Raw genomic sequence first — 115,343 nt, 5'->3', positions numbered from 1 at the left:
GACGTGCGCGGCATCATCAACCTCTCCACCGACGCCGGCCGCGCCATGGCCGACCGGATGGTCAGCGTGCAGGCGCAGATCATCGCCTTCGCCCACGACTACATGCTGGTGATGATCTTCGTCCTCTGCACCATCCCGCTGGCGCTGATGATCGGCTCGACCAAGGCCACCCTGCGCAAGCAGGCGGCGGGGCCGGAACATGCGGTGATGGAGTAATTGTTGTCGTCCCCTTCGCCGTCGTCCTGGACAAGCGCAGCGCAGATCCAGGACCCATTACCCCAGGGAGGAGTTTGACGACGGCTCGTGGTTGCTAGCTCGGCGCCACAACTACACCCTGGGGTAATGGGTCCTGGCTTTCGCCAGGACGACACCGAATACTTGGCGCCCCGCTACCCCAACAACTCCTCACACCCCAGATCCTCGACCGCCATCATCACGCGCTCCAGATTGTTCCACCAGATCAGCGGCGGGATGTTGACGCTCCACATCCAGACCGGCCTGGTGATGTGCCAGAGCACCGACCAGCGGTAGTCGCGATCGAGCGCACCACGCGTGTAGCCCGTGATGCCGCTTTCTATCAGCGTCTCGTGGTAGAGGTTGAGCAGTGGGCGTTCGAGCGCCTGCCGTCGTTCCGGGTACCATTGCATCGCCATCATGTAGGCGAGGTCGCCGGTCGGAACGTTGATGCTCCAAAGATCGAAATCGAAGATGCGCGCGGTATCGGCGACGCCTGCGCGCGGCAGCAGGAAATTCCAGGTATGGGCATCGCCGTGGGTGATGCTGAGATGACGGCGTGAATGGTAACGCTGGGACAGCCGTTCCGACTGATCGATGAGGCGACGGTAGAGGATGCGCCGCTCCTCGCTGAGGCGATCCCCGAGCAGGTCGGCAAAGCGGTCATAATGGCCCGCAAACGTCTCCATGCGCTGCGCGCTGTCCTCAGGGCTCGCCCAAGTGCCGACGGTGTCGCCAAGATCGGGATGGTCCCACCAGGCCGCATGCCAGCGTGCGAGTGTCGTGACGATTGCGATCGCCTGCTCGCGTGACGGCGGCAGCGGCCATTGCGTCGCGACCTCGTGGCTGTCGGTGAGATCCTCGAGCAGCAGATGCCAGGCGAGGCTCTCCTCGTCGAAATGCGCATGGAAGCAGCGCGGCACGAGTCCCAGCGGCATTTTTGGCGCGGGCTGCGTGTAGTAAGCCACCTCGCTCCGGCCGCCATTGACAAGCTTCTGCGCAAACGCGGCATTCGCGGTCTTCAGGATCAGCGATTGCGGGGCACCGCCGGGGTCTCCGACATAGCGCAGGCCAAGGCGGATGATGTGCGACACGAGGGTATCGCGCTGATGCAGCACCTTCACTTCGCGGACCGCGCCAGCGTCCAGCACGCCGCCCCGGCGCAGCGCAGCCGTCAGCCGGGCCGGCTCAACAACATCCGGCAGTTGCGGAGGTGTCATGAAATCACGATGCCCCTGTCCCGCGCCATACTGCATGATCACACCCGCACGCACCAGCGTCAGATCCGACGAGGGGCCTTACGCCGCCGCGGTCGAGTCCCGCACGGTCCGGACCACGACCGATCGCAGCGTTTCCAGATTGGCCGCCATCCCTGCGATCGCCTGCCTCACCTCCGCAGCACGCTCGTTCACGGACGCCGCGTCGCGGCTGACATTGCCGATCTTGGCCGAAACGTCCTTTGCGGCGGAAGCCGATTCGGAGATCGACCGCGCGATCTCCCGCGTCGCCGCGTCCTGTTCTTCCATTGCGGCGGCAACCGAGGTCGCAACGCCGTCGATCTCGACGATGTGGCCTCCCATGGCCTCGACCGCGTCCACTGCCGCCTGTGTCGAGGCCTGGATCTCGGCGATCAGACGCGCGATCTCCTCGGTCGATTTGGCGGTCTGGTCGGACAGGGATTTCACCTCGGCCGCGACCACCGCGAAGCCGCGGCCGGCCTCGCCGGCGCGCGCCGCCTCGATGGTGGCATTGAGCGCCAGAAGGTTGGTCTGACCGGCAATGCCGCCGATGAGGTCGGAGACTTCCGCGATCTTCTTCACCGATCCGGCCAGCGCCTGGATGGTCGAGCGCGCCTGCTCGCGGCCTGCCACTGCCGATCTCGTGACCGTCGAGGTGCGTGCGACCTGGGTCGCGATCTCCCGGATCGAGGCGCTCAGCTGCTCGGCAGCGGCCGAAACGGTCTGCGAGCTGCCCAGCGCCTGCGTCGAGGCCGCCGCCACAGCCTGTGATTCCGTGGACAGCGAGCGGGCGATCTCGGACAGGCTGGAGGCCACCCGTTCCACGCCCTGGCTCGCCGCGCTCGCGGTATCGACCGAACGGCCGGTTTCGCGCTCGACCGTCTCGGCCATCTGATGCAGGGCGGAGCGCTTGGCGCGTGCGGCCTCCTGCTCGTTCTGCAATTGCTCCTCGCGCAGGCGGGAATTCTCGATCGCCCCCTGCTTGAACACCTCGAGGGCGCCCGCCATCGAGCCGATCTCGTCCTGCCGATGCGCGAAGGGAATGTCGGCGGCGAGATCGCCGGTCGCAAGGTTCTGCATCGTGCCGGTCATGCGTACGATCGGACGCACCACGCCAAGGGCAACGCCGAGCAGGCCGGCGGCGATGAAGGCCAGGACCGCGGCGGAAACGCCGAGCAGGATATAGAGAATCGAGCTGTCGCGGTCCGCGGCCAGCTTCTCCATGTCGGCATTCTGCTTGTTGGCGCTCTCGACGATGCTGTCGATGACGGCGCGATGCGCAGTGTAGGCGTCCTTGAGCTGCGCATAGGTGCGCTCGGCGGCGGCCATGTCCTTGGCCTTGAGGGCCGGCAGGAGCTGGTCGGACGCCTTCCAGAATTTCTGGACCTCGGCATCGGATTTCGACACCAGGGCAGACTTCAGGTCGGCCGAGAGGCTGGAGGCGACCCAGTAAGCCTTGCGCTCGTCGTAGTCCTTGCGGAGCTGGACCAGGCGCTCGCCATGGGCCGCCAGCTGGTCCGGCTCGCGCATCGCGAGGGTGGCTTCGAGATAGGCCTCGATGACGTATTCCGGCGGCGGCAGGATATCCGCGATGAGGTCGTTGCCGAGCTTGATCTCGGAATAGAGGGGACCGCCGACCTTGAGCTCTTTCAACGCATACAAGCTGGTCGAGACCACGGCGGTGAAGCCGATGGCAAGGACGATGCCGAACGCAATGATCGCGGAAGACAACGACAGGCGAATTTTCATGAAGCAATCCGGGCGCGAATCAAATCTGCACCGAGCCTAGACCGCTACGGTAAATACGGGCTTTCTTCGCGGACAGGTTGCAGAAGGAAAAGCTCCGCAGAACTACGGAATGGGATGTCGGTCAATCGGTTTTGGGTCAGTGAGACTGACGCTCAAACGTGCAGCACCGGCTGCGATTGCGCTGAATGAGAAGCGCGTAGCGGCGACCAGGCGCCGCCGCTACGCATTGCTCAGACGTCGAAGAACACCGTCTCGTCGTCGCCCTGGAGCCGCAGGTCGAGCCGATAGACCGGCTTGCCGGCCTCGCGCACCGCGGTCAGCGTGGCGCGGCGCTCAGCAGGCACCAGCGCCAGTACGGGATCGGCCGCGTTGCCGGCCTCGTCGCTGAAATAGATCCGGGTATAGAGATGTCGCAGCATGCCGCGCCCGAAGACGGCAAGCAGGATGTGCGGCGCCTGCGGCTTGCCATCGGGATCGGGCACCACGCCCGGCTTGATGGTGTCGAATGAATAGTTGCCGTCCTTGTCGGTACCGCAGCGGGCGAAGCCGCGGAAACTGGCATTGGGCAGCGCGCGCTTGTCCTGCGGGTCGGCGAAACGCCCTTGAGCATCCGCCTGCCAGATCTCCAGCATGCAATCAGGCACGACAACGCCGTCGCCGTCGAAAACGCGGCCCTCGATGCGAACGCGATCGCCGGTGACATCGGGCGTCAGCGTCGAGTTGGTGAACGCGTCGTTCCAGGCGTATTCGCCGGTCGGCGTCAGTCCGTATTTGAAGAACGGACCAACGGTCTGCGATGGGGTGATCCCGTTAGGCTTCACAGAATCCTGCACGTTAGTGGTTCTCCATGGGCGTGGCATTCTTGCCGCGCAGCACGATGTCAAAGCGGTAGCACAGCGCCCATTCGGGCTGGGTGTTCTCGAGGTCGAACGAGGAAACCATCCGCGCCCGCGCCTTCTCGTCCGGCACCGAGTTGAAGATCGGGTCGAACGGAAACAACGGGTCGGCCGGGAAATACATCTGCGTCACCAGCCGCGTGACGAAGGAATGGCCGAACACCGACAGATGGATATGCGCGGGACGCCAGGCGTTGTGGTGATTGCCCCAGGGATAGGCGCCGGGCTTGATGGTGACGAAGCGGTAGTAGCCGGCGGCATCGCTCACGGTGCGGCCCGCGCCGGTGAAATTCGGATCGAGCGGCGCCGGATGCTGGTCGCGGACATGAACATAGCGGCCGCAGGAATTGGCCTGCCAGATCTCGACCAGCGAGTTCGGCACGCCGCGGCCGTCCTCGTCGCGCACATGGCCGTGCACGATGATGCGCTCGCCGATCGGCTCGCCGGTGTGTTGGGTGGTGAGATCGTTGTCGCCCTCGCGCACGGTCTCGTGGCCGTAGACCGGGCCGGTCAATTCCGACAGCGTATGGCGCATCGGGATCAAGGGCTTGTTCGGCGCGCGCTTGATCGAGCTCTTGTAGTCGGGCGACAGCGGCAGCGGATGCGCCTTGTTGCTGTCCACGGGATAGATGAATGTCATTGGCGAACTCCTCCCCGGCCATTTTAGGTCCAGCCGGTCAACGCTTCCGCCAATCATTATAGGATATAACTAATTTGGGGAAGCGGGTTTGGCAGCCTTCCTGCGCCGGCCAGGCGCGCTATTTGATCGGCGGACGCGGCAGCACGGCCTCGCCGGGCTCGAGCCGGTAGGTGTGATCGAGCGAGTACCAGGGCGTCGCAACGTCGGGCGCGGTCGGATGCGGCGCATCGTGGCGCTGGAACTTGCCGATCAGCGCCTGCGTCACCCCGAACTGCACATCGCTGTCGATATGCGGGTCGGCGGGATCGTAGACCTGCGAGATCAGCACCTTGAATCCGGGCTTGAAGATCAGGGCGTGCAGATGCGCGGGTCGATAGGGGTGCCGGCCCTGCGTCTCGAGCAGGCGGCCGACCACGCCATCCGTCGGAATGGGATAGCCGACCATCATCACCGAACGGAAGGCGAAGCGTCCGTCCTGGTCGGTCGTGAACTTGCCGCGCAGGTTCATGTCGGCCTGCTCGGGGTCCTGGTTCTCGTAGAGGCCGACCGGCGAAGCGTGCCAGACATCGACCTCGGCACCGGCGACGGGACGGCCGTCGCTGTCGACGACGCGGCCGCTGACGAACAGCGGCGCACCCGGCGTCTCCGAGCGCACGATCGATCCGCCATTCTCGACCCGCGGCGAGTTCAGCCGCCAGAACGGCCCGAGCAGCGACTGATCAGTTTCGGTATTGCCCTGATCGCCATTGTTCAGCAGGCACACCAGCGGGGACACGCCCAGCGATCCCGCCATCAGCACGACTTCGTTGTGCGTGTCGGTGGTCAGCTTGCCGAGTTCGGCGATGACAGCGGTGGCATCGCGAAACTCCTTCTCGGTCAGGCGAACGTCGCGCACGAAGGCGTGGAGGTGCTTGACCAGGGAAACCATGATCTGGCGGAGGCGCGGATCGGATGTCCGCTCCATCACCGCCAGTGCCGCGGCCGTGACGTCCTGCTCGCGTTCGATGATCATGGGACGGTCCTTGAAGCGACCCGCACAACTCCAACACTGTCATTCCGGGATGGTCCGAAGGACCAGACCCGGAATCTCGAGATCCCGGGTTCGGTGCAAGTGCACCGCCCCGGGATGACGGTCCACTACGTGGACCGTCAATTCACCTTCTCGATCGCGACGGCGACACCCTGGCCGACGCCGACACACATGGTGGCCAGCGCCAGCTTGCCGCCGCGCTTCTCCATGCCGTGCACGGCCGTGAGTGCGAGGCGCGCGCCGCTCATGCCGAGGGGATGGCCGAGCGCGATGGCGCCGCCATGGGGATTGACGAAATCGGCGTCATCGGCGACGCCGAGCTGGCGCATGCAGGCGATGCCCTGCGAGGCGAAGGCCTCGTTGAGCTCGATCAGATCGAAATCGCTGATCTTCTTGCCCAGACGCTCCATCAGCTTGCGGGTCGCCGGCACCGGGCCGATACCCATGATGCGCGGCGGCACGCCGGCGGAAGCGAGGCCGAGGATGCGCGCGCGCGGCGTCAGGCCGTGCTTCTTCACCGCGGCTTCCGAGGCGAGGATCATCGCGGCGGCGCCGTCATTGACGCCGGAGGCATTGCCGGCGGTGACGGTGCCGGGATTGCGCACGATCGGCTTCAGTTTTGCCAAACCTTCCAGCGTGGTCTCGGGGCGCGGATGCTCGTCCTTGTCGACCGTGATCGGGCCGGCCTTGCCGCCGGGAATGGTGATCGGGGTGATTTCTTCCGCGAAATAGCCGGCGGCGATCGCCTTACCGGCGCGCTGCTGCGAGCGGATCGCGAAGGCGTCCTGGTCGGCGCGCGAGACCTGGAATTCCTCGGCGACGTTCTCGCCGGTCTCCGGCATCGCATCGACGCCATACTGCGCCTTGAGCAGCGGATTGATGAAGCGCCAGCCGATGGTGGTGTCGAAGATCTCGGCCGAGCGCGAGAAGGCTTCCTGTGCCTTGCCCATCACGAAGGGCGCGCGGGTCATGGATTCGACGCCGCCGGCAATGGCGAGTTCGATCTCGCCGGAGCGGATGGCCCGGCCTGCGGCGCCGACGGCGTCGAGACCGGAGGCACAGAGCCGGTTCAGGGTCTGGCCGGGAACTGAATCCGGGAGCCCTGCCAGCAACAGCGCCATGCGTGCGACGTTGCGGTTGTCCTCGCCGGCCTGGTTGGCGCAGCCGAAGAACACTTCGTCCACCTGCGCCCAGTCGAGATTGGGATGCTTGGCCATCAGCGCCTTGATCGGGGCTGCGGCGAGATCGTCGGCGCGCACCTTGGCGAGCGAGCCACCGAAGCGGCCGATCGGGGTCCGCACGGCATCGCAGATAAAGACGTCACGCATCGTTGTTCTCCCTGAATGCCGCGATCCGGCCAAATTCTTCAATGTCGGCGGAGTTTTAGGAGGGCGCCCGCGGCAGGTCAATTGACGGTTTCGCGCGCGATTTGCAGGGGCCTGCCGTCCGCAGCGCATGCCGCGGTGCGGACAACGTGGAAAACCTCCGCTGTCCGGCCAAAGCGATAGGAGCAGGAGGCGAAATTTTGTAGGTTGCGCCGCCCATGACCATGCAACAGCCGATACCTGTCCCGCCGCCCGACGAAGCCCCCGCCCCACCCGCGGAAGTCGCGGCGCGCGTCACGCCGATGATGGAACAGTATCTCGAGATCAAGGCTGCCCATCAGGGCCTGCTGCTGTTCTACCGGATGGGCGACTTCTACGAGCTGTTCTTCGAGGACGCCGAGATCGCCTCCAGGACGCTCGGCATCGTCCTGACCAAGCGCGGCAAGCATCAGGGCGCCGACATCCCGATGTGCGGCGTTCCGGTCGAGCGCTCCGAGGATTATTTGCACCGCCTGATCTCGGCCGGCCACCGGGTCGCGGTCTGCGAGCAGACCGAGGATCCTGCGGCAGCGAAAGCGCGCGGCAACAAGAGCGTCGTGCGCCGCGGCGTGGTGCGGCTGGTCACGCCGGGCACGCTGACCGAGGACACGCTGCTCGACGCGCGCGCCAACAACTACCTGCTGGCGATCGCACGCGCGCGCTCCTCCGCCGGCGGCGACCGCTTCGGCCTCGCCTGGATCGACATCTCGACTGCCGAATTCATGGTGACCGAAGTTTCGGGCGGCGAGCTCGCCGCAACGCTGGCGCGCATCAACCCGAACGAGGCCATCGTCACCGACGCGCTCTATAACGACGGCGAGCTCGGCCAGACCCTGCGCGAGCTGCCGGCGGTGACGCCGCTGACCCGCGACGTCTTCGACGGCGCCACGGCCGAGAAGCGCCTGTGTGACTACTTTGCCGTCGCGACGATGGATGGGCTGGCGCAGCTGACGCGTCTGGAAGCGACGGCGGCGGCCGCTGCCGTCACCTATGTCGACCGCACGCAGGTCGGTAAGCACCCGCCGCTGTCGCCGCCCGCGCGCGAAGCTTCCGGCGCGACCATGGCGATCGATCCGGCCACGCGCGCCAATCTCGAATTGACGCGCACGCTGGCAGGCGAGCGCCGCGGCTCGCTGCTCGACGCCATCGACTGCACGGTGACCTCGGCCGGCTCGCGCCTGCTGGCACAGCGGCTGGCGGCACCACTGACCGATGCGCCGGCCATCGCGCGGCGGCTCGATGCGGTCAGCACCTTCGTCGCCGATTCCGCCGCGCGCGAGGACATCCGCAGCATCCTGCGCGGCGCGCCCGACATGTCGCGAGCGCTGGCCCGTCTCTCGGTCGGCCGCGGCGGACCGCGCGATCTCGCGGGTTTGCGCGACGGCATCATCGCTGCTGACCAGGTGCTGACGCGGCTTGGCGAACTCGACCAGCCGCCGCAGGAGATCGCGGCGGTGATGGCGGCGCTGAAGCGGCCGTCGCGCGAGCTCGCTGCCGAGTTTGCGACGGCGCTCGACGAGCAGCTGCCGCTGATCAAGCGCGATGGCGGCTTCGTGCGTCAGGGCTATGAGCCCGCGCTCGACGAGGCGCGAAACCTGCGCGATGCCTCGCGCCTGGTGGTCGCCTCGATGCAGGCGCGCTACGCCGACGACACCGGCGTGAAGGGTCTCAAGATCCGGCACAACAACGTGCTCGGCTATTTCGTCGAGGTCACCGCACAGCACGGCGACAAGCTGATGTCGGCGCCGCTGAATGCGACCTTCATCCACCGCCAGACGCTGGCAGGCCAGGTGCGTTTCACGACCTCCGAGCTTGGCGAGATCGAGGCCAAGATCGCCAATGCCGGCGACCGCGCGCTGGGCCTCGAGCTCGAGATCTTCGAGAAGCTCTGCGCCAAGGCGCTCGAGATCAGCGACGATCTGCGCGCCGCGGCGCAAGGTTTTGCGCTGCTCGACGTCGCGACCTCGCTGGCCAAGCTCGCGATCGACGAGAACTATGTGCGGCCTGAGGTGGACTCGTCTCTTGCCTTCGCAATCGAAGCCGGCCGTCATCCCGTGGTCGAGCAGGCGCTCAAGCGCAATGGCGAGCCGTTCATCGCCAACGCCTGCGACCTCTCGCCTTCACCCGCACAAAAATCCGGCCAGCTCTGGCTGCTGACCGGTCCCAACATGGCGGGTAAATCGACCTTCCTGCGCCAGAACGCGCTGATTGCGCTGCTGGCGCAGATCGGCAGCTTCGTGCCGGCGACGCGCGCGCGGATCGGCATCATCGATCGCTTGTTCTCGCGCGTCGGCGCCGCCGACGATCTCGCCCGCGGCCGCTCCACCTTCATGGTCGAGATGGTCGAAACCGCAGCGATCCTGAACCAGGCCGGCGAGCGCTCGCTCGTGATCCTGGATGAGATCGGCCGCGGCACAGCGACCTTCGACGGCCTCTCGATTGCCTGGGCCGCAATCGAGCATCTGCACGAGAGCAACCGCTGCCGCACATTGTTCGCGACGCACTATCACGAGCTGACCGCGCTCTCGGCAAAGCTGCCGCGGATGTTCAACGCCACCGTGCGCGTGAAAGAATGGCAGGGCAATGTCGTGTTCCTGCACGAGGTGCTGCCGGGCTCGGCCGACCGCTCCTACGGCATCCAGGTCGCAAAGCTCGCAGGCCTGCCGCCCGCGGTGATCACGCGCGCCAAATCCGTGCTCTCCAAGCTGGAGGCACAGGACCGCGGCCAGACCGCGCGCGCGCTGGTGGACGATCTGCCGCTGTTCGCCGTCCCCTCCCGCGCCGCCGCGGAAGCCGCGCCGCCGAGCGAAGCCGAGCTGTTGATGGAAGCGGTGAAGGCGCTGCACCCCGACGAGATGTCCCCGCGCGAAGCGCTCGATGCGCTCTATGCGTTGAAGGCCAAGCTGCCGAAGCAGTGAATGGTGCCGTAGGGTGGGCAAAGCGAAAGCGTGCCCACCATGCAATGCGAATTCGCGGAAGGATGGTGGGCACGGCGCGAAGTGCGCGCCTTTGCCCACCCTACGAATCCCGAGCTCTTGGCTTACGCCCTTGCCGCGATCGCCGCGGCTTCCGCGGCTGCGCGCTGCATGCTGGTCGACATCTCGTTCGTGACAGTGCTCTGCTCCTCGACCGCGGCGGCGGTCGAGGTCACGTATTCGCTGACATTGTTGATCGCCTGCTTGATCGAGCCGAGCGCGCTGACGACGTCGCCGGAAATGCCGTTGAGGCTGCCGATCTCCTGGCCGATCTTGTCGGTCGCCTGCTTGGCCTGGTTGGCGAGGCTCTTCACTTCGGAGGCGACCACCGCGAAGCCGCGGCCGGCCTCGCCGGCGCGGGCGGATTCGATCGTGGCGTTGAGCGCGAGCAGGTTGATCTGACCGGTGATGTTGTTGATCATCTCGACGATGCCGCTCATCGCCTGCGCGGCCTCGGTGAGGCGCTGCGCCTGGGCGTCGGCGGCGGCGACCTGATCGACCGCGCTCATCGCGGTCTCGCGCGATTTGGTCATCGCCTCGGAAATCTCCCGCACCGAAGCGTTCAGCTCCTCGGAGCCGGCGGCGACCGATTCCATCATGCCGCGCACTCGCTCGTTGCCCATGCGGACCAGCACCTGCCGCGTGGTATCGGTGGCATATTTCACGACCTTGAACGGCTTGCCGTTGAGATCGAGGATCGGATTATAGGAGGCCTGGATGTAGACCTCCTTGCCGCCCTTGCCGATGCGCTTGTACTCGGCCGCCTGGTACTGGCCGCGGTTGAGCGCGGCCCAGAACTCGCGATAGCCGGCGCCGTCGCGCTCGGCGGCCTCGACGAACATGCTGTGATGCCTGCCCTTGATCTCGGCCAGCGAATAGCCGAGCGCGCCGAGAAAGTTGGCGTTGGCGGTGATGATCGTGCCGTCCATGTTGAACTCGATCACGGCCTGGGCCTTGTCGATCGCCGCGATCTGGCCGGCGAGGTCGGCGTTCTTCAGCTTCTCTGCGGTGATGTCGGTCGCGAACTTGACGACGCCGAACGGCTTGCCCTTCTCATCGAGCAGCGGATTGTAGGAGGCGAGGATCCAGACCTCGCGGCCACCCTTGCCGATGCGCTTGAACTCGCCGGCCTGGTATTCGCCGCGGTTGAGCGCGGCCCAGAATTGACGATAGCCGGCGCCGTTGCGCTCGGCGGCCTCGATGAACATGCTGTGATGCTTGCCCTCGATGTCGGCCAGCGAATAGCCGAGCGCCTTGCAGAAATTCTCGTTGGCGGTGACGACGGTGCCGTCGAGCTTGAACTCGATGACCGCCTGGGCGCGGCTGATGGCGGATACTTTGGAGGCCTCCGTCATGCTCCGGATTTTCTTCGCGGTGATGTCGGTCGCGATCTTCACAACCTTGACGGGCTTGCCGGCATCATCGAGCACCGGATTGTAGGACGCCTCGATCCAGACCTCGCGATCGCCCTTGCCAATTCGCTTGAATTCGTCGGCCTGCGGTTCGCCGCGGCCCAGCTGCGCCCAGAACGCCCTGTATTCGGCGTTGTCACGCTGATCGGCCGGCACGAACATGGCGTGCTTCTTTCCCTTGATCTCGTCGAGGGAATAGCCGAGCACCCTCAGGAAGTTCTGGTTGGCGTTGAGGATCGTACCATCCATCGCGAACTCGATCACGGCCTGCGAGCGGCCGATGGCGGCGAGTTGCGCGTCCGAATCACTGCGGGACTTGCGACCAAACATCAAAGAATCTCCGTCTCGAAATACCACCGATGGGGACGCGCCCGTCGGAACCAGGATGTGACCGCGCGGCAGCGTCGCCGTATCTCAGTCTGCGGCTCCCGCGGGCCGTTCGCTTGAAAAAGAGAGCCGCGCCAATTTGCGCGGACGGGATCGGAATCGGATCTGCGATCCGATTCGTACGTGAAAAGCTCGAACAAAGTTCTAATAGAAATATCGGATTTCGGCGGCCGACGGATTAGCCTGTCCGCGCGATCGACAGCGACGCTCAAGCCGGGAAAAAACGGAAAGACCTGAAATGATGTTTCTCATTCAACGGCTTGAGGAGATGCCGCATCATCCCATCGACGCGAATTGAGTTTGGCATAACGTATTCGCGCGACGCCGTGTCGTGTTTGTCCGTAGTCTCACGGCTCCTGTCGCGCCTTGCGCATCGCGCGCCGACCAATCCCCCACAGCGTCAAATTCCAGGTGACGCAGGTGCCGAGTGCGAGAGTCAAACCGACAGCGGAGCCGAACTGCACCACCGCGACGTGCATCACGGCAATCGCCATGCCGAATCCGAGCAGGCCCCACGCGGAGTTGGCGAGGACGGCGGCCGTCGGCGGACCGCCGATGCGCGGATGCAGGATCACCATGATGCTGGAGAACACTACCGGATATAGCGCGATGATGCCGCTGATGCGGGGACCGACCCAGCCGGAGGTCGAGACCACGATGGCGACGAGCGTCGCGACCAGCGCAGCCCGCATGGGGACGTCGTACCAGCGGCGTGTCACCAGCGGCATCTTCGCATGGCGATAGCCTGCGAGCAGCGGAATGCAGATGCCGAATGCGATCAAATTTGCGGCGAGCCCGGCGGTGAGCGACCACTCGAACTGGCGGATGATCGAGGCCATCGCGATCCACACCGCGAAAGCGCTTCCGCAGCTCGCCACGAGACTGTGCCGCTGCGACAGCACGACATAGGTGAGGCACATGAAGATCGTCGCTGCATTGACCGGCAGGCTCGCCAGCGCACCCTGCGCGATGAAGGCGGCGTCATGATCGATCGCAAGAAAGACGTAAGATGGACCGGCCGACACCGGCAGGGTCGCGATCAGCGCGCCGATCACCGGCCCCGAGCGTTCGGTGATGATCGACGCCGTCACCACGAACGCCGCCGCGATCGCCATGCGCAGAAGGAGAAAGAGGATGAAGTGGAGGTCGAGGGACATTTTTTCTTCGTCGTCCTGGACCAGCGAACGAAGTGAGCGCCGATCCAGGACCCATAACCACAGGCTTCGCTGTGTTAAACGGTCGTAGTTGCCGGTACCGCAAGACAATTGGTATTGGGGGTAATGGGTCCTGGCTTTCGCCAGGACGACACCGATTGTCAGGCTGCGGTCTTCGCCTTACATCCGCTGCATCGACACCGAGACTTTCGGGCCGTTCTTGATGGTCTGGTAGACCACGCAATAGCGCTCGGTGAGCTTGAGCAGCAGATCGAGCTTGTCCTGCGGCGCCGGCGTGTCGACCTCGAAGCGGAGGCGGATTTCGGCGAAACCGACCGGCGTCTCCTTGTCGACGCCGAGCGTGCCGCGAAAATCGAGATCGCCCTCGGCATAGACGTTGCCGCTTCTGAGCGGCACCTCGATCGCGGTCGCGACCGATTTCAGCGTGACGCCGGCGCAGGCCACCAGCGCTTCAAGCAGCATGTCGCCGGAGCAGAGCTCGAGGCCGGAGCCGCCGGTGGCGGGATGCAGGCCAGCCATCGCGATGGCGCGGCCGGTCTCGACCTTGCACGCGATCCCTTCGCTGTCGGTGGAACCCTTGGCCTTCAACGTGATCAGCGCGGCCTTGGGATCCGTCTTGTAGCGCTCCTTGATCGGGGCCTGCATCTGGCGCAGTTCAGCGGCGTCCATTGTTCTCTCCCGGAAAAATCGCCTCTCGATGTACCGGCTTACCGGGGCATTGTCACCACCACATGGCCTGACCGGGACCCTGGGTTGCGTCCCGGTCGGGCACGCTGCGGTCGAGCGAACGGTCGAGTGATGTCAGCACACTTCGCTTGAAAGTCTCGAACAGCTGCGAATTGCGGTCGCGCGGCCGGCCGAGATTGATCTCGATCCGGTCGAACAGCCGGCCCGGCCGCGGCCGCATCACCAGCACGCGATCGGCCAGCACCACGGCCTCGTCAACGTCATGTGTGACGAGGATCAAGGTCGGCCGCGTGTCGGCCCACAGATCCAGCAGGTGATCCTGGAGATCGCGACGAGTGAAGGCATCGAGCGCGGAGAACGGCTCGTCGAGCAGCAGCACCTCGGGCTGCGGCACCAGCGCGCGGGCGATCGCGACGCGCTGCGCCTGCCCACCGGAGAGCTCGCGCGGCCAAGCCTGTGCCTTATCCGCAAGCCCGACGCGTTCGAGCGCGCGTGCCACCTTCGCGCGCCGTTCGGTGGCGGGCAGATCGGCGAGGCCGAAGCCGATATTGTCGGCGACGCTGAGCCAGGGCAGCAGCCGCGGCTCCTGGAAGATGATGCCGATCTTTGCGTGCGGCGAGGCGATCGCCTCGTCATCGAGCGTCACCGTGCCCGAGCTGGCACGATCGAGGCCGGCGATGGCACGGAGCAGCGTGGACTTGCCGCAGCCGGAGCCACCGATGATGGCGATGATCTCGCCTTGCCTGATCTCGGCGGAGAAACGCGCCAACGCCTCGACGCCGTTGGGATAGGTCTTGCTGATCCGGTCGAGTGCCAGCATCGCCTCAAGCTCCCTTCGCGCGACCGAAAGCGTCCTGCCAGCGCAGGAATGGCGCGGCCGCAACCTCGATCAGCCAATCGGTGAGCTTGCCGAGGATGGCAAAGATCACGATGGCGGCCAGGATCTGCGCGGGCTTGCCGAGCTGCTGGCCGTCGAGCAGGAGATAGCCGAGACCTTCGGAGGCACCGATCAGCTCGGCCGCGACCACGAACATCCAGCCGAGACCAAGACCGACGCGCAGCGACACGACATAGGCCGGCAGCACCGCGGGCAGCAGGATGCGGCGGATCATCGCGAATCCGGAGAGGCGGAAGGTGCGGCCGACCTCGACGATCTTGCGATCGACCGAGAGGATCGCGCCCATCACGCCCAGATACACCGGAAAGAACACGCCGACCGCGATCAGCGCGATCTTCGAGGTCTCGAAAATGCCGAGCCACAGGATGAACAGCGGCACCCAGGCCAGCGACGGGATCGCGCGTAGCGCCTGCACGGTCGGATCGAGCAGCCGCCGCGCCAGCGACCAATAGCCGGAGATCGCGCCGAGCAAGGTGCCCGCGATCACGCCGAAGGCGAAGCCGAGCGAGACACGCCACAGCGTCGCGGCGACATGGCGAACCAGCTCGCCGGAGCGGGCAAGCTCGGTGATGGTGGTGAAGATGCGCGAGGGCGGCGGCACCAGGCGCCCGTTGGACCAGCCGGACCAGACTACGAGCTCCCAGCCGAGCGCGAGCGTCACCGGCAGCAGCAGCCCCAGCACCGGCCGCGCATAGCGCGACAGCCGCGACGGCGCGGCGGCACTCTCAGCTGGTTCCGATGATTGTTGCAGCACTGGCGCGTCGGAGATCATGGCCGGTAGGAAGCTCGTCTGGTGAGGGAATGCAAGGGAGCGCGGCAATCTCAGCCGTCGTCCCGGACAAGCGCGCCACAAGCGCGCGCCGATCCGGGGACCCATACCCACAGGAAGGTGTGGTTACCGGGACTCGGAGTGACCGCCTCGCACAACAATCACTCCCTGTGGTTATGGGTCCCGGGTCTGCGCTTACGCTTGCCCGGGACGACGGCGGAGTTTGTTGCGCGCACCTGCCTCTCCTCTGCGAACTAGTTCGTCGGCAGCGGGACCTGGTCGTCGATCAGGGCATCGAGCGTGGCCTTCACGTCGACCTTGACATCGACCACGCCGGCCTGTTGCAGCGCGAGGCCGGCGGCGAGGATCGACTCCCGCTGCGGCGCGCCGATGCGATTGTGGGTGAGCTCGGTACGTTCCTTGAGCTGCTTGTCGACGACCGCCTCGGGGAGCTTGGTCACCGCGATGAAGGTCTTCTTCAGCTCGTCGTAATTCGCCAGCGAATATTTGCGCGCCTCCTCATACACCGCGAGCACGCGGCGGGCCGCGTCCGGATAGTCCTTCAGGAACTGCTCGCGCACATTGAGGATGCCCCAGGTGTTGGCGTCGGCCTTGCGATAGAACAGTTTTGCGCCTTCCTCGACTTCGGCCTGCGCCATCATGGGGTCGAGACCGGCCCAGGCGTCGACATCGCCGCGGATCAGCGCGGTCTTGCCGTCAGCGTGCTGCAGCAGCACGGGCGTGATGTCCTTTTCAGTCAGGCCCGCGCCCAGCAGTGCGCGCACCAGGAAGATGTGCGGATCGGTGCCGCGCGTCACCGCGACGCGCTTGCCCTTGAGGTCAGCCACATCAGCGATTTTGGAGTCCTTGCCCGTTACCAGCGCGGTCCATTCGGGACGCGAATAGACGTAGATCGACTTAATCGGGTTGCCGTTGATCTTTGCCACGAGCGCCGCCGAGCCCGCGGTCGAGCCGAAATCGATCGAGCCGGCGTTGAGGAATTCGAGCGCCTTGTTGGAGCCGGCCGACTGCACCCAGGTGATGGTGATGCCGTCCTTGGCGAACTCCTTCTCCAGCAGCCCCTTCTGCTTCAGCACCATCGACACCGGGTTGTAAGTCGCCCAGTCGATGCGGATTTCCTTGAGCGGATCGGCGGCTTGAGCCGCAGGGGCTATCGCGAGCGCCACAGCTCCCGCCAGCAGAATGCGTCGTGTAATCCCGGCCATACCCAACCTCCTCCAAAACTTCATTGTTTTTCAATGAGTTATATCTAGAGGTCAACGAGAAAATCCGACCCTTGAAAGGGTGCCGGCCGAGAACAGATTTGCCCGAAGCCGGCCTTTTCCAGCACGGAACGACTATTGCTCGCGAATGACGGGTGACAGCGCCTGTCACCTCTTATATCCGGTGAGACATGGACAGCGTCGCAACTGAGCAGAAGCCACAGGTGGACGATCGCTTCGACACCGCGCGGATCACCGCCGCGGTCGATGCGCTTGCCGAGAAGCACGAGGGACGCGAGGACGCGTTCCGCACCGCCATGGCGCAATTGCTCAAGGCCGAGCTGATCGCGGCGCGCGCCGCGGCGCAGGCGATCCTGCTCAAGGATCGCCACGGCCGCCGCTGCGCCGAGCGGCTGTGCCATGTCCAGGACGAGATCATCCGCATCCTCTATTCGGCCGCGACCCGTCATCTCTACCGCTCACCGATCCCGAGCGGGGCCGAGCGCATGGCCGTGGTCGCGACCGGTGGCTATGGCCGCGGCCTGATGGCGCCGGAGTCCGACATCGATCTCTTGTTCATCCTGCCCTACAAGCAGACCGCCTGGGGTGAGCAGGTCGCCGAGGCCATCCTCTATTGCCTCTGGGACATGGGGCTGAAGGTCGGTCACGCCACGCGCTCGGTCGATGAATCGATCCGGCAGGCGCGCGGCGACATGACCATCCGCACCGCGATCCTGGAGACGCGCTTCCTCACCGGCGACCAACCGCTCTATGACGAGCTGGTCGAGCGCTTCGACAAGGAAGTGGTGCAGGGCACCGCGTCCGAATTCGTCACGGCCAAGCTCGCCGAGCGCGAGGAGCGGCATCGCCGCGGCGGCCAGTCGCGCTATCTGGTCGAGCCCAACGTCAAGGACGGCAAGGGCGCGCTGCGCGACCTGCACACGCTGTTCTGGATCGCCAAATACGTCTATCGCGTCCGCGACACCGACGAACTGGTCGAGCGCGGCGTGTTCGACGCGCAGGAATATCGCAGCTTCCGCCGCTGCGCCGACTTCCTCTGGTCGGTGCGCTGCAATCTGCACTTCTACTCTGGCCGCGCCGAAGAGCGCCTGTCCTTCGATCTTCAGCGCGAGATCGCGATCCGGCTCGGCTACACCTCGCATCCCGGCATGCAGGACGTCGAGCGCTTCATGAAGCACTACTTCCTGGTCGCCAAGGAAGTCGGCAACCTCACCGCCATCCTCTGCGCCAAGCTGGAAGACCAGCAGGCCAAGCCCGCGCCGGTGTTGAGCCGGGTGATGGCGCGGCTGCGGCCGACCCAGGTGAAGCGACGCGTGCCTGACAGCGACGACTTCATCGTCGACAACAACCGCATCAACGTCGCCGCGCCCGACGTGTTCAAGCACGATCCGGTCAATCTGATCCGCATCTTCCGCCTGGCGCAGAAGAACAACCTCGCCTTCCATCCGGATGCGATGCGCGACGTGACACGGTCGCTCGGCCTGATCAACGCGCAACTGCGCGAGAATCCCGAAGCCAACCGGCTGTTCATGGAGATCCTGACCTCCGATAACGCCGAGATCGTGCTGCGGCGCATGAACGAGACCGGCGTGCTCGGCCACTTCATCCGCGCCTTCGGCAAGATCGTCTCGATGATGCAGTTCAACATGTATCATCACTACACCGTCGACGAGCATCTGATCCGCTGCATCGGCTTCCTGCAGGACATCGAGCGCGGCGGCATCGAGGAGTTTGCGATGGCCAGCGATTTGATGCGCAAAACGAGACCCGAGCACCGCGCGGTGATCTACATCGCCACGCTCCTGCACGACGTCGCCAAGGGCCGGCCGGAGGACCACTCCATCGCCGGCGCCAAGGTGGCGCGGCGGCTCTGCCCGCGGCTCGGCTTCAGCCCGGCCGACACCGAGCTGGTGGCCTGGCTGATCGAGGAGCATCTGACGATGTCCACGGTCGCGCAGTCGCGCGACCTCTCCGATCGCAAGACCATCGAGAACTTTGCCGCCGTGGTGCAGTCGGTCGAGCAGATGAAGCTGCTCACGATCCTCACCACCGCCGACATCCGCGGCGTCGGCCCCGGCGTGTGGAACGGCTGGAAGGCGCAGCTGCTGCGCTCGCTGTACTACGAGACCGAGCCGGTGCTCACAGGCGGCTTCTCGGAAGTCGACCGGGGAAAACGCCTCGCCGCCGCGCATGCCGAATTCCGCATGGCCTTCGCCGAATGGCCGAAGGACGAGCTCGATGCCTATATCGGCCGGCACTATCCGGCCTACTGGCTCAAGGTCGAGCTGCCACGGAAAATCCGCCACGCCCGCTTCGTGCGCTCCAGCGAGCAGGCCGGCCACAAGCTCGCGATCAATGTCGGATTCGACGAGGTGCGCGGCGTCACCGAGCTCACGATCTTCGCCGCCGACCATCCCTGGCTGCTGTCGATCATCGCCGGCGCCTGCGCCTCGGCCGGCGCCAACATCGTCGACGCGCAGATCTACACCACGACCGATGGCCGCGCCCTCGATACCATCTCGATCTCGCGCGAATACGACCGCGACGAGGACGAGGGAAGGCGCGCGACGCGCATCGGCGAGATGATCGAGGACGTGCTGGAAGGCAAGCTGCGCCTGCCCGAGGTGGTGGCGCGGCGCACCGTGCGCAGCAAGGCGCGGCCTTTCGTGATCGAGCCAGAAGTGACCATCAACAACCAATGGTCGGACCGCTACACCGTGATCGAGGTCTCCGGCCTCGACCGCCCCGGCCTGCTCTACGAGCTGACCACCGCGATCTCGAAGCTCAATCTCAACATCGCCTCGGCCCATGTCGCGACCTTCGGCGAACGCGCCCGCGACGTATTCTACGTCACCGACCTCCTGGGCGCGCAGATCAACGCGCCGACCCGGCAGTCCGCGATCAAGAGCGCGCTGACCCATGTGATGGCCGGCGACAAGGCGGTGCAACCGGCGGCGTGACTCTCGCCGTCATTCCGGGGCGATGCGCAGCATCGAACTATGGTGCGCAATTGCGCACCTGAGAATCTCGAGATTCCGGGTTCGCCCTTCGGGCGCCCCGGAATGACCAGTGGTGAGGTTCGCGCTCTACGCCTTCAAACCTCCACTCCCTCGTGCCGCAGCAGCCAGCGCTTGCGCTCGAGGCCGCCGCCGTATTTCACCAGCGAGCCATCCGCGCCGATCAGGCGATGGCAGGGCAGCACCACGCTGATCGGGTTGGAGCCATTGGCATGACCGACGGCACGAATGGCTCTGGGCATGTCGATCTTTGCGGCGAGCGCGCCGTAGCTCATCGTAGTGCCGGCAGGGATGTGAGCCAGCGCGCTCCAGACCTTCTGCTGGAACGGCGTGCCGGCAATGCGCCACGCGATCCCAGAGAGCTGATCGAGATCGCCTTCGAAATAGCCCGACAGCGCAGTCCGCATCCCAGTCGGCGCTGGCTGATCGCTGAGGTCCACCGCGCCGTAATGCAGGCGCAACAGCTCGCGCATGCGGTGCTCATAGTCTTCCCAGTCGAGCGCCCGCAGATTGCCCTCGGCATCGGTGACCAGCAGCGCGATGCCGATCGGCGTCGTCAGGCGATCGAGGCCGAAGCGTTCAGGCGTCTTGGTTAACCGAGCGGGCATTGCGGCACCAGGCAATCGAAACACACCCATCGCACTTGCCATGGCGGCCATGCTAACGTCCACCCGAAAGCTGACGCTTTTGGGGGAGCTCAACTTGAACCTGATCGCCAATGTCCTGGTGGCGCTGGTCGCCGCACTGCACGCATATTTCCTGATCCTGGAAATGTTCCTCTGGGACAAGCCGCAAGGCTTGAAGGTGTTTCGCAATACGCCGGAGAAGGCCGCGATCACAAAAGTGCTGGCCGCCAATCAGGGGCTCTATAACGGCTTCCTGGTCGCCGGCCTGGTCTGGGGCCTACTCCACGGCAATCCGGCCTTCGCGTTCCAGATCAAGGTGTTCTTCCTGCTCTGCGTGATCGTGGCCGGCGCCTATGGCGCGGCGACCGTCAGCACGCGGATCCTGATCGTGCAGGCGCTGCCCGCGGCGGTCGCGCTGGTCGCATTGTTTCTCGCCTGAGACGCTTCGGCGCAGCGCCGCGATCCTTGCGCGGCGGCTGCCCTTCCTCCACAATCTCAGGCAGCGATGGCGACCGTTGCAATAACGGAAAAGACCATCAGTCGAAAATTCCGTCAGGAGGAACAACCCAACATGACCAATCGCAGAGCCTTCCTAACTGCCACGGCGGCGCTCGCCTTCGCGTTCTCCGCCAGCCAAGCCCTCGCCCAGAAGAAATACGACACCGGCGCGAGCGACACCGAGATCAAGATCGGGCAGACCGTGCCGTTCTCCGGCGCCTACTCGGTCTATGCCAATATCGGCAAGACCCAGGCCGCCTATTTCAAGATGATCAACGACCAGGGCGGCATCAACGGCCGCAAGATCAATTTGATCCAGTATGACGACGCCTATTCGCCGCCGAAGACGGTGGAGCAGGTGCGCAAGCTGGTCGAAGGCGACGAGGTGCTGTTCACCTTCCAGCTGATCGGCACCGCGGCCAATGCCGCCGTGCAGAAATATCTCAACGGCAAGAAGGTGCCGCAGCTTCTGGCCTCCACCGGCGCGGCGCGCTTCAACGATCCACAAAACTATCCCTGGACCATCGCCTATAATCCGAACTACGTGTCCGAGGGACGGATCTACGCCAAATACATTCTCAAGGAGCATCCCAACGCCAAGATCGGCGTGCTCTATCAGAACGACGACATGGGCCGCGACTATCTCGCGGGCCTCAAGAGCGGCCTCGGCGCCAAGGCCGCCAGCATGATCGTCGGCGAAGTGTCCTACGAGGTCACGGACCCGACAGTGGATTCGCAGGTGGTCAAGCTGAAGTCGATGGGCGTCGACGTTTTCTTCGATGCCTCGACGCCGAAGTTTGCGGCACAGGCGATCAAGAAGCTCGCCGACCTCGGCTGGACGCCGGTGCACATCCTCGACATCAATGCGAGCCCGATCTCGGCCACGCTGAAGCCGGCCGGCCTCGACATCTCCAAGGGCATCATCTCGACCCAGTATGGCAAGGAGCCCAGCGATCCGCAGTGGAAGGACGATCCCGGCGTGAAGGCCTTCTTCGCCTTCATGGACAAGTATTTCCCGGAGGGCGACAAGCTCAACACTGTCAACACCTATGCCTATTCGGTCGCGGAGCTGCTGGTCCAGGTCCTGAAACAATGCGGCGACGACCTGACGCGTGAGAACATCATGAGGCAGGTCGCCAACATCAAGGACTTCACTCCGAGCTTCGCCCTGCCCGGCATCAAGATCAACACCGGGCCGAACGACTTCCGCGTCAACAAGCAGATGCAGATGATGAGGTTCAACGGCGAACGCTGGGAGCTGTTCGGACCGATCATCGAGGACACGGGCCCGTCGGGCTAGCGATCGCGAACGGATCGTAGGACGGGTTAGCGTAGCAGATTGCGCGAAGCGCAAGACTGCTGGGCGTAACCCACCACTGGCCATCTCCGCGGAAACAAAAGTGGTGGGTTACGCCAGCGCCTGCGCTACGCGCAGACGCCGTCTAACCCACCCTACGAATGCCGACCTTGCGTCGCAGCAACGCCTCCTCCACACTCGCCCTCAGCGATGGCGTCGGACGCGCAGTGCGCCCGCCAGATCATCGGCAATAACAAACTGAGGGAATTGCGAATGAGGAATGGAATGCTGCATCTGGCCACGGCAACGGCGCTGACCCTGGCGCTGTCGATCTCAGCGGCCAATGCCCAGAAAAAATATGATCCGGGCGCCAGCGACACCGAGATCAAGGTCGGCCAGACCGTGCCGTTCTCGGGACCGGCGTCGGCCTATGCGTCGATCGGCAAGACCCAGGCCGCCTATTTCAAGATGATCAACGATCAGGGCGGCATCAACGGCCGCAAGATCAACCTGATCCAGTATGACGACGCCTATTCGCCGCCGAAAGCGGTGGAGCAGGTGCGCAAGCTCGTCGAGAGCGACGAGGTGCTGCTGACCTTCCAGATCATCGGCACGCCCTCGAACGCGGCCGTGCAGAAATATCTCAACTCCAAGAAGGTGCCGCAGCTGTTCGCGGCCACCGGCGCCTCGAAGTTCACGGACCCCAAGAACTTCCCCTGGACCATGGGTTACAACCCGAACTATTTCGTCGAGGGCCGCATCTACGGCCAGTACATTCTGAAGGAGCATCCGAACGCCAAGATCGGCGTGCTCTATCAGAATGACGATCTCGGCAAGGACTATCTGAACGGGCTCAAGGCCGGTCTCGGCGACAAGGCCGCCAAGATGGTCGTGACCGAAGCGTCCTACGAAGTCTCCGATCCGACCATCGATTCGCAGATCCTCAAGATCAAGGATGCCGGCACTGATCTGTTCTTCAGCGCGACCACGCCGAAGCAGGCGGCACAGGCGATCAAGAAGATCGCCGAGATCGGCTGGCACCCGGTGCAGATCGTCGACATCAACGCCACCTCGGTCGGCGCCGTGATGAAGCCGGCGGGGCTCGACGCTGCCAAGGGCGTCATCAGCGTCAACTACGGCAAGGATCCGCTCGATCCGACCTGGAAGGACGACGCCGGCATGAAGAAATATTTCGACTTCATGGCGAAGTACTATCCCGACGGCGACAAGGATTCGAACTTCAACGTCTATGGCTATGGCACCGCCCAACTCCTCGCCCATGTGCTGCAGCAGTGCGGCGACAACCTGACGCGCGAGAACGTCATGAAGCAGGCCGCCTCGCTGAAGGACGTGGTCGGCGACACCGCCTTGCCCGGCATCAAGGCCAACACGTCGCCGACCGACTATCGCGTCAACAAGCAGCTTCAGATGATGAAGTTCAACGGCGAGCGCTGGGAGCTGTTCGGCCCGATCCTGGAGGATGCGGGCCCGGCGGGTTAGTTTCTCTCGCTGTCATTCCGGGACGATGCGACAGCATCGAACTATGGTGCGCAATTGCGCACCTGAGAATCTCGAGATTCCGGGTTCGGCTCTTCGAGCCGCCCCGGAATGACCGAGCAAGAGACCGTGGATGGCCGGGTCAAGCCCGGCCATGACGATGAGGCGAGATTCCCTCGACGACAATCACGTCGGTATCTCTCCAAAGTTCTTGCCCACCGGCAGCACCGCGTGCCGGATCAGCCGTGAATCCTCCACCGCGGCCTGGCGATGCTTCACCGCCTCGCGGTAAACGGGATCGCGGATCATCTCGACGAAAGCTCCAACGCTCGGATATTCGGCGATGAAGCAATGGTCCCAGCGTTCATCCTGCGGGCCGATCAGCATCAGCTCGAATTTGCCCTGCCAGACGATGCGGCCGCCGAGGCGTTCGAACACCGGGCCGCTCTCGCGGCCATAGGCCGCATAGGCCTCCGCGCCGCTGGCCTTGCGGCCGTCGGGGTAGGCCGCTTCTTTCCGCAAGCGCACCAGGTTGAGCATGTGGATCGGGCCCAGGCGATCGTTCTCCCGGAATTGCGCAAATATCTCCTTGGTCGGATCGATGTGGCCCATGCGTGCTCCCTTCGTGAGTTCCCTTTGTTTTATGCCGCCGATCCTAGCGCCGGCGCTCTGGAAGCGAAACTGCGGCGGGCGGATGCCGCACCTCCTAATCGCGCGTTAACGCCGGGGTAACCCGGCCTTAAACAGCGACCGCTAGCGTGCGGCGGGGCGGGCTGACCGGGCGTATTGCGTATGGCGTGGGGAAAGAAAAAGGGTGGGCGGAAGGAGCCGCTGTTCGGCTTGCCCGCGGCGCTCGCCGATCTGCGCCTCACGGCTGCGGACCGCATCCCCGGCGGCGAGGACAAGCCGAAGAAATCAGCGAAATCATCCGCCAAGCGCAAAGCTGAGGATGCCGTCGAGGAGCCGCCGCGCGAGCGCAAGGCACCGGCCGGCCGCAGCGGCGCCAAGCGGCGATCGAAGTCGCGCTTCGGTGCCGGCCTCGGCCGCCTGGTCTATTGGGGCGCGGTGCTGAGCCTGTGGGGCGTCATCGCGGTGATCGGTGTCGTGATCTATGTCGGCGCCCATTTGCCGCCGATCCAGTCGCTGGAAATTCCCAAGCGCCCGCCGACGATCCAGATCGTCGGCATCGACGGCAGCATGCTGGCACAGCGCGGCGAGATGGCCGGCGCCAATGTCGCGCTGAAGGACTTGCCGCCGTATCTGCCGAAGGCCTTTATCGCCATCGAGGACCGCCGCTTCTACTCGCATTTCGGCATCGACCCGATCGGTATCCTGCGCGCACTCGTGACCAACGTGCTCCATCGCGGCGTGTCGCAGGGCGGCTCGACCTTGACGCAGCAGCTCGCGAAAAACCTGTTCCTGACCCAGGAGCGCACCATGCAGCGCAAGCTGCAGGAAGCGGAGCTCGCGATCTGGCTGGAGCGCAAGCATTCCAAGAACGAGATCCTGGAGCTCTATCTCAACCGCGTCTATTTCGGCTCCGGCGCCTACGGCGTCGAGGCTGCCGCGCAGAAATATTTCGGCAAGTCGGCGAGGAACGTCACGGTTCCCGAGGCCGCGATGCTGGCCGGCCTCGTCAAGTCGCCCTCGCGCCTTGCGCCCAACCGCAACCCCGAAGGCGCCGAAGCGCGCGCGCAGATCGTGCTCACGGCGATGGCGGACGCAAAATTCATAACCGAGGCGCAGGCGCAGGCCTCGATCGGCCATCCCTCCTACAACGTGAAGCCGGCCGGCGCCGGCACGGTCAATTACGTTGCCGACTGGATCGGCGAGGTGCTGGACGATCTGGTCGGCCAGATCGACGAGAGCATCAAGGTCGAGACCACGATCGATCCGAAGCTGCAGAGCGTGGCGGAAGCCGCCATCATCGACGAGCTCGCGGCCAAGAGCGTGAAGTTCAATGTCAGCCAGGGCGCGCTGGTGGCGATGACGCCCGACGGCGCCGTGCGCGCCATGGTCGGCGGGCGGAACTATTCCGACAGCCAGTACAACCGCGCGGTCACGGCCAAGCGCCAGCCGGGCTCCTCGTTCAAGCCATTCGTGTACCTGACCGCGCTCGAGCAGGGCCTGACGCCGGATACCGTCCGCCAGGACGCGCCGATCGAGGTCAAGGGCTGGAGACCTGAGAACTACACCCACGAATATTTCGGCGCGGTGACGCTGACGCAGGCGCTGGCGATGTCGCTCAACACGGTCGCCATCCGCCTCGGCCTCGAGGTCGGGCCGAAGAACGTGGTGCGCACCGCGCACCGGCTCGGCATCTCCTCCAAGCTCGAGCCCAACGCCTCGATCGCGCTCGGCACCTCCGAGGTCACGGCGGTCGAGCTGGTCGGCGCCTATGCGCCTTTCGCCAATGGCGGCTTCGCGGTGACGCCGCATGTCGTCACGCGGATCAGGACGCTGAGCGGCAAGCTGCTCTACATGCGCCAGCCCGACGAGCGCAACCAGGTCATCGATCCCCGCTATGTCGGGATGATGAACACGATGATGCGGGAGACGCTGATATCAGGCACCGCCAAGAAGGCGGAGATCCCGGGCTGGCCGGCGGCCGGCAAGACCGGCACCAGCCAGGATTACCGCGACGCCTGGTTCATCGGCTACACCGCCAACCTCGTCACCGGCGTCTGGCTCGGCAATGACGACAACTCGCCGACCAAGAAGGCCACCGGCGGCGGCCTGCCGGTCGAAGTCTGGTCGCGCTTCATGAAGACGGCGCACGAGGGTGTGCCGGTCGCGAACTTGCCGAACTCACAAGCGACCTGGGGCCTCTCGAACCTCGCGCAGGCGGCCTCGCAAGTGTCGCCGCCGACAGCAGCACCGGGACCGGCACCGGCGAGTGCCGGCGGCTATCGCCCGCCACAGCCCACGCGCGCCAATGTGCGGCCAGAGGCGGCGGCCGGGCTCGATGGCTGGCTGATGGACCGGCTGTTTGGCGGCAATCGCTAGCTGCGAATTGCGATCCTTGTGACCTCGAAACAAAAACTGCGAAAACAACCCCATGCACAGTAGAACGCGACATCAGGCGTGACGCCGGGTGGATCGTTCGAAGGGTTTGATGTGGCGGGGCTAATCGGGCGACCGGCGCAATCGTCGCGGCGTCGGACAAGAACCGCGCGAAATGCGCTGGATGCTGCCTCGCGGCATCGATGTCGTCCCGGGAGAGCGGAGAGTTGGCAGGCCCTCGCCTACCACGGTGTCGTCCCGGCGAAGGCCGGGACCCATACCGCGTGATCCATCGATCGCGGAAGGTCGAAGTACCGAACAACTGGTCTTCGCCAAACTTCTCCCTGTGGTTATGGGTCCCGGCCTTCGCCGGGACGACACCGAGTGTGTGGTCAGAAGCGAGGCCCTAATCCTCGACCCCATACCGGTGCAGGTCATTGCCGTGCGTATCGAGCCACTTCTTGGCGCGCTCCATCGACGGGCAGACCTTGCCGCAGACGCGCCAGAAGCGGGCGGAGTGGTTCATCTCGACGAGATGGGCGACCTCGTGGGCGGCGAGATAGTCGAGCACGAAGGGTGGCGCGAGGATCAGGCGCCAGGAGAACGACAGCGAGCCCGCCGAGGTGCAGGAGCCCCAGCGGCTGGACTGGTCGCGGATCGACAGGCGCTTGACCCTGACGCCGAGCTCGGCGGCATAGGCTTCCGCCGAGCGCTGCAGGTCGCGGCGGGCCTCGCGCTTGAGGAAGTCATGCACACGACGGTCGGCATGTTCGACCCCGCCGGCAACGCAGAGAATGCGTTCACCGCTGTCGCGCGTCTCGGTCCACACCGTGCCACGGGTGCCTGCGCGATGGACGATGCGATGAGGCGTGCCGCGAAGCGGTATCACCGTGCCAGGCTGGAACGGCGCAGCCTTCGGCAGACGGCCGAGACGTGCCGCGATCCACGCGCCGTGACGCGTCGCGAAGTCTTTTGCCTCGGCCAGCGTGCCGCGCGGCGGCATGGTGAGGATGGCTTCGCGATCACTCGGATGAATTCGGAGCGTGTAGCGGCGCGCGCGTCTGTGCCGGCGCAGCCGGATCGCGAAAAACTGCGATCCGTGGGTGATGACGAGGGTCTTTGGTTCGTGGGGCCGACGATAAAGGAGTGCGCGAGTGGCCATGTCTGTCAGTCCGGGGGGCAGGAGTTCGCCCGGATTCTGCCATAACCACCGCCAGGGAAAGCGCTCGGCGCAAAAACAAATCATTTGCCCAATATACAGGGGTTCTTCAGTCCGGGAGACCCTACAGACTGGGGTTGGAACCGGCTTTTTTCGCCCCCGCTGGACGCATGCGACACCCCCAAGGGGTGAGGGCTGACTCACTCCTATAACGCTACCTAAATACCGCGAATCTGGAGGGAACTCACCCCTCCCGGAGGCTCCGGCAGGGGCGGAAATTTCGACGGGAAAGCCGAAATTCAGGATTATTCAGCCGCGAGAGCCTGCAAACTCTTTGGATTCGCGGCCGAGACCATGAAGTCATGAATCCGCGGCACGATCTCCGACTTGAAACGCGAGCCGTTGAACACGCCGTAATGTCCGACGCCCTTCTGGACATAATGAACGCGGCGATGATCGGGGATCGAGCTGCATAGACCGTGCGTCGCTTCGGTCTGACCGAGCCCGGAGATGTCGTCGTTCTCGCCTTCGACCGTCATCAACGCAACGCGCGTGACCTTGGAAGGATCCACAAGGGTTCCGCGATGGGTCATCTCGCCCTTCGGCAGCGAATGCTTCACGAACACGGTGTCGACGGTCTGCAGGTAATACTCTGCCGAGAGATCCATCACCGCAAGATATTCGTCGTAGAAGTCGCGGTGCTTGTCGACGAGGTCGCCGTCGCCCTTCACCAGATTGGCGAACAGCTGCTTGTGCGCGTCCATGTGCCGGTCGAGATTCATGCTGATGAAGCCGTTGAGCTGCAGGAACCCCGGATAGACGTCGCGCATCATGCCCGGATGCGGGAACGGCACCTTGGTGATGACGTGGTTGCGGAACCAGTCGATGCCGCGCTGCTGGGCGAGGTCGTTCACCCCGGTCGGATTACGGCGGGTATCGATCGGACCGCCCATCAGCGTCATCGAGGTCGGCACGAACGGATCGCGCCGCGCTTCCATGATCGAGACGGCGGCGACGACGGGAACGGAAGGCTGGCACACCGCCATGACATGGGTGTTGCCACCGAGGACGTGCAGCATCTCGATGATGTAGTCGATGTAGTCGTCGAGATCGAAGCGCCCTTCGCTGAGCGGCACCATGCGGGCGTCGGCCCAGTCGGTGATGTAGACCTCATGCGCCGGCAGGAAGGCCTCGACCGTGCCGCGCAGCAGCGTCGCATAGTGGCCGGACATCGGCGCCACGATCAACACGCGCGGCTGCGGGCTGCGCAGCGGACGGGTGAACTTGCGATCGAAGTAGAGCAGCCGGCAGAACGGCTTTTCCCAGACCGAACGGATCTCGACGGGGACGCGGAGGCCGTTGACCTCGGTGTCGTCGAGGCCCCACTCCGGCTTGCCGTAGCGGCGCGTGGTGCGCTCGAACAATTCGCAGGCCGCGGCGACCGACTTGCCGACCTCGGTACGGGCCCAGGGATTGAGGGGATTCTGAAACAGCAGCTTCGTCGCGTCGGTGACTGCACGGGCCGGATTGAGAGAGGCGTGGGCCATCTCGTACATCCAGTACATCGGCGTCGTCAGGACCGGACTGCCTTCTGCAGCCAGGGGCGGGGCGCCGCCAAACTCACCAATAGGCATCGCTATATTCCTCTTCGCATCGCAGCATACTGCCGAATGCGTAATATTGCGTCAATGCACGGTTCCGTACATCTACGTGGCGGGAACGGTTAAATCGGCCTGAATCCACGAGAAAGTGACGTTATTCACCGCCCGACAGCAGCGAGCCGTGCTTTTTGGCGCTGCGCAAAAGGGCAAGGAATGCCCAAAAAGATGCAACCAGAAGCACAGCATTGATGGCTAACGCATCCAGCATCAGATCGATCCTGAAGGTGTTCTCGCTCAGCAGCGCGCGCATTCCCTCGAACACATAGGTCGGCGGCAGCGCCCAGGCGACATGTTGCAGCCAGACCGGCAGCACGCTGACGGGATAGTAGATGCAGGCGAGCGGCATGATCGCGAACATCAAGGTCCAGACGATGCTCTCGGCGCCCAGACCGTGCCGCAGCACCAGCCCCGAGACGAAGATGCCGACCGACCAGCTGGTGAAGATCAGATTGCAGAAGAAGGCGATCAGCGGCAGGCCGAGCGCATAAACGTTGAAGTGAAACAGGAACAGCGCCAGCAGCGTCATCGGGACGATACCGATGGCGAGCCGGATCAGGCTCATGACCGTCAGCGACAGCAGAAACTCGATGGGCCTGAGCGGGCTCATCATGAGATTGCCGAGGTTGCGCGCCCACATCTCCTCCAGGAACGAGATGGAGAAGCCGAGTTGTCCGCGGAACAGGATGTCCCAGAGGATGACGGCGCCGATCAGCGTGCCGCCGGCCCGCGCGAAAAAGCTGGCGTTTTCCGCGATGTAATACTGGATGAAGCCCCAAGTGATGACCTGCAGCGCCGGCCAGTACAAGAGCTCGAGCAGCCGCGGCCAGGACGACAGCAGCAGGTACCAGTAGCGCAGGATCATCGCGCCGATGCGGTGCGCGGAGATGCCGCGGTGGAGGGAGAGCTCGGTCATGGCGGTGCCTCGTAGCCCGGATGGAGCGAAGCGTAATCCGGGAATCGCGCCGCAAGCGACAGGGGTCCCGGATTGCGCTGCGCTCCATCCGGGCTACGGCCGAAACATCCGGGCTCCCTCATCTTGCCGCCTCCTTGGCGCCGTTCACCCGGCCGCGGGCGACGTCCAGAAACACCTCCTCCAGCGTGGCGCGGTTGTAGCGGGCCATGATCGCCTCGGGCGTGTCGTCGTCCTCGATGCGGCCACGCTTCATGATGATGACGCGGTCGCAGAGCCGCTCGACCTCGAGCATGTTGTGCGAGGCCAGGAGGATGGTGGCGTCGTTGTCGCGGCGGTAGCGCTCCAGATGGCCGCGCACCCAATCGGCAGTGTCAGGGTCGAGCGAGGCGGTCGGCTCGTCCAGCAAGAGCAGCTCGGGCTGGTTGATCAGCGCTTTCGCCAGCGCAACGCGGGTCTTCTGGCCGGCCGAGAGCTTGCCGTTGGCGCGGTCGATGAAATCGGTGAGGTCGAGATCGTCAGCGAGTTCGGCGATGCGGTCGGACAGGTCCTTGACCGCATAGAGCTTGCCGAAGATGGTGAGGTTCTGCCGCACCGTGAGCCGCATCGGCATGTCGACATAGGGGCTCTCGAAATTCATCCGCCCCAGCACCGCAGCGCTCTCCTCGGGCATGCGATGCCCGAGCACCTGCACGCGGCCGGAGGTCGGCAGCACCAGGCCCATGATCATCGCGATGGTCGTGGTCTTGCCGGCGCCGTTGCCGCCCAAGAGGCCGGTGATGCTGCCGCGCGGCAGCGAAAAGGAGATATCGTCGACGGCGCGGGTCTGCTTGTAGACCTTGACGAGGTGATCGACCGCGATCGCCACGGAGGCGCCGCGATCCGCGACAGTCGGCCGACTTGAAGCCTTGTCATTCTCGGTCATGCTGGGTCGTTCTTCTGCTATTGCAGCTGATAGCGCAAGGCTTGTAATCGGGGTGGTTCCGCGAGCCCAGCGTTTGTGATCCAGAAGGCACCGCCACATTGGCCGATATGACCGAAATTGCCGCTTCCGACTTCCGCCACGCGCAGCGGCATATCCGCCTCGACACCATCCTGCGGCTGCGCTGGCTCGCGGTGCTGGGCCAGCTCGCGGCGATCTTCATTGTGGCGCAGGGGCTGGAGTTCAACGTCGAGATCGTTCCCTGCGTCAGCATCATCGCGCTGTCGGCCGCGCTCAATCTGGGCCTGCAGACCGTTGCCAATCCGATGCAGCGGCTGGAGCCGATGCAGGCCGCCGGCCTGCTGGCGCTGAACATCGTGGAGCTGGCGGGGCTGTTGTTCTTCACCGGCGGACTGCAGAACCCGTTCTCGTTCCTGTTTCTCGCGCCGGTGCTGATCTCGGCGACGGCGCTGCCGGCCCGCTTCACTTTCGGCCTCGGCCTGCTCGCTGTCGCCTGCGCTTCGGTGCTGTTCTTCTTCCACCTGCCGCTGCCCTGGGATTCCGACGATCCGCTGGTGCTGCCGCCGATCTATCTCGTCGGCGTCTGGCTCTCGATCGTGCTCGCCATCGGCGTCACCAGCCTCTACTCGTTCCAGGTGACCGAGGAGGCGCGCAAGCTGGCGGACGCGCTGGCTGCCACCGAACTGGTGCTGACGCGCGAGCAGCATCTGACCCAGCTCGACGGCCTCGCCGCCGCGGCCGCGCACGAGCTCGGCACGCCGCTCGCGACCATTTTTTTGATCTCGCGCGAATTGGAAAAGACGGTGAAGGATCCGAGCTTTGCCGCGGACCTGAAGACGCTGCGCGAGCAGACCCAGCGCTGCCGCGACATCCTCAGCAAGATCACCCAGCTCTCCTCCACCGGCGCGCCGTTCGACCGCATGAAGCTGTCGGAGCTGATCGAGGAAGTCGTGGCCCCGCACCGCGATTTCGGCGTCGACATCAAGGTGCGGATCGCGGTGGCCGCGGTCGCCGAGCCGGTCGGCTCGCGCAACCCGGCGATCCTGTACGGATTCGGCAACATCGTCGAGAATGCCGTCGATTTCGCCCACACCACCGTCGAGGTGAACGCCTGGTGGAACAAGGACACGATCGAGCTGTTGATCTCCGACGACGGCCCGGGCATTCCGCCTGATATCCTCAACCGGATCGGCGAGCCGTATCTGTCGCGACGGCGCACCCAGGACGACGGCAGCGGCGAACAGCGAGGCCTCGGCCTCGGCGTGTTCATCGCACGTACCTTGCTCGAACGGACCGGCGCCAAGGTCTCGTTTACCAACCGGATCTTCCCGGAACACGGCGCGGTGGTCCACATCACATGGCCCAGGCAGCGTTTTGAGGCTATCGAGACGCTCGAAGAAACAATAGGATAGACCGCGACCTTGCGTCGCACAAAAGGGCCGATCGACCATTGGTGGTCTTGGCACCGCGCGGTTGCGAGGCCATATGTCAACGCGCTGGAGAGAGGACATCACCTTGAACGCCATCGCCGAACTGAATGAACAGGCCGACCGCTCGCTTCTCATCGTGGAGGACGACAAGCCGTTTCTGGAGCGCTTGTCGCGCGCGATGGAGACCCGCGGCTTTTCGGTGACGTCGTGCGACACCGTCTCGGACGGTCTCGCGCAAATCGGCAAGGCGGCTCCCGCATTCGCGGTTGTCGACTTGCGGCTCGGTGACGGCAACGGCCTCGACGTGGTCTCGGCGCTGAAGAAGAAGCGCCCGGACGCACGCGCGATCGTGCTGACCGGCTATGGCAACATCGCCACCGCCGTGACCGCGGTGAAGATGGGCGCGATCGATTATCTCTCGAAGCCCGCGGATGCCGACGACGTCGTCGCCGCGCTGCTGTCGACCAGCGCGGAGAAATCCGAGCTGCCGACCAACCCGATGTCCGCCGACCGCGTGCGCTGGGAGCACATCCAGCGCATCTACGAGATGTGCAATCGCAACGTCTCGGAAACGGCGCGGCGGCTCAACATGCACCGGCGGACCTTGCAGCGCATTTTGGCGAAGCGCGCGCCGAGGTAACGGTGTCGTAGGGTGGGTAGAGCGAAGCGAAACCCACCTTCTTCGCGCCTCGCACCGAAATTGATGGGTTTCGCTTCGCTCTACCCATCCTACGGACTCATTCCCAAAAATCCGCGTGTCCCTGCGGATCGACCAGGCGGTTGATCCGCAGGCCCGCCGCCATCGCGAAACGCACCGTCATCTGCTTGCGCGTGGCGGCAGCGAGCTTGTGCTCGGGCGCCTCGCAATGCATGTGCGCGCCGTAGGCGTCCGCGATGATCAGGCCGGTGTCTTCAGGAAAGATCTCGCAGGGCAGATCCTGCGTGAAGGCGAAGAACAGCCGGTCACAATGGGCGCGGTATTCGTGCCATTTCTGATCGGCGCGCAAATCCTCGACCGACGATTTGATCTCGACGATCCAGATCTCGCCACGCTCGTTCAGCGCCACGAGATCAGCGCGCCGGCCCGAGGGCAGCGGCAATTCGCTGATGCAGGAAAAGCCGAGCGAACGGAGCAGCCGCGCGGTCCCACGCGCGATGGCGAGCGCCGTCTCGGACTGGCGGCGATCCGGTGGCGGCACGAGGGTGATGCGGGCGGTGTTGTCCATGGTGAGAGGATAGCCGATTCCTCCATCGTCGTCCTGGCGAAAGCCAGGACCCATTACCCCAAGAGGCCGTTGGCGCGCGAGCTGATAGCCACCGGCCTTCGTCAAATTGCGCACTGTGGTAATGGATCCTGGATCTGCGCTTCGCTTGTCCAGGACGACGGCGGAGGATGACGCGGTCGCCACATTCTCCAGCGTCGTCCCGGCCCCGGGACGACACGCGGGGAACCTCCCCTTCCCCACGCGCTTATCACGCAGCCGCCGCACCTCGGCGGAACCACCGGCCGCGCGCGCATGATCGACGATCTCTGGTACAAGAACGGCGTGATCTACTGCCTCTCCGTCGGCTCCTATATGGACGCCGACGGCGACGGTGTCGGCGACTTCAAGGGCCTCTTGCGCCGGCTCGATTATCTGCACGGGCTCGGCATCACCACGATCTGGCTGATGCCGTTCCAGACCTCGCCCGGCCGCGACGACGGCTACGACATCGCCGATTATTACAGCGTCGATTCCAGCTACGGCACGCTCGGCGATTTCGTCGAGTTCGCCCATGGCTGCAAGCAGCGCGGCATCCGAATCATCATCGACCTCGTCGTCAACCACACCTCGGACCAGCACCACTGGTTCAAGGAAGCGCGGCGCGACAAGAGCTCGCCCTATCGCGACTGGTATGTGTGGTCCGACAAGAAGCCGGCCGGCGCCAACAAGGGCATGGTGTTTCCCGGCGTGCAGAAGTCGACCTGGACCCGCGACAAGGAAGCCGGCGCGTATTACTTCCATCGCTTCTACGATTTCCAGCCCGACCTCAACACCTCGAACCCGCATGTGCAGGCCGAGATCCTCAAGATCATGGGCTTCTGGATCCAGCTCGGCGTCTCCGGCTTCCGCATGGACGCCGTTCCCTTCATCATCGCCACCAAAGGCGCGAAGGTTAAGAAGCCGGTCGAGCAGTACGACATGCTGCGCGCCTTCCGCGAATTCCTGCAATGGCGACAGGGCGACGCCATCATCCTCGCCGAGGCCAATGTGCTGCCGAAGACGGACATGGAATATTTCGGACGCGACGGCGACCGCATGCACATGATGTTCAACTTCCACGTCAACCAGCATCTGTTCTACGCGCTGGCGTCCGCGGATTCCCGTCCGCTCGCCAAGGCGCTGAAAGCAACAAAGCCGCGGCCGGCGACGGCGCAATGGGGCCTGTTCCTGCGCAATCACGATGAGCTCGATCTCGGACGATTGACCAAGGCGCAGCGCGATACGGTGTTCAAATGCTTCGGCCCCGACGAGGACATGCAGCTCTACGACCGCGGCATCCGCCGGCGCCTTGCGCCGATGCTGGGCGGCGACCGCCGACGGCTCGAGCTTGCCTACAGCCTGATGTGCACGCTGCCGGGAACGCCTGTCATCCGCTACGGCGACGAGATCGCGATGGGCGATGATCTCTCGCAGCCCGAGCGCGATTGTGCGCGCACGCCGATGCAATGGTCGACCGAGCCGCATGGCGGCTTCACCAAGAGCGACAAGCCGGCCTGCCCCGTCATCGACGGGGGACCTTACGGCTTTCCGCACGTCAATGTCGCAAAACAGCGGCGCGATCCCAACTCCATGCTGAACTGGACCGAGCGCATCGTCCGCATGCGGAAAGAAGTGCCGGAGGTCGGCTGGGGCGATTTCACGATCATTCCTGTGCGCGACCCCGCCGTGTTCATCATGCGCTACGACTGGCGCAACAATTCGGTGCTGTTCGTGCACAATCTCGACGAGAAGCCGCGCGAGATCGCGTTCTCGGCCGGGCTATCAGGCGAGGCCGGCGCGCATCTGATCAACCTGCTCGCGGAAGACCACAGCCACGCCGACAAGCGCGGCCAGCACCGCGTCGTGCTGGAGCCGTATGGCTATCGCTGGTACCGCGTCGGCGGGCTGGATTATCTGCTGAAGCGGAGCGACATCGACGACACGACGGTGCGGGGGAAGAAGCATCCGGGGTGATGTGGCCGCCGCTGTGGCCTCACGTTCCGCTGTCGTCCCGGACAAGCGAAGCGCAGATCCGGGACCCATAACCCCAGGGAATAGTTTGGGGCACAAAGGTCACTCCGAGTCTTCGCCAAACTACTCCCTGTGGTTATGGGTCCTCAGATGCGCAATTGCGCATCATAGCTCGCGACTGCGTCGCGCCCCGGGACGACGGCTAGGTTGGCGACCGCACGATCACGCCCTCATTCCCCCGCAGATCCAGCACGCCCTCCAGCTTCTCCCCCTCGCGATCCAGAAACGTCGACAGCAAGATCTCGCTGCCGAAGCGGATCGCGCTGGTGGTCACAGCAATCGGGTCAGGGCCGAGATTGAGCACCACGATTATCGACTTGCCGCCGGCCACGCGGCGATAGATCAGCAAGTCGCCTTGCGCCGCGATCGGATGATAGTCGCCGGCGATCAGCGGCGGGCAATCCCTCCGCAACGCGATCAGGCGCTTGTAGAGGCTGAGGATCGAGCACGGATCGGCTTCGAGATTGGCGACGTTTTCGCGGATATGATCCTCGGGCAGCGGTAGCCATGGCCTCACCTCCGAGAAGCCGGCGAAGTTGGACGAATCCCACTGCATCGGCGTGCGGCAGCCGTCGCGGCCGACGCCGATGCCGGGCACGTTCTTCTCGAAGGGATCGCGCACATCCTCCGGCGCGATCGCGAGCTGATGCATGCCGATCTCGTCGCCGTAATAAAGCGTCGGCGTGCCGCGCAAGGTCAGCAGCAGCATGGCGGCGACGCGAGCCTGCTCGGGACCGACGCGGCTCGCCACGCGCGGGCGATCGTGATTGCCGAGCACCCAGTTCGGCCAGGCGCCGCGTGGCAGCGCCTTCTCGTAATCCTCGATGATCGTCTCGATCGAGCGCGCGCTCCAGAAGGTCGAGAGCAGCGCGAAGTTGAACGGCATCTGCGCGCCGGTCAGGTCGTTGCCGTAATAGGCCATCAGGCGATGCAGCGGCAGATAGATCTCGCCGATCAGCACGCGGGCAGAATAGGCATCGGTGACGCGCCGCATCTCGGCGATCACGTCATGCACCTCGTCCTGGTCGGTGGAATATTGCGTGAGGATCCTCTCGTGCGGCGGCCGGCCGTCGACGTAATGCGGGTTCGGCGGATTGTCGCGGAATTCGGCGTCCTTGATCAGGTGCCAGATCACGTCGACGCGAAAGCCGTCGACGCCCTTTTCCAGCCAGAACCGCATCACGTCGTAGATCGCGGCGCGGACATCGGGATTGCGCCAGTTGAGGTCCGGCTGCTGGGTGAGGAAGGCGTGGTAGTAGTACTGACCCGTGGTCTCGTCGAAAGCCCAGGCGCTGCCACCGAACTCGGAGACCCAATTGTTCGGCGCGCTGCCATCCGGCTTCGGATCGCGCCAGATGTACCAGTCGCGCTTGGGATTGTCGCGCGAGGCGCGGCTCTCGACGAACCAGGGATGCTGGCTTGATGTGTGGTTGGGCACGAGATCGAGGATCAGCTTCAGGCCGTTGTCATGGGCGGCCGCGAGCAGCGCGTCGAAATCCGCCATCGTGCCGAACAGCGGCTCGATGCCGGTATAGTCGGCGATGTCGTAGCCGAAATCGGCCATCGGCGAGGGGAAGATCGGCGACAGCCAGATCGCATCGACGCCGAGCGATTTGACATAAGGCAGCCGCTTCAGGATGCCGGCGAGGTCACCGACGCCGTCACCGTCGCTGTCCTGAAAGGAGCGCGGATAGATCTGATAGAAGATGCCGTCGCGCCACCAGTTCTCGCCCTGAGCCATGTCGCAATACCATCCAAAGACCACCTCTCGCGCAGGAGAACGCGGAAGCAACGCCCCGGTTCAGATTGGCGAGCCAATTGGGACGGCCGTGTGACCTGTTCCCCGGGCTCGCGCACGAATCTTTTGCTTGGCGGCATGGCAAAAATCGGCATTGTGGCGCCATGACCGAGCACAATGACACCCAAGAATCCTCGCAAGCCAAGGCCGGCGCGATCATCGTTCCCGTGACGCTGTTCGAGCAGAACTGCACCATCATCTGGGACGAGCCCGGCAAGAAGGCCGTGGTGATCGATCCCGGCGGCGACGTGCCGAAGATCCTGGATGCGATCAAGCAGACCGGCGTCACCGTGGAGAAGATCTGGCTGACCCACGGCCATATCGACCATGTCGGCGGTGCCGCGGATTTGCGCGATGCGCTGAAAGTGCCGATCGAGGGCCCGCATCAGGCCGACAAGTTCCTGCTCGACAACGTGGTCGAGAGCGGCGCGCGCTTCGGCATGACCGGCGTGCGCAATTTTGCGCCGGACCGCTGGCTCGACGAAGGCGACAGCGTATCGATCGGCGGACTATCGTTCGACATTTTACATTGTCCCGGCCACTCGCCGGGCAGCGTGGTGTTCTTCAATAAGGACCTGCGTTTTGCCCATGTCGGCGACGTCTTGTTCGCGGGCTCAGTGGGTCGCACGGACCTCCCCGGCGGCAGTCACGCGACGCTGATCAACTCGATTCTGACGAAGTTGTTGCCGCTCGGCGACGACGTCGGCTTCATCTGCGGCCACGGCGCCGGCTCGAGCATCGGCCAGGAGCGGATGACCAACCCGTTCATCACGGGCGAGATGTGAGTTTTATTCGGCAGCCACGGTGAGCACGGACTCGCCGAGGTTACGCTCGCCCCATTCGCGGATCGCCGCGACGACGGGCACAAAGCTCTTGCCCTTGCGTGTCAGGCGATACTCCACCTTCGGCGGCACCTCGCCAAAGTCCTTGCGGTCGATCAGGCCGCTCATCGTCAGCGCCTTCAATTCGCGGCTGAGTACACGCGGGGTGATCTCGGCGCTTCCTTCAGTGCCGCGCAGCAGACCGCTCCTGATCTCGCCGTAGCGGCGCGGGCCGTCCTTGAGATCCCAGACGATGCGCAGCTTGTACTTGCCGCTGATCATCTTTTGAAACGCCGCGACCGGACAGGTGCGCGGCGGGATCGCTCTTGCCTTCGCCATGTCGTCTCCTCCATGCGTTAGCCAGGCATTCTTTTTTACGCGTTTTCTTTACGCGAACCGGTATCCACTTCGCTCGAAAACGCTATGCGACAAGAATAGGAGCGACGGCGAAAAAGTCCATACTATCAATTTTGTCCGTACTTGCAGGATCGTATCCAGCGCGCAGATGATGACGCACATGACGAACAGGGAGCGTCACATGAAGCACTTCATGATCAGATACCAGTTCAGGAACGGCACGACGGAAGAGTGGCACCGGGAGATCGGCCGCTTCATCAAGGCGATCGACGGCGACCCGGAACTGAAGGGGCGGATCGGCTATCGCGTCCTGAAGGCCCGCGACGACGGCAGCTACTTCCACCTCGCCAGCGCCAGCGACGATGCCGCGCAGAAAACGCTGCAATCGCGCGACTTCTTCAGGGCCTATCAGGAGATGACGCGGAAGGTCGCCGGCGGCGAGGTGACGGTGACGCCGATCGAGGTGATCGATCAGACGGCGTAGTCGCGCTTCCGCCGTCGTCCCGGACAAGCGTCAGCGCAGATCCGGGACCCATAGCCACAGGGAGACGTGGTTACGGGGACTCGGAGTTGCGCTTTCGCGCCTCACTCGATCCTGGGAGTATGGGTCCCGGATCGGCGCGCGCTTGAGGCGCGCTTGTCCGGGACGACGGCGGAGTTTGTGTCGCTTACGGGACGACGGGGGCTACTTCATCAATCCCGCAGCCGTCAGGGCGCGCGTGATGATCTGGCCGAGATCGAAGCCGTGAGACTTTTCACGCTTCGGCTCGGGCGGCTGTTCGGCGACCGCAGAGCGGATCGAACGGGCGAGATGCGGGGCGGGCGTCAGCGCCGGCTTTGCGGGCTTTGCCTCCGCCTTCTTCTTCGCCTCGGCGATCCAGGCGGTCAGGCCGAAGAACTTTGCGATGTGGTAGGACGAGGAAATGCCGGCCTCGATCAGGAACGCGCCTTCCATGCCGTAGCGCTGGTCGTTGTCGGCAAGGCCAAGCGGCGTGCCGTGCGCCATGTCGGTGATGGCGTAGGACTCGACCAACGTCTCGCCATCCTTGTTCCACCAGGCCTGGCGCGTATAGCCGTCGACATTGGTCTCGGCCATCGGCACGTCAGGCAGATCGTGCAAATCGAGCCACTGCTTGACGATCTCGTTGGCGTTGCCGGGATTGACAGTGCGGTCGGCGCTGCCGTGCCACACCGACATCTTCGGCCAGGGACCACGATGATCGGAGGCGTTGCGCACGAGATCGCCGAGCTCGCGGGCGGGACGCGCCGGCGAATGAAACATGCCGTCCAGCGCCTCGCGCAAATTCGAGGCGATGCCGTAGGGCAGGCCGGCGATCACAGCGCCGGCGGCGAAGACTTCCGGATAGGTCGCGAGCATCACCGACGTCATGCCGCCGCCGGCGGAGAGGCCGGTGATGAAGATGCGCCGGGGATCGATCCGATGCGTCTCGACCATATGCGCGATCATCTCGCGGATCGAGCGCGCCTCGCCGCTGTCCCGCGCGGTGTCTTCCGGATTGAACCAGTTGAAGCAGGTGTTGCCGTTGTTGACGCGCTGCTGCTCGGGCATCAGCAGCGCGAAGCCGTAATGCCGCGCGAGCGTCGACCAGCCGGCGCCGAGATCGTAACCCGCCGCGGTCTGTCCGCAGCCATGAAGCACGACGACCAGCGCGCGCGGCTTCTGCAGCTGCGCCGGCACGAACGCGAACATGCGCAAGGCTCCGGGATTGTCGCCGAAGCCCGTGACCTCTTGCAGCGGGCTGGATGAATCAGGGCTCCGGCCGAACTCGGCAAAGCGCAGACCGTCCAGCTTTGGCAGACGTCTCAACAAATCGACATTTCTGGCTAACGACACGGCACTTTCCTGGTGGCGGCTTTCAACGTTCAGCCCAACCAGATAGTTGCTGCATTGCAAAATAAAAAGACCGTGCGCTGTCGATCTCGCGAAAATCACTGGAAATTCAGCAGGAATCCGCACGTATTAACCGCAATGCCTCAACTTGATGCAGATGCGCGGCGCATCCACGTCAGAAATGCGGTGCAGACCATGATTAACGTCACAAACAGCGCGAGCGAGACGAAAAATCCTGCGCGCGCTGATTGCAATGATTCGATCGCGAAGAACACCGCGCCGATTGCGGCCACTCCGGCCGCATTTCCGATCTGCGCTGTCGTGCCGTACATGCCGGAGGCCGAGCCTGCGGCGACAGGTTTTACCGTCGAGAGCACCGCGCCGGACAGCGGCGCCATCACCAGCCCCTGACCGTAACCGAAGATGCTCATGGTGAGCGCGAGTGCGAGCGGCGGTGGCGTGTCAACATAGAGCACAAGAAGCGCGAGCGCCGCGAGGCCCGCGACCTGCAACGCGCAGCCTTCGATCAGCACCTTGGTGCCGCGATGCCGCGCCCTCGCGCCGCTATGACGCGAGGCCACGACGAAAGCGATGGCGAGCGGAATGCAAACCATGCCGGCCGCGAGCGGCGGAATCTTCAGGCCGCGCTGCATGAACAGCGTCATCACAAGATAGAAGGAGAGATTGGCGAGGAAGAAAAAGAACGCAGCGCCGAGCCCGCGCAGAAAAGCCGCGTCCGCCAGCAACGTCAGATCGATCAGCGGCATGCCGCCGGCTCGCGCGACCGCATGTTCGAGCTTCAGGAACGCCGCGAGGATCACGCCGCCGAACGCCATCACCGGCCACAGCCATGGCGCCCAGCCGACATCGTGGCCGAGCAGCAGCGGCCCGATCAGGCACAGCAATCCCGCGAACAGAACCATGCTGCCCTTGATGTCGAGCCTGGTCCCGAGCCGCCGCGGCACCGACGGCATGATGCGCCAGGCGGCCGCAGCGATCGCGAGGCCACTGGGAACGTTGACGAAGAACACCGAACGCCAGCCGGTGCCGGCGAGATCGAGCGTAACGAGGAGGCCGCCGAGCAAAAAACCCGCGGCACCCGCAAGCCCGAGCACGATGCCGTAGACGGCGAAGGCGCGGTTGCGCGTCTCGTCGGTGAACAGAAGATGCAGCGTCGCCAGCACCTGCGGCACCATCAGCGCCGCGGTCGCGCCCTGCGCCAGCCGCGCGATGATCAGCTCGACGCCGGATTGCGCGAGGCCGCACCACAGCGAGGTCGCCGTGAAGCCCAGCACGCCGGCCAGGAAGATAGTCTTGGTGCCGTGGATGTCGCCAAGCCTTCCGCCGGTGACGACCAGCGTGGCATAGGCGATCAGATAGATCGCAATGACGGATTCGATCTGCGCCGGCGATGCCTTCAGATCCACCGCGATGGTGGGAATTGCGACGTTCACGATGAAGGCGTCGACGCCGAACATGAACTGGGCGGCGACGACGATGGCGAGCACCCACCAGCGGCGGGTCGAATCGATCGGCTTTGTGACGGTTTGATGCATTTTCGCGCGAACCTTCAGGCATTTATTTGCGCACAAAGCTCGCAAATCGCAGTCGTCTGCGCGATTACCTCCGAGGTAGGCTTGCTGCTCTGGCCCGATTGCTGCATGTCGGTTCCCGCTGAATTTGCAGGGGCTCGGAAGCAAATCCGATGTACGACTACGACATGGTGGTGATCGGCTCGGGCCCGTCGGGGCGCCGGGCCGCAGTGCAATGTGCCAAGCTCGGCAAGGCCGTGCTGGTGGTGGAGAAAGGCCGACGGGTCGGCGGCGTCTCCGTCCACACCGGCACCATCCCCTCCAAGACGCTGCGCGAGACCGTGCTCAACCTGTCCGGCTGGCGCGAGCGCGGCTTCTACGGCCGCTCCTATCGGGTGAAGCAGGACATCGCGGCCAGCGACCTGATGATCCGGCTGCAGAAGACGCTCGATCACGAGGTCGAGGTTTTGGAGCATCAGTTCAGCCGCAACCTCGTGCGCACCGCCAATGGCGAGGCGCGTTTCGTCTCGCCGCACGAAGTGGAGATCACGAGCTCAATCGGCGAGACCAAGGTGGTGTCGGCCGCCTTCATCCTGATCGCCTGCGGCACACGCCCGTTCCGTCCCGACTATGTGCCGTTCGACGGCACCAGCGTGCTCGACAGCGACGAGATCATCGAGCTGCCAAAACTGCCGCGCAGCCTGGCGGTGATCGGCGCCGGCGTGATCGGCGTCGAATATGCCACCATCTTCAGCGCGCTCGACGTGCCTGTCACCCTGATCGAACCGCGGCCGACCTTTCTCGATTTCATCGACAAGGAATTGATCGACGAGTTCATGCACGAGCTGCGCGACCGCAATGTCGCCCTGCGGCTCGGCTCCAAGGTCAACTCGATCGAGAAGACGGCGCAAGGCGGCATCGTCACGCATTTGTCGGACGGGCGCCACGTCACCACGGAAATGCTGCTGTTCGCCGCAGGCCGCGTCGGCGCCACCGACCGGCTCAATCTCGAATCCGCCGGCATCGCGGTCGACCATCGCGGCCGCATCTCGGTCGATCCCGTGACCTTGCAGACCAGCGTGCCGCACATCTACGCCGCCGGCGACGTGATCGGCTTTCCGAGCCTTGCCTCGACGTCGATGGAGCAGGGCCGGGTCGCCGCCTGCCATGCGCTCGGCATGGAGCCCTTGGCGCCGCCGGAGTTCTTTCCCTACGGCATCTATTCGGTGCCGGAGATCTCCACCGCCGGCCTCACGGAAGAAGAGGTCCGCACGCGCGGCATTCCCTACGAGGTCGGCATCGCCCGCTTCCGCGAGACCTCGCGCGGCCATATCATGGGGCTGAACAGCGGCATGATGAAGATGATCTTTTCGACCAAGACGCGCCGCCTGCTCGGCGTCCACATCCTCGGCGAGGGCGCCACCGAGCTGATCCATATCGGCCAGGCCGTGCTGAACCTCAAAGGCGGAATCGACTATTTCATCCAGAACACGTTCAACTATCCGACACTGGCCGAGGCGTACAAGATCGCCGGCCTCGATGCGTGGAACAGGATGACGCGGTGATCCTTCACCTCTCCCCGCCTGCAGGGAGAGGTCGGATCGCTCTTGCGATCTGGGTGAGGGGGTACAGGTCCCACTGCTATCTCATCTGCGGAAAGAGGCCCCTCACCCCAACCCTCTCCCCGTAAGAACGGGGAGAGGGAGAAGAGGCACCGTCAGCACATAGCTGCATTCCGCCGCGCGGGACATCGCGCGATTGCGTTCGTCGTCTCTGGCACGTAGCCTCACGCCTACCCAACAAACAGAAAATTCAGCCGGAGAGAACGCCATGGCGCGCCTGAAATTCGGAGCCTTTCTTGCCCCGCATCACCCGATCGGCGAGCATCCGATGCTCCAGTTCCGGCGCGATCTCGACCTGGTCGAGCAGCTCGACGCGCTCGGCTATGACGAGTTCTGGTGCGGCGAGCATCATTCGTCCGGCTGGGAGATGATCGCTTCGCCCGAGATGTTTCTGGCCGCGGCCGGCGAGCGCACCAAGCGGATCAAGCTCGGCACCGGCGTCATCTCGCTGCCCTATCACCATCCCTTCAATGTTGCCCAGCGCATGGTGCAGCTCGACCACATGACCGGCGGCCGCGCCATCTTCGGCTCCGGTCCCGGCGCGCTGGCCTCCGACGCGCATACGCTCGGCATCGACCCGATGACGCAGCGCGACCGCCAGGACGAGGCGATCTCAGTGATCCGCCGCCTGTTCAACGGCGAGCGGGTCACGGCGAGGAGCGACTGGTTCACGATGAACGACGCCGCGCTGCAGATCCTCCCCTTGCAGGAGGAGATGCCGTTCGTGGTGGCGTCGCAGATCTCGCCCTCCGGCATGACGCTCGCCGGCAAGTACGGCATCGGCATCATCTCGCTGGGCTCGATGACGACGCAGGGCCTGATGTCGCTGCAGCAGCAATGGCAGTTCGCCGAGGATGCCGCCAAGAAGCACGGCACCACGGTGAACCGCGCCGACTGGCGCGTGCTGCTGACCTTCCATATCGCCGAGAGCCGCGAGCAGGCCCGCCGCGAAGCCGGCGCCGGGCTGATGCGCTGGCACAACGAATATAATGTCGGCACGCTGCAACGGCCGGGCTTGAGCGCGTTCTCCTCGCCGGATGAAGCCGTGGACAAGACCGCCTTCGTCGAGGGCGCCGCGTCCACCATCGGCACGCCCGACGATCTCGTCAAAACCATCAAGAACGTGATGGAGGTGTCCGGCGGCGTCGGCGCCATCATCGGCTTCGTGCACGACTGGGCCAATCCGGAAAATACACGCCGGAGCTGGGACATGGTGGCGCGCTATGTCGTGCCGGAGATCAACGGCTATATCGACTCCTTGCGCAAGTCGCAAAAATTCGTGATCGAGAACCGCGCGATTTTCGAGCGTGCGGGCCAGGCCGTGATGGCCAAGATCATGGAGAACGAGAAGGCCGCCGAGGCGCTGAAAGTGACCGGCCCCGGCCGCGTCGCCATTCCCGCCGTCAACGCGCCGGATCTGCAGAAGGAAGCGGCGAAGCGGTAGGACGCACTCGTCGTCCCGGCCTAGTGCGCAATTGCGCACGGGGGCCGGGACCCATAACCCCAGGGAGGAATTTGTTGCGAGCTGACAATCGCGAGTCGTCGCCAAACACAATTCGGTGGTTATGGGTCCCGGCCTTCGCCGGGACGACAACCGTGTGTGTGACGATTTTGTGCGCAAGACGACCGCAGCGTCATCGCGCGCGGATGTGCTATGTTGTTCGGGTCTGCCAACGGAGCAATCGTCATGTCGATGCAGGGCGGGTCCTCTCCCAAGGTTCCCCTTCGCGCCGCCCAGGCGTAACGAGCTGACGCACATTCCCGGCGACGAAGGCTTGCCGATCATCGGCAAGACGTTCCAACTACTGGCCGACCCCAAGGGTTTCATCGAGGCGTACGCCACGAAACACGGGCCCGTCTTTCGGACCCATTCCTTCGGCCAGACCAACGTCGTGCTGCTCGGGCCCGAGGCCAACGAGCTCGTGCTGTTCGACCAGCAAAAACTATTCTCGTCGACCCATGGCTGGAACCATGTGCTCGAATTGCTATTCCCGCGCGGCCTGATGCTGCTCGATTTCGACGAGCACCGCCTGCATCGCAAGGCGCTGTCTGTCGCGTTCAAGTCTGGACCGATGAAGTCTTATCTCGACAAGCTCGACAAGGGCATCGCAGAGCGGATCGCGCAGTGGAAGGCGAAGCCCGGCTTGATTCAGCTCTATCCGGCGATGAAGCAGTTAACGCTCGACCTCGCAGCAACATCGTTTCTCGGCGCCGATATCGGTCCCGAGGTCCAGGGGATCAACCGCGCCTTTGCTGACATGGTCGCGGCCTCTATCGCTCCGATCCGCCGCCCGTTGCCGGGCACGCAGATGGCGCGCGGTGTGGCTGGCCGCAAGCGCATCGTCGCCTATTTTCGCGAGCAGATTCCGCGTCGTCGCGCCAGGAGCGGCGGAGAGGATCTGTTCTCACAGCTCTGCCACGCGACCCACGAGGATGGCGCGCTGCTGTCCGAGCAGGACGTCATCGACCACATGAGTTTCCTGATGATGGCCGCACACGACACGCTGACCTCGTCGCTGACCTCCTTCATCGGCGAGCTCGCCGCCAACCCGGACTGGCAGGACAGGCTGCGCGCGGAGGTTCTGGCGCTCGGACTTGCTCCTGGTGTCCCCAGCAGCTTCGACGATCTCGAAAAAATGCCTCTGTCGGAAATGGCATTTAAGGAGTCGCTAAGGATCAGGCCACCGGTGCCCTCGTTACCGCGCTATGCCATGCGTGATTTCACCTTCATGGGATACCCCGTTCCTGCCGGGACCCGGATCGGCGTCAACCCGCTGTACACGCATCACATGAAGGACATCTGGCCCGAGCCGGACCGCTTCGATCCCCTGCGTTTCACCGAGGAAGCCCAGCGTGGCCGCCACCGCTTCGCCTTCGTGCCGTTCGGCGGCGGCGCGCATATGTGCCTTGGCCTGCACTTCGCCTATATGCAGGCGAAATGCTTCGCGCGGCACTTTTTGCAGAACATCGAGGTGTCGCTGGAAGAGGGCTACAAGCCCGACTGGCAGATGTGGCCGATCCCGAAGCCGCGGGATGGGTTGCGGGTGACGGTGAGGGCGGTGTGAACTAGCACGCCGTCATTCCGGGGCCCACGAAGTGCGAACCCGGAATCTCGAGGTTCCGGGTTCGATGCTTCGCATCGCCCCGGAACGACGACAGATAATCCGCTCCTACGCCCCCGGATCGAACGCCTTGCGCAGCGCCGACAAGCCCTGCTGCTGCTGGCTCCAGTTGCGGCCGCCGGTGACGGCGCCGTCGACGACGAGATCGTGGCCGTTGACGAAGCTGGATTCGTCGCTCGCCAGGAACACCGCGGCCTGCGCGATGTCGTCAGGAAGGCCGGCGCGCGGGATCGGCTGGGCGGTCTTGAAGACCTCGCGCATCACCGCCGGCGTCGCCTCCGCGGCGTCGGTCGAGAGCCCCAGCGCCTTGCCGAAAATGCCGGTCGCGATCGCGCCGGGCGAGATCGAGTTGACGCGCACATTGGACTCGCCGAGCTCCATCGCCACGCATTTGGTGAGATGAATCACCGCAGCCTTGGCCGCGCCATAGACGATCGACGAGGAGAAGCCGGCAAGACGGCCTGCGATGCTGCCATTGTTGATGATGCTGCCAAAACCCTGCTTCTTCATGTAGGGCGCGGCGTGCTTCATGCCGAGCATGACGCTGCGCACCAGCGTCGCCATCGCCGCGTCGAAGCGCTCGACTTCGAGACCCTCGATGCCACCGGTCTGCGCCGGGCCGCCGGCATTGTTGAACAGGCAATCGATGCGGCCGAACTTCTCCACCGCGAGCGCGATCAGCGCCTGCATCTGCGCTTCGACCGTCACGTCGGTCTGGAGGAAGACGCAGTTGGCCCCGAGCTGCCGCGCCAGTGCCTCGCCCTCCGGCATGCGCCGCCCGGCGATCACAATTTTGGCACCTTCGGCAACGAAGACTTCCGCAGTCCGCAATCCGATCCCGCTCGTCGCGCCCGTGATCACCGCCACCTTGCCGTCCAGCCTGCCCATGGAATGTCCCTGCTCTCGAACCCCTTGACGCCAAACGGCGAACACCGATCGACGACGGCACCGCGACAGTCGGCGCCGCGACGATCACTATTCCTGCCGGCTTGCGACAAGGCAAGCTTTGCTTGCGCGCCCGACATGCGTAACATTCGAGGCGAACGCACGTCGCAACCGGGCTGCGCATGGAGAAGCTGATCGAGGAGTTCCGCAAGGGCTGGCAGGGCGTGGCACCGCCGTCGCTCGGCCTCAGCATTGCCTTTGCGATCGCCTGCCTGCTGATTGCGACGCTGGCGCGCTGGGGCCTCGCGCAGGTCCGGCCCGACGTCTATTTCACCCCGTATTTTCCGGCCGTGTTCTTTGCCACCGCTTTCGGAGGTTTTCGGATCGGCATCGTGACGGCGATCATCGGCGGCGTGCTCGGCGTGGTCCTGAATTTCAGCGATGCCATTGCCGACAACGCCCGCTTTGCCCTGCTGGCGCTGTACTGGGCGGTCTGCGCGCTCACGATCTGGGGCGTCGAGCATTATCGGACGCTGCTGGTCGAGCAGCGCCGGATCTCCAAGCGCCTGATTGAAGAAGAAGAGTATCGCAAACTCCTGGTCGACGAGCTCCAGCATCGGCTGAAGAACAAGCTCTCGACCGTGCACGCGGTGATTCATCAGGTGCTGCACGACCAGCCGCAGGTCTGGGCCCGGATCGATCCGCGGCTGCGCTCGCTGGCCGCGACCGACGATCTGATCTCGCGGATCGACAAGGGGGGCTGCGATATCCGCGACCTCTTGATCGCCGAGCTTGGGCCTTACGGCCATGTCCGCTTCACCCTCAACGGCGACCGGCTATTCCTGCCGCCGAAGCTCGCGGTCACGCTGTCATTGATGTTTCACGAGCTCGCCACCAATGCAGGCAAGTATGGCGCGTTCTCCGCGCCGCGCGGTCTGTTGCAGGTGTCATGGACTGTCAGCGAGGACCGCCTGACCGTCACCTGGGACGAAACCGAAGGGCCGAGCGTGGACAAGGTGTCCGAGCCCGGCTTCGGCACCAAGCTGCTGAAATCGGCACTGTCGGCCTTCGATGGCAGGACCGAGCTCTCCTATCTCAAGTCCGGGCTACATTGCATCATGCAATGCCGCATCCCCAAGAGCGGCTAGACTCGAAGACAAGCGAAAGCGATCCGCGCACTCCGCTCGCAGCTTCGCATGTGCCGTTGACCCTCTGTTAATGACGATTTTCTGCGCGCGTCGCATCGCCGCAAAACACCCCCGTATTTCTCCGTACCCCTTAACCAAACTTAAGAGGGAACTGCGCATGATTGCGTGCATTGCAAAGGCGCGCCGAAACAACAAGATTCATGACTTCTATGAACGACAACCAATATTCCGGCGCGAATGAAGCCGAACTCGGATTTCTCAAGGAAATCGTTAGAATGCTGCCGGCCGGCCTGACCGTGCAGGACGCCCATGGCGAGCTTCTGCTGGTTAACGATGCTGCAGCCGCCCAGCTCGGCATGGACGGCAGCCGTCCCTCGCCTGATCTGGCGCCGCGCCGCGAAGCCTGCCGCAAGGCGCTGAGCGCCGGCCAGCCCGTCGTCACCGAGGAAGCACTTCACGACGGCGCCGCGCGCCAGGTGCTGCTCACGACCCATCGTCCCGTTCGCCTCGCCGGACGCGAGCTCTTGATCTCGGCCTCCTCCGACATCACCGAGCAGAAGAATTTCGAGGACCAGCTGTTCCGTTCGGCCTATTTCGACGAGCTGACCGGCCTGCCCTCGCGACGCGTGATCGAGCATCGCGCCAACAGCCTGCTCGCGCGCGATCGCAGCAGTGAACGCTTCGCGCTCGCCTTTCTCGACGTCGACAATTTCAAGCACATCAACGACTATTACGGCCACGCCGTGGGCGATGCGCTGCTGGTCGAGCTGTCCAAGCGGCTCGGGCGGGACCTGCGCGATTCCGACATGCTGTCGCGCATCTCCGGCGACGAATTCCTGCTGCTGCTCTCTCCGATCCAGAGCCAGGAGGAAGTCGCCGAGTTCATGCAATCGACGCTGGAGCGGCTGACCGCGCCGTTCTTCATCGACCATTCGGAGGTCTTCGCCTCGACCTCGGTCGGCATCAGCCTCTATCCCGACCACGGGCGCAGCTTCGAGACGCTGCGGCAGAACGCCGACATCGCGATGTACCGCATCAAGAACAACGGCAAGGGACTGGCCGCGTTCTTCGACGCCAGCATGGAGCGCGAGGCGCTGGCGCGGAGCAAGATCGAGCAGTCGCTGCGGCTCGCCATCCTGGAAAAGCGCTTCTGTTGCGCCTTCCAGTCCAAGGTCGACATCCGCACGCAGGCCGTGAAGGGCATCGAGGCCCTGGTGCGCCTGCGCGACGACGAAGGCGTGATCCAGGCTCCGGGCTCGTTCATCAACCTCGCCGGCGAGCTCGGGCTGATCGACGAGCTGACCCATCTCGTGCTCGCCGAGATCGTCAAGTCGATCGACCTGATCAACGACACCTTCGGCGCGGAAGCGACCATCAGCATCAACGTCGCCGCCAAGCAAGCCGGCAATCCCGAGTTCATGCGCAGCTTCGCGCGGGCGCTGGAGGGGACCGGCTTTCCCCAGCGCTTCATGATCGAGGTGACGGAAGACGCTTTCGTCGCCAAGAATCACTTCCAGGCCGAGATCCTGCCGATGTTCCGCAAGCTCGGCGTCGGCATCTCCATCGACGATTTCGGCACCGGCTATTCCTCGCTCTCGGCGCTCGCCGACATCACGGCGGACGAGATCAAGATCGACCGCTCCTTCATCACGGACATCCACAAGCGCCCGCGCAGCCAGGGCATCTTGCGCGCGATCGAATCCTTGAGCGAAGCGCTCGGCATCACCGTGATCGCCGAGGGCCTCGAATCCTACGAGGAGCTGGCCTATCTGCAGGCGGCGACCAAGATCCGCTACGCGCAGGGCTATTACTTCTCTCGCCCGATCTTCCTGGAGGAGCTGAAGCTCGCAACCCCCGCCTCCAGCGAAGCCCGCGGCAGCGTCGCCAGCCGCCCCCTGCAGCAGAACCGCCAGGGCTATTCGCGCGCGAGCGGGTATCGAAGGTAGGCCGACGGCGGCGCAACAATCTCCGTGTCGTCCTGGCGAAAGCCAGGACCCATTACCCCGGTCGAATGTCGTGGCGCGCGATGGCAACCGCGAGTCTTCGTCAAACTGCTTCCTGGGGTAATGGGTCCTGGATCGGCGCTGCGCTTGTCCAGGACGACGGCTGAGAACGAGTCGCGAAGCAAGCCCTCAATTCCCCCTTTGAAATTGCTGGTCTTTTGGTAATACACAGGCGGGCTTCCCGCGAGGCACGCCATGTCCGTCCCCACTTCTGCCGTCAGCGATCCCGTCTATCTCCGTGCGCGCGCGATGGTGACGCTGTTCGAGCGGCTGGAGAACCTCTGCGAAGGCGCGATTGCGATCGATCGCGGCGGGCGCGTCGTCTACGTCAACGAGAAATATCTGGCCTCGCTCGGCCTCAGGCATACGGCGGAAGCGATCGGCCGGCCGATCGAGGAGATCATTCCGAACAGCCTGATGCGGAAGGTGGCCGAGACCGGCGAGCCGATCCTGCTCGACATCATGGAGCTCGGCGGCGAGCAGCTCGTGGTGACGCGCATGCCGATCGAGGACGAGAACCGGAAAGTCATCGGCGCGATCGGCTTCGTGCTCTATGACCATCTGGAAAGCCTCAAGCCGCTGCTCGCCCGCGTCGCGCAGCTGGAGAGCGATTTGCGGCTGGCGCGACGGCAATTGTCCAACGCCCGCGCGGCACGCTTCACCTTCGCCGACTTCGTCGGCACGACGCCGGGAATCGCGCAGGCCAAGGAGCTCGCAGGCCGCGCCGCGCGGCAGAGCGTCACGGTGCTGCTCACCGGCGAGACCGGAACGGGTAAGGAAATGCTGGCGCAGGCGATCCACAACGCCTCCGCCCGCGCCGACAAGCCGTTCGTCAGCGTCAATGTCGCCGCGATCCCGGAAACGCTGATCGAGTCCGAATTCTTCGGCACCGCGCCCGGCGCCTATACCGGCGCCGACCGCAAAGGGCGCGAGGGCAAATTCCGGATCGCCGACGGCGGCACGCTATTCCTCGACGAGATCGGCGAGATGCCGCTGCAGCTCCAGGCCAAGCTCCTGCGCGTGCTGCAGGAGCGCGAGATCGAGCCGCTCGGCTCGGACAAGATCAGCAAGGTCGACGTCCGCGTCATCGCGGCGACCAATGTGGACCTGCGCAAGCGCGTCAGCGACGGCGCATTTCGCGCCGATCTCTACTATCGCCTCAACGTGCTCTCGGTGGACCTGCCGCCGCTGCGTCAGTGCCTCGACGATCTCCCCGACATCTGCGCCCGGCTGCTCGACGACATCAGCGTGTCCGGCGACTACGTCAAGGCCAAGATCACGCCGAGCGCGCTTGCCGCACTCGCCCGCTATGATTGGCCGGGCAATGTCCGCGAGCTCCGCAACATCCTCGAGCGCGCGCTGATCCTCAGCGATTCCGGGCGGCTGACCGGCGACGACTTCGTCCGCATTCTTCCTGTTGGCGCCGAGGTCAGGCTTGCACCGCCCGAGCGCCCGGCCGGTCTCGTCGTGCCCTATGCCGAGGCCGAGGCCGAATTCGAGAAGCACACGCTCGAGCAGGCGCTCGCCGCCAGCAACGGCCAGATCTCGGAAGCCGCAAAGATGCTGCGGATCTCGCGTGCGACCTTCTACAAGAAGCTCGCCAAGTTCGGCCTCGCTTCAGGACCGGCCTCCGTCTGAGTTTCGAGACTCGCTTTGTCCAGAGTCTCGGAATCCTGACACGCGACCTGGCCGCTCTTTCCGGAAGCATTCGCTGAATCTGCTGGGTTTTCAGCCAATTTGCGCAAAGCTGTGGCATCTGGCGCGGAGCTTGCTCTTCGCTTTTGCACAATGACGCATGCTGCACATGCGCATTCGCAACCAGGGAGGACGCAAGATGAGTGAAGCGATCTCGGTCCATCAGCTTCAGACGAGACAGCCCTCGCACGTCACGGTCGCCACCGCGAGCCTGATCGGCACGGCGATCGAGTGGTACGACTTCTTCCTCTACGGCACCGCCGCGGCGCTGATCTTCAACAAGCTGTTCTTTCCGACCTTCGACCCCATGATGGGAACGCTGCTGGCTTTCGCCACCTATGCGCTCGGATTCATCGCGCGGCCGCTCGGCGGCGTCGTGTTCGGGCATTACGGCGACAAGATCGGCCGCAAGACCATGCTCTATCTGACGCTGCTGATCATGGGCGCGGCGACGGCGGCGATCGGCTTCCTGCCGACCTACGAGACCGCCGGCATCTGGGCCGCGATCCTGCTCGTCACCTGCCGGCTGATCCAGGGCTTTGGCCTCGGCGGCGAATGGGGCGGCGCGGTGCTGATGGCGGTCGAGCATGCGCCTGCGGACAAGAAGGGCTTCTATGGAAGCTGGCCGCAACTCGGCGCGCCGCTCGGCCTCGTGCTCGGCACGCTGGTATTCTCGGTGGTGTCCGCGATGCTGACCGACGCGCAGCTCTATGCCTGGGGCTGGCGCATCCCGTTCCTGTTCTCGATCGCGCTGGTGCTGGTCGGCCTGTGGATCCGCTTCACCATCGCGGAATCGCCGGAGTTCCAGAAGGTCAAGGACACCAAGCAGGAAGTGAAGATGCCGATCCTCGAGGCGATCCGCATGTATCCCAAGAACATCCTGCTCGCGATGGGCGCGCGCTTCGCCGAAAACGGCTTCTTCTACATCTACGCGACCTTCGTGCTCGCCTATGCCACGCAATCGCTCGGCATGAACAAGCAGGACATGCTCAACGGCGTGCTGATCGGCGCGGCGATCGAGACCTTCACCATCCCCGCCTTCGGCGCGCTCTCCGACCGCCTCGGGCGGCGGCCGATCTACATCTTCGGCGCGGTGTTCTCGGCGCTGATGTCGTTCCCGCTGTTCATGCTGCTTTCGACCAAGAACCCGCAATATGCCTGGATCGCGATCGTGCTGGGCCTCGCCGTCGGCCATGCCGCGATGTACGGGCCGCAGGCGAGCTTCCTGTCGGAGCTGTTCGGCACCAAGGTGCGCTATAGCGGCGTCTCCCTCGGCTACAACCTCGCCTCGATCTTCGCCGGTGCACTGTCGCCGCTGATCGCGACGGGATTGATGACGGCCTATGCCCCGGCGACCTGGCCGATCTCGCTCTACATGATCGCGCTGGCGCTGATCACCGTCGTCTCGGTCTATTTCGCCACCGAGACCCGCAAGGTCGCCCAGCCCTGAACGGGCTGAGCGCGGCCCCCCGCGACGCCGGAGCGGCTGGTCGCCAGCCGCTCCACGCGATAGGAATAGAGGCAAGCGAGAAGAACGGGCATGCGGTCCGCAACAGACATGGGAGGGAATGCCATGAGCCAGCATCCTGCCTTGCCCTATTTGCGCAACGCCGAGAAGGGCAAAGTCGTCACCGCGGCGGAAGCTGTCATGCTGATCCGTGACGGCGACACGGTGGCCACCGGCGGTTTCGTCGGCATCGGCTTTGCCGAGGAGATCGCGATTGCACTGGAGGAGCTCTATCTTTCCAACGAAGGCGATGCGCCCTACACGCAAGGAAAGCCGCGCAATCTGACGCTGGTCTATGCGGCCGGCCAGGGCGACGGCAAGCACCGCGGCCTCAATCATCTCGCGCATGAAGGGCTGGTCCGGCGCGTGATCGGCGGACACTGGGGCCTTGCGCCCAAGCTACAGCAGCTCGCCATCGCGGGCCAGATCGAGGCCTATAATCTGCCGCAGGGGGTGATCACGCACCTGTTCCGCGACATCGCGGCGCGCCGGCCCGGTCACGTCACCCGCGTCGGCATGGGCACCTTCGTCGATCCCCGGCATGGCGGCGGCAAGCTGAATGCACGCACCACCGAGGACATGGTGGAGCTGATCACGCTGCGCGGCGAGGAGTGCCTGCTCTACAAGACGTTCCCGATCGATGTCGGGATCATCCGCGCCACCACAGGCGATCCCGACGGCAACCTCACCATGGAGAAGGAGGCGCTGACGCTGGAGGCGCTCGCCATCGCCATGGCGGCGCACAATTCCGGCGGCATCGTCATCGCCCAGGTCGAGCGCGTCGCCGAAAGCGGCAGCCTCAATCCGCGCCAGGTCAAGATCCCCGGCATCCTCGTCGACTGTGTCGTCGTGTCGAGACCTGAGAACCACTGGCAGACCTTCGGCACGCAATACAATCCGGCGTTCTCGAGCGAGATCCGCGTCCGCGCCGCTTCGCTACCCGTGATGCCGGTCAGCGAGCGCAAGATCATCGCCCGGCGCGCCGCCCTGGAGCTCAAGGCCAACAGCGTCGTCAATCTCGGCATCGGCATGCCCGAGGGCATCGCCTCGGTCGCCAATGAAGAGCGGATCATCGACCTCATCACGCTGACGGCGGAGCCGGGCGTGATCGGCGGCATCCCGGCGAGCGGCATCGATTTCGGCGCGGCGATCAACACCCAGGCGGTGATCGACCAGCCCTATCAGTTCGACTTCTACGACGGCGGCGGTCTCGATGCCGCCTTCCTCGGCCTCGCCCAGGTCGACCGCGCCGGCAATCTCAATGTCAGCAAGTTCGGGCCGAAGCTTGCGGGTGCCGGCGGCTTCATCAACATCAGCCAGAACGCCAAGGAGATCGTCTTCGTCGGCACGTTCGGCGCGGGCAAGCAGCGCATCGCGGTGAACGACGGGAAGCTCGTCATCCTCGACGAGGCCAAATCACGCAAGTTCGTCGACAAGGTCGAGCACGTGACCTTCAGCGGCCCGTTCGCCGCCGCGCGCAAGCAACGCACGCTCTATATCACCGAACGCTGCGTGTTCGAGCTACGGCCGGACGGGCTCGAGCTCACCGAGGTCGCACCCGGCATCGACATCGAGCGCGACATCCTGCGCCTGATGGATTTCAAGCCGCTGATCCCGCGCGACCCTGCCCTGATGGACGCCCGCATCTTCCGCGACGGCCCCATGGAGCTGCGCGAGCGCCTGCTCACCATCCCGCTCGACCAGCGCTTCACGCTGGACGAGCGGCAGAACCTGTTCTTCGTCAATCTGGAGCGCTATCCGCTGCGCAGCAAGGCGGAGATCGACACCATCGCTGATATCGTCGAGGCGAGGCTCGCACCGCTCGGCCGCCGGGTCTACGCCATCGTCAATTATGACAATTTTTCCATCCTGCCGGAGCTGATGGACGATTATTCAGCCATGGTGCGCAGCCTGGTCGACCGCTTCTATTCCGGCGTGTCGCGCTACACCACGTCGGGCTTCCTGCGCATCAAGCTTGGCGAAGCCCTGGAGAAGCGCGGCGTCGCGCCGCATATTTTCGAGAGCGCGGAGGAAGCGCAGTCGGATCGACGTCAGGCCGAGGGGGCCGAATTATCGCCCACCATGCGGCGGGCCCAAAAATGATGCATGCTCGAAAAGGCCGACACGCTCGGCCGGAGGTTCAATTGCAATGTTCGTAGTGTTGTGCAAATCGCTGTTATCGAGAAACTTTGAATCAGGAGGGACCATCGTGCGTCGATCATTCATCATAACAACAACCATCCTCGCCCTCGCCGCGAGCACCTCCGCACGGGCCGACGACCTCAAGGTCGCGCTGATCTACGGCAAGACCGGTCCGCTGGAAGCCTATGCCAAGCAGACCGAGACCGGCCTGCAGATGGGTTTTGAATACGCCACCAAGGGCACCATGACGCTCGACGGTCGCAAGATCGTCATCATCACCAAGGACGACCAGGGCAAGCCGGACCTTGCCAAGGCCGCGCTCGCGGAAGCCTATCAGGACGACAAGGCCGACATCGCCATCGGCACGACCTCGTCGGCCGCGGCGCTCGCGATTCTCCCGGTCGCCGAAGAGAACAAGAAGATCCTGATCGTCGAGCCCGCCGTCGCGGACCAGATTACCGGCGAGAAGTGGAATCGCTACATCTTCCGCACCGCGCGCAACTCCTCGCAGGACGCGATCTCCAACGCGGTCGCGATCGGCAAGCAGGGTGTCACCGTCGCGACGCTGGCGCAGGACTACGCCTTCGGCCGCGACGGCGTCGCTGCCTTCAAGGAGGCGCTGGCCAAGACCGGCGCGACGCTGGCTGCGGAAGAATATGCCCCCACCTCGACCACCGACTTCACCGCGGTCGGCCAGCGCCTGTTCGACGCGCTGAAGGACAAGCCGGGCCGCAAGGTGATCTGGGTAATCTGGGCCGGCGCCGGCAATCCGCTGGCGAAACTCCAGGACATGGACCCGAAGCGCTACGGCATCGAGCTGTCCACCGGCGGCAACATCCTGCCGGCGCTCGCCGCCTATAAGAGCCTGCCCGGCATGGAAGGCGCGACCTATTACTTCTATGAGATCCCGAAGAACCCCGTGAACGACTGGCTGGTCGCCGAGCACCAGAAGCGCTTCAAGGCGCCGCCGGACTTCTTCACCGCCGGCGGTTTCGCGGCCGCGATGTCCGTCGTCGCCGCCGTCACCAAGGCGAAGTCGACCGACACCGAGAAGCTGATCACGGCGATGGAAGGCCTGGAGTTCGACACGCCGAAGGGCAAGATGGTGTTCCGCAAAGAAGACCATCAGGCGCTGCAGAGCATGTATCACTTCAAGGTCAAGGTCGATCCGAACGTCGCCTGGGCCGTGCTCGAGCCGGTGCGCGAGCTGAAGATCGAGGACATGGACGTTCCGGTTAAGAACAAGCGGTGAGCGCTTCACCTCTCCCATAGGGAGAGGTCGCGCCCACCGGGTCGCGCCGAAGGCGCGCCCGATGACAGGCTCCAGCGCGGGTGAGGGGTCCCGCCCCCACGTGGGACCTGAGTCCCCTCACCCGATTTGCTGCGTAAATCGACCTCTCCCCTCCGGGGAGAGGTGTATCGTCCCAGTCGAGACACCTTACGATCATGACGCTCACCCTCGAAACCCGTGACCTCACCATCCGCTTCGGCGGACATGTCGCGGTCAACAACGTCACCTGCACGTTCCGCCCGGGCGAGCTCACCGCCATCGTCGGGCCGAACGGCGCCGGCAAGACCACCTATTTCAACCTGATCTCGGGCCAGCTGCGCGCATCGAGCGGCAGCATTTTGTTCGACGGCACCGACATCACCCAGCATTCGGCGCCGCTGCGGACCCGTGCGGGTCTCGGACGCGCGTTCCAACTGACAAATCTGTTTCCGAATCTCACCGTGGAGGAGAACGTCCGCCTCGCGGTGCAGGCGGCGAACGGCACGCATTACGACATGCTGCGGCCCTGGATGGTGCGCCGCGACCTGATCGCGCGCGCCGACGCCATCCTCGACCAGGTCGCGCTCGGCAATCGTCGCGGCGTCGCCGCGACCGCGCTGTCGCATGGCGACCAGCGCAAGCTCGAGGTGGCGCTGATGATCGCGCTGGAGCCGAAAGTGTTCATGTTCGACGAGCCGACCGCAGGCATGAGCATCGACGAGGTGCCTGTCGTCCTCAACCTGATCGCGCAGCTCAAGCAGGACAGGAGCAAGATCATTCTTCTCGTCGAGCACAAGATGAACGTGGTGCGCTCGCTCGCCGACCGCATTATCGTGCTGCATAACGGACAACTCGTTGCAGATGGTCCGCCGGCCGAGGTGATCGCCTCGCCGATCGTGCAGGAGGCCTATCTCGGCGTAGCCCCGAAGAGCGCAGCATGAGCGATCTCTTAAAACTCTCGGGCGTGCACACCCATATCGGGCGCTATCACATCCTTCAGGGCATCGATCTCGCCGTCCCGCAAGGACAGGTCACGATGCTGCTCGGCCGCAACGGCGCCGGCAAGACCACGACGCTGCGCACCATCATGGGCTTGTGGCAGGCCTCGAGCGGTGAGATCACCCTCGCCGGCGAGCACATCGAGAGCCGCGCCACGCCCGACATCGCCCGGCTCGGCGTCGGCTACGTGCCGGAGAGCATGGCGGTGTTCTCCGACCTGACGGTGAAGGAGAATCTGGTGCTCGCGGCCCGTGACGGGCCGCTCGACGACGCCCAGCTCGACTGGATTTTTGGCTTCTTCCCGGCGCTGCGCCGGTTCTGGCTGTCGCGGGCGGGTAGCCTCTCGGGCGGGCAAAAGCAGATGTTGTCCATCGCGCGCGCCATCATCGAGCCGCGCAAGCTGCTCTTGATCGACGAGCCGACCAAGGGGCTGGCACCGGCCATCGTGATGGCGCTGATCGAGTGCCTGAAGGAAATCAAGCGCAAGGGCGCAACAATTCTTCTGGTCGAACAGAATTTCTTTGCCGCCCGCGAGCTCGGCGACAGCGTGCTGGTGATGGACAACGGCACCATCGTTCATCGCGGCGAGATGGCGGCGCTCGCCGCCGACGTGCCGCTGCAGGAGCGGCTGCTCGGCCTGAGCCTGGAGGCGCATCAGTGACTGACCTTGCTGCAACCGATCCACTGCCGAAACCGAAGCGCGACATCGCGCCGGTCCTGCTGCCGATCGCGCTCGCGCTTCTGATGATCCCGCTGATCGGATCGACCAGCTCCTGGCTGACCTTGACCGTCGCGAGCCTCGCCATGGGCATGATGATCTTCATCATGGCCTCAGGGCTAACGCTGGTGTTCGGCCTGATGGACGTGCTCAATTTCGGCCATGGCGCCTTCATTGCCGTCGGAGCCTATGTCGCAACGCTGGTGCTGGCGCCGTTCGCAGCGTCCATCCAGGCGGATTCGCTCTGGATGAACCTCGCGGTGCTCGCTCCGGCCGCGCTGCTCTCGATGGCGGTGTCAGGCGCGCTCGGCCTCGTCGTCGAGCGCGTGCTGATCCTGCCGGTCTATGGCCAGCATCTGAAGCAGATCCTGATGACCACGGGCGGCCTGATCGTGGCCGAGCAGACGCTCTATGCGCTGTGGGGACCACAGATCATCCCGATGCCGCTGCCCGCCTCGCTGCGCGGCTCCTTCATCCTCGGCGACGTCGCCATCGCCAAATACCGTGTGCTGGCGATGCTGATCGGGCTTGCCGTCTTCATCGCGATCCAGCTCGTGCTCAACCGCACCAAGCTCGGCCTTCTGATCCGTGCCGGTGTCGAGAACCGCGAGATGGTCGAGGCGCTCGGCTATCGCATCCGCCGCCTGTTCCTCGGCGTGTTCATGACGGGATCGGCGCTGGCCGGCCTCGGCGGCGTGATGTGGGCGCTCTATCGCGAGCAGGTCCACGCCTCCATGAGCGACGACCTCACCGTCCTGATCTTCATCGTCGTCATCATCGGCGGCTTAGGGTCGATCGGCGGCTGCTTCATCGGCGCGATCCTCGTCGCCATGGTCGCCAATTACGGCGGCTTCCTGGTGCCGAAGCTCGCCCTCGTCTCCAACATCCTGCTGATGGTCGCCATTCTGATGTGGCGGCCGCGCGGCCTCTATGCGGTGACCAGCCGATGATGATGCTCTCGGGCGATCCGCCGCGGAGCCGTGTGCTCACGCTCCTTCTCGTTGTCATCATCCTGGCGCTGGCGGCGACGCCGTTCCTGTTCCCGGGCGCCAAGGCGCTGAACGTCGCGGCCAAGATCTGCGTCTTCGCCGCGCTGGTCGCCTCCTACGATTTGCTGCTCGGCTATACCGGCTCGGTATCGTTTGCCCACACCATGTTCTATGGCATCGGCAGCTACGCCATCGCCATCGCGCTGTACGGCATGGGGCCGAACTGGGCCGCGGTCGCAACCGGCATTGTCACCGGCCTGCCGCTCGCCGCGCTGCTTGCGCTCGCCATCGGCCTGTTCTCGCTGCGGGTGGCCGCGATCTTCTTTGCCATGATCACGCTCGCGGTCGCCTCCGCCTTCCAGGTCCTCGCCTCGCAGCTCTCCTGGCTGACCGGCGGTGAGGACGGGCGCAGCTTCCAGCTGCCGGAGCTGCTGCGCCCCGGCACGGTGCTGATCTCCAAGAACCTGTTCGGCTTCGAGATCAACGGCCGCATCCTGACCTTCTACCTGGTGTTCGCGATCTCGGCGCTGATGATCCTCGCTCTGTTGCGGGTGGTGAACTCGCCGTTCGGCCGCGTGCTGCAGGCGATCCGCGAGAACCGCTTTCGCGCCGAGGCGCTCGGCTTCCGCACCGTCTTCCACTTGACCTACGCCAACTGCCTCGCCGCGCTGGTTGCCGCCAGCGCCGGCATTTTGAACGCGCTGTGGCTGCGCTATGCAGGTCCCGACACTTCGCTCAGCTTCTCCATCATGCTGGACATCCTGCTGATGGTGGTGATCGGCGGCATGGGCACGATCTACGGTGCGATCATCGGCGCCACCATCTTCATCCTCGCGCAGAACTATCTGCAGTCGCTGATGGGCGTCGCCTCCAAGGCGGCGTCGGAAGCCGGCCTGCCGCTGCTGCCGGGGCTGCTGCATCCCGACCGCTGGCTGCTGTGGCTCGGGCTGCTCTTCATCGCCAGCGTCTACTTCTTTCCGACCGGCGTGGTCGGACGGCTGCGCCATGGCGGCGGCAAGAAGACCGCGGGCCCCTCGCATTAAGCATCGATTAATGATGCAGCGCAGCGGTTGCCGCGGACGCAGCGCAACCGCGACGTGCTTCGCGTCCGGCGCCATATGGACACGCCAGCGCAACCTGATTTAATCCTTAGGTAACTGGTTTTCCTAAGCTTTGCGCCATTTGTGAGGTGTATTCCTGTCCTTCCAGGGAGGGGGAATGCGCCAGGTCTTTTCCACGATGGCAGCCGGAATGTCCCTAGCCGCGAAAAACGGCTGGGCGGCCTTGGCGCGTCGTGGCCCTGTCCTGTGGCTGACCCTGTGCGGCGTGCTGCTGGTCGCGGGCATCTTCGCCGTGACCGCCATGGCCGTCGGCGAATTCCGCGAGCGGACCCTGGCCAATCGCGAGCGCGAGCTGGAAAACACGGTGCAGCTGATCGCGCGGCACTTCGATCAGCAATTTGAAGACTCCGATGTCGTTGCCGCCGATCTGATCGGGCAAATGAACCTGCCGGAGATCACCTCGCCCGCGATGTTCCGCGAGCGCATGTCGGGCCTTGCGGCGAACCAGATGCTGCGCAGCAAGATCAGCTCCGTCTCCTATCTCGGCGACATCGCGATCTACGATGCCGACGGAGAACTCATCAACTGGTCGCGGGCCCAGCCGCTGCCCAAGATCAATATTTCCTCGCGCGCCTACTTTCAGACGCTGAAATCCGATCCGATGGCCGAGCCGGTCATCCTGGAATCGGTCCGCAGCTTCATCATCGGCAAATGGACCACGATCGTCGCACGACGGCTGCGCGGCGCCGACGGCACCTTCTTCGGCGCGATGGTCCGCCGGATCGATCCGGACACCTACCAGAGCTATTTCGCATCCGTGGCACTCGCCGAGGGCACGGCGATCTCGCTGTTCGACCGCGAAGGCAAGATGCTGGCACGCTACCCTCATGTCGAGGAGCTGATCGGCAGGAGCTTCAAGGACGCGCCGCTGATGCGGAAGGTGCTGACCAAGGGCGGCCAGCACACGCTTCGCGTCAGGAGCCCGATCGACCACGAGGAGCGGCTCGGCTCGGCGGTGTCACTGAAGCATTTCCCGCTGGTCATCGTCGCCACCAACACCACGGCTGCAGCGCTTGCGGACTGGCGGCAGCAGACCGGCTTCATGGTCACCACGGCCGCGCTTTCGGCCGCCGTGATCGCGCTGATCCTCTACCTGATCATTCGCCAGATCCACCGGCAGAACCGCGAGGCTCAGCAGCGGATCGAGGCGGAGCGGCTACGGCTCGACACCGCCCTCAACAACATGTCGCAAGGGCTGATCCTGTACGACGCGAGCGGCTACATCGTCACCTGCAACCGCCGCTACGCCGACATGTTCGGCCTCTCCCACGACGTCATCAAGCCCGGCTGTCACATCCGCGAGGCGATGTATCATCGCAAGGAACGTGGCGCGTTCGGCGGCGACGTCGAGGTGTTTTGCGCCGATGTGATGCGGGTGGTCGCCGAAGGCACGGTGTCCACCAGGGTCCACGAGCTGCCCAACGGCCGCGCCTTCCAGGTCATCAACACCCCGCTTGCGCAGGGTGGCTGGGTCGCCACGATCGAGGAGATCACCGAGCGGCGCAATCTGGAGCAGGAGCGCGACCGCAACTACATGTTCCTGCGCGAGATCATCGATCACATCCCATCCCAGATCACGGTGAAGGACGCCGGAACGCGGCAATACCTGCTGGTCAACCGGACCGCCGAGGAGCAGTTCGGCCAGTCCAGCGAAGAGATCGTCGGCAAGACCCCCTTCGACCTGTACCCGGACGAGGAGGCCAGGCTCGTCACCGAGGACGACAGCAAGGCGCTGCAGGCCGCCGAGGGATTGTTCAAGGACGAGCATGCCTGGCGAAGCCAGACCAAGGGACCGCGCTATATCACCTCGACCCGGATCGGCATTCGCGACAAGGCCGGCGAGCCGCGCTACCTCATCAGTGTCGTCGAGGACGTCACCGAAAGGCGGCGCGACCACGAGAAGATCGCGCATATGGCGCATTACGATGCGCTGACCGACCTGCCGAACCGCACGCTGTTCCGCGAGCAGATCGAGTGCGAGCTGGCAAAGGTCGCGAGCGGCGCGCAGTTCGCGCTGCTCTATATCGACGTCGACGAGTTCAAGGGCATCAACGATTCGCTCGGCCATCACGTCGGCGACGAGCTGCTGAAGGCGATCGCGACCCGCCTGCGCGGCTGCCTCAAGAAGGGCGATCTGATCGCGCGACTCGGCGGCGACGAATTCGCGGTGATCCAGACCGCGGTCCAGTCCTCCACCGACGTGCTGTCCTTCGTGACGCGGATCTACGAGGCGATCCGGCAGCCCTATCACTGCCTCGGACACCAGCTCTCCACCGATGCGAGCATCGGCATTGCGCTGGCGCCTCAGGACGGGGCCGATCTCGACCAGCTCATCAAGAACGCCGACCTCGCGATGTACGGCGCCAAGGCCGAGGGGCGCCGCACCCACCGCTTCTTCGAGCCGGAGATGGATGCGAGCGCCAAGGCGCGCCTGACCATGGAGCAGGATCTGCGCCAGGCCCTGGTGAACGGCGGCTTCGAGATCCACTATCAACCGCTGGTCGATCTGCGCTCGGGCGCGGTCTCCGGCTGCGAGGCGCTGCTGCGCTGGCGCCATCCCGAGCGCGGCATGGTGTCGCCGGCGGAGTTCATTCCGGTCGCCGAGGATACCGGCCTCATCAACGAGCTCGGCGACTGGGTGCTGCGCATGGCCTGCAACGAAGCCGCGACCTGGCCGGCGCATATACGGGTTGCGGTCAACGTCTCGCCGGTGCAGCTCAAATGCGACACGCTGGCGCTCAGGATCGCCAGCGCGCTCGCCGCCTCCGGGCTGGACCCGCGCCGGCTCGAGCTCGAGATCACCGAGGCCGTGCTGATCCGCGACGACGAGGCGGCGCTGTCGATCCTGCACCAGCTCCGTTCGATCGGCGTGCGCATCGCGCTCGACGATTTCGGCACCGGCTACTCCTCGCTCAGCTACCTCAAGCGCTTCCCGTTCGACAAGATCAAGATCGACCGCTGCTTCGTCGCCGACATCGCCGAGACCAGCGGCGCGCCCGTCATCGTGCAGGCGGTGGTGAACATCGCCGCCGCCAGCAGCATGACCACGGTCGCCGAGGGCGTCGAGACCGAGGCCCAGCGCGAGATGCTGCGTAACCTCGGCTGCACCGAGATGCAGGGCTACCTGTTCAGCGCGCCGAAGCCGGCCGCCGAGGTCCGAAAACTGTTCGGCCCCGGCGATGCCGCACCGGTGGCGGCGGTGGCCTGATGACGAAGCCAAACAAGACTCCGGCAAAGCCCGTCGACGTTGCGGAATCCTATGCCGCGCGGCTGATGCAGCATCTGGTGGTGCCGACCTTCGTGATCGACCCGCAGCGCCGCGTCGTGATCTGGAACAGGGCCTGCGAGCGGCTGACCGGCGTCGCCGCCTCCGAGGTGATCGGCACCAGCAGGCACTGGCAGGCTTTCTATGAGACCAAGCGCCCCTGCCTTGCCGACCTCGTCGCGCTCGACCGTCCCGAGCAGCTGCCGGAATTCTATTCGGAATATGCGGCGCGCGGCCATAACGGGCTCGGCTTTTCCGCCGAGAACTGGTGCGTGATGCCGAAGCTCGGCAGCCAGCTCTACCTCGCCATCGACGCCGGCCCCATCCACGACGAGGCCGGCGAGCTGATCGCGGTGGTGGAGACGCTGCGCGACCTCACCGACCAGAAGCGCGCCGAGATGGCGCTGAAAGAGCTCGCCACCAAGGACGGGCTCACCGGCCTATCGAACCGCCGCTCGTTCGACCAGATGCTGATGAGCGAATGGGCCCGCGCGGAGCGCACGCAGAAGCCGATGGCGCTGCTGTTCGTCGACGTCGATCATTTCAAGCTGTTCAACGACCACCACGGCCACCAGACCGGCGACGAATGCCTGCGCGCGATCGCGTCCGTCGTCAGCCGGCATGCCGTGCGCCCGCTCGACCTCGCCAGCCGTTATGGCGGCGAGGAATTCGCGCTGATCCTGCCGGACATGGATTGCGATGCCGCCTGCGTCATCGCCGAGGAGATCCGCATCGCCGTCATAGCCTTGCGGATCGTCCATGGCGCCAACGGAGCCGGCGAGCACGTCACCCTCAGCGTCGGTGTCGCCAGCCGCATTCCCGGCGCGGCCGACGGCGGCCCCGACCGGCTGCTGGGCGAGGCCGACGAGGCGCTCTATGTCGCCAAGCGGCTCGGCCGCAACCGCGTCATCTGCGCCGAAAGGGTGCTTGCCGAGTTCGTGCGAGCCGGTCGCGGCTCGCACCGGCTTCCAATCGGCGCAAATCGCCGGTCCAGCCGAGGCTGAAATTCATCCCACCGGAGGTTCTATTGCGTTCGGGCTCGCTGACAGATGATGTTGCGCCAGTACAACACGCACATTTTCTTCTCGCAGAGCCGCAATTTCTCGGGCGCTCATTTGAATATAGATAAGTCGTTGCCTGGAGCCGTATTCGCTTTGACGTTTCCCTCTTCATCCCCCGGCACTCTCCCCTGCCCGGCCGAACCCGGCCCTGCCGTCAAGGTCAACCGCTGATGACAGAAGAAGCCGGTTCGTTTCGCGGACGTGTCCACCGCGGAACGCAGCAAATTGGTGGCACCTGCATCGAGCTCGAGGCCGCGGGCGAGCGAATCCTGCTCGACCTTGGGCTTCCGCTTGATGCCGTCGGCCCGTCCGATGATCTGCTCCCGCCCGTGGCCGGGCTGCGCGTCGAGGATCCAGCCCTGCGTGCGATCGTCTTGTCGCACGGACACGGCGATCATTGGGGTTTGCTACCCCTGTGCAGACCCGATGTCGCTCTCGCCATGGGTGCTGCGACTGCGCGCATCATGCGTGCGGCGGCTCCTTTCGTGCCCAACGCCTTCGTGCCAAACGTCTCATTCGAGCTCGTCGATCGCAAGACCTTCCAGATCGGCCCGTTCAGCATCACGCCCTATCTTGTCGATCATTCGGCTTACGATGCCTATGCGCTGCTGATCCATGCCGCCGGCCGGCGACTGTTCTATAGCGGCGATATCCGCGCGCATGGTCGCAAGGGCGGCCTGTTCGAGCGATTGGTGGGCGATCCGCCCCGCGGCGTCGACACGATGCTGATGGAGGGGTCGAGCCTCGGCCGCCTTGACGAAGGCACGCAATTTCCGACGGAAGACGATATCGAGGCGAGGCTGACCGAGAGCTTCAAACAGCCTGGCTTCGTCATCCTCTCGGCGTCCGCGCAGAACATCGATCGCATCGTCAGCATCTATCGCGCCTGTAAGCGCAGCGACCGAACGCTGCTGCTGGACCTCTACGCGATGGAGATATTGCGGGCCGCCGGCAACGAGCGCCTGCCGAACGTCGGCTGGCCCAACCTGTCGGTCTATGTGCCGGAATATCAGCGTCGACAGATCGCACGGAACAAGCGCTTCGACCTGCTTGAGCCGTACAAATCCGCGCGGATCTACCGCGAGCGCATCACCGAAATCGCCGATCGCACCGTGATGCTGTTTCGTCCTGCAATGACCCGCGACGCGGAGACCGCAAATCTCTGGACCGGCACCAGGGCGATCTGGTCGCAATGGGACGGATACCTGACGGATGGCCCTGGAGCCGGGCTGAAGGCGGATCTCGCAACACGCGGCGTTCCCATGGAAATCATCCATACCTCGGGTCACGCCAGCATCCCGGACCTCAAGCGGCTCTCGAACGCAATAAAACCGGACAGGCTGGTGCCCGTTCACACATTCGAAGGCGACAGTTTCTCCAGATATTTTGACAACGTCACGCGACGCAGCGATGGCGAATGGTGGGAGGTATGAGATGAGCTTCAAACGTGGCATCCGGGGCGGCGAATTTCGCGGGGCACTCGAGGCACTCGCGCAGCAGGACGGTTGGTGGAAAGACGTTCTTGCCGATAAATCGCTCATCATCGGCGTTCGGGACGAGTACCTGAACGTCTATTGGCAGGGACAATCCATCTTCAAAGTGTCATTCAGGGGCGGGAAAGTGACCGCCTCGACGCACGAAAAATATCTGCTGAACCCGGACCTGAGGGATCAGGTTTCGCTCGTCGAGGGCAAGTTCGCCTTCGGCGAGGCCGAGCCAAGAATGCTGACGCGCAAATACGAGGGCGTAGAGACGCTGGCGAAGCTCAAAAGGGCTGCATCGCTCTATTCCGGACGAGAGAAGGAAGGCGTCCACGAGATCGCGACATCCAATCTCTCCGTCGTCGACGTCGAAATCGCGATCAACGCATCCGGCGTCCCCGGCGTAGAACGGAACCTCCCCCGCATGGACCTGGCGAACTTCGAAACGACGGCGAATGGCGTTGATCTGGTGTTCTGGGAGGCTAAGACGTTCAGCAATCCCGAGCTGGAGAACGGCAAGATTGCCGGTCAGATCAAGGACTATCGGACGGTGATCGACCTTCACAAGACGGAGATCGATGACAGCTATCGATGGGTTGCGAAGAATCTGGCCGACATGGCGCAATGGAGCAACCCGCGTCGCAATGTGGCTGCGGCGATCAGCGCCGTTGCGGACGGGGCCAAGCTCAACGTGAGCAGTGCCAATGTCGGGTTGCTCGTCTATGATTTCACCGCGGATCAACGCGACCGCGAGGACAAGAGCGGCAAGACGCTGAAAGAAAGGGTGACTGAATCGCTCGCGAAGGTCGGCGTGGGTCAGGAGCGGATCAAGTTCAAAGGCACGACAAAGGGTCTCACCATCTGAGCTGACAAGAGGGAGGAAGCCTGCTTTGCCCCTTCCCGAGCACGAAATGCTCACCTTCGCGATCGGCGACATCCACGGCTGCTTTGAAAAGCTGATGTCGCTTCTCGCCGTGTGCGACGAGATTCGCGGCGAGCGGAGCGCCCGGTTTGTCTTTGTCGGAGACTACATCGACCGGGGCCCCCAGAGCCGCGAGGTGATGGATTTTCTCGTCGGCAGCGAGGGCAAACAGGGCCGATCCTTCGTCTGCCTCCGGGGCAACCATGAGGAGATGTTGCTTCGCGCGGCCGACATGGAGCGCACCGACCGGGACCTCATGAACTGGTGGGGAAACGGCGGCGAGCAGACGCTCGACAGCTATGGAATCGACGATCCGGCCGATGTCCCGAGCGAGCATCTCGACTGGATACGCGCACTTCCGCTGATGAAAATCGAGCATGGACGACTTTTCGTCCACGCGGGAATACGGCCGGCCGTGCCGCTGGCGTCGCAGTCCGAGCAAGACTTGCTTTGGATCCGGGAACCCTTCTTGTCGTCCGATCTCGACCACGGCCTGTTCGTTGTCCATGGCCATACGCCGGTCCGGACCGGGACGCCTGACTTGCGGGCCAACCGGTTAAACCTGGATACCGGCGCCTGCTTCGGCGGCCCGCTCACAGCGGCCGTGTTCGCCACCTCGGGGACGGGCCCGCTGTTGTTTGTGAACGATTCCGGCGAGATCTCGGGACCGGCCGGCCTCCAGGATTGAGGAGCGAAGCGTAAGCCCTGGAATTGGGCGATACCGGGCGCCTGAGCCCGGGCAAAGCTAGCGGTTGCCCGCCCCTCGCCAATCGGCTAAATGAACCCCATTGCACCCGTAGCTCAGCTGGATAGAGCGTTGCCCTCCGAAGCTGGAATAAGAATGGGTATTTCCCTCTGCAAATTAAGGCTTTCCCTGCCTCCGGCGTAGGGTTTTCTGCTGCCAGGCACACGCGGGCCACAGTTTGACTCGAGGACTTTCTCTTTCGAACCCGGCATGAGCTATGTCACACTCAGAGGTATGCTCCGATCTGCTCCTCGGTGATTCGCTCTATGGAAGCGGCAACGCTCGACAAATCGATTCGGATTGCTGCCTTTGCGCACGTCCGACGGCTAACTGAGCTCCACTCGCATCTGACATCAACGGAATTGAGGCCTGGCTTCGTATTCCAAGGCGAGCGAGTGCCCCTGCTCAATGAGCGCCGCGGCATCTTCAAGCCTCGCCAAATGCAATATCTGCTGTCTATCAAGACCGTCTTTCCTAAGCCTGGAGCTAAGGTTTGGTATGACGATCAAAGGGAGGTTCATCGTCAGATATTCGAAGGTGACGAGACGGTAGATTACGCCTTTATGGGCCAGGATCCCAACTCAGCTGACAACCGCTGGCTAAGGGAGGCATATGAAAACGCCATTCCGATCATATACTTTCTCGGAGTGGCACCGGGACGTTATCAAGCATTTCTTCCGGCATTCATATCGAGCTGGGACAGTCGCACGTTAAAGGCTGGGGTAGCGTTCGGGTCTGTCGAGCACGGCCTGAGCCCGCCATCGGAGGGGCCAGAGCGTAGATACGCGCTTCGGACGATAAAACAACGCTTGCATCAAGCCACCTTCAGAGAGGCGGTGATTGCCGCCTACTGTGGACGGTGCGCCCTTTCAGGACTTCCAGAACCCCTTCTCTTGGACGCTGCTCACATCGTTGCCGACGCCCACGAGCGGCTGGGACAGCCAGTGGTCTCTAACGGGCTTCCTTTGTCTAAGATCCACCATGCTGCCTTCGACGCACACCTGATCGGCATCGATCCGGACTTTGAAATACATGTATCAGAGCGGCTACTGAGCCAAAACGATGGCCCTATGTTGGATGCCCTGAAACAACTGAACGGTCGCCGCATACGCCTTCCCGACCGAATGCGGGATCGTCCTGACCGAGATAGATTGGCGGCGCGCTATGAGATCTTCAGATTTGCCTCGACTTAGCAAAGCCTCCCCACGCTCCCGAGCCGCTCAATATCAAGGTCGCTTGATGGAGAGCAGCCGGAGTCTACTTGGGGCCTCGATCTCTCACCGCCGCCGAATAATTTCAAGCAGTTCTGCTAGCCGCCGCTCGATGTCCTCGATTCTAGCGCTCATCACGAGCTGATCACGATCGGCCATTGAAAGCACCGCCATCAAGACGGCATCGCAATGCTTGATGAGCGTAACCAGATGATCTCCGCTCGGACCGTAGTGACCGGCGAACCAATTCTTCACAGTGCGCTCATTGGCGCCTGTCCAAGCCGCCACGATCTTCACATGCGCACTCGTCTTTCCAAGCTCCTCATTTAGGGCAGATGCAACCCTTGCAGCGAAGATCCTGGAATGGGTTCCATTTTCGCTCATCATTCTGCTCACCAGGAAACATCTTGCCCCTTTTTGGAAACGACATTCCCCTGCCCTGCTTCCTATGATCGCTGAGCCCGGCGGCCGCAACGTGACGGCACAAAATGAGCAATTCGATGGGGCGCCGTTTGATACGTCGACCTTTCAAAGCCGAAGATCGTAATGGCGACATTAAGCGCGCAGCTGCTTACGTCCGCATGTCGACTGACCATCAGAAGTATTCAACCGAAAATCAGCTTGAGACGATTGAAAGATATGCCGCAAACCGAGGCTTCCGAATTGTCGAGACCTTTGAAGACTCGGGCCGAAGCGGCTTAAGAGTTGATGGCCGAGAAGGCCTCCAACGCCTCATGCGCGAAGTGCAGACTGGTCAAGCCAACTTTTCGGCTATTCTTGTTTACGATGTCAGCCGATGGGGCCGCTTCCAAGACGCAGATGAGGGCGCATACTACGAATATGTCTGCTCTCGCGCCGGAATTCGAGTTCATTATTGCGGCGAACAGTTTGACAATGATGGCAGCATCGGATCGGTCCTGCTTAAGAACGTAAAGCGGGTGATGGCCGGCGAATACAGCCGAGAACTCTCCGTCAAAGTCTTCGCCGGCCAATGCAGACTGGTCGAGTTAGGGTTCCGACAAGGAGGACCTGCTGGGTTTGGCCTCAGGCGTCAGCTGATTGACGAAAATCGCGCGCCGAAAGCGATGCTGAACCGTGGAGATCGAAAAAGCCTTCAGACAGACCGAGTTGTGCTTACCCTCGGGCCGATGGAGGAAGTGGAGCAGGTCCGTCTAATCTATAAGATGTTTGTTGAGCAAGGACTGTCCGAGAAGGAGATTGCCGCACGGCTAAATATGGCCGGCACTCTTACGGATCTAGGGCGTTCTTGGACACGCGCTTCGGTCCATCAGATCCTCACCAACGAAAAATATATCGGAAACAATGTTTTCAACCGCGTCTCGTTCAAGCTCAAGCAGAAGCGCGTTGTAAACAGTCCAGATACCTGGGTTAGAGCGGAGGCTGCGTTTCCCCCTGTGGTCAGCCGTGAACTCTTTGAGCGAGCTCGCACGATCATCGATGCTCGTAGCGCACACTATTCCGATGAAGAACTTTTGGCTCTGCTACAGGAGGTTCTGAAAGATGAAGGTTATCTTTCTGGGCTTATTATCGACGAGCGAGAGGACATGCCTTCGGCAAGCGCCTATCGGCATCGCTTCGGAAGTCTGATCAGGGCATATAGTCTAATCGGATATATTCCGGATCGAGACTACTCGTATATCGAGGTAAATCGCCGGATAAGGGATACCCATCCCGCAATTGTCACCACCGTAATTCGCGGCTTCGAGCTAGCTGGCGCTCGCATCGCGGTAGATCACAATCAGCTTCTGACCATAAATGGTCAGTTCACGGCAGCCGTCGTGATCGCGCGAGCGTGCATTTCTGGTAGCGGATACCGCTGGCATGTGAGGTTTGACACGAGTCTTGTCCCAGATCTTACGATCGCAGTCCGATTGTCCACGTCGAACGCAGACATATTGGACTATTACGTCTTTCCTCGACTCGACCTCACGACACCGCGACTGAAGCTTGCTCAAGACAACGCGCTTCATTTGGATGCATATCGATTTGACGCGCTAGATTCGCTGTATGCGCTGGCTAGACAGTGTCCCTTTGAGGAGGCCGCATGAATACGCGAAACATAACAGACGGCTCCCGGCTAGAGATCAAGACTATACCGATCAACCAGATTCGTATCCTAAACCCTCGCGCGCGCAATCAGCGAAATTTTCACGAGATTGTAGAGAGCATAGCGAAGGTTGGCCTGAAACGTCCCATCACGGTTAGCCCATGCACTTCTGACGGAGGGCCTTATCGATATGACCTGGTATGTGGGCAGGGCCGAATAGAAGCGTTCGTTCAGCTAGGTCAGCAAGAGATTCCGTCCATCGTAATTCATGCAGAGGAGAGCGACTGTCTCGTTATGAGCTTAGTCGAAAACTGCGCTCGTCGTCAGCACCGCGCAATCGACCTATTAGAGGATATCAGCACGCTACGAGGTCGCGGTTACGATGAAAGAGAGATCGCCAGCAAGATTGGAGTCAGCCCCGACTACGTTCGGATGATCAGCACGCTCCTATCAAAAGGGGAAGAACGCCTCGTCCACGCGGTCGAAACAGGCATTCTGCCTCTCAACATGGCAATTGAGATCGCCCGATGTGACGACAATGAGGTGCAACGCGCTTTGACACAGGCGTATACCGAAAGGAAGTTGCGAGGCAGAAAATTGGTTGCAGTCAGGCGCGTAATCGAACAGCGGCAAAGGCGCGGCAAGCATCTGCACGGACAGAGCTTTAGACGACAGACTTCCAAGAGGCCCCTAACGAGCGAATCCATGATTAGGGTCTACAGGCAGGAGGCCGATCGCCAGCGCCTATTGATCAAGAAAGCTGAAGTAACTCAGAACCGATTGTTGTTTGTGGTCGAGGCAATCCGAGCCCTGCGCGATGACAGCGAGTTCGTCAGACTATTGCAGGCCGAGGACCTCGCGATGATGCCCTCAATATTGCAAGAACGACTCGCAGCGAGGCCAAACCAATGAATGAATACGTCGATCCGGGTGCATTGGGCGAGGTAATGCAGGCCTTTAGCTCAGACACCGTCCATATCGATATCTCTGCGATCCTACCTGTGCGCGCAATTGGCAAGACTGTAAAGTCGAGCCGCAAATACCAGCAAATTTCTTGTTCTATCAGAGAGATCGGCCTGGTCGAACCGCCGGTTGTTTGCCGAGACAAGCAGAGGACAAATGCGTTTCTTTTGCTAGACGGTCACCTTCGGATTGAAGTGCTGAAAGACCTTGGCGAAACGCAAGTGGAATGCTTGTTGTCTAGCGACGATGAGGCTTTCACCTACAATAAGAGGATAAGCCGGTTGTCAGCCATTCAGGAACAGCGAATGATAGCGAAGGCGATAGAACGCAATGTTCCAAAGGAGAAGATCGCCCGAGCGCTCGACATCAACGTTCGTAGCTTAGTCCGTAAGGCAACGCTGATTGAAGGCATTTGCGAAGAGGCCGTGGCGCTTCTCAAAGATAAGATGTGCCCGATGGCGGTCTTCGACGTATTGCGGAAGATGATTCCGATACGACAAATTGAGACGGCAGAGCTTCTGATCAATGCAAACAACTATTCGGTGGGATACGCCTCGGCCATACTCGCCGGCACACCTCAAGCGCAGCTCGTAAACTCCTCCACGCCGAAACGAATAAAGGGCATGACTGCGGAAGCTCTTTCACGGATGGAGAGTGAGCTCTCGAGGCTTCAGCAGGCGATAACATCGATCCAGGACACCTACGGCCAAGACCACCTGCACCTTACGGTGCTCAGAGGTTACTTGGCCAAACTCGTCGGCAACACGAAGATCGCTAAATATCTGGAGAGGCACCACCCCGAATTCTTCAGCGAATTCAAGAGTATCGTTGAGACGACGGCATGACGGCGGAGACATGCTGAAATCTCGTTTGTGTCTAAGGGGACCCGGACCCTATAAGCGCGGGGACCACAGGAGAAGCCGCACTTGGAGGCGGAGCAATCGTGGTGATGGGGATGGCGGCGAACCCGCGCGGAGCCCATCAGGCCGGCGAGCTTTCGCTGGCTCAGCAACCAGATTGGAGTGCCGGCTTAACGGTCGGCACTCCGTCTAAAGCAAGTCAGATAGAGCATGGCTCTGGTAGCCAAAGCTCTACCACAGAACTCTCCTTTTAAGTTAATGTCCAGGACGCTTCTGCGATCCGGCGGGCTGCGATCGACCACGAAAGCGGCGCATACGATAGACCGCTGCCCTCCGAAGTTGGAAGCAGGGCCGAGTTAGTCCCTTAGGGATAAAGTGCTTTATCTGATCCGGTGCAGCATTCTCTTGTGTCAGGCACACACGGGCACAGTTCGCCCAAAGACTTCCTCTTTCGAACCCAGCACGAGCTATGTCAGGGTGTGCCCCTAGCTGCTGTTCGGTGGCCGCCTATGGACGCGGCAACGCTCGACAAGTCGATGCGAATTTATCGCCTTTGATCAGGTCCGAAGGTTAGGATCAGGTCCGACGGTTAGCCGTATGATCCCCGCCCGAACATGGTCGCTGACGCTCCGGATCCCGGGGGCCGGCCACGGTAGGAGCGACATGGAGGAGGCGATCACGGGCCCAGCATACATCCAGGGCTTCTCACCAATTCCGCCCCAATCACCGCGGCCCGCTCGTCTATTTGCTCTGCTCCTCAACATTCAGGACTCGACTTTCGATCTCGCTCGGAGAGATAGTATCATTCATTTGGAGAATATTTAATTTAGGGGGCGGCTGTGTCGCGTCTGATTAGGGTTGGTGAATGGGGATTTCCCCCTAGTGCAACCGCGATATTTGTCCACGGACTCGATGGCGACGCCTACCAGACCTGGCAGAGAAAATCCCCCGATTCGTTCTGGCCTCGCTGGCTCGGAGAAGACGTCGAAGGCTTATCTATCTTCACTTTGAGCTATGCCGCTCCCGCCTCGAATTGGCTAGGCACAGCTATGCCGCTCCAGGATCGTGCAGCTAACATCCGTGAATGCATTCTCGCAGAGCCAGCACTTCGCGACGGTCCGATTGCCTTAATCTGTCACAGCCTTGGAGGCTTACTCATCAAGCAACTTCTTCTTGACCTGCATAGCCAAAGAAATCGCAGCCCCAATGCCGCGCAGCTGTTGGACAGAATAACTAAGATTATCTTTATAGCGACACCACACACCGGATCTCACAAAGCGGACGTCCTCGATCGCATTCGCTTCTTGGCTTGGCCGACCCTCATCACTAGCTCGCTGGTTGCAAATGATCCAACTTTACGGGCGATTAACGTAGGTTACAGAGGCTTCGCTCAGGAACGAAAGGAAACGCTTCGGCATCTCGTCTTTTATGAGACCCAGTCGACCGCAACCGGATTGATCGTCGATCAGGCCAGTAGTGACCCCGGTTTACCTGGCGATCCTCCCATTCCCATCGACGCAAATCACATCAGCATCGTCAAACCCATAGATAGGTCCGCGCTTCTATACCTTCGAGTTAAGTCATTCATCTCCGAGAGCCGACGGGTAACCACGCATCAAGAGAAATTCAGCTCCTACCCCTTACCGGTCCTCTCACATGAACAGCCATGGAACACTCTTCCGAAGCTGCTACGGATTGCTACCATCGCTACAGTAGGCACTATTGCCTTCAAAGGTGTCCAAGCCATTATCAATCCGCCGCCTAGCTTTACGCCGGAAATTAGGCGTCTGACGGACGGACAGGAAACACTAGTCGCACAAAATGACAAGCTTATCGACTTGCTACAACGGGAGAAGGGAGTGCCTCGAGCTGCTTTAGTCACCCAGTTGATTCGACTTGGCGCGCGACCTGACATCTCTGAAAGCGAGATTCCGACATTCCTCCAGAAATTCGCTGGAGACTATCTAGCGATCCAATCACAATTGAATCAATCTGGAAATGATCACCAGCAAGTCGCCGCCGCTAGACGGCACGCCAGCGAATTGTTAGCAGCCGGCCGAGATGAAGAAGCGCAAGAGGTCCTACGTCAAAAGCGCTCGCAAATGCGCGACCAGGACAAGGAACGTGCACGCGAACAAGCCGGATTGGTGGCGGATGAGGCAAAGATTGATCTGCTGAAACTAGATTACAGGAACGCTTCAGCCAAGTTTCTGGAAGCGGCAAACCTCGTTAGTTTCGATCCGCCCTCGTCTTTTATCTATCTTCGGCAAGGAACAGACGCTCTGAGCGAATTGGGGCAGCGATTTGGTGACGCCAACGCTTTGTCAGAGTTGGTCAACATAATGCAGCACGCCACCGATACTTACGTTCGCAACTCATGGCCGTCCGAATGGTCGGCAGCGAAAAACGACATGGGCGCCGCCCTTTGGCTCTTAGCCAGAAAATCTGGTTCAACTGCCGATCTGGAGAAGGCTCGCGAAGCATTAAAGGACGCTCTTCTAGAAAGAGATCGCCAGACCAAGCCCATGGAATGGGCTGCGACTCAGGTCAATCTGGGAGGCCTTCTCCTCGACCTCGCCGAGAGGGATGGAAGCTCGGCCCGCTATTTTGAAGCAATTGACGCTCTTCGTGGGGCATTGAAGGAATGGCCACAAAACACAGTCGGCTCGTCCTACGCTCAAAACAATCTTGGCGTCGCGCTAATGACGCTAGGAAGCCGGGATAACAACGCCGCCCTATTGGAAGAAGCGATTACCGAATTTGGGACTCTCATCAAACGGAGCTCCCCAGAGCGTCAACCAAGCGCGCTTGTGAATCTCGGTAGATGCTTAACATTGGTGGGCACCAGGGATAAGAGCGACAAGGGAACCGATGACCTGCGCAGGGCCGTGACACTCTTGGATCTCGCCAACAAGGTTATCAAAAAGAGCGAGCAGCCTATACTTTGGGCGGACGCACAGAACAATAGGGGGCTTGCACTGCGGCAGCTCGGTCTAAGAACGGGAGATGTTGCGCTACTGGAACGAGCAGTCATGGCCTTCAATTCGGCCACCGAGCTTTGGACACGCTCACAAGCGCCTCTTCAGTGGTCCGATGCCCAGCAAAACCTTGGGCTCGTGCTACGTGACATTGGTCAGAGCCGGGATGATGTAAGCTGGTTCAATCTCTCAGAAGATGCTTTTCGGAACGCGCTGCTCGAGCGCACTCAGAGAAATTCAGTTAGGTGGCTCTATTCGACTTGGGAGCTCGGCCAAACCGTTCGTATGATTGCAGACAAAACGCGGGATGTGAAGAAAGCACAGGATGCAGTAGAACTACTAACTCGCGCGGAGCTGGCAAGCTCGATCGCACCGCCGTCTAACAGAGATAGCATCAAGCAAAGTCTGGATTTAGCCAAGCAGTTAGTGAGCGACTTGGCGCGCCCGCCATAGCTGGAGCACAACTAGTTAACGCGAATTACAGCCGAGATAGGTTAGCGGTGCTATGAGATATTCAGGGCCGCATCAACCTAGCAAGGCCTTACTCGCCTATCGAACTCGGGAGCGCTCGATAGACAGTAGTGCGAGTCTGCACTTGCCTTCAGTCCTCACCGCCGTCGGATTATCTCAAGAAGTTTTGGTAGCCGCCGCTCGATGTCATCGATTCTAGCGCTCATCACGAGCTGATCACGATCGGCCGTTGAAAGCACCGCCATCAAGACAGCATCGCTATGCTGATGAGCGTAACCAGATGATCTCCACTCGGAACCCGCGCGGAGCCCATCAGGCCGGCGAGCTTTCGCTGGCTCAGCAACCAGATCGGAGTGCCGGCTTAACGATCGGCACTCCGTCTAAGGCAAAAAGTAAGGCTCTCAACGCGAGACTCCCTGTGGAAACAGCATCTTCGAAGCAGGTTGCCCCTCAAGACGTTTGAGCGGCACGCCACTGGCACGGTGAAGTTCACGCCAAGGGGCAGTCATCTCCGAAGTTTTCGAGACACTGGGGTTCTCTTAAGCCCTCGGCTTCGTCACCATCCTGAGAAAAGGTTGGCCTCGGCGCGCCCACGCCACGCTCGCTATCGGCTACGCGCTTTCCCATGTCGCTCAATCTACCAACTTGATGCAAGCCTCCAAAATCCACTATCTTATTAGTTGCACTCTTTGTCAGGCTCCTAAGGGCGCTTCAATGAATTGGAATGCACTGGGTTCAATAATTCCGCAAATAGCACAATCAATCCCAGCGATTGCTGCTTATATACTGTTGTCGATCGCCGCATTGTTCTCTGTTCAACGAAGGCAAAAATCGGCGGATTGGAAGAGACTGCTAGATAGCGTCGATCGAGATCCTCTTAGCGCGACCAAACTAGCAATTGATGTCGGCTTCGAACACGGCTTCGGCGGTCGATTATCACAAAAGGACCGGCTGCGGTTGCGCATCCGGCAACTTTCCGTAGCTATAATTCTAAGTCTGATTATCGCGCTGACGCTGTTGGGCTTCGCAGCTATCCAAGAGTTCGGGAAGGCTAGAGAAAAACATGTTCTGCTTGAACAGATGCGGGCCGCTAACGATGAATTGCAGGACAAACTCAACAGAGAATATACAAGCAAAGGTCGGCTATTAGGTGATCTTGGGGGGCTCCAGAGCGTCACGGACTTCTTAGCGGAACATCGCCGCGATGACCCGGACACATCAAGGCTAGCCAACACTCTTCGTGAAATTCGGAATCGCTTCGAGTCTAGCTTCGATCAAAGATATTTGACGCAGGCAGAGGTCGATTCGCTCAAGATAGCCGACTCGACCTTGGCTTTAGCCGACCATGATTACGCTAAAGCGAATGAGCTCCTTCCAAATGAGTTTCTTGATCGCGTATCAAGCAGAGCCTGGGATGAGGTTAGTAAGGCAGTCAGAGCAAATATGACGGGGCTCGCGACGAGAATTGCTCTGCAGGACTTTGATGGCGCTATACAGTGCGCAAGTCGGATACTACAATTTCGCCCTGGCAATTGGTTTGCTTTGCAACAGCGCGCTCACGCACTGTTTCTTCTACGAAAATATGATGATGCGATACGGGATCTGGGCGCGCTAGATCCTTCCGTCGAACCAGCTGGCAATAATTGGCTCTTTCCCACCCTCGATTCGATAACTGCTCCCGACGCTGCACAGCGACTGAGAGAGTCTAATGAAGTAACGAAAGCTGTTTCAAAGGACGTTTTTGGACTTTCTTTTCGGCTCCTTCCGCTGGTAAGCCGCAGTGATCCTCCAAAATCATGCGGCTTCTCACCTCGAGAAGAACGCGAGCAGTTCGCCCGCATTTGGCTTGCTGGCTCATTACAGCGGGTCAACCAGAATGCCGACGCCCAATCTCTCATGCAAAAGGCTGTTAGCCTCTGCGGCACAGATGCTTGGGCGCTAGAGCAACTCGGCCTGATCGCCAGTCAAAGTCATTCATACGACACAGCATTGGATGCATTCCAGCGTTTAGCAGATCTGACACACTCGGCTTTGGCTTATCTAATGCTCGGTCTCAACCAATTGCAGCTCGATAGAGTGGACGATGCGATCCCTAACCTCACAAGAGCACGTGATTTGGCTCCTGGAGATTCGGCCGCGTCGCTCGGACTTGGAATTGCGTATTCAAAGCGCGGAGATATCGAGGGCGAAATCGGCGCTTTATCTTCTTTTTTGGAAGAGCATTGGAACGAAGACGTCGCCATCAAGCTCACGGCCGCTTACGCAAAAGTAAAGCGCAACGCTGAGGTGATTAGAACATCCGACCTAATTCTTGACCACAATCCTGCAAATAAGAATATTCAGTATAACAGAGGGCTGGCTCACTATTTTGAAGGCCGGTTCCGCGAGGCTTACGATGATTTCCGAACAGTTGCGCTCGCGGATCCTGACAATGCCGATGCCACCTTTCATGCCGCGCTGGCTGCAACCCAACTTGAGAACTACTCAAGTGCGTATGAATTCATCGAGCATCTTTTGATTATCGCCCCAAACTACCGTCAAGTGCATCTGTTAGAAGGGCAGCTCTTGCTGCGTTTAAATCGCATCGATGAGGCACTAGCTGTTCTGAAGTTAGAAGAGAAAACGTCTGGCCCATCGTATGCGACCGACTTTCTTTTCCTAGTCGCTTATAACGCTTTGTCGCGAGAAGCCGACGCAGAACCATACTGCGAGAGGTTGAAAAAGACGCCCTCCCTTCCGCAGAATATCGTTAGCGCTCTGCCCGATCCTTGCAAACCGAGCGGGCATTGAGAGCCACTTTCTGGTTTAGCGCGCCTTGAGTTTGATTTTGCCGCGTCCCACCGTTGAGCTTGGACCACGGCACTGGCAGGGCAACGCTCTTATGCGTGAATTCTCCTTTTGGTATCAGCGAAGCCCCACCATTCCGACGCAAAGCTCGAAACCCAGATACAATATCGGAACGAAGAGGCGCGCCTGCTTAAAGACAGCATGATTATCCGACGACTAAATCCTTCAATCTGTTCTCTCTTAGAACAAGAGGCATCCACGGTTGACCATTGTAAACGCCGGGGCACCACAGCGCAGTGACTGTTCCGGTCGGCACCGATTGGAGCGTCGCGATCAACCCCCCAGCATTTGCGTAGCCAAATGCGTTTTCTTCGCTACGAGCTCTCTGAGCCGCAGTTAATTTGCTTGGAACCTTTTTGTAGTGACTCCATGCGTATACTGACCTGCCGACGTCCTTTAGAAAACGCTTCAGAGGCGAGGGCCACGAGTATGCTCCGCTAAGCTTCTCGACATATTTCAGGCCTTTAAAATTCTCGAGCCCGTGAGTGCGGACACATGCCGCTATAGCGTTTCCCGCCTTTACCGTCCCTGCAGATACAAGCAGATAGACCTCGCGCTGCCTTAGCGCCGCCAATGCAGGACCAGAGAGCGATGAATAAAGGTTGTCTTCGTTCTGGCACTCGACCGGCCATTTCGACCGCGGAACGCCCAAGTAGTTCAGGAATTGAGCCCTCGCTTGAACACCTGTTGATGCGTTGTCATCAACAAAGACAAGCGGCTCGTCGCTCTTTCCATTCAGAAGTGCTGCGCTGATGTCGGCCTGAAATCGGTAGTTCTTATCAACCCTTAAATCACGCCGTAGCCAATTATAGATTTGCGTTCCACTGGTAGAAGAGAAGGCCACAACGTCGGCGCCCGTCCCGAGCTTACGGAGTGCTGGCGCCAATTTGTTGATCGTTGTGGATGGATCGAACAGTTGGAGATTCAACAAGGCTGTCGCCATCGGCTTCCTAAGGGCCATTGGAAACTGGCTCAAGTAGGCCGCGACGGATCGGGCGGTTATCCGCCAAGATCTAAATCCCTCAAAATGCCCTAGCCTTTCGGCGATCTTCAAACAGTCATCGTCCAACGGAGAAACGGGTTCCGCCGCCCACGGCTTGTCGTCAAAATAGCCCGCCTCCGTCAAAGCGGCATGAACTCGTTGAATTTGAGATTGAGAAACACCAGATCGCAGTAAAGCTGTCGAATAATCAGGAAGAAATCGCGTTATATACCTTATCACGTCTTCATTTGGCGGATCGGCAGCTGTCTCTATCCCAATATTTATGATCCTGTTGCCGAGGCGCGCAAATACGACGCGGGACGAAAAGAAGACGAGTTCGCGCCACTCTTCATCACATAGAACAAAGCCGATCTCCTTGAGCAGCTCAAATGCATCCTGCTGTTCGCGCGCGTTGGTGTAATCTCGCACCGTAACGAGATGATCATTCTGACAGATTATTGGATTATGCCGTTTTTGTTTTTCGTGTGCATTTCCCACGATTATCAAGCAATCCAGCTTTTTATCTCTATATCGTTTTTTTAGTCCCTGGTCGTTAGCACGCATAATAGCCGCGACTATCTTTGCAACTTCTTCTTTTATTTGCCTTTCCAGGATCGCGCCGTCGCCCTTCCAAAGCTGCTCTTCCCGCAGATAATCTTCAATAATGGTGTTGTTGACCTGCTTGCGAACTTCAGTGATCGAATGATCCGCTGCCGCGGGTATAATTTCGTCAATGGGGACCTTAAGGTCGCCGAGGCCAGGACTAAACGAATAGGCCTTCTTCGGATATGTTCTCGAATCTACGCGCGATATGAAGCTTTTAACTTTCACTAGCTTTGATTTCCGCAGCCCCTCCAGCAGCTCCACATCTCGGTAGGTCCAAAGATTCAAAACATCCACCAAATTCCGGTCGGAATTTCTGTGCTTTGCATTGACTTCTAGCGATCGCCCGAACAGGCGCTCCGCAGTTCGAGTCACTGCATGAAAATAGACCCTCTGATAGAGAGCGGTTCTCGCTTGAAGTATCTCATCAATCGTATCGAGACCGGAAGAGTTCATCACAAAGAGAAACTCCTCAGTCGCCGGAGACTCTTTGAGATTCAGCGAACGAATTTGCTCTCGGCTTGCGCGTATAATTCCGCTTCGCAAGAAGACCCTAGCAACATCGACCCCCACTGGAATTCCACAGTTCAGTGCATCGCGATTGACGTAGTCTACCTTGTCTGCATCGACGGCACCGGAAATGAGTTCGGAAATGCCGGTCAACATTTTGGTCGGGGGTAGACCAGATATTAGAGCGCAAGTAGAGAGAAGCGCCTCTTCTGCGTTTACTTCGCCGGCACAGACAAAATTGACGTAGAATTTTTCAAATCGCTCAGACAGCAAAAATATTAAGGTAAGTATCTCCGACAGCGGGAGATTCCTATCCAACCCCAGATTTACGTCGAGGGAGATGTCTGTAACTCGCTTTCCTGCGAACCTGAAAAGGTGAGGTTGGCTGCTAAGAACCTTTTCTGAGACGTGGGAGAATGGCAAATGTCCAATGTCATGCAATAGAGCTGCATGGATGAGGTGATCGCGCGTTAGACCGGGAACGTCTTTTATCGCGACGTATTTGACGGCTCCGGGGAGAGAATCCTCTTGCGCCCTTCTGTCGATCGCCTCAATAAACTTCGTTACAACGTGGCCAATGCCCAACGAATGAATAAATCTTGAGTGCTCGGCCGAGGGATACGTTAGATAACTGAAGCCGAGCTGCCTAATATAACGGAGGCGTTGAAGTATCGGAGAGTCGATGATGCGCATCGCTCGCCAATCGAACTCCATCATCCCCCATTGATTATCTTTGATCTGCTTGCTTTTTTTAGGATAGATCGATTGACGCTCAGCCGCGGTATGAAGCTGAACATACTTTTCATCGAATCCGATTACATCGAGTGCTTGATTGATGCGCTTCTGAAGAGATCGATTGCCCTGCCAAGAATTTTTTAGATGGCGAAGCTTTTCAATACTCATCGATGCCTAAATAATTCAGCCTTGCTCGCGGGCTCTAACAAAAGCTTTCGCTGCAGACGCGGCTAGTTCTCTTTGAAACTTGGAAATACTCTCCGTGAAACTCCGCGCCTGCACCTGCGATACTGGAAATGATATGTCATCATAAAATGGATTGGGTGATGCAGTGAACGTCAACTGGAGCGATCGAAGAGCAGCTTCGAAGCCCTCATAGTTGCCCGTGCTACTGCCGCGCAGCTCGTTTGCTATTTGAGCAACAGCCAGGATGTCACGAGATGCAGCACCCTCCTTGCGCAGGATCTTTACCTTTGTATCCAGGGCACGGACAACTGCCGCAAATCCGCGACGGTCATTCATGTCGTGAGGTCGAACAGCACGAACTTTTAAGTCGACTAGGTTGGCGACCAAAGCCTTCGTGAATGAATGAAGATCGACGTCAAATTCAGCCCGCTTCGAGTGTCCTTGCGGCTGTTTGGAGCTTGCGAACTTCAACATGTTTGGCCCTAGATGTGCGATCGTGTCTGCAATCGACACCCAACATCTAGAAGTAGAGTAGACGCTTCAGAGCTGGATGTCAAAACTTCGGAAGTCTCATCAGAGACTTAGAGAAACAACGAGTCTTTTGAATCACTTACCGCCATCGCGAAAATCTCCGAGACGATGACTCGTCGAGAGCGTAGCGGCATTTTCAAAGATTGATTCGCGCTCATAAAAAATTCTGCGGGATGAATAGGCTGGTAACTTCGGGGACAACTCAACAATCTCAAGTGCCGCGAATACATTAAAGCCAGTTCCCATCATCTCATTCTCCCCCGAAAAGCCGTTCCACCACCAAAGCGCAAAACGCTTTGCTTGGCAAGAACATTACAGGAACGGATTTCACTTCTTGGGTGAAGGGCGAAATTCTGAAGATTGCTTTGGAGCGCTACCTCACACGCCGTGTGGCGACTGTCATTTGCACCACAAATAGCAAAGGAGCTACCCCTAAGATAAGCGGGCGAGCTTATCCTCGAACCATGTTAACGATCGTCGATACAACGCGACATCCGCTCTATCAATCGATTTCGCGTGGGTGTCTGGCCTATCATTGATCAACGCGATGTTTTGTTGGAAAAGGTTTTGGTCTCCGAACACTTTTTCAAATATAGGCCACTCTTTCCGTATTAACCCTCCTAGTTCGAGCCAGAACAACTTCTGAGAAAGTTCGTCCACTCCGAAGTTAGCTAGCTCTGCCCGACGCTTTTCGGGGAGAGATGCAAGCACCCTGTCTTTTGCTGATTTTTTGTCGGTTGCAGATAGAGCAGAGAACTTAAGAAAATTGACAGCTATATCTCTCAACCGCTTCTCGATTACGTTCCGCCGCCTACTTATGACTTGAAGCTCCTCGGCCCAATCATCAAACGCAAGCGACAACGGCTCTTGAGTCGAATGTTCAACCTGCGTAAAGACGACGGAAGTATCAGGCTCCGTCTCAATTAGGGATAGACCAGCACGGACCATCTCGCCAGAGATGTGCCCTTGAGCGGACGCTAAGCCATACCGAGCGAGCAGCCGCATACTATTGGGCGACACCTCACTGCTCTTTCCGTTCGCGATCTTTATCGCTGGCTCCTTGATCTCAGGGTAGACCCGAAACAGATGTTGGAGCGCTACCTGGGCAAGCGCAGATCCTTCATCGCGCACGAAGTCCTTCAGGTCAGTCTCAATGTCCTTTGTGGAAACGCTTATTGGCCTCTTCGCTGTGTCGGTTCTCAGGTGAATAAAAGAGCATGCCTTCCGGATCCAGAACGGCATATCGCTGCAGCACGAGGCGATATGGTCTGCGGCAGCTTCTGCGAAATGAAGACCGGCCATAGCCCCAACTTTTTTTATCATTGCGGTTGCAGCTCCGCGAGGTAAGGGGGTCAGATATTCCTCAGGAACGAATGAGAGCGCGGCATTCTCAATCCCATCGATGGCTTCGACGGAAAACCATTTACTAGAAACGCCGCAAACCAATACAGATACTTTTTTCCCAGACCTGGCCGCAGCTTGATAGCCTGCACGGATGTTGCGCCAAAATTCAATGAAGCCGGCCTTCCAATGAGGCGCCATCGGACTGCCAGGCGTGATGTAGTCGATCTCATCGAATGCTAGGATTAACGGTCGATCCAGCTGTTCAATCGTTTCGACAAACAATCTCGAAGCATCAAACAAACTGAACTCACGAGAGATCGTTTTTAGTTCGGCGACGCTCTTCTTGTTTTGAAGAGCCGTCTCAATTGTGCCCGCGATAGAAACAAGTAAATTCGCCGCCGATAGATTGAATACGCCATCTTGCTGGCAATCGATGAATATCGTTATACAATCGAAGTGGGTTTCAATCTCACCCAAGACTCGATGCAAGATCGATGTTTTTCCAATTTTTCGTATTCCGAAGCAGGCTCTTATTTGACCATTCTGAAGCTTTCTCGCCAATTCCAGAGCTTCAGTCCGTCTGCCGAAGAATTGCGCGTCACTGTCTACCGGACCCGTGACGTCGAATGGATTATGCGAGAAAAGCTCATACGAGAGCACACGCTCCAATTCCTCGCCGGAAGGCAGTGCACCGTTGCTCGTATATAGGGGTATGACTGTTAATCCGGACTCCCGACCCCACTTCTTCAGTTTGCCGTTCCCTTTTGGGTCGCTATGCACAACGAACAAGACCTTCGGCTCAAGACGTCCTTTGGTCTCATTGATAACCTGTTGCGCAAACGCGAGTGTTCTTGCCTGTTGATCACGATAGACATTCCCTACAATCAGAATTTCCCGCTCGACCTCGAGGATGGCCTGGATTCTCTTTGAAGGCCTAGCAAATAGCTTGAAATACTCTCCCTTCTCCCATTCTGAAATGCTCTCGTGATTGACTTGAAAAAGAATGCCAAGGGCATCCTTTGTCGTCCGCAGCCTCTCTTCGATTTCGCTTTCCTGAGCAGACATGACCCCAGCCCCACACGTTTAACGCGTAAGTATGTGCCATATTGTCCGCCGCCAGGAAATCAAGATTTTTCGTTGCGGATCGGCAATTTAATGGAGCGTTGCCTCATCACGGCAACGCGGCTCGGCCGCGATCGAAGCGAACACCATCCGGTCCCCATTGATCCCCCAGGTGTTTCCGCGCTCTGCCTCGGACTGTGGCTCGGAATAGGCACAGAAGCGGCACACCCCACTTTTCCCGCACCGCGCCGGGATAATCCTTGGCACCGAGTCGCCGGCGTCCTTGTATCGAGAAAACAAGGTGATCCGAGCAAACGACTGTGGCGACTATTCGAAAACTCAGAGGGCGTTGGCAGGCGCAGGTGCGTCGGCGAGGGGTCCCTCCACGAGCCAAGTCGTTCGACACTAAGACCGCAGCGGAACGTTGGGCGCGTGACCTAGAGGCGGAAGCCGATCGGTCTGGTTGGGTGGCTGATACACGCGCTGCCGAGAAGACGACGCTGGGGGAGCTTCTTTCGCGCTATGCCCACGAGGTGACACCTACCAAGCGCGGGGCCGTCTCCGAGAAGGCTCGGATCAACTCGATCGTGCGCTGCCCCATATCGCACCGCACGCTCGCCAAGCTGACGAGTTCAGACGTCGCAGGCTATCGAGACGAACGGCTCAAAACGGTGGCGCCTGCGACCGTCGTCCGAGAGCTTAATACCATTTCGCACGCGATTGAGGTTGCGACCCGCGAGTGGGGTCTCTGGGTCCCTCGCAACCCCGTCAAACTGGTTCGACGTCCGCCAGTCCCGCGTGGTCGAACGCGAAGGCTCAAGGAAGGCGAAGAGCAACGTCTGCTCGACGCCTGCGACCGTGGCCGGACTCCGCTGCTCAAACCGCTGATCATCCTCGCCATAGAGACAGGAATGCGGCGAGGCGAACTATTGGACCTCAGGTGGGAGCACGTCGACCTCAAGCGAGGCGTCGCCCATTTGCCGTTGACCAAAAATGGCGACAGCCGCGACGTTCCCTTGTCACGCCGGGCTGTTCAGACTCTGCAGGAGCTGCGATGTGTCGCCGTAAGACACGATCGAGTGTTCTCCGTGACCGGGAATTCGGTGCGACTGGCGTTCGAGCATCTTCGAGTCCGTGCCGGGATGCCGGATTTGCATTTTCACGACTTACGACATGAGGCGATCTCTCGGCTCTTCGAGAAGGGTTTGAACATCGCCGAGGTCAGCGCGATCTCGGGACATCGAGAGCTCAAGATGCTGCAACGCTACACGCATCTGCGTGCCGTCGATCTGGTCGCACGCCTTGGATAGGGCTGCCATCCACCTCAACCCACTCGAGCAAACAGGAAAAGAGAGAATGCTCAGAACTGCACTTACGCTCGTCGTCCTAGCTATCATTCCGCTTGACACTAGCTACGCCCAACAACGCTCGCTGACGGAGGCTGAGAAGAAGATCATCATGAGCACCTATGAGAGCCGGCTAAAGGACCCACTATCCGCTCAATATCGATGGCCCAATCTGATCAAGGCTCAGGCTAACGAGCCCGACTACTGCTTCCAAGTCAACGCCAAGAACTCTTACGGTGGCTATGTAGGTTTTCAGACTGTGTTGGGCTCAGTAACACAGCGGAACGGCACTATCGTCGGCTACCGCTTCAAAATGGGTGCCGAAAGCAGCTCGATGATGAATGATACAGCAAACGAATTTTGCGCTATCGGCGGCTACAAGTTTCCATAGCCTGTCGCCGTGCTCTGCCTCTAGGACTTTGCGACGAGCGAAGTCCTAGAACTTTTTTTGGGAATCCAATCCATTGCGTAACGGGTCCACCAGACTTCCCCGCTTACCCTTGGCCATTAGTCTTCCATTGCAGAGCACTAGTTGCGCAGAGGCGCCGTGGTCGATCGACGCGCCGCCGCCGTCGTCAATGGCGCTTCGGCCACTTCCCGTGGCGGCACACACGACCCAATCTCGACCGGCACGAACGGCGCTCTACTCGCTTCAGCGTGCTTGCAAAGCTCCTTGCGCCACCTGAACAGCTGGCTCACATGAAGCCCAGCCATGAGAGCCACCTCAGAAACGCTGGCTCCCGACTCAAGCGATGCAGCAAGGAGCCGTTCCTTCTCATCCTGCAACCACCGGCGCCGCCGTTCGACCCATGTGATTACCTCCGCCCTCGAATCGTCATATCGCTTCTCCTTGAATTACCCCTAGGACCTGCAGCGATCCCGCTCATCAGGCAAGGCGGCCCTCGATAGAGGGATACCGTCACAGCGTGGCTACTTACCCAGCTAATACCCGGGAAATTCCCCAGGTAGGGCCGAACGCGATTATAAGGTCGCTCATGGCGCGGAGAGGTCCGCCGCCGTTTGGGACACCCCGGGGCTGAAATAACGAATCCTGGGCCGGTTTCTGAGTCACGGCGCGGGGCGCGGAAGACCTCCAGTCAACCCAAAGCCGATGGGTGAGCCGCCGAAGGCGGCAGCATGGCCGGAAGGGCTCCGTCTCCGGAAGCAGGATCTTCGTCTCCGGGTGATCTTAATCTCCGGGTGATCTTCATCTCCGGAGATGGGATCAAGAGCCGGCCGCAGGCCGGCCGGGGTTTGGGGGCGGCAGCCCCCAGGAGCGAAGCGACCGAGCGTAGCGAGGGAGACCGCGAGTTTCGCTGTCACGCTTGTCCTCTCTCTTTAAGTAACCTCTATATGAACAACTAAACTAGTATTGAAAAAATCGTGACACGAAGTTCACCGGCCAATGAAGCACCAAGCCTTTGAATATCTGCGCATCCTTCCCATCCTAGAGATATCAGGGTCCAACAAACCGGGTTGGATTTTGTTGGACCCTGCCGGTTTAGCTTGACCGTTTTGTTGGACCCTGCCGCGCAGACCAAGGCCCTCCTTTGGCCTCCAAATCGAGGCAAATCTGCTTCCAACGTATGGCTGTATCCCGATTGATATTCTCGCCCCAGGCGCCGTTGTAAAGGTCGGCCAACTTCTGGCCTGAGGTCTTCGCACCGCTCTCTCGGGCCTCGCGGAATTCGCCGTAGAAGCGGGTATAGGCGACTTCATTTCCCCGGAGTTGCTCCAGCCTCTTGGCCTGTTGGGGGTGCGCGGCCGGGTTCGAGGTCGCCCGCATGAGCCGTTCGAGCGCCTTCTGGTTTTGGGCATCTTTAGAAGCACGGTGACGCTGCTGGCGCTGGGTATCCGTTGTGCGCTTTCGATCCGCCCTGATGCGGAGCAACGCGGCATTCTCTAGCTCTTTGAGGTGTAGGTCGCGCTCGCGGGTGCGTTCCTTCCTGACAGTCTTCGACTGCCCAGCGAGCTTCGCCACGCGTCGCCAATCGGGCCTCCCGGTGTGATGAGACGGGGGGGCATCGAGCTCCTCGATAGCGGCGACGTCGTCGGGGTCCATTGCTTGGCTCGCCGGTCCAGGACTTGGCGGGGTCGCAATAGGCTTCGATGTTGATGGATCCTCGTTCGCTTTATCCTCCGGCGTCGAGGTCTGCGCCTGATCTGCGGCCTGCTTCGGATCGGGATCCTCCTCCAGCGCCACGATCACCGCCTCTTCGACAGCTTCGGCGCGGATCTTGAGGCCACGGTCGGTGAGATCGTCGACGTGGTGGTCCGGTAGCTAGTTGTTGTCCCGACCTTTGTGGAACTGCTCGCAACTCTCGTTGCGATCGTTTTCGAGGGGGCCGATGCGGTCGTTCTTCGATTGCGACGGAACATGACTGTGAGCGGCATGCTGTGTTGTCTCAGAAATAGGACGTCACGTCCTAGCGCAGCGAGATTCGGTCGCCAAGTTCGAATCCTAAGTTCCCTTTCGGAGCGTTGCAGCTGGTCGAAGGCCGCTAGGCTCGGGTTGCTGACACCAACCTGATTCGAGGAACCCACGATGACCGATGAGACGATGAAACTGCGCACGCTCATCGAGAAGACCTCTCATGGCCAGAGCTCCACCACCCGCCAGGACACGCTGATCGATCGGCCGGTGTCGTGATGTGCCCAACGCGAGCTCCGGCCCGCCCAACAGATCGGAGCGCTTGGACAGAACACGTTGAAAGTTCTGTAGGAACGCACAGAATTTCTGTGCACTTCACACAGAAATCGGCACCGCAATCTGTATAAGGTGACAAGAAAAATGGTGTTACAAAGCTACCCCGTAGAAATGTAGCAGGCGATTTCCGCAGAATTTGCGAAGTGGACACCAAATTACAGTGAGAAAATTTTGCAGCTTGTCTCCACCTAGCGGGCAGACGGAAGACGTTTTAGGCAGATGGAAGATCATCGTTGCGTAAAATGATCTCCTGAAAATAGGTTCAGATTTCCATTGCGGATTAGCTTGGGACCGGCCTGACAATCTCCGGAAAGCCTTTCGCGCAAGCTCGAATGCATATTCGCTGCGCGGGTAGCAGGCGCAAATTATTGCCAGCCCGAGGCACCATTCCAGCGCTCACGCGCTCCAAATCAATGTGTGAGCTCGTAACGAGCGAGAAACTCGAATCGAGACCGAGTAAAAATTACTGAACTTCGCTAAGTCAGCTGCTGATGTATAACACGGCCGATTCCTTTTGATTGTCCTTGGAGCTTGTTCAAACGGGCATCAGACATAGCCTCAGAATCAAAGTTTCATTTTCCGGCCGCGAAGGGAAACTTTGTTACCTGGATCCACACAGAAAGTGACTTCGTCCGCCGCGGCGTCGTTACGGTTAGAAATGCTCGATCCAGGTGAAGGTGTCGGCTTTCGAAGCTCATCTCCGCCATGCGCGAACAGTTGCGGCAAGCTGCTCCATGGCGGGCACTTTTGCCACTCGGATGTCGGGCTGGTGACATTCGAGCATATAGCTTCGATCCAACCGCCTTGAGGTGATGAGGATGACGATGCGGATGCGAACTTCACCACTACTAGCTAGACACCCGAACCAGCGAACGGGCCGTTATGAGCGGTGCGAGCGACGTAAGAAGTTCGAAAAATGTTGAGGAATCTGCCGACGATTGACGCAATGCATTCACGTTTCGTTGGGGCCAATCATTGGCTCGGCCAAGACAGCCTAGTTTTTGAGTAGGAAAACGCGTCTGGCCTGCAGAAGCTGCGGATCGTTTGCGGCGCGTGGACGAGCTTCACAACTGGCTAAGCTCTGGTTCAGGAGCGGTAACCGCTGCTGCTTCGAGCTCGCCCAAGCTTTTCCCTTCACTCGTCCAGCAACCCGGGGGCCGACTAGCCGCCGTGGGTTCTGTGGAAGATCGTCACCCGTCTGGATAGGCCAAAGGCCTCTACTTTATGAGTGCATTGCTTTCACGCGCAATCTAGGATGTATGATATCCCCCTGTAGGACAAGCTGGATCTTGGCTCACGGTCGAGCGGCGCTGGAGCTGCTTATTGGGATTAGTCAGAAACGTGAGATCATCAGAAGAAATTCCTCGGGCTCCATCGATCTGGGAAGAGCTGGAAGCTTGGTCAGAGACGTTCTCAGCTTGGCAGAAAGTTCTGCTCGCGGCGGCCGTTAGATCGGGCGTTATTCCCGAACCGATTTTGGAGCAAGCATACTCTCTGTTTCTGGCTGAGCATGATCTTGCTCCTCATCCAGAGCCCTACCCGGAAATCCCCACGTCGGTGACAGGGCGCGACGCCGGGTCAAGAGGAAGGGCACGACTTCGGGCTATCCATTCCCCCTCTGGCATTAACAGGCTACCGTCTTCTTCCGAACTTACATTTTCGGATGGTCTGACGGTAGTCTATGGCGGCAATGGTGTCGGGAAGAGCGGATTCGCGCGCATTCTCTCGAATGCTTGTTTCAGCCGCAAGCAGCATCCTATCTATCCCGACGTTTTTGACGAAGCCGCTCCATCCTTTCCCTCGGCAATCATAGAGCTCGTCAATGAAGACGGAACGCCATTATCGCTAACTTTCGATAACAGCAGTGAGCACCCCATTCTGAAGCGCGGCTTCGTCGTGTTCGACAGTGCCGTGGCGGATCGGCACCTTACGGAGACCGGCCCCCTGGGTTTCGTTCCGACTGGATTTGACGTCTTTGCCGAAATGGCACGGAGCTACGCTGTTCTCCAGTCCATGTTAGCTGCCGATATCGAGCGACGGAGCAACAAGAACAACTACCTTCTTGCCTTTGACGGTGGCAAGACGGCCTCCTCGGCTATGATCTCAACTCTTGGCAGACACACCAATTTGGAAGAGCTAAGGGCGCTCGGCTCGTTTGGACCCAGCGAGCGAGCGCGGTTAGATCAACTCCAAATGTTTGTCGATCAGTTGCGGGGGAATTCATCCGGGGGAACAATCCGACGGCTAGCTGAAGTGCGCCCCCAGCTGGTAATTCTTAAAGAGCGACTCGCAGAAACGCGTAACGCGCTATCAGAGCAGGAGTTGTCTAATGATGTTGGTCTTCTTCGCGAGGCATTAGTGGCCGGGAAAGCGCTGGCACAGCTCAGCGTCGATACTTTTGCGCATCCGAGCATAGCCGCGATAGGCTCTCCAGAGTGGGAAAAGCTAATCCGGGCATCAGATGCGTTCGTCGATCTCCAGCACAGCCACTATCCCAGCGAGGGCGACGTCTGCATCCTTTGCCATCAGCCACTTGCGAGCGACGCAATAGCTCGTTTCGTTTCTTATCGGGAATTCGCCGCTGGAGAAGCTCTTCGTAGGCTAACCGTTGCCAATAAACTGATCTCAGAGCGCCGTGCGCGGCTGCTCGCGTTGCATCTTTCTCCGGTGGAGACAGGCAGCTTAGTCCAAAGCTTTCTAGACGAGAATTATCCCGTCGTATTGCATGCCATCGTGGAAACTCTGGATGCGGTCGAAGAGTTGCGCGACTCTGCTGTGTCGGCTCTTGATGGTGAGGGCGCGCAAGGTAATTTTGCCGTAGCTGACTTCGATGCAACGTTGGATGATATAATTGCGCGTGTTGACCGGGATCTCGACCTTTTGCAGGAGAAAGACCGGTCGTCGGCAATCAGAGCAGCCGAAGATGAGCTGTTAGGACTTCGTCACCGCGAGATTCTTTCAAAATGCTTGGCTGAGATTGTTGCTTTCGTCGTGGACGCGAAGTGGGTTGCGTCGGCCGATATTGCTAGGCGCTATCTCAATCCAAGGCATTTGACGGAGAAGGAGCAAGCACTTTTCGCGACGGTCATAGCGGAGCAATACAGGAATATGCTGGCGGCGGAATGTGAAGCGTTGTCTTGCTCATTTTCCATAGAGTTTCGGACGCAAGGACGAAAGGGCCAGACGGTTCGATCGCTGCTCATTCAGAATCGATCTCCTGACCAAATTCTCAGCGAGGGGGAGCAAAGAGCCGTGGCATTGGCGGACTTTCTTACGGAGGTCCAGCTCAACGCGGACAATGTAGGCATCATTCTGGATGATCCCGTGACGTCGTTGGATCACGACAGGAAGGAAAAGATTGCCGTCCGATTAGTCCATGAGGCTAAGCGCCGTCAGGTCGTAGTTTTCACGCACGACATGGTTTTCTTCGCTAAGCTTTGCGACGCATCCGATCGGCTGGAAGAGAAAATCACCACTCATTGGATGCAGCGGTCCGGAGACCAAAACCTTCCTGGCATGGTCAGCCTGAACGACGGTCCGACGACGACGCCGCAGTATCGGAATACTGGGTTCGCAGAGGATTCACTTGCAAAGGCGAAAGTCAGCATCGGATCCGCGCAAGAGCGTCTTGTTCGCCAAGGCGCCGGCCAGCTAAGAAGAACAGTCGAAGAGATCGTTCCCCAATACTTGTTCAAGGAAGTCGTGAGGCGGTGGACGGACCGCGTCATGGTTACAGCACTGAAGCGTGTCGCTTGGGACAATTCTTTAGTGGATGATCTTGTCGAGCTATTCGAGGCTTGTTCGGCGATGATGGAGGGGCACAGCCACACAGAGGATGGCGCCCAGGTGCCGCCAACACCGGCCAAACTTGAAGACTTAATCCGCCGAGCAAAAGATCTAATCCGGCGAGCGAAGGTGAGCCGCGACAACTGATCTTTGGCGCTAGGGATCTCCCTGCTGTCGCTTAGCGGCGACGTTGAGTCTGAATTCCTTGCGGCCTGGGCTTTGTGCGGCTGCACTTCATTCGGCTGAAATGTTCGCATCAGCTTCGTGTAATCGGCGACGTGTTCACCAGATCTGCGGCTCGCTTTGTTCGTGCGTGCTGCAAGAGATAGAGAGGGCGCTACCGTGTCACACGATGCAAAGAAAGAGCCCACATTCAAAATTCCTGAGGTAAAGCCCGGCGACTGGCGAGGTGAAATCCTTGGAGGCTGCACCGTTAACTTTGGACAGGTCGTTCAGCCCGGCCCGCCGCGGCGGTCCGTCGAATTCACCTACGCGATTATGCCCGCGGCCTTCGCGACGCCGGAGGTGCGCTTCACCTGGCCCGGCGTAATTATGGTTATGGCGCCGACTCCCATGAAAACGGAGTTCCCGGACGCTGGTCTCCTGTTCAAGGTCGAGCACCTTCCTTCTCTTCACCTCTCCCTTCAGGTCACGCGTGGGCAATTTTCGGACATGCTAAGGATGCTAGAGGCGAAACGCTTGAGGGATCTTCATTTTACCGTCGAGGATGGAGCCAACGGCGCCTGGCCAGTGTTTAGCTGGGGCGTGTCGGTCGGCTTGGCCTAGTGATCATAGGCAACGCAAACTCGTGTCATCAATGGACGACATCAATTGGTCGGGTGAAGAAGATGCTCAAAACGACTAGCAGTCTCTTTAGAGAGAGAAACTCCATCCGAAATCAATGTCCAGCATCGCACCGCCTCTTCATCCAATTTCTTGCGCTCGTTTTCGGCGAGCATTGGTAAGACGACTTGCTCGATTTCTTCAGGTTCTAGAGCGTCAATAACGCTTCCAGTCGCGCGTGCCTTTAATTGCCGTTGAACCCACGGCGAAGAAAGGCACAAGTAGAGATAACCCGGGCCAATAGCTTTTGGCTCAACTCGCATGACATGCTCGCTCGCCATCCAGCCGTCCCAAATGGGCATGACGTAAGCTGGTTCGCCGAGAGCTTCCTCGCTGCGCCCGTCGCATGTAAAAATCGTGGATCCCGCTTTCAACACAAACTTGGTTGGATCCTTGAACGACCGGTCGCTAATATGCTTCAGATTCACTGGACGAGCTTGAAGCATTTGACGGCCTGAGAGCACTGGGCGGCCGTTTGGCGCTTCGACGTAGTATCTAATATAGCGATCCAGTGTCTTCAGTTCTGCTACATCGCCCAAAGTCGCGCCGCCGCTGTTTTTGATGAACTCCGCGGCTTTTCTCACGCTTGGGTCGAAGCTTGCTGCGTCCAACCGTGTCCCGACATATCTAGAAGATAGAGAGAATGCATCTCCGCAGTCTCTGGACAAGTATTTGCCGTTGGGTGGCTGATATTCCATGCCTGCTTTTTCGTGGAGCAACGTGGCGGCCTCGTCGAGGCCAGACCTTCCCTCGTTGATCATTTGCTCTGCCTGCATCATATCGCTGGCCAGTGACTCGCGGACGTCATCTTCAAGCCAAGGTATGTGAAGGTCCAACACTTCGTTCGGCGAAAGATGATCAACGGTGGTCCCCGAGCGGCCGCGCCTGATCAAAGTTTGCGCGGTCGGTGTCAGAAGATAGGCGAGGAGATAGAAGCCTGTGCTCCGCGACTCCGGCACTATTCGCATGATGTCCGTCATTGCGAAGCCAGAAAGATAGCGGCCCACATAGGCCATTGGCCCCAGGTTGCGCCCAGAGGAGGGCGTGAGAATCATCCCCTCTTCAAGAAGGAGCTCATCATAATTTTTCGTTCTGCCCTTCGATACGAAGCGGCTAGTCCGGGGGCGAATGTCAAAGGCATCGTGTGCGCGCAAATAAGGGGCACCAGCCGCAGCGCTTTTGGTTGTGACTAGCCTGGTTCGACCTGGCACGAACGCCCTGGCAATATCGGCGATCTTCCGTGTTGCTAGGCCTGTGCTGATGAGACGCTTCGAAGCGTTAGCGAAGTCGCCGCGGTAAAATGAAGCGTCCAGACGGAAGGACTTTCCGCCAACCGACCGCACGGAAACTGACCGGAACTCGATTGCGCGCCCAAGTTCGCTCATACGTCACAATCCAATGTGATGTTTCTTTGCCCAGCTTTTGAATACGGCCGGAATATTGGGTAGGTCGTCGTCGACCACAGGGACCTTCTCGACGATCTCGCGCTCAACTAGCTCTCCATCCACGAACACCTTCACGCGGCTTTTTCGCTCGGCAAGGATGTCGTTGCCAGTGTCATCTCGCAACCAGACTGTATTTCCCCTTTTGTCGTGACCTACCTTCTTTGTGACCGCAAAGAAAATGGGATAGTCGGGCATGCGGCCAATTTCCTCCTCGGAAAGGCGCCTCAGAATGACCATGCTGGTTTGGGTGTCGTTTCGTGGCTGGAAAAGGTCTCTTTGCATGTCGACCACTGCGATGACTTGTGTGTGATCGAGGATCCACTGCCGGACATACGCTAGCGAAACGTTGTTCAGAATTCCATTTGGTATCACCATCGCCATTACGCCCGTTCCCGGCTTCAGGAACTGAATACATCTCTCGATAAAAAGTATTTCGGGGGGTTGGCTGGTTTGGAGAACTACGTCGCCATTTGCGTTCGTTCTTTGAGTCCAAGTGTTGGTTTCTTCCGAATAGTCCCAGGCGGCGGCTAGATCATACTGTCGAAGCACTTCAGGAGCATCAATTTTGATATTCGTCCCGAAGGGGGGATTGGTCACGACTAGGTCGAAACTTCCAAGAGGCGCCGTCTGACGCGCCTCTTTGCTCCAAGTTGCTGGATCGGCAAGAGAGTTCGCTTGTGCTAGCCCACCCGATCCGTCGTTGTTCATGACCATGTTCATTTTTGCCGCGCGGACCAAGGCCGGATTGATATCCAGTCCCGAAATCGTCTCGGCAAGCAACTTGTTCCGAGCTCGGAAATCTTCCTGGAGTTCAACGGGGCGTGGATTTTTAGGGTCGCGGTGGAGCGACGTCCGCTGATCTGAGAACTTTTCGAGTATTGAGTTCATGGCGGTGATCAAGAAACCGCCCGTTCCGCAGCATGGATCGAGAATTCTAAGGCCAGGCTTCGGGTCGAGCATAGCTACTGCCATACGGCAAGCGTTTCTCGGAGTAAAAAACTCGCCTCGGTCGCCTCTTAGGTTCGCGCCAACAATCTCCTCGTAAGCGATTCCCTTAACGTCGACGGCTGATTCAAGCAGCGAGTAGGGCTGAAGCTGTGCAACGGTGTAGGCGAGGACTTCCTTCGGAAGAGAGATATCCTCCTTTTCTGGAAAGATAGTTGGAAAGTCCTTTTTGACGTGGCCGAAGAGCCCGTCTATTCGAGCCTTGCACTTGAGTTGACCGGGGGTCGTTTTTTGCTCGGCCGAAGTTACGTAGAACTCGAGCGCTTTGCCGCTACGTTCGTCCTCTGCTTTGCAGAAGATTACCTTTAGAAGTTCCCAGAATGCTTCGGGCTTCTGCAATCCTGTGTTGCCAGCAATGTAGTTGTGGCAACGCCTAAATGCGAAAAGAAGATTGTCTGCAGTCGCGGGCCGAAGAAGTCTCCGATCGGGCGCGCCAGCATCAAGCTTCTTCTCGCCTTTCGTGGGAATATCGACGACAGGATCAAAAGCAACAGCCCCCTTAACGTCGGTTCGGGCAAAGCATAGGCGTTGTGCGCTACCGTTCGTCCAAAGCCCAAATCGGCAATTGGGGCACGCAGCCATATATGATTTGAGTTGGGCTACCCCGTTCTTGTTGTCTTCGGCGGGGGTGCCTTCTCGCTTGCACTCGATAATGCCAATGATGTGCTCTTGAAAGTGAGGCTTACCTTCAGCATAGATAGCGATATCTACCTGCTTCTTCCCGGATCCCATCTGGATGGTGACGCCCACGCCAATCTCAGCACGAGGGTAGCGATACTCGTGGACAAGGCTCCGAGCGATATTTTGTCTTACATACTCCTCTGGGGTCCGGTTCCGTAGTGTCTTTCCGTCAATAAAATCGACGACCTTGTTTTCCGGCACACGCTCTGCCGTTGCTCGCATTCGACCAAGCCCCACTGTTGTTGGCGGCCGACCATGAATCGCGCGGCACTGATTTGCAAGACCGAAGCACCTCCGCTTGCGATCGTCCCAATGAGAGAGCGGGGCGCGGCGCGGAGCAGATCGCGAAGCTAACCGGCAGAAGCGCGGTCAAGCGTTCTGAGCCAGGTAATTTCATTCCGGACTAGGGAAACCGCGGGGCCGGACACTTCGCAAAGAATGATTTGACGTTTATAAACGGTCCTTTGCACTAGTTCCGGTTCAAAGTATTGAACCGCCAACTCCGCGGCCGAAAACAAACTCAGTGGTCCGGATCCGATGACGTGAAGCCACGGCATAATCGCTGTCCGACCAGCATATTCCCTTTTAAATAGCTCCAAGTCAAAAAAGCAATTATTGGTTGTCGCCACAGCCGCGGCACTATCGAAATAGGGCTGGCGCACCCGACACGATTCGAACGTGTGACCTTTGCCGAAGGAGGCTTTCCCGGGAAGCGGTTGCCCACCCCTCGCCAATCGGCTAAATGAACCCGACTAGCACCCGTAGCTCAGCTGGATAGAGCGTTGCCCTCCGAAGGCAAAGGTCACACGTTCGAATCGTGTCGGGTGCGCCAGTCTTGCCGCCGTAGTCACAGCGGCATCTACGTCAGCATCGCGACAATCGTCTGGATCTGGTCGGAGGCGGACGCCACCAGCCCGTCATATGACGTCTGACCATGCGCGGCAGCCTTGAGGATGCATTCGGCAACGGCCGCTTTCAGGCCGAAGACCGACTGATGGGCCGGCACGCTCGCCATCACGGTCTCGAGTGCCTGGCGCATCGTCTGAATGAGCTCGGAGCTGTCTTGCATGGGCTGTCCTCCGCGAGCTCATATGGGACCACATCCCTGGGCTTGCCACTCACAAGGCTGAGATTGATCTTTGAACCCGTCGAGACTGAACGCCTCAATTCAAACGTCAGATGGCCGCATTGAGCACGCCGGCGACCGCGATCCCGGCAACGACGAACAGCGACACCTGAAGCATTCGGCGTTCGCTCGACGATGCCGCCTTCCCGCCGCAAGGGTTTCAGATCGAGCCCGCGACCGGTGATACGATCGTCTCCTTGCCGCAGGCGCTGCACCGCGCACTCGTGCCGACCTCTTCGCAAGCCGGATCGCCTGACGTGATGCTGCGCCGGCATTTTGGACAGACATAGCCATCGCCTGTCTCGACGAAATCGCTGGACGGCCCGACATAGGCGCAGATCATGTGATGCAGGATCCGGTCGAACGCGAGACGATTTCCGCAGACCGGACACATCGTTTCATCCGCGCTGATCTGCACCTTCGTTTCCTTTCGACAGGACATCCCCAGCCTATTGCAGGCCCAGCAGGCGGACCAAAGCTGCGGCAAATCGGGAGGTCAGGCTCGTGTAGTACATGTGAACGTAAACCGTTGAATTCAGCGGGGGCGGAACGGCGTCCGCCACGAAGCGGATGCGCGCGATCTGGGCAGCCGTGCGGTCGCGCGTCAGCGGTTGCCGGCCTGCGGCGTACACGACCGAGACCGGGAGGATCTCCGCGATCGTTCCCGCGATGCGGCGGTTGCCGAACACCACGAGGACCTGATTGCCGATCCTGGGCTCGACCAGGCGCGCATTCGGAATGTACCAATCGACGAAGATATCGGTGGGATCGAGGATTTCGGCGATCGCCGTGCCCGCCACGAGCGATTGCCCGACATTGGCGAGATTGGTCGAAACGATCCCGGCGACGGGCGCCAGCACCTGACCGCCGGCGAAGTTCCGCTCGACGTCGTCGAGATGGTCGCGCAGCTGCTGGCCGAAATCGTTCAGGTCCGCCAGCTGGGTGATGGACTCCGCAATCTCGGCCTCCTGCGAAATGACGGACTTGCGCGCGAGGCCGCGCTCACGCAGCAGCTCGAGGCGAAACGCGAGGCTCGCAGCGCTCGACGCTTCGATCTGGTCGACGGCATCTTCCGTCAACGTCCTGTACGCTTTCGCCGCTTCGAGCGTTTCCTGCGCAACGCGTGCCCTGATGCGCAGCTCCGATCGCCTGCTCGCGATGTCGGCCAATGCGCGCATATAAGTCGCCACGATGTTGTCCCGCTCGGGCGAGCGGATTTGCGCGATCCGGTCCCCGGCCTTGACCGTGGTGCCCGGCGTCACCATGACCTCTGCGACCTGCACCAGATAGGGAAGTGAAACGACGTGCGGCGGGGACGACACGGTCCCCGGTCCGCTCAGATAGACCAGTGGCGCGCCGAAATAGACGACGAGAAAGGCGAGCACGCCGAAAACGCCCGTCGCATAGGTAAGGCGCACGAGCCGTCCCGCAGCGCTCCGACGGCTTTCCACGGGATCCGGAACATTCGGGTCGAGCCTGTTGATGGCGACGTTCATCGGCGTGCTCCTTCCGGCCCGGAAAACAGTGCGCGACGTACGCGCGGCGGCACGAAGTCATCATTCCCGGAAGCGGCGAAGATGATCTCGGAGGAGTAGGAGACCAGCCGGGCGCATTTCAGATGGACGCTCTGATAGATCGGGAAGACCAGCGCAGCCCCGAGATCGAGGATACGCGGCGTGCGCTTGAACAGGGCGAAGGCGAGGCCGAGGTTGAAGAACGAAATCCACGTCAGCAGGACGTAGATCGCGGCGAGAAGCCAGAATGCGTCGGAGCCGAGCAACGCCACGAGATAGACGAGATAGAACGGAAAACTGAGCGTGGGGATCAGGTCGAACAGGATGTAGTCCAGCCTCTGCAGCGTGTCGGGCAGCCGCTCGAAGCGATGGAAGAACCGCAATTCGCCATACATGATGAGGCGGATTCGCAAGGCGTCGCGATCCCACCGCGCGCGCTGGCGCAGCAGGCCGAGGCCGTCGATGGGTCCTGCCGTTGCGACCCACGCTTCGGGCACGAAGCGAACGAGATAGCCCAGCCGGCGCAGCCGCAGGCTGAACTCCAAATCCTCTCCCGGACCGACGTCGAGCCCGCCATGTCGCATGAAGACATCGCGACGGTACATGGAGCAGGCGCCGGATAGGCAGGCGATCGCATCGATGGTGTCGAGGATTGTCCGGCCGGCGCTGATCGACATCAGATATTCGATGCTTTGAAGCCGCGTCCAGATCGAACCGGCTTCGTTGCTGATCGCGATGTTGCAGCTCGCGCCCGCGACATGCGGATCCGTGAATGCGGATGCGAGCCCGGCGACGGCCGAAGGCTCGAACAGCGTGTCGGCATCCACCGTCAGGAGCAGCTCGCCGCTGGCGAATCGGGCGGCGGCGTTGATCGCGGCACTTCGGCCGCAGCGCGTACCGTGGCAGATGACCATATCCACCAGGCCCGCCGCGCGAGCCCGCTCGGCAATTGCGCGCGTGTCATCGGTCGAGCCGTCATCGACGACGATGATCTCGAGCGGCGCCAGGGTCTGCCGACGCAGCGATTCGATCGAACGAAGCAGGCCGGGACCACCGTTGAAAGCGGGCAGGATCACGCTGACCGATGCACTGATCGGCGTTTGCCGCTGGGACAGCGCTCCGGTCAGACCGAGCAGAGAGAGCGACAGCAGTGAGAACGTATAGCGGGGAATATCGAAGACGATGACCGCGAGCGCGAGCTGAATCCAATTCGTATCAGCGATCAACTGCAATGCCTCGGGCATGCTGACCTACCTTCCCCGGACAGCGAGCCGTGCCAGATGCGCATCTGGACGAGGAGACACCAGCAACTCGCACGAGACCGAGGAAATATTGGTGGATCGGCCCTCCTTCGTCTGCGTCAATTCCGAAGACGGGGCCGTCAACTCGGAGTTTAGCATATCCCTTTGCAGCAACCGGGCGAAGGGCTTTGCGAGGCGGCGAGCGCGCGGGAACCCGATCGGTTAGAATTCGCGGAAAATCCGTAGGGATATGAAGTCAGGCCAAGGCACACGGTGAGCCTCGCAGCGCATGCGCCAGTTGCGAAATCCAGCTACAGTTTGCAGAACCGGACAGGAAAGAGGACTCCATGCAGTCATGTCGAACGATCGTTGCCGGATTGCTTGGATTGTTGTTGGCTGGGGCTGCATCTGCCGGTGAACCGACCGAATGCGACCGTCTGGCCGGCTCGCCCACCGACCCAAACCGGGCCGGCGCGGGAATTGGCCTGTACGGGATCGAACCGGCAGAGGCCATCGCGGCTTGCGAAAAGGTACTGGCTGCCGATCCGAACAATCCGCGCCTCCTTTTCAATCTCGGCCGGGCGCATGACGCGAGCAGTCTCGTCGACAAGTGGCCCGATCACAAGACGCAGGCCGGACGGAATTTCAAGGCCGCGGCGGACCAGGGCTATTCCGCGGCGCAAGTCGCGCTGGCGGCTTTCTATTGGTACGGCTGGGGCGGCTTCCAGCGGGATCCGGGACAGGCCATGCGTCTTCTGGCAAAGGCGATCGCCTCGGACGCCAAGGAGGCCAACGCGCAACGCCAGAACCTGTTTGGAGACACGACCTTCAATCCTGACGCCAACGAGGCGCAAATTCGCATCATCAAGGAGGCCGCCGACGCCGGCGATGCCGACGCGCTCTATGCGCTCAGCCTGCCGTTGAATCTGGGTGGGAGCCCAGTCGCGCAAGCAGAACTTGCTCGCCTGCTGCACAAGGCGGCGGCGCACGGCAGCGCCCCCGCGGCTCGCGATCTCGCAAGACTGTATTTCCGGGGCAGTCACGGCCTAGCGAAGAATCCGGACGAATCCTCGCGCCTTTTTCAACAAGCCGCGGCCGGCGACGATCCCGAGGCGTGGGAGTCGATAGCGATGCTCTATGAGCGGGGCAATTTCGGCCTGCCGAAAGACGAAAAGCAGGCCGCCCGGCTCTACCAGCAGGCAAGCAACGAGGGCGTTGCATCCGCGCAGTACGACCTCGCGAGGTTCTACGAGGAGGGCAAGGCTGGACTGCCCCGGGATGCGCGTGAGGCGGCGCGCCTCTACGGACTTGCAGCCGACCAGGGCAATAGCGATGCAGTCCTCGCACTCGCGCGCTACATGGCAGAGGGGCTCGGAGGCTTTGAGGCGAGCAAGGCCCGGGCGATCGAGTATCTCAGGCGCGCCGCACGCTGGAGCACGCGGGCGAAGGACGAATTGGCGAGGATGGGCGCACAATAACCCTGGGCCTGCCACTGACAAGGCTGAGATTGATCTTTGAACCCGTCGAGGCTGAACGCCTCGATTCAAACGTCAGATGGCCGCATTGAGCACGGCGAACGCGATCCCGGCAACGACGAACAGCGACACCTGAAGCATCCATCACCTCGCGCTTCGCTTTGCGCGATTGTATCATCCTTGCATGAGCGATTCCGACACGGTGACGGGCGACGCCTCGCCCGTGCGCAAGATCATCCATATCGACATGGATGCCTTCTATGCGTCCGTGGAACAGCGCGACAATCCGGAGCTGCGCGGCAAGCCGGTCGCGGTCGGAGGCTCGGCGGAACGCGGCGTCGTCGCGGCCGCAAGCTATGAGGCGCGCAAGTTCGGCGTCCGCTCGGCGATGCCGTCGGTGACGGCGAAGCGGCTATGCCCCGATCTGATCTTCGTCAAGCCGCGCTTCGAGGCCTACAAGGCGATCTCCAGGCAGATCCGCGAGATCTTTGCCGAGCACACGCCTGTCATCGAGCCGTTATCGCTCGACGAGGCCTATCTCGACGTGACCGAAAACCTGCAAGGCATCCCGCTGGCGCGGGACATCGCCTTGATGATCCGCGGGAAGATCAAGGCCGAGACGGGTCTCAACGCCTCGGCCGGCATCTCCTACAACAAGTTTCTGGCCAAGCTTGCCTCCGATCATCGCAAGCCCAACGGCCAGTTCGTGATCTCGCCGGAGATGGGACCGGCCTTCGTCGAGACGCTGCCCGTCGGCAAGTTCCATGGCATCGGCCCGGCCACAGCTGCGAAGATGAATGCGCTCGGCCTGTTCACCGGCCTCGACATCCGCAATCAGTCGCTGGAGTTCATGAACGCGAATTTCGGCAAGTCGGGCGCCTATTATTACTGGATCTCGCGCGGCGTCGACGAGCGGCCGGTCCGGGCCAACCGGATCCGCAAGTCCATCGGCGCGGAGACCACGTTCTCGGTCGACCTCGATGCATTCGACGCGCTGGTCGCCGAGCTCAAGCCTCTCGTCGACAAGGTCTGGCGCCATTGCGAGACGACCGGCAGCCGCGGCCGCACCGTCACCCTGAAGATCAAGTTTGCCGACTTCGAGATCATCACGCGCAGCAGGTCGGTCGCTGCGGCGGTTGCAGGCCGGGACGAACTGGATCGGCTGGCCTGCGGTCTGCTTGAAGCCGAGATGCCGCTGCCCAAGCGCGTCAGGCTGCTGGGAGTTTCGCTGTCGTCCCTCCAGGTCGGGGACGATGCGGAGCCGCAGCTCACTCTGGGCATCTGAGCCGGGCCAGCCCTCGGTAAACGTGACATCTTTAGCCGCGACGCGGCCGCGGACCTGTCGTAGAGACATTCCTTACGTCTTTTTGCCATTGATGTTGGAATGCTTGCCTTATTGATACGCCTGGGACTGCGCTTCGAAGACCGGATCGAGGAGCGGCGGTTTGTCGACCAATACGTCCGCGGCAGCCTCGGGTGGACGCAGATCGCGATGCTGCTCGGCGCTGCCACCTATGCCGGCTACACGCTGTGGGATTGGGTGCTCTACCCCGAGGTGGTCCCGACCACGCTTGCCATCCGTGGCGGCACGGCCGTGTTCATTCTGCTGCCGCTGACCGCGCTGCTGTCGCGGCGATGGATGAAGCCCTGGGCAGAGACGATCTTCCTCGTCTATTGCGTCATTCCCGGCTGCATCCTGCCCAGCATCTACCTGGTCCTGCCGTCGGGCTTCACCTTTGCCGCACCCGGCATGATGATGATCATCCTGTTCGTCTCGACCATGCTGCCATTGCGGATCGGGTCACTGGCGATCTTCTGCCTGCTGTCCTGGGTGGCGCTGATCGTCGCCGAGACGTTCGCGCCGACGCTGCCGATGGGCCTGCGGTTCATCAATCACTCCCTGGTCGGCAACGCTTATGCGCTATCGCTCTACGCCGTGGCGGCACGCGAGTACCGGGCACGAAAGCAATTCCGGACGTCCGAGGCGCTGCAACGGGAAAAAGAGCGTTCGGAGAAATCGCTGCGCGATCTGCGCGCGACCCAGGAGCACCTCGTGCAGGCCGAAAAGCTCGCCTCGCTCGGCCAATTGGTGGCAGGCGTCGCGCACGAGGTCAGCACTCCGCTCGGCCTGGCGCTGACGACCTCGACGACCATGCAGACCGATCTGCAGGCAATGGCGGACGCGCTGGGTGGAACGTCGGTGCGGCGCTCCGATCTCACGAAGGGAATTGACCGGCTCAGGCAAGGGCTCAAGCTGACCTTCGACAGTCTGCACCGCGCATCCGAAATGGTGCACAGCTTCAGGCAGGTCGCCGTCAACCAGGCCGACGAGGATCGGCGCGCGTTCGAGCTCCGGGATTGGCTGTCGGAGTTGATGTCCCGGCTCGGGCCGCTGCTGTCGCACCATTCCCTGGCAGTCGATGTCCAGTGCCCGGCGGGAATCAGGCTCAACAGCTACCCCGGCGCACTCGCGCAGGTGATCAGCAACCTCGCGCTCAATACGGCCGGGCACGCCTATCCCGACAAGAGAGGCGGCAGGTTTGCGATCACGGTCAGCCAGCCCGAACCGAAATCGGTCCGCCTCGTCTGCACCGATGACGGCGTCGGCATCCCCGACGAATTGCAGGCGCACATCTTCGATCCGTTCGTCACGACGGGGCGCGAGCGGGGCAACGCCGGCCTCGGCCTGCACATCGCGTTCAATCTGGTGGCGTCATCGCTCAACGGGCGCCTGCGGCTCGAGAGCAAGACCGGTCCGGGCACTCGGATCGCCATCGAGATTCCGGTCGAAGCATGACGGTGACGGGCTGTTCAAGCTCGTCACCAACGACGATTGGCGAGGATGGGTGCACAATAATTGCGCAGGGCCCGGTAGAAATACCGGGAAAGCTGCGACCGTGGCCGCATTCCCTCGCATCATCTTCAGCGACGTAACACGCACGTAACCGTATTCGAGTTTGCGGGACCGGCGAGGCGTCGGCTTTAACCTCATTCCAAATACCCGAAGCCTAGCGTGTTCCCCGAAGACCGACCGTCGCAGGGAGCAACGTTGCTGGCCGCTCGCGCACAGAAGGGTTTGTTGGCGGGGTTCGCGCAGGAGGGACAGCCACCTCCCATGCGCCGGATCGGCTCGACGCGTCCGGTTGCCATCCTGATGCTGTGCGGCGGATTCCTGATCGCGCTCGTCGTTTGCACCATCGCGCTCATCCTGTCCAACCTGCGCTATCACGCCATTGAGGAGAGCAAGCAACAGCTGCTCGCAACGGCCACCGTGCTGGCCAATCAGGCGGCGCGCGATTTCGACGCCGCCAATTTGATCGAGGCGAGCCTGATCGAGCACATGCAGACGCTCGCGGTCGTGTCCGACGAAGTCTACGCGCGTGCCATGGCAAGCCGCGACATCCAGCTCATGCTGGAGGACAAGATCGGCGGCTTCCCGCACATCGAGGCCGTGATGCTGGTCGGCGCCGACGGCAAGGTGATCAACTCGTCGATAGCGTGGCCGACCCCACCCCTCAATGTCGCGGATCGGGATTATTTCCAGGCGCTCAAGGCCGATCCCGCCCTGAACACGAAGCTGGGCCGGCTGGAGAAGGATCCGCGCAGCGGCGCCTGGACGATCCCGCTGGCCCGGAAATTCATGGGGTCCGACGGGGAATTCCTGGGCCTGGTGGTCGGCACCATCAAGTCTCAATATTTCGAGGAGCTGTACCGGACGCTGGTCCGCGGCCCCGATGAATCCATCGCACTGCTTCGCCAGGACGGCACGATGCTGGCGAGTCATCCGCATGCCGATAGCGCGATCGGCAAATCCCTGCTCGGCAAGTCCTTGTCCGAGGGCCGGCTGAACGAGATCACGCGACCCGGCGGCGGCGTGATCCGGTGGCGCGACGGGGCCGACGGCTCCGAGCGCCTGATCGCGGCCGCGCACCTTGCCGGCCTTCCGGTGCTCCTGACCAGCAGCACCACGGTGTCCGCCGCGCTGGCCGGCTGGTGGACCGAGGCCCTGTTCCTGATCGGGCTCACGATCGTGCTGGTCGTCGCCATCGGCGGCACCGGAGCCGTCGTCGTCCAGTATTTCCGCAAGCAGAGCATCCAGCTCGACGCCACGCTCAACAATCAGTCGCAGGGCGTGTGCATGTACGATGCGCATCATCGCCTGATCGTGTGCAACGACCGCTACGCGGAGATGTTTCATCTTCCCGGCGAGCTGACGCGGCCCGGGACCACGCTGCGGCAGATCTTCGACCATCAGATCTCGCAAGGTCTCCATTCCCAAAGCGGCGCCGAGAACCATATCCGCGGGCTGATGACCATCGTGACGGCCAACAAGCCGGCGAGCATCGTCGCGGAGCTGTCGGACGGACGTGCCGTCGTGGTCGTGTTCCGGCCGGTGCCGGGCGGCGGCTTCGTGATGACGGTCGAGGACATCACCGAGCAGAAGCGCGCGGAGAAGCGGATCGCGCATATCGCACATCACGATGCGCTGACGGGTCTGCACAACCGCGCCTCGTTCTCCGAATATCTCGCGACGACGGTGGACGAGGCGATCCGAGCCGGCGAGGTATTTGCGATCCTGTGCCTCGATCTCGACCGCTTCAAGGAGATCAACGACCTGCATGGCCATCTCGTCGGTGACGCCCTGCTGCGCGACGTGGCGCGGCGCCTGCAAGAGGTCGCAGGGGACACCTTCCTGGCGCGGGTCGGCGGCGATGAATTCATCGTGGTGCTGCTCGGCGAAGCGCAGGCCGCGGCGGCCGGTCAGCTGGCGGAGCGACTGCGGACGGCTCTGGTCGGCGATATCGAGCTTGCCGGCCGGCAGGTACGCATCGGATTGAGCGTCGGCATCGCGTGCGCGCCGGCCGACGGAAACGACCCGACCACGCTATTGGCCAATGCCGACATCGCGCTCTACCGCGCCAAGGCGGAAGGGCGCAACGCGATCCGTTTCTTCGAGCCGGAGATGGGGGCGCAGCTACGCGACCGCAGCGAGTTGCAGCACGATCTTCAGTCCGCCGTGGCCAATGGCGAGCTGCGGCTCGATTACCAGCCCCTGGTGCGGATCTGCGGCGAGATCGTCGGCTTCGAAGCATTGGTCCGCTGGCATCACCCCCGTCGCGGCCTCGTCCCGCCCGGCACCTTCATCCCGCTCGCCGAGGAGAACGGGCTGATCGTCGCGATGGGCGAATGGATCCTGCGTGAAGCCTGCCGCGAGGCCGCATCCTGGCCGAACGAATTGAAGATTTCCGTCAACCTGTCGCCGGTGCAGTGCCGCAACGACGACATCGTGCGCCTCGTCCACGAGACCCTGATCACCAGCGGATTGCGTCCGCACCGGCTCGAGCTCGAGATCACGGAGGGCGTGCTGATCGACGACTTCTCCGGCGCGGTCTCGATCCTGCGCAGGCTCAAGGCGCTCGGCGTGCGCATCGCGCTCGACGATTTCGGCACCGGCTATTCGTCGATGTCCTATCTCCAGGCCTTCCCCTTCGACATGATCAAGATCGACCGCAGCTTCATTTCGAACCTCGATCACGCACAATCGAAGGCGATCCTGCGCGGCGTCATCGGGCTGGCGCGCGGGCTCGAGCTTCCGGTCACCGCGGAGGGCGTGGAGACGCAGGCTCAGCTCGACGTGCTCTCCCACGCAGGCTGCGACTATGCACAGGGTTTCCTGATCGGAAGGCCGGCCGCGATCCGGCAATACGCACGGATCGTCGGACGGCCGGACCGCTTCGATCGGCCCGAGGCCTGGGCCGGCCTTGCATCCACGGCTTGAGCGGACGGCATGATCGATCCGCTCCAGATACGATTTGTCGATCTCCAACGAAGGGCTGCAACATGACCATCAGGATGATCCTGGCCGCGGCGGCGCTGAGCATCGCGGCCCAGGCGGCGACGGCCGAGGAGCTCAGCGGCGTGCTGGACAAGATACGGCGCACCGGCACCATCACGCTCGGCCACCGCGAATCGTCGATCCCGTTCTCGTACTACGACGAGAATGAAAAGGTCGTCGGTTACGCCATGGACCTCTGCTACCTCGCCGTCGATGCGGTGAAGGCGCGGCTCGGCCTGCCAAAGCTCGACGTCAAGCTGGTGCCGGTCACGCCATCGGGCCGCATTCCGTCGGTCCTCAGCGGAGCGATCGATCTCGAATGCGGAACGACCACCAACAATCTCGAGCGGCAGAAAGTGGTGTCGTTCTCGACGACCTATTTCGTCGCCGCGAACCGCTTCGCCGCCAGGGCGGCCGCCAAGCTCCGGACGCTGGATGACCTCAAGGGCAAGGTCGTCGTATCCACCATCGGATCCACCAACATCAAGCAGATCAGCGAGCTCAACGGACGGCAAAACCTCAATCTCACCATCCTCGCCGCCAAGGACAATGGCGAGGCATTCCGGATGCTGGAGTCATACCGCGCCGATGCCTTCCTGATGGACGACATCCTGCTCTACAGCCGGGTGGCGGATTCGGCGAATCCCGGCGACTACACCGTGTCCGACGAGGCGTTGTCGATCGAGCCGTACGGCATCATGATGCGCCGCGACGATCCGGCGCTCAAGAAGGTGGTCGATGACGCAATCGCCGCCGTCTATCGCAGCGGCGAGATCGAAAAGATCTATGCCAAATGGTTCCAGGCGCCGACGCTGCCGAAGGGCATCAATCTCAACGTTCCGATGAGCGTGCCGCTCAAACGTGCGATCGAGAATCTGATCGACAGCGGCGACCCCGCCGCCTATCGGACAGGCGGCACGAACTAAAGCGCGATGACCGGACCTCGCGCTCCGACCTCGACAGGCCGGAGCGCGACGGCACGGCTGGACCTGGCGTCGGCGAATGCACGCCCGGCGCGGACCGCTGTCCTCGGGATCACCGGCCATGACCGGTCAATCCGGGCATGCCTTCAATGCTTCATCTGCTCGAACACCACGATCACGCCGGTCGGCTCCGGCTCGTGCGCCATCAGGCGCGTCAGGTCCGAATCGCTCCAGTCGGCGAGGCTGACCACTTCGCCGCTCTGGCGATCTGCTCCGAGTGACGGGGTGGGTTCGAGCACCTTGAGGCCCATCTCGTCGACGAAGAAGGTGTGCTCGCCGAACATGCTGTTGAGCTGAGGCATGGCGGGATGCTCGTCGGGCAGCACCTGGGCGCCGAGTTGATGAACGGTCTGCTTCACCTGTTCGGTTGTTAGCTTCATGCGCTGCTCCGTTGCTGTCGTGTCCGGTTTCATGGGCTTGGGCCAGAGCGGGCGTTCCCTGCGCCTGCGCGCCTGGCTCAGACTCCCGAACAGGTGCTGCGCACAAATGTTCCTTCAAAATGCATTTCGTGATCATGCGGTTCATCTGCCGCGCTGGCGGCACGAGATCGCCACAGGATGCACACGATCCGGCGTGAACGGCGCTATTCGGCGGCTTCGACGATCCGGATGTCGCGATCGGCGCCATCGCCGAGCAGATCGTGTGCGGCCTGGTAGGCCGGGCTGGCATAGGCCGCCTTGGCGCGCTCGACGCTGTCGAACTCGATGAGAACGACGCGCTCCATCTGGCCGAGCTCGAAGGCCGCAGCCGGCACGCCGCGCGCGAGCACACGGCCCCCGGCCGCCTCGATCGCCGGCCGCGACAGCTTGGCATAGGCCGCCATCGCATCGGGATTCTTGATCGCGCGGTAGGTGGCAACCCAATAGGCTTTGGCCATTTTGTGATTTCTCCGAGGTTCTCGTGACCTAATGCTCGCTGCGGTTTTCGCCGACCGACAGTGCGCAGATGCGCGACAGATATGTGTAGGGCAGTCCGGTCTCCTCGGCCCAGGCGTTGAACTGCGCCTGAACCTTGGCGAGGTCGCCCTTCGATTTCACCTCTTCGGCGATGTCGAGGCCGGCATCGCGCAGGCACACGACGACGTCCTTGGAGGTGACGAAACCGTCCCAGCCGACGAAACGCAGCAGCATCTGGCCGGTGTTGCCGCCCAGCCGGCTGCCGCGCTTGGTGAGCAGATCGAGCAGGCCGACCTCGTTGGATGCCGGCCATTTCGCCAGAAACTTGCCGAAGCTGCCGTGCTCCTTCGCGATCTCCTGCACGAAGGCGGCGTTGTCGCGCACCGACATGATCTTGGCGCCGTTGCGCACGATGCGCGCATCGCGCAGCAGGCCTTCCCAATAATCCTCGGGCTGGAAGCTCAGCTTGGCCGGCTGGAAATGCAGGAAGGCGTCTTCAAAGCCGTCCCATTTCGAATCGATCACACTCCAGGCGAAGCCGGCGCAAAACACCCGCTTGGTCATCTCGGCGAGGATGCGGTCGTCGCCGAGCCTGGCCAGACGCTTCAGGTCGGGCTTGTCGGGCATCAGCTTGTCCAGCGCCTTGGGCCCGCCCTTGCGCTTCTCGGCGCGCGCACGAATGGTCTTGAAGGAGGTCATGTGGACACGGGTGTTGAGGGTAGGCCACGACACCAGAATTCGGCGATCCGGTCCAGCCCTCGCGTTGCCGCCCCCTTGCGCTCGGCGGCGCGCCGCAGCATGCTGTCGCCGGTTGGATTGACGCGAAGGGGCGGCCGGGCTGGTCTGCTTCTTGCTTTGTGACGTTTTGGAATCCCCTGACATTTTTGATCTCTCGCCGACGGATTTTCCATGCGCTGCCTGGTCGTGGCCGACCTGCACTACTCGCTGCCGCAGCTCGACTGGCTGGTCAGCGCGGCGCCGCAATTTGACCTCTTGATCTTCGCCGGCGACGCGCTCGACATCGGCTCGATGGTGGATTTCCGCGCGCAGATCGTGGTGGTGAAGAAATACCTCGCGCTGTTTGCCGCAAAGACCCGCGTGATCCTCTGCTCCGGCAATCACGACCTCGACGAGCGCAATGCGGAGGGCGAAAAGATCTCGCGCTGGATCTCGGAGGTGCGCGAGCTCGGCGTTGCCTGCGACGGCGACAGCCTCACCATCGGCGACATCCTGTTCACGGTGTGCCCGTGGTGGGACGGGCCGCTGGTCAAGCAGCGCCTCATCGACCAGTTGCGCGATGCCGCCGCCAGCCGGCCGCAGCGGTGGATCTGGGCGCATCATGCGCCGCCGGCGGATTCACCGACGAGCTGGGGCGGCAAGCGCTTCTTCGGCGATGTCGAGCTGGTGCAGTGGATCATGCAGTACCAGCCGTCGATGGTGATCTCGGGCCATGTGCATCAATCGCCCTTCATCACCAATGGATCGTGGTTCGACCGGCTGGGCCAGACCTGGGTGTTCAACACCGGCCTGCAGCCCGGCCGTCCCCCGACCTACATCGTGCTGGATTTCGGTGCGGACAAGGCGTTCTGGCTGGCGGCGGGCCAAGCGCAGTGGATCGACCTTGCCGCGCCGCTGAAGCGGCCCGCAGCTCCCATCGAGGCGCCGCCCGACTGGCTCACATTCTTGGATCAGATTGCCGATCCGAGCCTGGCTCGACCTCAAGCGGCGGCAGGTTGATCATGCTCTGCAGCACCTCGCCGACCATGGCCAGATGCGTGCCATGCCCGGCATATTGCCGCTTGAGATCGGCAAGATAGGTGTTGGCGACGTTGAGCCGCTGCGCCAGCATCTTTGCGATCAGCAACGCGATGCCCGGCTCCTGCTTGAGGAACGAGGCGGCGTCCTCGAACTCGTAGATGACGGCATCGGAGCAGGCCCGCACGGTTGCGGTGTGCGGCAGGCCCAGGAGCACGGACATCTCGCCGAGAATCGCGCCGGGCTCTGTGACGGTGGCGACCACCATCTCGCCCTTGAGCACCTCGAGCTTGCCTTGCATCAGCACGTAGAGATGGCCGCTGGTGCCACCCTCGGTCACGACGAGCGTGCCGGCTGCAACCTGCCGTTCCGTTCCGCCGGTGCAATAATCCAGGACTGCGCGCATCTTGTGAAAGCTCCCATCGCTGGGGATACCCCACCCGATACTAGAGCACGATCCGAGCCACGCGGCAAATCAACGCGGGTCACACACGAGAGAGCGAGGGCACCTCTTCGGGGAGGATCGCCTGCAGACCGCCGAACCGGCGCTCGCGGTTGTGGAAGGCGGCGAGCGCCTCCGTGAGATCGCCCGCGTCGAATTCGGGCCACATCCGCTCGGTGAAGTGCAGCTCGGCATAGGCGCCTTCCCAGAGCAGGAAGTCCGACAGCCGCTTCTCGCCCGAGGTGCGGATGATGAGATCGACGTCGCGAAGGCCGGCCTCGCCGGTGACGAGCTGCGAGAACGCTTCGCGGGTGAGGCTGGTCAGCGCCGCCGCCTTGGCGGCCGCGTTGAGGATGGCATCGCGCGCGGAGTAGTCGACGGCGATACGCAGATGCAGTGTGCTGCCGCGGGCGGTCGCCTCTTCGGCGCGCGCGATCGCAGTGGCAATGCCGTCAGGCAGCCGGTCGCGGCGGCCGATCACGGTGAGGCGCACGCCGTTCCTGGCGAGGCTCTGCACCTCGTTGGCGAGATAGAAGCGCAGCAAGGTCATCAGCGCGGCGACCTCGGCCTTCGGCCGCCGCCAATTGTCGGCGGAGAAGGCATAGAGCGTCAGCGTGCCGATGCCCTGCTTGGGTGCCGCCTCGACGATGCGGCGGATGGTCTCGACGCCGGCCTCGTGGCCGCGCACGCGCGACAGGCCGCGTCGCGTGGCCCATCTGCCGTTGCCATCCATGATGATGCCGACATGAAGCTTCTCGTTACGGGACGTGATGTCACTTTGCATTGCAAAGTCTCCGGTCAAAAAAGGGGAGGATCAGGTCGAGATGATACCGAGGCGGCCGAGCGGCGGCGCATCGCGGCCGGCGGCTTTTGCCGCGTCGCGCACCAGGCGCTCGAGCACGGCGAGATAATCGAGGAAGCGGCGGCGGCCGGCCTTGGTCAGGCGGCAGGTGGTGTGCGGACGATTGCCCTCATAGCCCTTGGTCACCTCGACGAGGCCGGCCTCCTGGAGCACCGCAAGATGCCGGCTGAGATTGCCGTCGGTCAGCCCGCAGAGCTGCTTGAGGTCGGCGAACGCCAGACCCTTCGGATGCGCCATCAGCGAGGTCAGAAGCCCGAGCCTCGCCTTCTCGTGGATGACGCGGTCGAGCCCTTCATAGGAAAAAGGCGCGCTGTCAGTCTTCGACATCGTTGTCTCCGGACGCGAAATACAGAATGCCCGCCATCACCGACTGCCCGATCACGAAAGGCAACCCCATGGTCCATGGCGACAGGGTATGGGTTCGGCTCGCGAGCACCACGACCGCGAAGCCGGAAACGAAATACCAGGCCCCGGCGAGTGCGACGGTGCGCGGCAGCGAGCGGACCGAAGCGAAGATGCCGAGCGACACCAGGATCTGCCACAGGCCCGGCAGCAACCACAGCGTCTCGCTCGCGAACTTCCACATCACGACCGCGAGCAGCACACCGGCAACGCCGGCAGGCAGAAACTGCTCGACCGCCTGGTGGATCATGGCATCGGCAAGGCCGGAATGATGACGGCGCGAACGCGCGCGCATCTCGATACCGATCATCAGGCCGGACAGCAGGGCGGCGATGAGCCAGCCGAGGAAGAAGCCGACCGGCTCGCTGCTTGGATCACCAAGCAGCCAGAATTGCAGGATCGTGGTGAGCAGCGCGACGGCGCCGGTTGCCGCCATCGTGGCCGGGCCATAGCCGCGGAACGCCGTGCCCGCCGCGATCTGGCTGCGGATCGCCACGATGTCAGCCAGTGCCTTGTCGAGATCGCGCATCGGCAACGCCAAAACCTCGCTCCGCCCACGTTTCCGGGGTTATCGGCCC

Annotated in this window: 90 protein-coding genes and 1 tRNA gene (1 of these 91 running past the window's edge); 47 read left to right on the top strand and 44 right to left on the bottom strand. The window is 61.7% G+C overall.

Annotated features, from left to right (window positions below; genetic code table 11):
* Positions 1-216, top strand: the final stretch of a protein-coding gene (locus JQ592_RS14795) for an MDR family MFS transporter (RefSeq protein WP_211403566.1). The gene continues 1,341 nt to the left of window position 1, outside the view; 216 of the gene's 1,557 nt are visible here — the last part of the coding sequence; its start codon lies beyond the left edge, outside the window; it ends in the stop codon at positions 214-216.
* A 173-nt stretch (positions 217-389) separates the two neighbouring features.
* Here JQ592_RS14795 and JQ592_RS14790 read toward each other — a convergent pair whose 3' ends face one another.
* From JQ592_RS14790 to pcaF, 6 genes are all read right to left on the bottom strand, one after another.
* The gene (locus JQ592_RS14790) at positions 390-1,454 is read right to left on the bottom strand and encodes a phosphotransferase (protein ID WP_211403565.1); all 1,065 of its coding nucleotides are present in this window, start codon (positions 1,452-1,454) and stop codon (positions 390-392) included.
* Positions 1,455-1,532: 78 nt separating this feature from the next.
* Positions 1,533-3,221, bottom strand: a complete 1,689-nt coding sequence (locus tag JQ592_RS14785) for a methyl-accepting chemotaxis protein (RefSeq protein ID WP_211403564.1) — start codon at positions 3,219-3,221, stop codon at positions 1,533-1,535.
* A gap of 230 nt (positions 3,222-3,451) precedes the next feature.
* The gene (pcaG, locus tag JQ592_RS14780) at positions 3,452-4,054 is read right to left on the bottom strand and encodes a protocatechuate 3,4-dioxygenase subunit alpha (RefSeq protein ID WP_349630461.1); all 603 of its coding nucleotides are present in this window, start codon (positions 4,052-4,054) and stop codon (positions 3,452-3,454) included.
* Position 4,055: 1 nt separating this feature from the next.
* Positions 4,056-4,757 carry a protocatechuate 3,4-dioxygenase subunit beta gene (gene pcaH / locus JQ592_RS14775; RefSeq protein WP_211403562.1) on the bottom strand — a complete coding sequence of 234 codons (702 nt, stop codon included), beginning with the start codon at positions 4,755-4,757 and terminating at the stop codon, positions 4,056-4,058.
* 118 nt (positions 4,758-4,875) lie between these two features.
* Positions 4,876-5,769: a dioxygenase gene (locus JQ592_RS14770; protein ID WP_211403561.1), complete on the bottom strand. Its 894-nt coding sequence runs from the start codon at positions 5,767-5,769 to the stop codon at positions 4,876-4,878.
* A gap of 137 nt (positions 5,770-5,906) precedes the next feature.
* Complete coding sequence (pcaF, locus tag JQ592_RS14765; RefSeq protein ID WP_211403560.1) at positions 5,907-7,115, bottom strand: 3-oxoadipyl-CoA thiolase; 1,209 nt, start codon at positions 7,113-7,115, stop codon at positions 5,907-5,909.
* 215 nt (positions 7,116-7,330) lie between these two features.
* On the opposite strand from pcaF, the gene mutS reads away from it, so the two are divergent.
* Complete coding sequence (mutS, locus tag JQ592_RS14760; protein ID WP_211403559.1) at positions 7,331-10,069, top strand: DNA mismatch repair protein MutS; 2,739 nt, start codon at positions 7,331-7,333, stop codon at positions 10,067-10,069.
* Between the two features lie 122 nt (positions 10,070-10,191).
* Here mutS and JQ592_RS14755 read toward each other — a convergent pair whose 3' ends face one another.
* The 6 genes from JQ592_RS14755 to JQ592_RS14730 form a co-directional block, all read right to left on the bottom strand.
* A complete protein-coding gene (locus JQ592_RS14755) occupies positions 10,192-11,868 on the bottom strand; it encodes a methyl-accepting chemotaxis protein (RefSeq protein WP_211403558.1) in 1,677 nt (558 codons plus the stop codon).
* Between the two features lie 404 nt (positions 11,869-12,272).
* Positions 12,273-13,082, bottom strand: a complete 810-nt coding sequence (locus JQ592_RS14750) for a hypothetical protein (protein ID WP_211403557.1) — start codon at positions 13,080-13,082, stop codon at positions 12,273-12,275.
* Positions 13,083-13,259: 177 nt separating this feature from the next.
* The gene (locus tag JQ592_RS14745) at positions 13,260-13,769 is read right to left on the bottom strand and encodes an OsmC family protein (RefSeq protein ID WP_211403556.1); all 510 of its coding nucleotides are present in this window, start codon (positions 13,767-13,769) and stop codon (positions 13,260-13,262) included.
* 52 nt (positions 13,770-13,821) lie between these two features.
* The gene (locus tag JQ592_RS14740; RefSeq protein WP_211403555.1) at positions 13,822-14,607 is read right to left on the bottom strand and encodes an ABC transporter ATP-binding protein; all 786 of its coding nucleotides are present in this window, start codon (positions 14,605-14,607) and stop codon (positions 13,822-13,824) included.
* A gap of 4 nt (positions 14,608-14,611) precedes the next feature.
* Positions 14,612-15,457: an ABC transporter permease gene (locus JQ592_RS14735; protein ID WP_211403554.1), complete on the bottom strand. Its 846-nt coding sequence runs from the start codon at positions 15,455-15,457 to the stop codon at positions 14,612-14,614.
* A gap of 251 nt (positions 15,458-15,708) precedes the next feature.
* The gene (locus JQ592_RS14730) at positions 15,709-16,680 is read right to left on the bottom strand and encodes an aliphatic sulfonate ABC transporter substrate-binding protein (RefSeq protein ID WP_211403553.1); all 972 of its coding nucleotides are present in this window, start codon (positions 16,678-16,680) and stop codon (positions 15,709-15,711) included.
* Positions 16,681-16,868: 188 nt separating this feature from the next.
* Between JQ592_RS14730 and JQ592_RS14725 the strand changes: the two genes are divergently transcribed.
* On the top strand, positions 16,869-19,658 hold the full coding sequence (locus JQ592_RS14725) for a [protein-PII] uridylyltransferase (RefSeq protein ID WP_211403552.1): 2,790 nt from the start codon (positions 16,869-16,871) through the stop codon (positions 19,656-19,658).
* Positions 19,659-19,792: 134 nt separating this feature from the next.
* On the opposite strand, the gene JQ592_RS14720 is transcribed toward JQ592_RS14725, so the two are convergent.
* Complete coding sequence (locus tag JQ592_RS14720) at positions 19,793-20,323, bottom strand: methylated-DNA--[protein]-cysteine S-methyltransferase (protein ID WP_211403551.1); 531 nt, start codon at positions 20,321-20,323, stop codon at positions 19,793-19,795.
* 49 nt (positions 20,324-20,372) lie between these two features.
* Here JQ592_RS14720 and JQ592_RS14715 point away from each other — a divergent pair, with 49 nt between their 5' ends.
* The 3 genes from JQ592_RS14715 (at position 20,373) to JQ592_RS14705 (ending at position 23,636) form a co-directional block, all read left to right on the top strand.
* A complete protein-coding gene (locus tag JQ592_RS14715; protein ID WP_211403550.1) occupies positions 20,373-20,780 on the top strand; it encodes a DUF1304 domain-containing protein in 408 nt (135 codons plus the stop codon).
* A 132-nt stretch (positions 20,781-20,912) separates the two neighbouring features.
* On the top strand, positions 20,913-22,139 hold the full coding sequence (locus JQ592_RS14710) for an ABC transporter substrate-binding protein (RefSeq protein WP_211403549.1): 1,227 nt from the start codon (positions 20,913-20,915) through the stop codon (positions 22,137-22,139).
* A gap of 270 nt (positions 22,140-22,409) precedes the next feature.
* A complete protein-coding gene (locus JQ592_RS14705) occupies positions 22,410-23,636 on the top strand; it encodes an ABC transporter substrate-binding protein (protein WP_211403548.1) in 1,227 nt (408 codons plus the stop codon).
* Between the two features lie 183 nt (positions 23,637-23,819).
* Here JQ592_RS14705 and JQ592_RS14700 read toward each other — a convergent pair whose 3' ends face one another.
* Positions 23,820-24,245 carry a DUF1330 domain-containing protein gene (locus JQ592_RS14700; RefSeq protein ID WP_211403547.1) on the bottom strand — a complete coding sequence of 142 codons (426 nt, stop codon included), beginning with the start codon at positions 24,243-24,245 and terminating at the stop codon, positions 23,820-23,822.
* A 180-nt stretch (positions 24,246-24,425) separates the two neighbouring features.
* Between JQ592_RS14700 and JQ592_RS14695 the strand changes: the two genes are divergently transcribed.
* Positions 24,426-26,639 (top strand): transglycosylase domain-containing protein, encoded by a 2,214-nt coding sequence (locus JQ592_RS14695; RefSeq protein ID WP_211403546.1) that lies wholly within the window; start codon positions 24,426-24,428, stop codon positions 26,637-26,639.
* A 403-nt stretch (positions 26,640-27,042) separates the two neighbouring features.
* On the opposite strand, the gene JQ592_RS14690 is transcribed toward JQ592_RS14695, so the two are convergent.
* From JQ592_RS14690 to JQ592_RS14675, 4 genes are all read right to left on the bottom strand, one after another.
* Positions 27,043-27,882 (bottom strand): M48 family metallopeptidase, encoded by an 840-nt coding sequence (locus JQ592_RS14690; protein WP_211403545.1) that lies wholly within the window; start codon positions 27,880-27,882, stop codon positions 27,043-27,045.
* Positions 27,883-28,100: 218 nt separating this feature from the next.
* Positions 28,101-29,429, bottom strand: a complete 1,329-nt coding sequence (locus JQ592_RS14685; RefSeq protein ID WP_211403544.1) for a polyhydroxyalkanoate depolymerase — start codon at positions 29,427-29,429, stop codon at positions 28,101-28,103.
* 121 nt (positions 29,430-29,550) lie between these two features.
* Entirely contained in the window at positions 29,551-30,369 is an 819-nt protein-coding gene (locus JQ592_RS14680) for an ABC transporter permease (protein WP_211403543.1), read from the bottom strand.
* Positions 30,370-30,487: 118 nt separating this feature from the next.
* The gene (locus JQ592_RS14675) at positions 30,488-31,291 is read right to left on the bottom strand and encodes an ABC transporter ATP-binding protein (RefSeq protein WP_211403542.1); all 804 of its coding nucleotides are present in this window, start codon (positions 31,289-31,291) and stop codon (positions 30,488-30,490) included.
* A 107-nt stretch (positions 31,292-31,398) separates the two neighbouring features.
* Here JQ592_RS14675 and JQ592_RS14670 point away from each other — a divergent pair, with 107 nt between their 5' ends.
* Both JQ592_RS14670 and JQ592_RS14665 read left to right on the top strand, forming a co-directional pair.
* A complete protein-coding gene (locus JQ592_RS14670; protein ID WP_211403628.1) occupies positions 31,399-32,721 on the top strand; it encodes an ActS/PrrB/RegB family redox-sensitive histidine kinase in 1,323 nt (440 codons plus the stop codon).
* 103 nt (positions 32,722-32,824) lie between these two features.
* A complete protein-coding gene (locus JQ592_RS14665; protein ID WP_018644326.1) occupies positions 32,825-33,379 on the top strand; it encodes an ActR/PrrA/RegA family redox response regulator transcription factor in 555 nt (184 codons plus the stop codon).
* Between the two features lie 97 nt (positions 33,380-33,476).
* Here JQ592_RS14665 and JQ592_RS14660 read toward each other — a convergent pair whose 3' ends face one another.
* Positions 33,477-33,965 carry an MmcB family DNA repair protein gene (locus JQ592_RS14660; RefSeq protein WP_211403627.1) on the bottom strand — a complete coding sequence of 163 codons (489 nt, stop codon included), beginning with the start codon at positions 33,963-33,965 and terminating at the stop codon, positions 33,477-33,479.
* A 291-nt stretch (positions 33,966-34,256) separates the two neighbouring features.
* On the opposite strand from JQ592_RS14660, the gene JQ592_RS14655 reads away from it, so the two are divergent.
* The gene (locus tag JQ592_RS14655; RefSeq protein ID WP_211403541.1) at positions 34,257-35,957 is read left to right on the top strand and encodes an alpha-amylase family protein; all 1,701 of its coding nucleotides are present in this window, start codon (positions 34,257-34,259) and stop codon (positions 35,955-35,957) included.
* Between the two features lie 199 nt (positions 35,958-36,156).
* Here JQ592_RS14655 and JQ592_RS14650 read toward each other — a convergent pair whose 3' ends face one another.
* Positions 36,157-37,755 (bottom strand): alpha-amylase family glycosyl hydrolase, encoded by a 1,599-nt coding sequence (locus tag JQ592_RS14650; RefSeq protein ID WP_211403540.1) that lies wholly within the window; start codon positions 37,753-37,755, stop codon positions 36,157-36,159.
* Positions 37,756-37,916: 161 nt separating this feature from the next.
* Here JQ592_RS14650 and JQ592_RS14645 point away from each other — a divergent pair, with 161 nt between their 5' ends.
* The gene (locus JQ592_RS14645) at positions 37,917-38,597 is read left to right on the top strand and encodes an MBL fold metallo-hydrolase (RefSeq protein ID WP_211403539.1); all 681 of its coding nucleotides are present in this window, start codon (positions 37,917-37,919) and stop codon (positions 38,595-38,597) included.
* A 3-nt stretch (positions 38,598-38,600) separates the two neighbouring features.
* Here the strand turns inward: JQ592_RS14645 and JQ592_RS14640 are convergent, their stop codons facing one another.
* Complete coding sequence (locus JQ592_RS14640; protein WP_211403538.1) at positions 38,601-38,972, bottom strand: winged helix-turn-helix transcriptional regulator; 372 nt, start codon at positions 38,970-38,972, stop codon at positions 38,601-38,603.
* A 199-nt stretch (positions 38,973-39,171) separates the two neighbouring features.
* On the opposite strand from JQ592_RS14640, the gene JQ592_RS14635 reads away from it, so the two are divergent.
* Entirely contained in the window at positions 39,172-39,474 is a 303-nt protein-coding gene (locus JQ592_RS14635; RefSeq protein WP_246820411.1) for a hypothetical protein, read from the top strand.
* A gap of 201 nt (positions 39,475-39,675) precedes the next feature.
* Here JQ592_RS14635 and JQ592_RS14630 read toward each other — a convergent pair whose 3' ends face one another.
* Positions 39,676-40,845, bottom strand: coding sequence for an extracellular catalytic domain type 1 short-chain-length polyhydroxyalkanoate depolymerase (locus JQ592_RS14630; RefSeq protein ID WP_211403536.1), 1,170 nt, complete (start codon positions 40,843-40,845; stop codon positions 39,676-39,678).
* Positions 40,846-40,985: 140 nt separating this feature from the next.
* Complete coding sequence (locus JQ592_RS14625) at positions 40,986-42,398, bottom strand: MFS transporter (RefSeq protein WP_211403535.1); 1,413 nt, start codon at positions 42,396-42,398, stop codon at positions 40,986-40,988.
* Between the two features lie 149 nt (positions 42,399-42,547).
* On the opposite strand from JQ592_RS14625, the gene sthA reads away from it, so the two are divergent.
* The 3 genes from sthA (at position 42,548) to JQ592_RS14610 (ending at position 47,061) form a co-directional block, all read left to right on the top strand.
* Positions 42,548-43,939 (top strand): Si-specific NAD(P)(+) transhydrogenase, encoded by a 1,392-nt coding sequence (gene sthA / locus JQ592_RS14620; protein ID WP_211403534.1) that lies wholly within the window; start codon positions 42,548-42,550, stop codon positions 43,937-43,939.
* Positions 43,940-44,204: 265 nt separating this feature from the next.
* The gene (locus JQ592_RS14615; protein WP_211403533.1) at positions 44,205-45,440 is read left to right on the top strand and encodes an LLM class flavin-dependent oxidoreductase; all 1,236 of its coding nucleotides are present in this window, start codon (positions 44,205-44,207) and stop codon (positions 45,438-45,440) included.
* A 304-nt stretch (positions 45,441-45,744) separates the two neighbouring features.
* Positions 45,745-47,061, top strand: a complete 1,317-nt coding sequence (locus JQ592_RS14610) for a cytochrome P450 (RefSeq protein WP_433996420.1) — start codon at positions 45,745-45,747, stop codon at positions 47,059-47,061.
* A 105-nt stretch (positions 47,062-47,166) separates the two neighbouring features.
* Here JQ592_RS14610 and JQ592_RS14605 read toward each other — a convergent pair whose 3' ends face one another.
* Entirely contained in the window at positions 47,167-48,006 is an 840-nt protein-coding gene (locus tag JQ592_RS14605) for an SDR family NAD(P)-dependent oxidoreductase (protein WP_211403531.1), read from the bottom strand.
* Positions 48,007-48,185: 179 nt separating this feature from the next.
* Between JQ592_RS14605 and JQ592_RS14600 the strand changes: the two genes are divergently transcribed.
* From JQ592_RS14600 to JQ592_RS14525, 16 genes are all read left to right on the top strand, one after another.
* Entirely contained in the window at positions 48,186-49,151 is a 966-nt protein-coding gene (locus JQ592_RS14600; RefSeq protein ID WP_211403530.1) for a sensor histidine kinase, read from the top strand.
* A gap of 209 nt (positions 49,152-49,360) precedes the next feature.
* A complete protein-coding gene (locus JQ592_RS14595) occupies positions 49,361-51,097 on the top strand; it encodes a putative bifunctional diguanylate cyclase/phosphodiesterase (protein ID WP_211403529.1) in 1,737 nt (578 codons plus the stop codon).
* Positions 51,098-51,349: 252 nt separating this feature from the next.
* Positions 51,350-52,792 carry a sigma-54 interaction domain-containing protein gene (locus tag JQ592_RS14590; RefSeq protein WP_211403528.1) on the top strand — a complete coding sequence of 481 codons (1,443 nt, stop codon included), beginning with the start codon at positions 51,350-51,352 and terminating at the stop codon, positions 52,790-52,792.
* Between the two features lie 196 nt (positions 52,793-52,988).
* A complete protein-coding gene (locus JQ592_RS14585; protein WP_246820409.1) occupies positions 52,989-54,299 on the top strand; it encodes an MFS transporter in 1,311 nt (436 codons plus the stop codon).
* A gap of 123 nt (positions 54,300-54,422) precedes the next feature.
* Positions 54,423-56,459 (top strand): acyl CoA:acetate/3-ketoacid CoA transferase, encoded by a 2,037-nt coding sequence (locus tag JQ592_RS14580; protein WP_211403526.1) that lies wholly within the window; start codon positions 54,423-54,425, stop codon positions 56,457-56,459.
* 106 nt (positions 56,460-56,565) lie between these two features.
* Positions 56,566-57,750 carry a substrate-binding domain-containing protein gene (locus JQ592_RS14575; protein ID WP_211403525.1) on the top strand — a complete coding sequence of 395 codons (1,185 nt, stop codon included), beginning with the start codon at positions 56,566-56,568 and terminating at the stop codon, positions 57,748-57,750.
* A gap of 194 nt (positions 57,751-57,944) precedes the next feature.
* Complete coding sequence (locus JQ592_RS14570; RefSeq protein WP_211403524.1) at positions 57,945-58,709, top strand: ABC transporter ATP-binding protein; 765 nt, start codon at positions 57,945-57,947, stop codon at positions 58,707-58,709.
* On the top strand, positions 58,706-59,428 hold the full coding sequence (locus tag JQ592_RS14565) for a branched-chain amino acid ABC transporter ATP-binding protein (protein WP_211403523.1): 723 nt from the start codon (positions 58,706-58,708) through the stop codon (positions 59,426-59,428). The genes JQ592_RS14570 and JQ592_RS14565 overlap by 4 nt, the downstream gene beginning before the upstream one ends.
* Entirely contained in the window at positions 59,425-60,435 is a 1,011-nt protein-coding gene (locus tag JQ592_RS14560) for a branched-chain amino acid ABC transporter permease (protein ID WP_211403522.1), read from the top strand. The genes JQ592_RS14565 and JQ592_RS14560 overlap by 4 nt, the downstream gene beginning before the upstream one ends.
* On the top strand, positions 60,432-61,517 hold the full coding sequence (locus tag JQ592_RS14555; protein ID WP_211403521.1) for a branched-chain amino acid ABC transporter permease: 1,086 nt from the start codon (positions 60,432-60,434) through the stop codon (positions 61,515-61,517). Before JQ592_RS14560 ends, JQ592_RS14555 begins: the two co-directional genes overlap by 4 nt.
* Before the next feature lie 175 nt (positions 61,518-61,692).
* On the top strand, positions 61,693-64,803 hold the full coding sequence (locus JQ592_RS14550; RefSeq protein ID WP_211403520.1) for a bifunctional diguanylate cyclase/phosphodiesterase: 3,111 nt from the start codon (positions 61,693-61,695) through the stop codon (positions 64,801-64,803).
* Complete coding sequence (locus JQ592_RS14545) at positions 64,803-65,864, top strand: sensor domain-containing diguanylate cyclase (RefSeq protein WP_211403519.1); 1,062 nt, start codon at positions 64,803-64,805, stop codon at positions 65,862-65,864. The genes JQ592_RS14550 and JQ592_RS14545 overlap by 1 nt, the downstream gene beginning before the upstream one ends.
* A gap of 326 nt (positions 65,865-66,190) precedes the next feature.
* Positions 66,191-67,354: an MBL fold metallo-hydrolase gene (locus JQ592_RS14540; RefSeq protein ID WP_349630464.1), complete on the top strand. Its 1,164-nt coding sequence runs from the start codon at positions 66,191-66,193 to the stop codon at positions 67,352-67,354.
* Position 67,355: 1 nt separating this feature from the next.
* On the top strand, positions 67,356-68,267 hold the full coding sequence (locus JQ592_RS14535; RefSeq protein ID WP_211403517.1) for a hypothetical protein: 912 nt from the start codon (positions 67,356-67,358) through the stop codon (positions 68,265-68,267).
* 46 nt (positions 68,268-68,313) lie between these two features.
* Entirely contained in the window at positions 68,314-69,012 is a 699-nt protein-coding gene (locus JQ592_RS14530) for a metallophosphoesterase family protein (protein ID WP_211403516.1), read from the top strand.
* Between the two features lie 323 nt (positions 69,013-69,335).
* Positions 69,336-70,262, top strand: coding sequence for an HNH endonuclease (locus JQ592_RS14525; protein WP_211403515.1), 927 nt, complete (start codon positions 69,336-69,338; stop codon positions 70,260-70,262).
* 84 nt (positions 70,263-70,346) lie between these two features.
* Here the strand turns inward: JQ592_RS14525 and JQ592_RS14520 are convergent, their stop codons facing one another.
* Positions 70,347-70,667, bottom strand: a complete 321-nt coding sequence (locus JQ592_RS14520; RefSeq protein ID WP_027583022.1) for a hypothetical protein — start codon at positions 70,665-70,667, stop codon at positions 70,347-70,349.
* A gap of 113 nt (positions 70,668-70,780) precedes the next feature.
* Between JQ592_RS14520 and JQ592_RS14515 the strand changes: the two genes are divergently transcribed.
* From JQ592_RS14515 to JQ592_RS14495, 5 genes are all read left to right on the top strand, one after another.
* Positions 70,781-72,349, top strand: coding sequence for a recombinase family protein (locus tag JQ592_RS14515; protein WP_211403626.1), 1,569 nt, complete (start codon positions 70,781-70,783; stop codon positions 72,347-72,349).
* Positions 72,346-73,260, top strand: coding sequence for a plasmid partitioning protein RepB C-terminal domain-containing protein (locus JQ592_RS14510; protein ID WP_211403514.1), 915 nt, complete (start codon positions 72,346-72,348; stop codon positions 73,258-73,260). The genes JQ592_RS14515 and JQ592_RS14510 overlap by 4 nt, the downstream gene beginning before the upstream one ends.
* Positions 73,257-74,156, top strand: coding sequence for a plasmid partitioning protein RepB C-terminal domain-containing protein (locus JQ592_RS14505; protein ID WP_211403513.1), 900 nt, complete (start codon positions 73,257-73,259; stop codon positions 74,154-74,156). Before JQ592_RS14510 ends, JQ592_RS14505 begins: the two co-directional genes overlap by 4 nt.
* Positions 74,157-75,010: 854 nt before the next feature.
* Positions 75,011-77,602 carry a hypothetical protein gene (locus JQ592_RS14500; RefSeq protein ID WP_211403512.1) on the top strand — a complete coding sequence of 864 codons (2,592 nt, stop codon included), beginning with the start codon at positions 75,011-75,013 and terminating at the stop codon, positions 77,600-77,602.
* A 732-nt stretch (positions 77,603-78,334) separates the two neighbouring features.
* Positions 78,335-80,410, top strand: coding sequence for a tetratricopeptide repeat protein (locus JQ592_RS14495; protein ID WP_211403511.1), 2,076 nt, complete (start codon positions 78,335-78,337; stop codon positions 80,408-80,410).
* Positions 80,411-80,612: 202 nt separating this feature from the next.
* On the opposite strand, the gene JQ592_RS14490 is transcribed toward JQ592_RS14495, so the two are convergent.
* The 4 genes from JQ592_RS14490 to JQ592_RS14475 form a co-directional block, all read right to left on the bottom strand.
* Positions 80,613-83,465 carry a phosphoribosyltransferase-like protein gene (locus JQ592_RS14490; RefSeq protein ID WP_211403510.1) on the bottom strand — a complete coding sequence of 951 codons (2,853 nt, stop codon included), beginning with the start codon at positions 83,463-83,465 and terminating at the stop codon, positions 80,613-80,615.
* A gap of 15 nt (positions 83,466-83,480) precedes the next feature.
* Positions 83,481-83,957, bottom strand: coding sequence for a hypothetical protein (locus JQ592_RS14485; protein ID WP_211403509.1), 477 nt, complete (start codon positions 83,955-83,957; stop codon positions 83,481-83,483).
* A gap of 132 nt (positions 83,958-84,089) precedes the next feature.
* The gene (locus JQ592_RS14480) at positions 84,090-84,263 is read right to left on the bottom strand and encodes a hypothetical protein (RefSeq protein ID WP_211403508.1); all 174 of its coding nucleotides are present in this window, start codon (positions 84,261-84,263) and stop codon (positions 84,090-84,092) included.
* 183 nt (positions 84,264-84,446) lie between these two features.
* Positions 84,447-86,423, bottom strand: coding sequence for an AAA-like domain-containing protein (locus tag JQ592_RS14475; protein ID WP_211403507.1), 1,977 nt, complete (start codon positions 86,421-86,423; stop codon positions 84,447-84,449).
* A 317-nt stretch (positions 86,424-86,740) separates the two neighbouring features.
* On the opposite strand from JQ592_RS14475, the gene JQ592_RS14470 reads away from it, so the two are divergent.
* Both JQ592_RS14470 and JQ592_RS14465 read left to right on the top strand, forming a co-directional pair.
* A complete protein-coding gene (locus JQ592_RS14470; RefSeq protein WP_211403506.1) occupies positions 86,741-87,730 on the top strand; it encodes a site-specific integrase in 990 nt (329 codons plus the stop codon).
* 46 nt (positions 87,731-87,776) lie between these two features.
* Complete coding sequence (locus JQ592_RS14465) at positions 87,777-88,157, top strand: hypothetical protein (RefSeq protein WP_211403505.1); 381 nt, start codon at positions 87,777-87,779, stop codon at positions 88,155-88,157.
* Between the two features lie 137 nt (positions 88,158-88,294).
* On the opposite strand, the gene JQ592_RS38840 is transcribed toward JQ592_RS14465, so the two are convergent.
* Both JQ592_RS38840 and JQ592_RS14455 read right to left on the bottom strand, forming a co-directional pair.
* Positions 88,295-88,582, bottom strand: coding sequence for a transposase (locus JQ592_RS38840; protein WP_433996419.1), 288 nt, complete (start codon positions 88,580-88,582; stop codon positions 88,295-88,297).
* 685 nt (positions 88,583-89,267) lie between these two features.
* Positions 89,268-89,975, bottom strand: a complete 708-nt coding sequence (locus tag JQ592_RS14455) for a hypothetical protein (RefSeq protein WP_211403503.1) — start codon at positions 89,973-89,975, stop codon at positions 89,268-89,270.
* Positions 89,976-91,814: 1,839 nt separating this feature from the next.
* Between JQ592_RS14455 and JQ592_RS38750 the strand changes: the two genes are divergently transcribed.
* Both JQ592_RS38750 and JQ592_RS14445 read left to right on the top strand, forming a co-directional pair.
* Positions 91,815-94,406, top strand: coding sequence for an AAA family ATPase (locus JQ592_RS38750; protein WP_211403502.1), 2,592 nt, complete (start codon positions 91,815-91,817; stop codon positions 94,404-94,406).
* A gap of 195 nt (positions 94,407-94,601) precedes the next feature.
* Positions 94,602-95,045, top strand: a complete 444-nt coding sequence (locus tag JQ592_RS14445) for a hypothetical protein (protein WP_211403501.1) — start codon at positions 94,602-94,604, stop codon at positions 95,043-95,045.
* Between the two features lie 41 nt (positions 95,046-95,086).
* Here JQ592_RS14445 and JQ592_RS14440 read toward each other — a convergent pair whose 3' ends face one another.
* Together JQ592_RS14440 and JQ592_RS14435 are read right to left on the bottom strand one after the other, a co-directional pair.
* Complete coding sequence (locus tag JQ592_RS14440; protein WP_211403500.1) at positions 95,087-96,487, bottom strand: hypothetical protein; 1,401 nt, start codon at positions 96,485-96,487, stop codon at positions 95,087-95,089.
* A gap of 3 nt (positions 96,488-96,490) precedes the next feature.
* On the bottom strand, positions 96,491-98,455 hold the full coding sequence (locus JQ592_RS14435; protein ID WP_211403499.1) for a restriction endonuclease subunit M: 1,965 nt from the start codon (positions 98,453-98,455) through the stop codon (positions 96,491-96,493).
* A gap of 533 nt (positions 98,456-98,988) precedes the next feature.
* On the opposite strand from JQ592_RS14435, the gene JQ592_RS14430 reads away from it, so the two are divergent.
* Positions 98,989-99,065: transfer RNA gene (locus JQ592_RS14430), tRNA-Arg, on the top strand.
* 27 nt (positions 99,066-99,092) lie between these two features.
* Here the strand turns inward: JQ592_RS14430 and JQ592_RS14425 are convergent.
* From JQ592_RS14425 to JQ592_RS14410, 4 genes are all read right to left on the bottom strand, one after another.
* Positions 99,093-99,302, bottom strand: coding sequence for a hypothetical protein (locus tag JQ592_RS14425; RefSeq protein ID WP_211403498.1), 210 nt, complete (start codon positions 99,300-99,302; stop codon positions 99,093-99,095).
* A gap of 217 nt (positions 99,303-99,519) precedes the next feature.
* A complete protein-coding gene (locus JQ592_RS14420; protein ID WP_211403497.1) occupies positions 99,520-99,777 on the bottom strand; it encodes a hypothetical protein in 258 nt (85 codons plus the stop codon).
* A 31-nt stretch (positions 99,778-99,808) separates the two neighbouring features.
* Positions 99,809-100,855, bottom strand: a complete 1,047-nt coding sequence (locus JQ592_RS14415; protein WP_211403496.1) for an HlyD family secretion protein — start codon at positions 100,853-100,855, stop codon at positions 99,809-99,811.
* Complete coding sequence (locus JQ592_RS14410; RefSeq protein WP_211403495.1) at positions 100,852-102,117, bottom strand: glycosyltransferase family 2 protein; 1,266 nt, start codon at positions 102,115-102,117, stop codon at positions 100,852-100,854. The genes JQ592_RS14415 and JQ592_RS14410 overlap by 4 nt, the downstream gene beginning before the upstream one ends.
* Positions 102,118-102,461: 344 nt before the next feature.
* On the opposite strand from JQ592_RS14410, the gene JQ592_RS14405 reads away from it, so the two are divergent.
* From JQ592_RS14405 to JQ592_RS14385, 5 genes are all read left to right on the top strand, one after another.
* Positions 102,462-103,592 (top strand): SEL1-like repeat protein, encoded by a 1,131-nt coding sequence (locus tag JQ592_RS14405; protein ID WP_211403494.1) that lies wholly within the window; start codon positions 102,462-102,464, stop codon positions 103,590-103,592.
* A gap of 181 nt (positions 103,593-103,773) precedes the next feature.
* Positions 103,774-104,874, top strand: coding sequence for a DNA polymerase IV (gene dinB / locus JQ592_RS14400; RefSeq protein WP_211403493.1), 1,101 nt, complete (start codon positions 103,774-103,776; stop codon positions 104,872-104,874).
* A 99-nt stretch (positions 104,875-104,973) separates the two neighbouring features.
* Complete coding sequence (locus JQ592_RS14395) at positions 104,974-106,386, top strand: sensor histidine kinase (protein WP_211403492.1); 1,413 nt, start codon at positions 104,974-104,976, stop codon at positions 106,384-106,386.
* A 318-nt stretch (positions 106,387-106,704) separates the two neighbouring features.
* Positions 106,705-109,368, top strand: a complete 2,664-nt coding sequence (locus JQ592_RS14390; RefSeq protein ID WP_211403491.1) for a bifunctional diguanylate cyclase/phosphodiesterase — start codon at positions 106,705-106,707, stop codon at positions 109,366-109,368.
* A gap of 62 nt (positions 109,369-109,430) precedes the next feature.
* Positions 109,431-110,351: an amino acid ABC transporter substrate-binding protein gene (locus JQ592_RS14385; protein WP_211403490.1), complete on the top strand. Its 921-nt coding sequence runs from the start codon at positions 109,431-109,433 to the stop codon at positions 110,349-110,351.
* 143 nt (positions 110,352-110,494) lie between these two features.
* On the opposite strand, the gene JQ592_RS14380 is transcribed toward JQ592_RS14385, so the two are convergent.
* The 3 genes from JQ592_RS14380 to JQ592_RS14370 all read right to left on the bottom strand — a co-directional run bounded on the left by JQ592_RS14380 (position 110,495) and on the right by JQ592_RS14370 (position 112,003).
* Positions 110,495-110,788 carry a hypothetical protein gene (locus JQ592_RS14380; protein ID WP_080133712.1) on the bottom strand — a complete coding sequence of 98 codons (294 nt, stop codon included), beginning with the start codon at positions 110,786-110,788 and terminating at the stop codon, positions 110,495-110,497.
* Between the two features lie 203 nt (positions 110,789-110,991).
* Positions 110,992-111,285 carry a DUF1330 domain-containing protein gene (locus tag JQ592_RS14375; RefSeq protein ID WP_211403489.1) on the bottom strand — a complete coding sequence of 98 codons (294 nt, stop codon included), beginning with the start codon at positions 111,283-111,285 and terminating at the stop codon, positions 110,992-110,994.
* A gap of 28 nt (positions 111,286-111,313) precedes the next feature.
* Positions 111,314-112,003 carry a DNA-3-methyladenine glycosylase I gene (locus tag JQ592_RS14370; RefSeq protein ID WP_211403625.1) on the bottom strand — a complete coding sequence of 230 codons (690 nt, stop codon included), beginning with the start codon at positions 112,001-112,003 and terminating at the stop codon, positions 111,314-111,316.
* Between the two features lie 210 nt (positions 112,004-112,213).
* Between JQ592_RS14370 and JQ592_RS14365 the strand changes: the two genes are divergently transcribed.
* The gene (locus JQ592_RS14365; protein WP_211403488.1) at positions 112,214-113,041 is read left to right on the top strand and encodes a metallophosphoesterase family protein; all 828 of its coding nucleotides are present in this window, start codon (positions 112,214-112,216) and stop codon (positions 113,039-113,041) included.
* On the opposite strand, the gene JQ592_RS14360 is transcribed toward JQ592_RS14365, so the two are convergent.
* The 4 genes from JQ592_RS14360 to JQ592_RS14345 form a co-directional block, all read right to left on the bottom strand.
* Positions 112,980-113,465 (bottom strand): Crp/Fnr family transcriptional regulator, encoded by a 486-nt coding sequence (locus JQ592_RS14360; protein ID WP_211403487.1) that lies wholly within the window; start codon positions 113,463-113,465, stop codon positions 112,980-112,982. The genes JQ592_RS14365 and JQ592_RS14360 overlap by 62 nt on opposite strands.
* A gap of 79 nt (positions 113,466-113,544) precedes the next feature.
* Complete coding sequence (locus tag JQ592_RS14355; protein WP_211403486.1) at positions 113,545-114,285, bottom strand: di-trans,poly-cis-decaprenylcistransferase; 741 nt, start codon at positions 114,283-114,285, stop codon at positions 113,545-113,547.
* Between the two features lie 30 nt (positions 114,286-114,315).
* A complete protein-coding gene (locus JQ592_RS14350) occupies positions 114,316-114,690 on the bottom strand; it encodes a winged helix-turn-helix domain-containing protein (protein WP_063985952.1) in 375 nt (124 codons plus the stop codon).
* On the bottom strand, positions 114,677-115,294 hold the full coding sequence (locus JQ592_RS14345) for a hypothetical protein (RefSeq protein ID WP_211403485.1): 618 nt from the start codon (positions 115,292-115,294) through the stop codon (positions 114,677-114,679). Before JQ592_RS14345 ends, JQ592_RS14350 begins: the two co-directional genes overlap by 14 nt.
* Positions 115,295-115,343 lie beyond the last annotated feature (49 nt).

This window comes from Bradyrhizobium iriomotense, from assembly GCF_018129405.1.
GTDB lineage: Bacteria > Pseudomonadota > Alphaproteobacteria > Rhizobiales > Xanthobacteraceae > Bradyrhizobium > Bradyrhizobium iriomotense_B.
This window is presented reverse-complemented; position numbering and strand designations above follow the sequence as displayed.

Bases quoted from the DNA above. Each gene is read 5' to 3' on its own strand.
- JQ592_RS14660 (WP_211403627.1), bottom strand. From the start codon at position 33,965: ATGGACAACACCGCCCGCATCACCCTCGTGCCGCCACCGGATCGCCGC.
- JQ592_RS14350 (WP_063985952.1), bottom strand. From the start codon at position 114,690: ATGTCGAAGACTGACAGCGCGCCTTTTTCCTATGAAGGGCTCGACCGC.
- sthA (WP_211403534.1), top strand. From the start codon at position 42,548: ATGTACGACTACGACATGGTGGTGATCGGCTCGGGCCCGTCGGGGCGC.
- JQ592_RS14655 (WP_211403541.1), top strand. From the start codon at position 34,257: ATGATCGACGATCTCTGGTACAAGAACGGCGTGATCTACTGCCTCTCC.
- JQ592_RS14530 (WP_211403516.1), top strand. From the start codon at position 68,314: ATGCTCACCTTCGCGATCGGCGACATCCACGGCTGCTTTGAAAAGCTG.
- JQ592_RS14365 (WP_211403488.1), top strand. From the start codon at position 112,214: ATGCGCTGCCTGGTCGTGGCCGACCTGCACTACTCGCTGCCGCAGCTC.
- JQ592_RS14670 (WP_211403628.1), top strand. From the start codon at position 31,399: ATGACCGAAATTGCCGCTTCCGACTTCCGCCACGCGCAGCGGCATATC.
- JQ592_RS14590 (WP_211403528.1), top strand. From the start codon at position 51,350: ATGTCCGTCCCCACTTCTGCCGTCAGCGATCCCGTCTATCTCCGTGCG.
- JQ592_RS14505 (WP_211403513.1), top strand. From the start codon at position 73,257: ATGAATGAATACGTCGATCCGGGTGCATTGGGCGAGGTAATGCAGGCC.
- JQ592_RS14435 (WP_211403499.1), bottom strand. From the start codon at position 98,455: ATGCGAGCAACGGCAGAGCGTGTGCCGGAAAACAAGGTCGTCGATTTT.
- JQ592_RS14705 (WP_211403548.1), top strand. From the start codon at position 22,410: ATGAGGAATGGAATGCTGCATCTGGCCACGGCAACGGCGCTGACCCTG.
- JQ592_RS14755 (WP_211403558.1), bottom strand. From the start codon at position 11,868: ATGTTTGGTCGCAAGTCCCGCAGTGATTCGGACGCGCAACTCGCCGCC.
- JQ592_RS14680 (WP_211403543.1), bottom strand. From the start codon at position 30,369: ATGACCGAGCTCTCCCTCCACCGCGGCATCTCCGCGCACCGCATCGGC.
- JQ592_RS14585 (WP_246820409.1), top strand. From the start codon at position 52,989: ATGAGTGAAGCGATCTCGGTCCATCAGCTTCAGACGAGACAGCCCTCG.
- JQ592_RS14425 (WP_211403498.1), bottom strand. From the start codon at position 99,302: ATGCAAGACAGCTCCGAGCTCATTCAGACGATGCGCCAGGCACTCGAG.
- JQ592_RS14440 (WP_211403500.1), bottom strand. From the start codon at position 96,487: ATGAGCGAACTTGGGCGCGCAATCGAGTTCCGGTCAGTTTCCGTGCGG.
- JQ592_RS14520 (WP_027583022.1), bottom strand. From the start codon at position 70,667: ATGATGAGCGAAAATGGAACCCATTCCAGGATCTTCGCTGCAAGGGTT.
- JQ592_RS14410 (WP_211403495.1), bottom strand. From the start codon at position 102,117: ATGCCCGAGGCATTGCAGTTGATCGCTGATACGAATTGGATTCAGCTC.
- pcaH (WP_211403562.1), bottom strand. From the start codon at position 4,757: ATGACATTCATCTATCCCGTGGACAGCAACAAGGCGCATCCGCTGCCG.
- JQ592_RS14395 (WP_211403492.1), top strand. From the start codon at position 104,974: ATGCTTGCCTTATTGATACGCCTGGGACTGCGCTTCGAAGACCGGATC.
- JQ592_RS14570 (WP_211403524.1), top strand. From the start codon at position 57,945: ATGACGCTCACCCTCGAAACCCGTGACCTCACCATCCGCTTCGGCGGA.
- mutS (WP_211403559.1), top strand. From the start codon at position 7,331: ATGACCATGCAACAGCCGATACCTGTCCCGCCGCCCGACGAAGCCCCC.
- JQ592_RS14550 (WP_211403520.1), top strand. From the start codon at position 61,693: ATGCGCCAGGTCTTTTCCACGATGGCAGCCGGAATGTCCCTAGCCGCG.
- JQ592_RS14375 (WP_211403489.1), bottom strand. From the start codon at position 111,285: ATGGCCAAAGCCTATTGGGTTGCCACCTACCGCGCGATCAAGAATCCC.
- JQ592_RS14565 (WP_211403523.1), top strand. From the start codon at position 58,706: ATGAGCGATCTCTTAAAACTCTCGGGCGTGCACACCCATATCGGGCGC.
- dinB (WP_211403493.1), top strand. From the start codon at position 103,774: ATGAGCGATTCCGACACGGTGACGGGCGACGCCTCGCCCGTGCGCAAG.
- JQ592_RS14725 (WP_211403552.1), top strand. From the start codon at position 16,869: ATGGACAGCGTCGCAACTGAGCAGAAGCCACAGGTGGACGATCGCTTC.
- JQ592_RS14700 (WP_211403547.1), bottom strand. From the start codon at position 24,245: ATGGGCCACATCGATCCGACCAAGGAGATATTTGCGCAATTCCGGGAG.
- JQ592_RS14535 (WP_211403517.1), top strand. From the start codon at position 67,356: ATGAGCTTCAAACGTGGCATCCGGGGCGGCGAATTTCGCGGGGCACTC.
- pcaF (WP_211403560.1), bottom strand. From the start codon at position 7,115: ATGCGTGACGTCTTTATCTGCGATGCCGTGCGGACCCCGATCGGCCGC.
- JQ592_RS14465 (WP_211403505.1), top strand. From the start codon at position 87,777: ATGCTCAGAACTGCACTTACGCTCGTCGTCCTAGCTATCATTCCGCTT.
- JQ592_RS14370 (WP_211403625.1), bottom strand. From the start codon at position 112,003: ATGACCTCCTTCAAGACCATTCGTGCGCGCGCCGAGAAGCGCAAGGGC.
- JQ592_RS14390 (WP_211403491.1), top strand. From the start codon at position 106,705: ATGCGCCGGATCGGCTCGACGCGTCCGGTTGCCATCCTGATGCTGTGC.
- JQ592_RS14345 (WP_211403485.1), bottom strand. From the start codon at position 115,294: ATGCGCGATCTCGACAAGGCACTGGCTGACATCGTGGCGATCCGCAGC.
- JQ592_RS14580 (WP_211403526.1), top strand. From the start codon at position 54,423: ATGAGCCAGCATCCTGCCTTGCCCTATTTGCGCAACGCCGAGAAGGGC.
- JQ592_RS14380 (WP_080133712.1), bottom strand. From the start codon at position 110,788: ATGAAGCTAACAACCGAACAGGTGAAGCAGACCGTTCATCAACTCGGC.
- JQ592_RS14785 (WP_211403564.1), bottom strand. From the start codon at position 3,221: ATGAAAATTCGCCTGTCGTTGTCTTCCGCGATCATTGCGTTCGGCATC.
- JQ592_RS14355 (WP_211403486.1), bottom strand. From the start codon at position 114,285: ATGCAAAGTGACATCACGTCCCGTAACGAGAAGCTTCATGTCGGCATC.
- JQ592_RS14740 (WP_211403555.1), bottom strand. From the start codon at position 14,607: ATGCTGGCACTCGACCGGATCAGCAAGACCTATCCCAACGGCGTCGAG.
- JQ592_RS14515 (WP_211403626.1), top strand. From the start codon at position 70,781: ATGGGGCGCCGTTTGATACGTCGACCTTTCAAAGCCGAAGATCGTAAT.
- JQ592_RS14635 (WP_246820411.1), top strand. From the start codon at position 39,172: ATGAAGCACTTCATGATCAGATACCAGTTCAGGAACGGCACGACGGAA.
- JQ592_RS14385 (WP_211403490.1), top strand. From the start codon at position 109,431: ATGACCATCAGGATGATCCTGGCCGCGGCGGCGCTGAGCATCGCGGCC.
- JQ592_RS14695 (WP_211403546.1), top strand. From the start codon at position 24,426: ATGGCGTGGGGAAAGAAAAAGGGTGGGCGGAAGGAGCCGCTGTTCGGC.
- JQ592_RS14525 (WP_211403515.1), top strand. From the start codon at position 69,336: ATGGAAGCGGCAACGCTCGACAAATCGATTCGGATTGCTGCCTTTGCG.
- JQ592_RS14675 (WP_211403542.1), bottom strand. From the start codon at position 31,291: ATGACCGAGAATGACAAGGCTTCAAGTCGGCCGACTGTCGCGGATCGC.
- JQ592_RS14415 (WP_211403496.1), bottom strand. From the start codon at position 100,855: ATGAACGTCGCCATCAACAGGCTCGACCCGAATGTTCCGGATCCCGTG.
- JQ592_RS14735 (WP_211403554.1), bottom strand. From the start codon at position 15,457: ATGATCTCCGACGCGCCAGTGCTGCAACAATCATCGGAACCAGCTGAG.
- JQ592_RS14485 (WP_211403509.1), bottom strand. From the start codon at position 83,957: ATGTTGAAGTTCGCAAGCTCCAAACAGCCGCAAGGACACTCGAAGCGG.
- JQ592_RS14640 (WP_211403538.1), bottom strand. From the start codon at position 38,972: ATGGCGAAGGCAAGAGCGATCCCGCCGCGCACCTGTCCGGTCGCGGCG.
- JQ592_RS14710 (WP_211403549.1), top strand. From the start codon at position 20,913: ATGACCAATCGCAGAGCCTTCCTAACTGCCACGGCGGCGCTCGCCTTC.
- JQ592_RS14745 (WP_211403556.1), bottom strand. From the start codon at position 13,769: ATGGACGCCGCTGAACTGCGCCAGATGCAGGCCCCGATCAAGGAGCGC.
- JQ592_RS14650 (WP_211403540.1), bottom strand. From the start codon at position 37,755: ATGGCTCAGGGCGAGAACTGGTGGCGCGACGGCATCTTCTATCAGATC.
- JQ592_RS14715 (WP_211403550.1), top strand. From the start codon at position 20,373: ATGCTAACGTCCACCCGAAAGCTGACGCTTTTGGGGGAGCTCAACTTG.
- JQ592_RS14495 (WP_211403511.1), top strand. From the start codon at position 78,335: ATGAATTGGAATGCACTGGGTTCAATAATTCCGCAAATAGCACAATCA.
- JQ592_RS14625 (WP_211403535.1), bottom strand. From the start codon at position 42,398: ATGCATCAAACCGTCACAAAGCCGATCGATTCGACCCGCCGCTGGTGG.
- JQ592_RS14770 (WP_211403561.1), bottom strand. From the start codon at position 5,769: ATGATCATCGAACGCGAGCAGGACGTCACGGCCGCGGCACTGGCGGTG.
- JQ592_RS14790 (WP_211403565.1), bottom strand. From the start codon at position 1,454: ATGACACCTCCGCAACTGCCGGATGTTGTTGAGCCGGCCCGGCTGACG.
- JQ592_RS14360 (WP_211403487.1), bottom strand. From the start codon at position 113,465: ATGCGCGCAGTCCTGGATTATTGCACCGGCGGAACGGAACGGCAGGTT.
- JQ592_RS14555 (WP_211403521.1), top strand. From the start codon at position 60,432: ATGATGATGCTCTCGGGCGATCCGCCGCGGAGCCGTGTGCTCACGCTC.
- JQ592_RS14490 (WP_211403510.1), bottom strand. From the start codon at position 83,465: ATGAGTATTGAAAAGCTTCGCCATCTAAAAAATTCTTGGCAGGGCAAT.
- JQ592_RS14480 (WP_211403508.1), bottom strand. From the start codon at position 84,263: ATGATGGGAACTGGCTTTAATGTATTCGCGGCACTTGAGATTGTTGAG.
- JQ592_RS14730 (WP_211403553.1), bottom strand. From the start codon at position 16,680: ATGGCCGGGATTACACGACGCATTCTGCTGGCGGGAGCTGTGGCGCTC.
- JQ592_RS14690 (WP_211403545.1), bottom strand. From the start codon at position 27,882: ATGATTTGTTTTTGCGCCGAGCGCTTTCCCTGGCGGTGGTTATGGCAG.
- JQ592_RS14750 (WP_211403557.1), bottom strand. From the start codon at position 13,082: ATGTCCCTCGACCTCCACTTCATCCTCTTTCTCCTTCTGCGCATGGCG.
- JQ592_RS14475 (WP_211403507.1), bottom strand. From the start codon at position 86,423: ATGTCTGCTCAGGAAAGCGAAATCGAAGAGAGGCTGCGGACGACAAAG.
- JQ592_RS14685 (WP_211403544.1), bottom strand. From the start codon at position 29,429: ATGCCTATTGGTGAGTTTGGCGGCGCCCCGCCCCTGGCTGCAGAAGGC.
- JQ592_RS14600 (WP_211403530.1), top strand. From the start codon at position 48,186: ATGGAGAAGCTGATCGAGGAGTTCCGCAAGGGCTGGCAGGGCGTGGCA.
- JQ592_RS14510 (WP_211403514.1), top strand. From the start codon at position 72,346: ATGAATACGCGAAACATAACAGACGGCTCCCGGCTAGAGATCAAGACT.
- JQ592_RS14605 (WP_211403531.1), bottom strand. From the start codon at position 48,006: ATGGGCAGGCTGGACGGCAAGGTGGCGGTGATCACGGGCGCGACGAGC.
- JQ592_RS14595 (WP_211403529.1), top strand. From the start codon at position 49,361: ATGAACGACAACCAATATTCCGGCGCGAATGAAGCCGAACTCGGATTT.
- JQ592_RS14720 (WP_211403551.1), bottom strand. From the start codon at position 20,323: ATGCCCGCTCGGTTAACCAAGACGCCTGAACGCTTCGGCCTCGATCGC.
- JQ592_RS14645 (WP_211403539.1), top strand. From the start codon at position 37,917: ATGACCGAGCACAATGACACCCAAGAATCCTCGCAAGCCAAGGCCGGC.
- JQ592_RS14545 (WP_211403519.1), top strand. From the start codon at position 64,803: ATGACGAAGCCAAACAAGACTCCGGCAAAGCCCGTCGACGTTGCGGAA.
- JQ592_RS14405 (WP_211403494.1), top strand. From the start codon at position 102,462: ATGCAGTCATGTCGAACGATCGTTGCCGGATTGCTTGGATTGTTGTTG.
- JQ592_RS14615 (WP_211403533.1), top strand. From the start codon at position 44,205: ATGGCGCGCCTGAAATTCGGAGCCTTTCTTGCCCCGCATCACCCGATC.